Origin of the sequence: Methylovirgula sp. (assembly GCF_037200945.1) — a bacterium.
Lineage (GTDB): Bacteria > Pseudomonadota > Alphaproteobacteria > Rhizobiales > Beijerinckiaceae > Methylovirgula.
This window is the reverse complement of sequence record NZ_JBBCGP010000001.1, coordinates 1,500,703-1,616,045: the sequence shown is the minus strand read 5'-3', so window position 1 is coordinate 1,616,045 and position 115,343 is coordinate 1,500,703. Positions and strand designations below refer to the sequence as shown.

Annotated in this window: 109 protein-coding genes and 1 pseudogene (1 of these 110 running past the window's edge); 46 read left to right on the top strand and 64 right to left on the bottom strand. The window is 58.0% G+C overall.

The window, feature by feature from the left end:
- Together WDN02_RS07885 and WDN02_RS07880 are read right to left on the bottom strand one after the other, a co-directional pair.
- On the bottom strand, positions 1 to 745 hold the 5' portion of the coding sequence (locus WDN02_RS07885) for an alpha/beta hydrolase (protein WP_337292963.1). Its footprint begins 122 nt before the window's first position; the window shows 745 of its 867 coding nt (coding positions 1–745); its start codon is at positions 743 to 745; its stop codon lies off the left edge, out of view.
- Between the two features lie 61 nt (positions 746 to 806).
- Complete coding sequence (locus tag WDN02_RS07880; protein ID WP_337292962.1) at positions 807 to 1,502, bottom strand: alpha/beta hydrolase; 696 nt, start codon at positions 1,500 to 1,502, stop codon at positions 807 to 809.
- A 164-nt stretch (positions 1,503 to 1,666) separates the two neighbouring features.
- On the opposite strand from WDN02_RS07880, the gene WDN02_RS07875 reads away from it, so the two are divergent.
- A complete protein-coding gene (locus tag WDN02_RS07875) occupies positions 1,667 to 2,278 on the top strand; it encodes an ABATE domain-containing protein (RefSeq protein ID WP_337294892.1) in 612 nt (203 codons plus the stop codon).
- 24 nt (positions 2,279 to 2,302) lie between these two features.
- Here WDN02_RS07875 and WDN02_RS07870 read toward each other — a convergent pair whose 3' ends face one another.
- Positions 2,303 to 2,611: a hypothetical protein gene (locus WDN02_RS07870; RefSeq protein ID WP_337292961.1), complete on the bottom strand. Its 309-nt coding sequence runs from the start codon at positions 2,609 to 2,611 to the stop codon at positions 2,303 to 2,305.
- A 199-nt stretch (positions 2,612 to 2,810) separates the two neighbouring features.
- On the opposite strand from WDN02_RS07870, the gene ssuD reads away from it, so the two are divergent.
- The 7 genes from ssuD (at position 2,811) to WDN02_RS07835 (ending at position 8,281) form a co-directional block, all read left to right on the top strand.
- Complete coding sequence (gene ssuD, locus WDN02_RS07865; RefSeq protein ID WP_337292960.1) at positions 2,811 to 3,998, top strand: FMNH2-dependent alkanesulfonate monooxygenase; 1,188 nt, start codon at positions 2,811 to 2,813, stop codon at positions 3,996 to 3,998.
- 20 nt (positions 3,999 to 4,018) lie between these two features.
- The gene (locus WDN02_RS07860) at positions 4,019 to 5,020 is read left to right on the top strand and encodes an ABC transporter substrate-binding protein (protein WP_337292959.1); all 1,002 of its coding nucleotides are present in this window, start codon (positions 4,019 to 4,021) and stop codon (positions 5,018 to 5,020) included.
- 1 nt (position 5,021) lies between these two features.
- A complete protein-coding gene (locus WDN02_RS07855; protein ID WP_337292958.1) occupies positions 5,022 to 5,819 on the top strand; it encodes an ABC transporter ATP-binding protein in 798 nt (265 codons plus the stop codon).
- A gap of 65 nt (positions 5,820 to 5,884) precedes the next feature.
- Positions 5,885 to 6,688 carry an ABC transporter permease gene (locus tag WDN02_RS07850; protein WP_337292957.1) on the top strand — a complete coding sequence of 268 codons (804 nt, stop codon included), beginning with the start codon at positions 5,885 to 5,887 and terminating at the stop codon, positions 6,686 to 6,688.
- Between the two features lie 26 nt (positions 6,689 to 6,714).
- On the top strand, positions 6,715 to 7,203 hold the full coding sequence (locus WDN02_RS07845) for a metallophosphoesterase (protein ID WP_337292956.1): 489 nt from the start codon (positions 6,715 to 6,717) through the stop codon (positions 7,201 to 7,203).
- Positions 7,204 to 7,421: 218 nt separating this feature from the next.
- Positions 7,422 to 7,829, top strand: coding sequence for a hypothetical protein (locus WDN02_RS07840; RefSeq protein ID WP_337292955.1), 408 nt, complete (start codon positions 7,422 to 7,424; stop codon positions 7,827 to 7,829).
- A 224-nt stretch (positions 7,830 to 8,053) separates the two neighbouring features.
- Complete coding sequence (locus tag WDN02_RS07835; protein ID WP_337292954.1) at positions 8,054 to 8,281, top strand: hypothetical protein; 228 nt, start codon at positions 8,054 to 8,056, stop codon at positions 8,279 to 8,281.
- A 71-nt stretch (positions 8,282 to 8,352) separates the two neighbouring features.
- On the opposite strand, the gene WDN02_RS07830 is transcribed toward WDN02_RS07835, so the two are convergent.
- A complete protein-coding gene (locus WDN02_RS07830) occupies positions 8,353 to 10,065 on the bottom strand; it encodes a porin (RefSeq protein ID WP_337292953.1) in 1,713 nt (570 codons plus the stop codon).
- A 339-nt stretch (positions 10,066 to 10,404) separates the two neighbouring features.
- Between WDN02_RS07830 and WDN02_RS07825 the strand changes: the two genes are divergently transcribed.
- Genes WDN02_RS07825 through WDN02_RS07800 form a run of 6 tightly spaced genes read left to right on the top strand, consistent with a single transcriptional unit; the run spans position 10,405 to position 16,193 of the window.
- Positions 10,405 to 11,172 carry a Crp/Fnr family transcriptional regulator gene (locus tag WDN02_RS07825; RefSeq protein WP_337292952.1) on the top strand — a complete coding sequence of 256 codons (768 nt, stop codon included), beginning with the start codon at positions 10,405 to 10,407 and terminating at the stop codon, positions 11,170 to 11,172.
- A 22-nt stretch (positions 11,173 to 11,194) separates the two neighbouring features.
- Positions 11,195 to 12,331: an ABC transporter substrate-binding protein gene (locus WDN02_RS07820; protein WP_337292951.1), complete on the top strand. Its 1,137-nt coding sequence runs from the start codon at positions 11,195 to 11,197 to the stop codon at positions 12,329 to 12,331.
- A gap of 8 nt (positions 12,332 to 12,339) precedes the next feature.
- On the top strand, positions 12,340 to 13,602 hold the full coding sequence (locus WDN02_RS07815) for an ABC transporter permease subunit (RefSeq protein WP_337292950.1): 1,263 nt from the start codon (positions 12,340 to 12,342) through the stop codon (positions 13,600 to 13,602).
- A 2-nt stretch (positions 13,603 to 13,604) separates the two neighbouring features.
- On the top strand, positions 13,605 to 14,453 hold the full coding sequence (locus tag WDN02_RS07810; RefSeq protein ID WP_337292949.1) for an ABC transporter ATP-binding protein: 849 nt from the start codon (positions 13,605 to 13,607) through the stop codon (positions 14,451 to 14,453).
- A complete protein-coding gene (locus WDN02_RS07805) occupies positions 14,450 to 15,331 on the top strand; it encodes an ABC transporter permease (protein WP_337292948.1) in 882 nt (293 codons plus the stop codon). Before WDN02_RS07810 ends, WDN02_RS07805 begins: the two co-directional genes overlap by 4 nt.
- 1 nt (position 15,332) lies before the next feature.
- On the top strand, positions 15,333 to 16,193 hold the full coding sequence (locus tag WDN02_RS07800) for an ABC transporter ATP-binding protein (RefSeq protein ID WP_337292947.1): 861 nt from the start codon (positions 15,333 to 15,335) through the stop codon (positions 16,191 to 16,193).
- Here WDN02_RS07800 and WDN02_RS07795 read toward each other — a convergent pair whose 3' ends face one another.
- The 6 genes from WDN02_RS07795 to WDN02_RS07770 form a co-directional block, all read right to left on the bottom strand.
- A complete protein-coding gene (locus WDN02_RS07795) occupies positions 16,194 to 17,147 on the bottom strand; it encodes a HEAT repeat domain-containing protein (RefSeq protein ID WP_337292946.1) in 954 nt (317 codons plus the stop codon).
- A 3-nt stretch (positions 17,148 to 17,150) separates the two neighbouring features.
- A complete protein-coding gene (locus tag WDN02_RS07790) occupies positions 17,151 to 17,384 on the bottom strand; it encodes a ferredoxin family protein (protein ID WP_337292945.1) in 234 nt (77 codons plus the stop codon).
- A gap of 8 nt (positions 17,385 to 17,392) precedes the next feature.
- Positions 17,393 to 19,135 carry a fumarate reductase/succinate dehydrogenase flavoprotein subunit gene (locus WDN02_RS07785; RefSeq protein ID WP_337292944.1) on the bottom strand — a complete coding sequence of 581 codons (1,743 nt, stop codon included), beginning with the start codon at positions 19,133 to 19,135 and terminating at the stop codon, positions 17,393 to 17,395.
- Between the two features lie 68 nt (positions 19,136 to 19,203).
- Positions 19,204 to 20,592 carry an FAD-dependent oxidoreductase gene (locus WDN02_RS07780; RefSeq protein ID WP_337292943.1) on the bottom strand — a complete coding sequence of 463 codons (1,389 nt, stop codon included), beginning with the start codon at positions 20,590 to 20,592 and terminating at the stop codon, positions 19,204 to 19,206.
- A gap of 378 nt (positions 20,593 to 20,970) precedes the next feature.
- Positions 20,971 to 21,711 carry an outer membrane beta-barrel protein gene (locus WDN02_RS07775; RefSeq protein ID WP_337292942.1) on the bottom strand — a complete coding sequence of 247 codons (741 nt, stop codon included), beginning with the start codon at positions 21,709 to 21,711 and terminating at the stop codon, positions 20,971 to 20,973.
- 115 nt (positions 21,712 to 21,826) lie between these two features.
- Positions 21,827 to 24,325: a TonB-dependent receptor gene (locus tag WDN02_RS07770; protein WP_337292941.1), complete on the bottom strand. Its 2,499-nt coding sequence runs from the start codon at positions 24,323 to 24,325 to the stop codon at positions 21,827 to 21,829.
- A gap of 473 nt (positions 24,326 to 24,798) precedes the next feature.
- On the opposite strand from WDN02_RS07770, the gene WDN02_RS07765 reads away from it, so the two are divergent.
- From WDN02_RS07765 to WDN02_RS07745, 5 genes are all read left to right on the top strand, one after another.
- Positions 24,799 to 25,422 carry a response regulator transcription factor gene (locus WDN02_RS07765; protein WP_337292940.1) on the top strand — a complete coding sequence of 208 codons (624 nt, stop codon included), beginning with the start codon at positions 24,799 to 24,801 and terminating at the stop codon, positions 25,420 to 25,422.
- 336 nt (positions 25,423 to 25,758) lie between these two features.
- Positions 25,759 to 27,627 (top strand): PQQ-dependent dehydrogenase, methanol/ethanol family, encoded by a 1,869-nt coding sequence (locus WDN02_RS07760; protein ID WP_337292939.1) that lies wholly within the window; start codon positions 25,759 to 25,761, stop codon positions 27,625 to 27,627.
- Between the two features lie 86 nt (positions 27,628 to 27,713).
- Positions 27,714 to 29,495, top strand: a complete 1,782-nt coding sequence (locus WDN02_RS07755; RefSeq protein ID WP_337292938.1) for a quinoprotein dehydrogenase-associated putative ABC transporter substrate-binding protein — start codon at positions 27,714 to 27,716, stop codon at positions 29,493 to 29,495.
- 69 nt (positions 29,496 to 29,564) lie between these two features.
- Positions 29,565 to 30,785, top strand: a complete 1,221-nt coding sequence (locus tag WDN02_RS07750) for an ABC transporter substrate-binding protein (RefSeq protein WP_337292937.1) — start codon at positions 29,565 to 29,567, stop codon at positions 30,783 to 30,785.
- Positions 30,772 to 31,767 carry a PQQ-dependent catabolism-associated beta-propeller protein gene (locus tag WDN02_RS07745; protein WP_337292936.1) on the top strand — a complete coding sequence of 332 codons (996 nt, stop codon included), beginning with the start codon at positions 30,772 to 30,774 and terminating at the stop codon, positions 31,765 to 31,767. Before WDN02_RS07750 ends, WDN02_RS07745 begins: the two co-directional genes overlap by 14 nt.
- A 23-nt stretch (positions 31,768 to 31,790) precedes the next feature.
- Here WDN02_RS07745 and WDN02_RS07740 read toward each other — a convergent pair whose 3' ends face one another.
- The 5 genes from WDN02_RS07740 to WDN02_RS07720 form a co-directional block, all read right to left on the bottom strand.
- Complete coding sequence (locus tag WDN02_RS07740) at positions 31,791 to 32,411, bottom strand: response regulator transcription factor (protein WP_337292935.1); 621 nt, start codon at positions 32,409 to 32,411, stop codon at positions 31,791 to 31,793.
- Positions 32,408 to 33,754 carry a sensor histidine kinase gene (locus WDN02_RS07735; protein ID WP_337292934.1) on the bottom strand — a complete coding sequence of 449 codons (1,347 nt, stop codon included), beginning with the start codon at positions 33,752 to 33,754 and terminating at the stop codon, positions 32,408 to 32,410. Before WDN02_RS07735 ends, WDN02_RS07740 begins: the two co-directional genes overlap by 4 nt.
- 552 nt (positions 33,755 to 34,306) lie before the next feature.
- Positions 34,307 to 34,516 (bottom strand): hypothetical protein, encoded by a 210-nt coding sequence (locus WDN02_RS07730; protein WP_337292933.1) that lies wholly within the window; start codon positions 34,514 to 34,516, stop codon positions 34,307 to 34,309.
- A gap of 37 nt (positions 34,517 to 34,553) precedes the next feature.
- Positions 34,554 to 36,080 (bottom strand): SulP family inorganic anion transporter, encoded by a 1,527-nt coding sequence (locus WDN02_RS07725; protein WP_337292932.1) that lies wholly within the window; start codon positions 36,078 to 36,080, stop codon positions 34,554 to 34,556.
- A 71-nt stretch (positions 36,081 to 36,151) separates the two neighbouring features.
- The gene (locus WDN02_RS07720; protein ID WP_337292931.1) at positions 36,152 to 37,222 is read right to left on the bottom strand and encodes a sulfate ABC transporter substrate-binding protein; all 1,071 of its coding nucleotides are present in this window, start codon (positions 37,220 to 37,222) and stop codon (positions 36,152 to 36,154) included.
- Positions 37,223 to 37,779: 557 nt separating this feature from the next.
- Between WDN02_RS07720 and WDN02_RS07715 the strand changes: the two genes are divergently transcribed.
- The 7 genes from WDN02_RS07715 to WDN02_RS07685 all read left to right on the top strand — a co-directional run bounded on the left by WDN02_RS07715 (position 37,780) and on the right by WDN02_RS07685 (position 47,137).
- On the top strand, positions 37,780 to 40,230 hold the full coding sequence (locus tag WDN02_RS07715) for an SEL1-like repeat protein (protein ID WP_337292930.1): 2,451 nt from the start codon (positions 37,780 to 37,782) through the stop codon (positions 40,228 to 40,230).
- A gap of 233 nt (positions 40,231 to 40,463) precedes the next feature.
- Positions 40,464 to 42,308: a dihydroxy-acid dehydratase gene (gene ilvD, locus WDN02_RS07710; protein WP_337292929.1), complete on the top strand. Its 1,845-nt coding sequence runs from the start codon at positions 40,464 to 40,466 to the stop codon at positions 42,306 to 42,308.
- A 606-nt stretch (positions 42,309 to 42,914) separates the two neighbouring features.
- The gene (locus tag WDN02_RS07705; RefSeq protein WP_337292928.1) at positions 42,915 to 43,256 is read left to right on the top strand and encodes a hypothetical protein; all 342 of its coding nucleotides are present in this window, start codon (positions 42,915 to 42,917) and stop codon (positions 43,254 to 43,256) included.
- Between the two features lie 222 nt (positions 43,257 to 43,478).
- Positions 43,479 to 44,318, top strand: a complete 840-nt coding sequence (locus WDN02_RS07700; RefSeq protein WP_337292927.1) for an ABC transporter permease subunit — start codon at positions 43,479 to 43,481, stop codon at positions 44,316 to 44,318.
- Positions 44,315 to 45,085 carry an ATP-binding cassette domain-containing protein gene (locus WDN02_RS07695; protein ID WP_337292926.1) on the top strand — a complete coding sequence of 257 codons (771 nt, stop codon included), beginning with the start codon at positions 44,315 to 44,317 and terminating at the stop codon, positions 45,083 to 45,085. Before WDN02_RS07700 ends, WDN02_RS07695 begins: the two co-directional genes overlap by 4 nt.
- A gap of 25 nt (positions 45,086 to 45,110) precedes the next feature.
- A complete protein-coding gene (locus WDN02_RS07690) occupies positions 45,111 to 46,160 on the top strand; it encodes an LLM class flavin-dependent oxidoreductase (protein ID WP_337294891.1) in 1,050 nt (349 codons plus the stop codon).
- A 29-nt stretch (positions 46,161 to 46,189) separates the two neighbouring features.
- The gene (locus tag WDN02_RS07685; protein ID WP_337292925.1) at positions 46,190 to 47,137 is read left to right on the top strand and encodes an aliphatic sulfonate ABC transporter substrate-binding protein; all 948 of its coding nucleotides are present in this window, start codon (positions 46,190 to 46,192) and stop codon (positions 47,135 to 47,137) included.
- Between the two features lie 61 nt (positions 47,138 to 47,198).
- Here the strand turns inward: WDN02_RS07685 and WDN02_RS07680 are convergent, their stop codons facing one another.
- The 5 genes from WDN02_RS07680 to WDN02_RS07660 all read right to left on the bottom strand — a co-directional run bounded on the left by WDN02_RS07680 (position 47,199) and on the right by WDN02_RS07660 (position 53,645).
- The gene (locus WDN02_RS07680; RefSeq protein WP_337292924.1) at positions 47,199 to 48,005 is read right to left on the bottom strand and encodes a methyltransferase domain-containing protein; all 807 of its coding nucleotides are present in this window, start codon (positions 48,003 to 48,005) and stop codon (positions 47,199 to 47,201) included.
- A 197-nt stretch (positions 48,006 to 48,202) separates the two neighbouring features.
- Positions 48,203 to 49,165: an AraC family transcriptional regulator gene (locus tag WDN02_RS07675; RefSeq protein WP_337292923.1), complete on the bottom strand. Its 963-nt coding sequence runs from the start codon at positions 49,163 to 49,165 to the stop codon at positions 48,203 to 48,205.
- Positions 49,166 to 49,304: 139 nt separating this feature from the next.
- Positions 49,305 to 49,451: a hypothetical protein gene (locus tag WDN02_RS07670; RefSeq protein WP_337292922.1), complete on the bottom strand. Its 147-nt coding sequence runs from the start codon at positions 49,449 to 49,451 to the stop codon at positions 49,305 to 49,307.
- A 257-nt stretch (positions 49,452 to 49,708) separates the two neighbouring features.
- Positions 49,709 to 50,698, bottom strand: a complete 990-nt coding sequence (locus tag WDN02_RS07665; RefSeq protein ID WP_337292921.1) for an alpha/beta hydrolase — start codon at positions 50,696 to 50,698, stop codon at positions 49,709 to 49,711.
- Between the two features lie 151 nt (positions 50,699 to 50,849).
- Entirely contained in the window at positions 50,850 to 53,645 is a 2,796-nt protein-coding gene (locus WDN02_RS07660) for an AAA family ATPase (protein ID WP_337292920.1), read from the bottom strand.
- 243 nt (positions 53,646 to 53,888) lie between these two features.
- On the opposite strand from WDN02_RS07660, the gene WDN02_RS07655 reads away from it, so the two are divergent.
- From WDN02_RS07655 to WDN02_RS07645, 3 genes are all read left to right on the top strand, one after another.
- A complete protein-coding gene (locus tag WDN02_RS07655; RefSeq protein ID WP_337292878.1) occupies positions 53,889 to 54,257 on the top strand; it encodes a transposase in 369 nt (122 codons plus the stop codon).
- Complete coding sequence (locus tag WDN02_RS07650; protein ID WP_337294889.1) at positions 54,149 to 54,643, top strand: IS5 family transposase; 495 nt, start codon at positions 54,149 to 54,151, stop codon at positions 54,641 to 54,643. The genes WDN02_RS07655 and WDN02_RS07650 overlap by 109 nt, the downstream gene beginning before the upstream one ends.
- A 194-nt stretch (positions 54,644 to 54,837) precedes the next feature.
- Positions 54,838 to 55,242 (top strand): cupin domain-containing protein, encoded by a 405-nt coding sequence (locus tag WDN02_RS07645; RefSeq protein ID WP_337294890.1) that lies wholly within the window; start codon positions 54,838 to 54,840, stop codon positions 55,240 to 55,242.
- A 203-nt stretch (positions 55,243 to 55,445) separates the two neighbouring features.
- On the opposite strand, the gene WDN02_RS07640 is transcribed toward WDN02_RS07645, so the two are convergent.
- From WDN02_RS07640 to WDN02_RS07620, 5 genes are all read right to left on the bottom strand, one after another.
- Positions 55,446 to 57,239 carry an EAL domain-containing protein gene (locus WDN02_RS07640; protein ID WP_337292919.1) on the bottom strand — a complete coding sequence of 598 codons (1,794 nt, stop codon included), beginning with the start codon at positions 57,237 to 57,239 and terminating at the stop codon, positions 55,446 to 55,448.
- 783 nt (positions 57,240 to 58,022) lie between these two features.
- Positions 58,023 to 58,154, bottom strand: a complete 132-nt coding sequence (locus WDN02_RS07635) for a hypothetical protein (RefSeq protein WP_337292918.1) — start codon at positions 58,152 to 58,154, stop codon at positions 58,023 to 58,025.
- Between the two features lie 129 nt (positions 58,155 to 58,283).
- Complete coding sequence (locus tag WDN02_RS07630; protein WP_337292917.1) at positions 58,284 to 59,219, bottom strand: slipin family protein; 936 nt, start codon at positions 59,217 to 59,219, stop codon at positions 58,284 to 58,286.
- A gap of 219 nt (positions 59,220 to 59,438) precedes the next feature.
- A complete protein-coding gene (locus WDN02_RS07625) occupies positions 59,439 to 59,678 on the bottom strand; it encodes a hypothetical protein (protein WP_337292916.1) in 240 nt (79 codons plus the stop codon).
- Positions 59,679 to 59,966: 288 nt separating this feature from the next.
- Positions 59,967 to 60,308: a hypothetical protein gene (locus WDN02_RS07620; protein ID WP_337292915.1), complete on the bottom strand. Its 342-nt coding sequence runs from the start codon at positions 60,306 to 60,308 to the stop codon at positions 59,967 to 59,969.
- Between the two features lie 334 nt (positions 60,309 to 60,642).
- On the opposite strand from WDN02_RS07620, the gene WDN02_RS07615 reads away from it, so the two are divergent.
- Positions 60,643 to 61,626, top strand: a complete 984-nt coding sequence (locus WDN02_RS07615; RefSeq protein ID WP_337292914.1) for a D-2-hydroxyacid dehydrogenase family protein — start codon at positions 60,643 to 60,645, stop codon at positions 61,624 to 61,626.
- A 42-nt stretch (positions 61,627 to 61,668) separates the two neighbouring features.
- Here WDN02_RS07615 and WDN02_RS07610 read toward each other — a convergent pair whose 3' ends face one another.
- From WDN02_RS07610 to WDN02_RS07590, 5 genes are all read right to left on the bottom strand, one after another.
- On the bottom strand, positions 61,669 to 61,803 hold the full coding sequence (locus WDN02_RS07610; protein WP_281024157.1) for a hypothetical protein: 135 nt from the start codon (positions 61,801 to 61,803) through the stop codon (positions 61,669 to 61,671).
- 140 nt (positions 61,804 to 61,943) lie between these two features.
- Positions 61,944 to 62,180: a hypothetical protein gene (locus tag WDN02_RS07605; RefSeq protein ID WP_337292913.1), complete on the bottom strand. Its 237-nt coding sequence runs from the start codon at positions 62,178 to 62,180 to the stop codon at positions 61,944 to 61,946.
- Between the two features lie 602 nt (positions 62,181 to 62,782).
- Entirely contained in the window at positions 62,783 to 63,847 is a 1,065-nt protein-coding gene (gene cydB / locus WDN02_RS07600) for a cytochrome d ubiquinol oxidase subunit II (protein WP_337292912.1), read from the bottom strand.
- A gap of 5 nt (positions 63,848 to 63,852) precedes the next feature.
- Complete coding sequence (locus tag WDN02_RS07595) at positions 63,853 to 65,271, bottom strand: cytochrome ubiquinol oxidase subunit I (RefSeq protein WP_337292911.1); 1,419 nt, start codon at positions 65,269 to 65,271, stop codon at positions 63,853 to 63,855.
- Between the two features lie 3 nt (positions 65,272 to 65,274).
- Positions 65,275 to 67,602 carry an FdhF/YdeP family oxidoreductase gene (locus WDN02_RS07590; protein WP_337292910.1) on the bottom strand — a complete coding sequence of 776 codons (2,328 nt, stop codon included), beginning with the start codon at positions 67,600 to 67,602 and terminating at the stop codon, positions 65,275 to 65,277.
- 359 nt (positions 67,603 to 67,961) lie between these two features.
- On the opposite strand from WDN02_RS07590, the gene WDN02_RS07585 reads away from it, so the two are divergent.
- From WDN02_RS07585 to ilvA, 4 genes are all read left to right on the top strand, one after another.
- Complete coding sequence (locus WDN02_RS07585) at positions 67,962 to 69,968, top strand: FUSC family protein (protein ID WP_337292909.1); 2,007 nt, start codon at positions 67,962 to 67,964, stop codon at positions 69,966 to 69,968.
- A gap of 4 nt (positions 69,969 to 69,972) precedes the next feature.
- The gene (locus WDN02_RS07580) at positions 69,973 to 70,167 is read left to right on the top strand and encodes a DUF1656 domain-containing protein (RefSeq protein ID WP_337292908.1); all 195 of its coding nucleotides are present in this window, start codon (positions 69,973 to 69,975) and stop codon (positions 70,165 to 70,167) included.
- Between the two features lie 28 nt (positions 70,168 to 70,195).
- Positions 70,196 to 71,128, top strand: a complete 933-nt coding sequence (locus tag WDN02_RS07575) for an HlyD family secretion protein (protein WP_337292907.1) — start codon at positions 70,196 to 70,198, stop codon at positions 71,126 to 71,128.
- A gap of 82 nt (positions 71,129 to 71,210) precedes the next feature.
- On the top strand, positions 71,211 to 72,722 hold the full coding sequence (ilvA, locus tag WDN02_RS07570; protein ID WP_337292906.1) for a threonine ammonia-lyase, biosynthetic: 1,512 nt from the start codon (positions 71,211 to 71,213) through the stop codon (positions 72,720 to 72,722).
- Positions 72,723 to 72,758: 36 nt separating this feature from the next.
- On the opposite strand, the gene WDN02_RS07565 is transcribed toward ilvA, so the two are convergent.
- From WDN02_RS07565 to WDN02_RS07555, 3 genes are read right to left on the bottom strand one after another with little or no spacing between them, the layout of a single operon-like run.
- Positions 72,759 to 73,520 carry a siderophore-interacting protein gene (locus WDN02_RS07565; protein WP_337292905.1) on the bottom strand — a complete coding sequence of 254 codons (762 nt, stop codon included), beginning with the start codon at positions 73,518 to 73,520 and terminating at the stop codon, positions 72,759 to 72,761.
- 24 nt (positions 73,521 to 73,544) lie between these two features.
- Positions 73,545 to 74,150: a class I SAM-dependent methyltransferase gene (locus WDN02_RS07560; RefSeq protein WP_337292904.1), complete on the bottom strand. Its 606-nt coding sequence runs from the start codon at positions 74,148 to 74,150 to the stop codon at positions 73,545 to 73,547.
- Positions 74,151 to 74,202: 52 nt separating this feature from the next.
- Positions 74,203 to 74,772, bottom strand: coding sequence for a PadR family transcriptional regulator (locus WDN02_RS07555; protein ID WP_337292903.1), 570 nt, complete (start codon positions 74,770 to 74,772; stop codon positions 74,203 to 74,205).
- Between the two features lie 218 nt (positions 74,773 to 74,990).
- On the opposite strand from WDN02_RS07555, the gene WDN02_RS07550 reads away from it, so the two are divergent.
- Positions 74,991 to 75,443 carry an Rrf2 family transcriptional regulator gene (locus WDN02_RS07550; RefSeq protein ID WP_337292902.1) on the top strand — a complete coding sequence of 151 codons (453 nt, stop codon included), beginning with the start codon at positions 74,991 to 74,993 and terminating at the stop codon, positions 75,441 to 75,443.
- An 80-nt stretch (positions 75,444 to 75,523) separates the two neighbouring features.
- Positions 75,524 to 76,150 carry an XRE family transcriptional regulator gene (locus WDN02_RS07545; protein ID WP_337292901.1) on the top strand — a complete coding sequence of 209 codons (627 nt, stop codon included), beginning with the start codon at positions 75,524 to 75,526 and terminating at the stop codon, positions 76,148 to 76,150.
- A 52-nt stretch (positions 76,151 to 76,202) separates the two neighbouring features.
- On the opposite strand, the gene WDN02_RS07540 is transcribed toward WDN02_RS07545, so the two are convergent.
- The gene (locus WDN02_RS07540; protein ID WP_337292900.1) at positions 76,203 to 76,499 is read right to left on the bottom strand and encodes a hypothetical protein; all 297 of its coding nucleotides are present in this window, start codon (positions 76,497 to 76,499) and stop codon (positions 76,203 to 76,205) included.
- A gap of 406 nt (positions 76,500 to 76,905) precedes the next feature.
- On the opposite strand from WDN02_RS07540, the gene WDN02_RS07535 reads away from it, so the two are divergent.
- The gene (locus tag WDN02_RS07535) at positions 76,906 to 77,109 is read left to right on the top strand and encodes a hypothetical protein (RefSeq protein ID WP_337292899.1); all 204 of its coding nucleotides are present in this window, start codon (positions 76,906 to 76,908) and stop codon (positions 77,107 to 77,109) included.
- A gap of 44 nt (positions 77,110 to 77,153) precedes the next feature.
- Here the strand turns inward: WDN02_RS07535 and WDN02_RS07530 are convergent, their stop codons facing one another.
- From WDN02_RS07530 to WDN02_RS07465, 14 genes and pseudogenes are all read right to left on the bottom strand, one after another.
- Positions 77,154 to 79,001: an ABC transporter ATP-binding protein gene (locus WDN02_RS07530; protein WP_337292898.1), complete on the bottom strand. Its 1,848-nt coding sequence runs from the start codon at positions 78,999 to 79,001 to the stop codon at positions 77,154 to 77,156.
- Complete coding sequence (locus WDN02_RS07525) at positions 78,998 to 80,917, bottom strand: ABC transporter ATP-binding protein (protein ID WP_337292897.1); 1,920 nt, start codon at positions 80,915 to 80,917, stop codon at positions 78,998 to 79,000. The genes WDN02_RS07530 and WDN02_RS07525 overlap by 4 nt, the downstream gene beginning before the upstream one ends.
- Before the next feature lie 22 nt (positions 80,918 to 80,939).
- The gene (gene msuE, locus WDN02_RS07520) at positions 80,940 to 81,515 is read right to left on the bottom strand and encodes an FMN reductase (RefSeq protein WP_337292896.1); all 576 of its coding nucleotides are present in this window, start codon (positions 81,513 to 81,515) and stop codon (positions 80,940 to 80,942) included.
- Between the two features lie 11 nt (positions 81,516 to 81,526).
- The gene (locus WDN02_RS07515; RefSeq protein ID WP_337292895.1) at positions 81,527 to 81,973 is read right to left on the bottom strand and encodes a biopolymer transporter ExbD; all 447 of its coding nucleotides are present in this window, start codon (positions 81,971 to 81,973) and stop codon (positions 81,527 to 81,529) included.
- Positions 81,974 to 82,002: 29 nt separating this feature from the next.
- Positions 82,003 to 82,638: a MotA/TolQ/ExbB proton channel family protein gene (locus tag WDN02_RS07510; RefSeq protein ID WP_337292894.1), complete on the bottom strand. Its 636-nt coding sequence runs from the start codon at positions 82,636 to 82,638 to the stop codon at positions 82,003 to 82,005.
- A gap of 549 nt (positions 82,639 to 83,187) precedes the next feature.
- A complete protein-coding gene (locus tag WDN02_RS07505) occupies positions 83,188 to 83,601 on the bottom strand; it encodes a hypothetical protein (RefSeq protein ID WP_337292893.1) in 414 nt (137 codons plus the stop codon).
- Positions 83,602 to 83,781: 180 nt separating this feature from the next.
- Positions 83,782 to 84,411 carry an ABC transporter permease subunit gene (locus WDN02_RS07500; RefSeq protein ID WP_337292892.1) on the bottom strand — a complete coding sequence of 210 codons (630 nt, stop codon included), beginning with the start codon at positions 84,409 to 84,411 and terminating at the stop codon, positions 83,782 to 83,784.
- Positions 84,412 to 84,729: 318 nt separating this feature from the next.
- On the bottom strand, positions 84,730 to 85,407 hold the full coding sequence (locus tag WDN02_RS07495; RefSeq protein WP_337292891.1) for a hypothetical protein: 678 nt from the start codon (positions 85,405 to 85,407) through the stop codon (positions 84,730 to 84,732).
- A 126-nt stretch (positions 85,408 to 85,533) separates the two neighbouring features.
- Positions 85,534 to 86,320, bottom strand: a pseudogene (locus WDN02_RS07490) (ABC transporter ATP-binding protein).
- 61 nt (positions 86,321 to 86,381) lie between these two features.
- Positions 86,382 to 86,798 (bottom strand): hypothetical protein, encoded by a 417-nt coding sequence (locus WDN02_RS07485; protein WP_337292890.1) that lies wholly within the window; start codon positions 86,796 to 86,798, stop codon positions 86,382 to 86,384.
- A gap of 43 nt (positions 86,799 to 86,841) precedes the next feature.
- On the bottom strand, positions 86,842 to 87,513 hold the full coding sequence (locus WDN02_RS07480; protein WP_337292889.1) for an ABC transporter substrate-binding protein: 672 nt from the start codon (positions 87,511 to 87,513) through the stop codon (positions 86,842 to 86,844).
- 33 nt (positions 87,514 to 87,546) lie between these two features.
- The gene (locus tag WDN02_RS07475) at positions 87,547 to 87,993 is read right to left on the bottom strand and encodes a ferredoxin family protein (RefSeq protein WP_337292888.1); all 447 of its coding nucleotides are present in this window, start codon (positions 87,991 to 87,993) and stop codon (positions 87,547 to 87,549) included.
- Positions 87,994 to 88,142: 149 nt separating this feature from the next.
- Positions 88,143 to 88,460, bottom strand: coding sequence for a hypothetical protein (locus tag WDN02_RS07470; RefSeq protein WP_337292887.1), 318 nt, complete (start codon positions 88,458 to 88,460; stop codon positions 88,143 to 88,145).
- A 267-nt stretch (positions 88,461 to 88,727) separates the two neighbouring features.
- Entirely contained in the window at positions 88,728 to 89,057 is a 330-nt protein-coding gene (locus WDN02_RS07465; RefSeq protein ID WP_337292886.1) for a hypothetical protein, read from the bottom strand.
- Positions 89,058 to 89,365: 308 nt separating this feature from the next.
- On the opposite strand from WDN02_RS07465, the gene WDN02_RS07460 reads away from it, so the two are divergent.
- The gene (locus tag WDN02_RS07460; RefSeq protein ID WP_337292885.1) at positions 89,366 to 89,656 is read left to right on the top strand and encodes a hypothetical protein; all 291 of its coding nucleotides are present in this window, start codon (positions 89,366 to 89,368) and stop codon (positions 89,654 to 89,656) included.
- A 144-nt stretch (positions 89,657 to 89,800) separates the two neighbouring features.
- On the opposite strand, the gene WDN02_RS07455 is transcribed toward WDN02_RS07460, so the two are convergent.
- From WDN02_RS07455 to WDN02_RS07420, 8 genes are all read right to left on the bottom strand, one after another.
- Positions 89,801 to 92,251 carry a TonB-dependent receptor gene (locus WDN02_RS07455; RefSeq protein WP_337292884.1) on the bottom strand — a complete coding sequence of 817 codons (2,451 nt, stop codon included), beginning with the start codon at positions 92,249 to 92,251 and terminating at the stop codon, positions 89,801 to 89,803.
- Between the two features lie 393 nt (positions 92,252 to 92,644).
- Positions 92,645 to 92,800, bottom strand: coding sequence for a hypothetical protein (locus tag WDN02_RS07450; RefSeq protein WP_337292883.1), 156 nt, complete (start codon positions 92,798 to 92,800; stop codon positions 92,645 to 92,647).
- 196 nt (positions 92,801 to 92,996) lie between these two features.
- Entirely contained in the window at positions 92,997 to 93,344 is a 348-nt protein-coding gene (locus WDN02_RS07445; protein ID WP_337292882.1) for a ferredoxin family protein, read from the bottom strand.
- Complete coding sequence (locus WDN02_RS07440) at positions 93,344 to 94,984, bottom strand: FAD-binding protein (protein ID WP_337292881.1); 1,641 nt, start codon at positions 94,982 to 94,984, stop codon at positions 93,344 to 93,346. Before WDN02_RS07440 ends, WDN02_RS07445 begins: the two co-directional genes overlap by 1 nt.
- Before the next feature lie 186 nt (positions 94,985 to 95,170).
- Positions 95,171 to 96,154 (bottom strand): NADPH-dependent oxidoreductase, encoded by a 984-nt coding sequence (locus tag WDN02_RS07435; RefSeq protein ID WP_337292880.1) that lies wholly within the window; start codon positions 96,152 to 96,154, stop codon positions 95,171 to 95,173.
- Complete coding sequence (locus tag WDN02_RS07430) at positions 96,079 to 97,038, bottom strand: aldo/keto reductase (RefSeq protein ID WP_337292879.1); 960 nt, start codon at positions 97,036 to 97,038, stop codon at positions 96,079 to 96,081. Before WDN02_RS07430 ends, WDN02_RS07435 begins: the two co-directional genes overlap by 76 nt.
- 163 nt (positions 97,039 to 97,201) lie before the next feature.
- Positions 97,202 to 97,696 (bottom strand): IS5 family transposase, encoded by a 495-nt coding sequence (locus tag WDN02_RS07425; RefSeq protein ID WP_337294889.1) that lies wholly within the window; start codon positions 97,694 to 97,696, stop codon positions 97,202 to 97,204.
- Positions 97,588 to 97,956, bottom strand: coding sequence for a transposase (locus WDN02_RS07420; protein ID WP_337292878.1), 369 nt, complete (start codon positions 97,954 to 97,956; stop codon positions 97,588 to 97,590). Before WDN02_RS07420 ends, WDN02_RS07425 begins: the two co-directional genes overlap by 109 nt.
- Before the next feature lie 122 nt (positions 97,957 to 98,078).
- Between WDN02_RS07420 and WDN02_RS07415 the strand changes: the two genes are divergently transcribed.
- Positions 98,079 to 98,321: a hypothetical protein gene (locus WDN02_RS07415; protein WP_337292877.1), complete on the top strand. Its 243-nt coding sequence runs from the start codon at positions 98,079 to 98,081 to the stop codon at positions 98,319 to 98,321.
- 254 nt (positions 98,322 to 98,575) lie between these two features.
- Here WDN02_RS07415 and WDN02_RS07410 read toward each other — a convergent pair whose 3' ends face one another.
- Positions 98,576 to 98,830: a hypothetical protein gene (locus tag WDN02_RS07410; protein WP_337292876.1), complete on the bottom strand. Its 255-nt coding sequence runs from the start codon at positions 98,828 to 98,830 to the stop codon at positions 98,576 to 98,578.
- Positions 98,831 to 99,037: 207 nt separating this feature from the next.
- On the opposite strand from WDN02_RS07410, the gene WDN02_RS07405 reads away from it, so the two are divergent.
- The gene (locus tag WDN02_RS07405; protein WP_337292223.1) at positions 99,038 to 100,072 is read left to right on the top strand and encodes an IS110 family transposase; all 1,035 of its coding nucleotides are present in this window, start codon (positions 99,038 to 99,040) and stop codon (positions 100,070 to 100,072) included.
- Positions 100,073 to 100,430: 358 nt separating this feature from the next.
- On the opposite strand, the gene WDN02_RS07400 is transcribed toward WDN02_RS07405, so the two are convergent.
- Positions 100,431 to 101,930 (bottom strand): glycosyltransferase, encoded by a 1,500-nt coding sequence (locus WDN02_RS07400; RefSeq protein WP_337292875.1) that lies wholly within the window; start codon positions 101,928 to 101,930, stop codon positions 100,431 to 100,433.
- A gap of 19 nt (positions 101,931 to 101,949) precedes the next feature.
- A complete protein-coding gene (locus tag WDN02_RS07395; RefSeq protein ID WP_337294888.1) occupies positions 101,950 to 102,645 on the bottom strand; it encodes a cytochrome b in 696 nt (231 codons plus the stop codon).
- Between the two features lie 350 nt (positions 102,646 to 102,995).
- Here WDN02_RS07395 and WDN02_RS07390 point away from each other — a divergent pair, with 350 nt between their 5' ends.
- Positions 102,996 to 103,649 (top strand): hypothetical protein, encoded by a 654-nt coding sequence (locus tag WDN02_RS07390; protein WP_337292874.1) that lies wholly within the window; start codon positions 102,996 to 102,998, stop codon positions 103,647 to 103,649.
- 95 nt (positions 103,650 to 103,744) lie between these two features.
- Here the strand turns inward: WDN02_RS07390 and WDN02_RS07385 are convergent, their stop codons facing one another.
- The gene (locus tag WDN02_RS07385) at positions 103,745 to 104,347 is read right to left on the bottom strand and encodes a TetR/AcrR family transcriptional regulator (protein ID WP_337292873.1); all 603 of its coding nucleotides are present in this window, start codon (positions 104,345 to 104,347) and stop codon (positions 103,745 to 103,747) included.
- Between the two features lie 104 nt (positions 104,348 to 104,451).
- On the opposite strand from WDN02_RS07385, the gene WDN02_RS07380 reads away from it, so the two are divergent.
- From WDN02_RS07380 to WDN02_RS07360, 5 genes are all read left to right on the top strand, one after another.
- Positions 104,452 to 105,189, top strand: coding sequence for a 3-oxoacyl-ACP reductase family protein (locus WDN02_RS07380; protein WP_337292872.1), 738 nt, complete (start codon positions 104,452 to 104,454; stop codon positions 105,187 to 105,189).
- The gene (locus tag WDN02_RS07375) at positions 105,170 to 106,519 is read left to right on the top strand and encodes an efflux RND transporter periplasmic adaptor subunit (protein WP_337292871.1); all 1,350 of its coding nucleotides are present in this window, start codon (positions 105,170 to 105,172) and stop codon (positions 106,517 to 106,519) included. The genes WDN02_RS07380 and WDN02_RS07375 overlap by 20 nt, the downstream gene beginning before the upstream one ends.
- A gap of 5 nt (positions 106,520 to 106,524) precedes the next feature.
- A complete protein-coding gene (locus WDN02_RS07370; protein ID WP_337292870.1) occupies positions 106,525 to 109,707 on the top strand; it encodes a multidrug efflux RND transporter permease subunit in 3,183 nt (1,060 codons plus the stop codon).
- A 210-nt stretch (positions 109,708 to 109,917) separates the two neighbouring features.
- Complete coding sequence (locus tag WDN02_RS07365) at positions 109,918 to 110,940, top strand: LLM class flavin-dependent oxidoreductase (protein WP_337294887.1); 1,023 nt, start codon at positions 109,918 to 109,920, stop codon at positions 110,938 to 110,940.
- A 110-nt stretch (positions 110,941 to 111,050) separates the two neighbouring features.
- Positions 111,051 to 111,659, top strand: a complete 609-nt coding sequence (locus tag WDN02_RS07360; RefSeq protein WP_337292869.1) for an alpha/beta hydrolase — start codon at positions 111,051 to 111,053, stop codon at positions 111,657 to 111,659.
- Positions 111,660 to 112,111: 452 nt separating this feature from the next.
- Here the strand turns inward: WDN02_RS07360 and WDN02_RS07355 are convergent, their stop codons facing one another.
- Genes WDN02_RS07355 through WDN02_RS07340 form a run of 4 tightly spaced genes read right to left on the bottom strand, consistent with a single transcriptional unit; the run spans position 112,112 to position 115,311 of the window.
- Positions 112,112 to 112,714, bottom strand: coding sequence for a MarR family transcriptional regulator (locus WDN02_RS07355; protein ID WP_337292868.1), 603 nt, complete (start codon positions 112,712 to 112,714; stop codon positions 112,112 to 112,114).
- Positions 112,715 to 112,759: 45 nt separating this feature from the next.
- Positions 112,760 to 113,512, bottom strand: coding sequence for an ABC transporter permease (locus WDN02_RS07350; protein WP_337292867.1), 753 nt, complete (start codon positions 113,510 to 113,512; stop codon positions 112,760 to 112,762).
- 3 nt (positions 113,513 to 113,515) lie between these two features.
- Positions 113,516 to 114,346, bottom strand: coding sequence for an ABC transporter ATP-binding protein (locus WDN02_RS07345; RefSeq protein ID WP_337292866.1), 831 nt, complete (start codon positions 114,344 to 114,346; stop codon positions 113,516 to 113,518).
- Positions 114,343 to 115,311: an ABC transporter substrate-binding protein gene (locus tag WDN02_RS07340; protein WP_337292865.1), complete on the bottom strand. Its 969-nt coding sequence runs from the start codon at positions 115,309 to 115,311 to the stop codon at positions 114,343 to 114,345. Before WDN02_RS07340 ends, WDN02_RS07345 begins: the two co-directional genes overlap by 4 nt.
- Positions 115,312 to 115,343: the final 32 nt, after the last annotated feature.

The window sequence follows — 115,343 nt, the reverse complement described above, 5'->3', positions numbered from 1 at the left end:
TGAACGCCTCGGCGCCCGGCGGCAGGAAGAACGGATCGTTCTTGCCCCACACAGCCAGCAACGGCGGCTTATGGGTGCGGAAATATTCCTGAAAGGTGGGGTAGAGCGCGACGTTGCTTTTGTAATCGCCCATGAGATCGAGTTGTGGTTCGTCGGCGCCAGGCCGCGCGAGATAGAAATTGTCGAGCGTATAGCCGTCCGGCGAAACCTTCGTCGTGTCCGAGACCCCGTGCGTATATTGCCAGACTGTCGCCTCAGGCTTGAGGAAAGCGCGTAGCGCCTCGCGGTTAGCAGCCGAAGCGTCGCGCCAATACGCCTGGATCGGATTCCAGCCTTCGCTCAACCCCTCCTCGTAAGCATTGCCGTTTTGCGAGATGATTGCCGTGATCCGGTCGGGATGTTTCACCGCGAGGCGAAGTCCGGTGGGCGCGCCGTAGTCGAAAATATAGACGGCGTAACGATCGAAACCGACGATTTCGGTGAAGCGATCGATGATTTCGGCAATATGGTCGAACGTATAAGCGAATGTGTCGTGCGCCGGCATATCCGACCGGCCAAATCCGGGCAGGTCCGGTGCGACAATATGAAAACGACCGGCAAGAAGCGGAATGAGATCGCGAAACATATGGCTCGAAGTCGGAAAGCCGTGAAGCAAGAGAAGCTTCGGTGCGCTCGGCGCACCTGCCTCGCGATAGAAGATGTTGAAGCCATCGACGTTGGCGGTTTGATAGGTGATCGCGGTCATGAGCTTTTCCTCACTGAAGTAACTTGGTAATAGCTACAACGACGGTTACGGTCTTCTGGCTCTAATCTGCGGCGACGCTGTCGATTGCCTCGTCGATCATGTCGAGGACAAGAGAAGGTGCCGTGACAAGCGGTGTATGATCGACGGAATGGGCACGCACGCGGGCATTCATCCGCGCGGCCATGAAACGCTGATTTTCCGCGATGATCATATGGTCCTGCTCTGCCACAAGGAACCACGCCGGACGGTCTTTCCAGAGCGGCCGCTCGACGGCGACGCTGATACATGCCGGCGAAATCGGCCGCTGGACCGCCGCCAATATAGCCAATTCCTCCGGCCGCGCATTCGGCGCAAAAGCAGAGGCGAAGACTGTTTCAGGCAGGTAGATCAAGCCGTGATTGTCAGGCGCGAGCTTTGGTGCCTGAGGATGCGGTGTGCCGCGGTAGAAAACGTCGGCGACCGTCTCGCCTTCGTCAGGCGCTAGTGCCGCCACATAAACGAGAGCCTTCACTTTGTCGCTGCGCGTCGCCCCAATGACGGCTCCGGCGTAGGCGTGACCGACGAGGACGACCGGCCCCGCGGCGCGTTCGAGCGTCCGATCAAGAGCCGCAACATCGTCTTCGAAAGATGTCAAAGGCAATTGCGCTGCAAACACCTGAACGCCGCGCGCGGCTAGCGGCCCGATGATCTTTGCCCAGCTCGTCCCGTCGGCCCAGGCACCATGTGCCAAGACAACACTCGCGTTATGCAATGACATAATTGCCTCCCTCTGACCGAGCTAAAACTAACCTCTTTAAATTCATTATGACGGTTACTATAGCAATAGATAACTTGTCAATAGCCGACAGACAGGTTATTTTAGGCGTATATTCACGGATGGGTGCCGCGCGGACACCGCGATTGGCTCCGGAGGTAAGCTTGATGGGCCAAGACCAACCCGCAATTTTTGTCGCCGACGCACTCGGGCTGGATTTCCTGAATTCGATCGCGACGCCGGTCGATACGCCCGTCGACTGGATCGGCGATGGCGATGGCCTGCTGGATTGGCTGAAGCAGGCGCAGCTTGTGCCCGACGACGCACTCAAGAGCATTCGGGCACAAGCGCTTCCCGGCGAACTCGACAATGTCGCGGATCAGGCGCGAAGCCTTCGCGAATGGTTCAGAGCGTTTGTACAAAAGCACAAAGGCGCTCCTCTCACATCGCGGGATTTAAGCACTCTGGGGCCATTGAATCGTTTGCTCGAACGCGATGAAGCATTCAGGCGCATCGAGAGCGGGAATTCGGGCCTCTCACTTCAAACCATGCGCAAGTGGCGCTCGCCAGAGTCACTTCTGCTGCCGATTGGCGAGGCTCTAGCGCGATTTGTGTGCTCGGAAGATTTTTCGAACGTGAAAGCTTGCGAAGGCCCCGTCTGCACCCTGCTTTTTGCCGATCACACGCGCGCACATTCGCGGCGCTGGTGCAGCATGGCGATGTGCGGAAATCGCGCAAAACAGGCCGCGCATCGGCATCGGCTCAAGCACGAACATTAGTTGTGAGGCGATGCACGCCCCGCCTCACGCCGAACCTTCGCGGCGAAAGCCGGTTTGCCGCCGCAGTTCGATCAAATCCCTCTCCAGGGTATCGACGATCCTGACGATATTGTCGGAAAACTCGGTCGCCGCTCGCATTGAAATCACGTCTTGCGTTTTCTCGTAAAGATGCTCGACCTTTTCCTCCAACGACATCTCCGACCAAGATTTCCCATCCGGCATTTTGTCCCCCCGATTGCATAAAATACGTGGGAATCGCTTTGCCTTAGCCCGAGGCGTTCCGATGTGAGGTAACGCACCTAAATTATTGATCGGCGCGGTTTCGAACATCATCAATTCGTGAAAGGGCAACGAGCGTCGACGCCGCCCTCAATACAATTTCTCGGGCCGCGTTCGATTTCGTTCGAACCGCGCGTCCATGCGGATGCAAACGGTCCAACCCACGCGCTTAGATATATAGTCTACCGTTTATATTGACTTATGCAGCGCGCCTATGGTGAATTCGCCCAGTCGTCTCTCACCGGATACTGAAATGACTGAGCTTCAACCCCCGCCAGCCGCGGAAGCAGCGGATATTCTTTGGTTTATTCCGACGCATGGCGACGGCCGCTATCTCGGAACCCAGGAAGGCGCGCGCGAAGTTTCGCTCGCCTATATGCGCCAGATCGCGCAGGCAGCGGACGACAACGGCTATTTTGGTGTCCTGCTGCCAACGGGGCGTTCATGCGAGGATGCCTGGGTCGTCGCATCGGCGCTGATCCCTTCCACGCAAAGGTTGCGCTTCCTCGTGGCTGTCAGGCCGGGCCTCATCGCGCCATCGGCGGCGGCGCGCATGGCGGCGACGCTCGATCGCATCTCCAACGGCCGTTTGCTGATCAATGTCGTCACCGGCGGCGATCCCGTCGAGCTTCATGGCGACGGCTTGTTTCTCGATCACGACGAGCGCTACGAGGTGACCGACGAATTTCTGCACATCTGGCGCGGCCTGATGGCAGGCGAGACCGTCACCTACAAGGGCGAGCATCTCAGAATCGAAGGCGGCACGCTTCTCTACCCGCCGGTGCAGAAGCCCTATCCACCACTCTATTTCGGCGGTTCCTCCGCCGCTGGTCATCGCATCGCGGCGGACCATGTCGACGTCTATCTCACCTGGGGCGAACCACCGGCCGAGGTCGCCAAGAAATTGGCAGAAGTGCGCGCGGTCGCCGCGGCCAAGGGACGCCAGTTCTCCTACGGGGTTCGTCTCCATGTCATCGTCCGTGAAACGGAAGCCGAAGCTTGGGATGCGGCAAACAGATTAATCGAAAAGGTCGACGACGAGACCATCGCGTCGGCGCAGAAAATCTTCGCGCGTTTCGATTCCGTCGGCCAGCAACGCATGGCAAGTTTGCACGGCGGGAAACGCGACAATCTCGAGATCAGCCCCAATCTCTGGGCCGGCGTCGGCCTGGTCCGCGGCGGCGCTGGCACGGCGATCGTCGGCGACCCGCAGACGGTGGCGGCGCGGATCAAGGAATATATGGCGGTCGGCGTCGATCGCTTCATCCTCTCCGGTTATCCGCATCTGGAGGAATGCTACCGCTTCGCGGAGCTGGTGTTTCCCCTGCTGCCGCTGCGCGCGACAACCGGCAACGAACGCAGGGCCGTGCGCAACGCCGGGCCCTTCGGTGAAATCATCGCCAATGTCGTTCCACCTTCAAAGCTCGCTTCACAGTCCTGATCTCAAACCAAGAGGTGCGCGTGAAGCCCGTCCGTTCGCTCAGCGCCGCAATCATCGCCGCTATGGCGCTTGCGACGCCTCTCCATGCGGAGGGATCGATCCGCATCGTGCAGCAATTCGGCACTGTGTTCCTGCCGCTCGATGTCATCCGCGATCAGCGCCTCATTGAAAAGCACGGCAAGGCCCTCGGTCTCGACATCACGACCGAATGGCATCAGCTCTCGGGCGGGGCTGCAGTCAATGATGCGCTTCTGTCAGGAAATATCGACATCGCGGGCGCCGGTATCGGACCTTTTTTGACCGTCTGGGATCGGACGCTCGATACGCCGAGCGAGGTCAAGATTGTCGGCGCTCTCGGCGCACAGCCAAATTTTCTTCTGACCAACAAAGCCAGCATCAAGACGCTCAAAGACTTCACAAAGTCCGACAAGATTGCCCTCCCCGCCGCCGGGATTTCCGTTCAATCGCGAATCTTGCAAATCGCGACCGAGCAGCAGTTAGGCACGGGTCACGCGCACGACCTTGACGACATCACCGTCACGCTTCCGCATCCGGAGGCGGCCGCCGGGCTGATATCCGGGGCGACGGAAATCACCGGCCATGTCTCAAACTCGCCGTATCAGGAGAAAGAGCTGGCGGATCGAAAGGTCCATAAAGTCTTTTCATCTTACGACGTTCTGGGTGGCAAGGTGACACCGACCGTACTTTACGCCCTCGTCAAATTCCAAAAAGACAATCCGAAGACGTTTGAAGCGTTCGTCGATGCGTTGCGCGAGGCGACAGCCTGGATCGCCACGCATCCAAAGGACGCCGCACAAACCTTCATCCACGTCGAGAACTCGAAGCTTCCACTGACCTTCATCGCCAGCACGCTCGAAGAGCCGGATGTCGAATATACAGTCGCACCATTGTCCTCGAAAAAATTCGCCGATTTTCTCTACCGGATCGGCGCGATCAAACATCATCCGTCGAGCTGGAAAGACTACGTCTTCGAAGAGCTGAAGCGCGAAAACGGAAGCTAGAATGGCCGCGACCGCCCAGCACTTATCGGCCGTGCCAGTTTTGGAAGCGCGCGGCCTCGCGCTCGATTATTTGGGTGACGCCGGCCCATCGCGCATCGTCGAAAATATCGGGTTCACGATCGAATCCGGCGAACGGCTCGTGCTGCTCGGGCCCTCCGGCTGCGGCAAATCTTCGATTTTGAAAGCCGTCGCCGGCTTCCTGAAACCCGCGGCGGGCGTGATTGAGACACGCGGCCGCAAGATCACCGGCCCGGGGCCCGATCGTATCGTCGTTTTCCAGGAATTCGACCAATTGCTGCCCTGGAAAACGATCCGGGAAAATGTCGCTTTTCCGCTGCGTGTCGCGCGCAAACTCGGCAAAGCCGAAGCCGTCGAACGCTCCGACGCGGCGCTCACCGCCGTGGGGCTGTCACACGCCGTGGATTTCTATCCGCATACGCTTTCCGGCGGCATGAAACAGCGTGCGGCGATCGCACGGGCGCTGGCGACCAAACCTGACATCCTGCTGATGGACGAACCGTTCGCGGCGCTTGATGCTCTGACGCGTCGCCAGCTTCAGGAAGATCTGTTGAAGTTGGCAGAAGAACTTCAGATGACTTTGATCTTCGTCACGCATGCGATCGACGAGGCGGTCTTGATCAGCACGCGGCTTCTGCTTTTGGGCGGCCAGCCTGCGCACGCCCTTGCGACGTTCGACACATCCACATTGGGAGTTGAGGACATCGGCTCGGCGCGTTTTGACGGCATTGTCCGGGATGTACACGAAGTTTTATTTGGCGCGAGACGATCAGATGTCTGAACTCAATCTCGCGCACCGCGAACCGTCGCTTGCGAGCGCCGGAAAGCCGGGGGGCCTCGGCTTTTGTGCTTCGTAGCTTAAATTCGCTGCGCCGCTCCTTTATCGCGCGCCGACTATCGGTTCTCGCTCTATTGGCAATTGCCTGGCAGATCGCTGCCCTCATCAAAGCCAATCCTCTGCTCTTTCCGAGCTTCACCGAAACGGTGAGCGCCCTCCTTCAATCGGCGGGGTCGGAAGACCTTTTGAGTTCTGCGGCGAGCTCGTTGCTGGAATTATTCAAAGGCTACACACTGGCATTGTCGATCGCGCTCGTCCTCGTCTCGCTGGCAGTTACGCTGCCATTCATGCGCGATGTGCTGCAAACACTGACTGCCATTTTCAATCCCCTGCCCGCCATCGCGCTTCTGCCGCTTGCAATGCTGTGGTTCGGGCTCGGCGAAGCGAGCCTCCTCTTTGTACTCGTCCACGCTGTTGTCTGGCCGTTTTCATTGGCGGCGCTCGCCGGCTTCGAGCAAGTACCGGAGGCGCAACGGCTCGTCGGACGGAATTATGGGCTGCGCGGCCCGCGTTATATTCTCTACATCCTTTTGCCTGCCGCGCTGCCTTCGATCCTTTCAGGCCTCAGGGTCGCTTGGGCTTTTGCCTGGCGGACGCTGATCGCGTCCGAGCTTGTCTTTGGCGTCAGCTCTGGCACCGGCGGTCTCGGCTGGTTCATTTACCGCAATCGCAACGACCTCTTGACCGACCGCGTGTTTGCCGGGCTCGCGACCGTTATTCTTATCGGTCTCTTCGTCGAATTCGCGATCTTCCATCTGATCGAACGCCGGACCGTCGAGCGCTGGGGTATGCAGCGCCCCGCAGCACGTTAGACCTTGCTTAACTCGGAGATTTTGCTTTGGCCGCATTGGAAGCCGAAGACCCGGAGGCGTTTCACCTCTGGGTCTTTTCAGACGCGCATGTCGCAACCGACAAGGCCGTATCGGACGCCATTCGTAACGGTATGGAATTCATCCCGCCCGCGGGCTATCCCGAAAGTCTCGCCAACGCCTTGCGTCAATCCGAGTTCGGTAGCGAATTGGGCGGTCCGCCATTCCGTTGGGATATCGCACTCGATCTCGGCGACAATGCCGGATTGTGGGATTTGCCGGACGATCGACAAGGCACTGAAGTCGTTCGCCAGTTCGGCGCGCTAAAGCAGCATCGGCGTGAGCAGATCTATCCGGTAGCTGGCAATCACGACGCCTCGCCAGGCGATGCGGAATCGAGCCGAGGCAAACCCGCGAATTGGTGGTTTCGGAAGTGGATCGACCCGCTTAGCGAAAACCCGGATTTTTCCGGCGTTGAAGCCGCGCGGCGGCCCTATGCGTTTTCTCATGATGAGTGACCGCAACGACCTGCCCTATCCGGTCGGGCGCCGCGAGACGGGCGGCGGCTCACCCGCGGGCGCCGTGACGTCAGACACCTTTGCCTGGTGGCAGCGCGAAGTCGAAGCCGCGGGCGACGACATTGTCATCTCTTGTCATCATCACATGCTGCGGGAAACGACAGTCGCTTCCGGTGACTACGAAGGCGTTTCGCGCTATCCGGACGGGCGCTGGCGGCATGGGCGCTATCATTGGCGTCGATGGCGTGCCGGAAGGCGCCTCTTATCTCTATTTCATCGACGACGAACCGAAGGCGCAGAAGTTTGAAGCCTATCTCGCGGCCAATCCGGGCGCTGTCGATCTCTGGCTCGGCGGCCACACGCACACCTTCCCCGAAGATGTCGTCAACGGCCGCAGCCACGTCGAGACGAAATGGGGCACGCACTTCGTCAATTGCGCGCAGCTGTCAAAATATCATTCCTTTGTCACATGCCCGCCGATGAGCCGGCATTTCATCTTCACGCCCGGCTCGCGTCAGGTACGAGTGCGCTGTTACTTGCACGACGACAGTTTCGCTGCGCAGGGGTGGTATGCGCTCGGCGAACGCGTGCTGGAGCTAAGCGCGCCGTTTCTTCGGCAGCCTTGACCGCCGATCCGCGTCTTTCTCTGCGCCGCCGAGGTTTTTCGCTCTGGGTATTCAGCTTCGATGGGAAGTATAAAATAAGTTTTAGAGCTCTACTTGAAAGTAAACGAGACTACATAAAACCGAATTTAAAACATAGGGCATGGAATAATTGCTTTGCCGAGCAATATTGAGGTCAGGGCGCGCGGTCGTCATTGCGCGCTGCACCGAGATAGAAGGCAAACGTTATGAAGATGTCCCTCCTTATGTCACTCATCGCTGTTGCACTTTCGTCGGGCGTGGCTTTTGCGGATGGCGAATATCATCATCGTCACCATCACGTTGCTTACAGCCGCAGCGAAAACGTTTCCGGTCAGTACTACGACCTCTACCACGCTCCGCTGAACGCGACGCCGGCCTACGACGATCCCTATGGAGTCCATAGCGTTCTCCCGTCGCCGGTCTCCGATCAGTAGACTTGCCAGCCTAAATAAAAAAGCCCGGCAAGCGTGACCTGCCGGGCTTCCTCGACGTTTGTAGCTTTTGCTTAGAATACGACCTGCGAACGTGCCGCGATCCAGTCGATCGTGCCGCCGCGGGTGTTCGGGCCGCCCAGCGTCGCGGGGAGATCCTCAATGACATGCTCGTAGTCGAGCATGAACTTGATGTTGTTGTTCGGGTACCAGTTGAGACCGGCGCCATAAGACGTCTGCTCGCCACCGAGGATCGCCGCAGCCGCGGTGCCGCCGCGAATAATGCCAGCCGCATTTCCGGCGCCGCCGCCAGCACCCGCGAGGTACGGCGCGGCCGCGTTCAGATCGACGATGCTGAAGCGTCCAGCCACTTCCAACGCACCCCAACCACCAGTGCCAAAGATGAATGGACGATCCGGGATCACGCCCGAATAAGCGCCAGTCGTCGGCTTATAATAACGCCGGCCGCCGAACGTGTAGCTCGTCTGGACATAGCCGCCGTTGAAGCCGACCGCTGGGCCATTGGTGGCAGCAAAGGCCGTGGCGGAGTTCCTCGTATCAACAATGTAGTGATAGTACTCGCCCTGGATGTAGAAGTTCTCGTAGGTCGCCGCAGCTTCCGCGCCGAAGACCTGACCGCCATGCGCCGGAATGGTCGAACCGAATTCAGCCGTCGGATCGACGCGCAGTTCCGGCCGATCACTCAGGGAGAAGCCCTCACCCCAAGCGCCTGCACCCGTGCCTGTCGGCGCTCCGCCCGAGCGCGGATCGAACGTATCGGCAAAATTGAAGCCTAAATGGACCGAAGCATTGGAGGCCTTATCCTGATAGGGATTGTAGGTCGCGCGGAACAGAGCGGCGAACTGCGGCCCCAAACCCTCTCCCGTCCCGTTGGCGGCCGGCTGATCCGAATAGGCTGTCGTGGTGTGCAATTGGCCGGTCGTCGGGCCGGTCAGATAGGCGCCGACCCAATAACGATCATTGTTCGAGCGGAAGCCCAAAGCGGTGCGGTTATCGCCGCCGCCGAAGGCCGTCGCGATGACCTGCGAGCTCGAGCGCTCCATGAACATGATGTCGTTCGAACCGTTCGGCTCGTCGAGGGTCCACGGCACGTCGATGGCGCCGATGTCGAAGGCGACGGGGAACGGACCACCGTGCTTATAGAAGCCGTTGTAGGTGATGAAAGCGTTTTCGATACCCGACGTGCTGGTACCGGAATTTTGGGCCTCGCCGCCGTTATAGCCGTCGCTCGATCCGCCCAAATCGAAGATCAAGCCGTAGGCCCAATCGCCGAGGAAGATGCCCTGGACACCGATACGGGCGCGGCGGAAGTTGATGCCGCTGGCAAGACCATGCGAAGCGAACCCAGACGAGGTCGTATTCCGGTTGGTATCAAGATAACCACCGGTATCGATATGCAGACGACCCGTAAGCTCAACCGTGTTCTGGCCGTCGCCGCTGGCGAAGCCGAAATGCACCGGGCCCTTTTCGCTCTCGATGACATGCGGCAGCAGCGCCCCGGGCTCCTCGTCCTTGTTGACGTAGATCGGGCCGCCTTCGCGATGACGCAAATGATGGATTTCGGCGCGCAGAGCCCCGATTTCCTGCTGATGGCGCGCTTCGATGCGCTGAATCTCAGCTTCCAGCCGGTGGATGGATGCGCTGTCGTCAGCGAAAGCCTGGCTGGCGCCGCCAGCGAGGACGCTCGTCGCCATTAGAAAGCAGAGCAGGCTCGTGCCCACTCCGCGGTACCGGACCCGGTGCCGGAAAAAAGTGTTGTTGTTCATGGAACCCCCTCTGGATTTATAAACTCAAGTTTAAAAAGGGGGTCTTAGTCAACTAAGTAACTAGACATTAGGTGTGGGAGTTAAATCGCGTGTTATTTTGGCCACGGTTCGCGTCCATATTCATAAATATGTCACGTTTTGTGCCGTCTTGGAGCAAAAAGATCTTCCTACGCCAATTCAACAGCCTAAGCGTTGCAGGCTGCTTATGGCTGCTTACGGCCATCGCCGCGCCTACATCCTCGCCATTAATACATTAAATCCATTGACTTTATAATTTGATGCGGGATTTTAAGCCCTTGCTCCGCCCATCCGAATGCGGCGCCGGGGAGCTGAACACTTTTGACTGCAATCGCAAAAAGACGATTCGGCGCCGATGAGGCGGAAGCCGGCCCTGCGCATGGCAACACGTCGTTATTGCTCTTCGAGTCACTGCCAAATCTGGCTGGCGTCCCCGATATTTTCGCGGCACTGACTGAACACGAATCGAAGCAAGTTATGGCCGCGGGCGAATCCATTCGCTTCGCGCCGAGCGATCTTCTCTTTCGGCAGGGCGACCCGCATCGCGGTATCTTCATTCTGCGCGATGGAATTGTCCGCAGTCTGTATTCGGCACCGAATGGGCGCGAGATCACGCTTGCCAATTGGACACCCGGTAATTTTGTCGGCGGCCCAGATATCTTCGGCGAAGCGCCGCATGTCTGGTCAGGCGTCGGTGTGAAGAGTGGCGAAGCGATCCGTCTCCCGGGCCCTGTCGTGCGCCGTCTGATGTCGGAAATTCCGAACTTCGCGATCGGCCTCGTGCAGGGTCTTGCCTACAAGGGTAAATGCTATTCGTCGCTGCTGCAGATGCTCGGCACACGTTCCGTCGTTGAACGGCTGGCGCTTCTTCTTCTCAATCTCACGACGCTCAAGGGCGTCGAATCCGAAAACGCCATCGTCATCGCCGACATGCCTTCGCATGAAGAACTCGCGGCAATGGTCGGCGCGACGCGGCAATGGGTTTCCATAAATATCGAGAAGTTCCGCAAGCGCGGGCTCATCGAAATCGGCGATCGCCGCCTCGTCATTCTCCGGCATGACGCGCTTCGCGCGATCGCCGGCTGCTGATTACCGAACAGGAGAAAATTCCGTGAGCCTATTTCTAAAACGTCTGGGTATTTGGGCATTGGCTGGTCTCGGCTTTGCCGCAACCAATTTGGCCGCAACCAATAACGCGCGCGCCGCGGACCTGGACTACGGCAAACCCGGCGATCCCATCCACCTCGTCGTCGGCTATCAGCCCTATTACAGCGAGGCTTGGTCCGGCGCCGTCATCAATGGCCTGCAATTATGGAAAAGCCATTTGCCCGCCGGCTCGACGGTCGAATTTCACGTCGGCCTGCAGGGCGCGATCATCGTCAACGCCATGCTGGCAGGCAAGGCGAGCCTCGGCTATCTCGGCGATATGCCAGCCATCGTCGGTGCGACGAAACGCAATGTCGCCGATCTGCGCATCCTCGCCAACATTGGTCTCGGCCATGACGAGTGCAATGTCTTTTTCGTCCGCAGCGATGCGCCGCAATTTGCCGATGCCAAAGCCGCCGTCGGATGGCTCAACGGCAAGACCGTCGCCACGCCGAAAGGAAGCTGCTCGGATCGCTTCGCGCAAGCCGTCTTCCAAAAGAACAACGTGACGCCGAGCGCCTATCTCAATCAAAGCATCGAAGTCATCACCAGCGGCTTCCGCGTCGGCAAGATCGACGGCGCCGTACTCTGGGAGCCGACAGCCTCGCGTCTCGTCGCTGAAGGCCTCGCCCGCCGCGTCGCCAGCGGTTACAATTTCAACGAGCCGGACGGTGCGTTTCTGGATGCCCGTGCGGATCTCATCAAACAGCGGCCAGATGTCATCAAGGCCTGGCTCGAGACCGAGCTTGATGCCGAACTCTTTCTCGCCGATCCAAAGAACGCCAGCAAAGTCGCTGAACTCCTGAAAGCGCAAACCACCGGCTTCACGCAGAAGGAATTGTGGCAAGCGGTATTCGGCGCCTATCCCGCCGCAAGCGGCGGTGGTCCGATCCGGCTGACCTTGCCCTTCGGATTCTCGAAAGATGCGCTTGCGCTCATCGCCAAGGACACGGCCTTCCTGCATTCGGTCAAGAGCATTGCGGTGGAGAAACTGGCGGACGACGCTATCCTGCCGGACTATACCGCCGAGGTCCTGAAAGAGCGCAAGCTTACGGTGCCGGTCGGCGTGATCAAGGGCGCGCCCGAGACCGCCTTCAGATAGGGCCGCGCATGAGCGACCTTCAAGATCTGATCGCCAAGGCTTTGCCGTTTACGTTGTCGCCGCCCATTCTCGCGGAGCTTGCGGACGCGGCGCAGCCGGTTGAAGCCTTGGAAGGCGATCTCATCTACGAGTCGGGCGCAACTGCTAATGCGCTCTATATCATCCGCGACGGCACCGTCCTGCTCGAACCCTCGGGCAGCGGTGCGTCACTCCCGTCGCAAGCCGTCCAAGCCGGCGAGGCCTTCGGCTGGACGGCGCTCGGCGGCAAGGCCGGCCGCCGCTATCGCGCAATCGCCGTAACCGCGGCGAGCCTGCTGCGCATTGACGGCAATCGCGTCCTTGACCTTGCTGCCGCCGAGGCGCACGACGGCACGGCGATGCGTGAACAGGTCGCGGGCGCGTTGCAGGATATTCGTCACCCCGAAGACCGCCGTTCTAAAGCTATCGAACTTGCGTTTTATCGATTGGCGCACTGGCTGCGCTCGCCAGCGCCTTATCTCGGCCTGGTCGGTTATGCCCTGCTGCTCGGATTCTGGTATCTGTCGGTCGAAGTATTGAAGCTGCCGCGCTTTGCCGAAATGCCGGGCCTGACGCAGGTTCTGCAGGAATGGCTGAGCCGCGACCCGACCTATGGCGTCTCGATTTATACGCCGGTCTATTATCAGCACATTCTTGTCAGCGTGCAGCGCATCGCGATCGCCTTCACGCTGGCGACGACACTCGGCGTGCCGTTTGGTCTGCTGCTCGGCTGGTCGCGCGCCTTCAAGGACTATCTCTTCCCCTTGTTCGAGATCATCCGGCCGATTCCGATTCTTGCCTGGGTGCCGCTGGCGATCATCATGTTCCCCGGTTCGGAACTGCCGGTGATCTTCCTGACCTTCCTCGCCTCGTTCTATGCGACAGCGCTCAACACGATGCTGGGCGTCAAATCGATCGACAAATCTTACGTGCTTGCGGCGAGTTGCCTCGGCGCCTCGAAATTACAAATTTTCCGCCATGTGATCGTGCCCGGCGCGATGCCCTTCATCTTTACGGGATTGCAAATCTCGGTCGGCGTCGCCTGGTTTTCGCTTGTTGCAGCAGAAATGGTGTCGGGCCAGTTCGGCCTCGGCTATCTCATCAACACCTCCTACACGACGGTCGAATATCCGACGATCGTGATCGCCATGCTGACCCTCGGCATCGTCGGCTATCTCACGAGCGCGCTGGTTCGAGTCGCCGGCGATTGGGCGATGCGCGCGCGGGCGCGCCAGCTCGCGATGGAGGCCTGAGCATGAGCCTCGCTGCCGTCAGCGCCCCGCCGCGCGGCGCGCTCAAGATCGACAATGCGGTGAAGCTCTATGATCCAGACGGCGCGCGTGTGCTCGCCGTCGATCATTGCAGTTTCGATGTCGCAGCAGGCGAAATTTGCATGATCGTCGGCCCCTCGGGCTGCGGCAAGACCACGTTGCTGAATGCGATTGCCGGTTTTCACGGCCTCGACGGCGGCGCCATCTATCTTGACGGCAAATTGCTCTGCGGCCCCGGCCAGCCGAAAGCCCCGATCGGTTCGGACCGCGTCGTAGTCTTCCAGAACGGCGCATTGTTTCCGTGGAAGACCAATCTCGAAAATATCGCGTTCGGCCCGTTGGTCCAGAAAACGCTCAGCCGCGCCGAGGCTTTCGAAAAGGCACGCTATCTGATGGCGGAGGCCGGACTCGAAGGTCACGAAAACGAATATCCGGGCGAAATTTCTTCCGGCCTGCGCCGCCGCGTCGAGATCGTTCGCGCGCTGATCAACGATCCAACCGTCCTGCTGCTCGATGAGCCTTACCGTGCGCTGGATGCGCTCACCAAATCGGTGATGCACGAAGCCTTGCTCGAGACGCACCGTCGCACGGGCATCACGATTTTCTTCATTACGCACGATCTTGAAGAGGCAATCTTCCTCGGCCATCGGGTCATCGTCATGACCTCGCGGCCATGCCGTCCCAAGCGGGTCATCGACATCGATATTCCCTATCCGCGCAATTACACCGTGCTCACAAGCCCGCGCTTCCGCGAACTCGCAGCCGACATTTCCGCGGCGGTCGATGAAGAAGCCATAAAGTCCTTCGAACTCGGCGAGGCAGAGGGCTCATGAGCGCCGATATTGTCAGCACCGCGACGGGGACGGGGGACGCCGCGACGCGCAGTGTGCGCGTGCGGCGCTCGGGCAATCCTTTTCTTGCGCTCGGGACAAGGCGCGCGCTCATCTCGATCGCCATTGCGCTTGCGATTTGGGAGATTGGCTCGACGAGCCGCGTCTGGCTCGGCCACGCGCTGCCCATTCTGGGCGCTGTCCCGTCGCCGATCTCGGTGGCCATCGCATGGTCGCAACTCGTGCGCGATCCCGGCTATTGGCAAAGCTGGTATTGGAGCTTCCTGCGCGTGCTGCTTGGCTTTTCGGCGGCCACGCTCGTCGGCGTTCCTTTTGGGCTTTTCCTCGCGATCAACAAGACCTTTCGCGGAATTGCCTTTCCGGTCTTCGAATTGCTGCGCCCGATCCCACCTCTCGCCTGGGTGCCCGCCTCGATCATCTTCTGGCCGACGCAGGAGCTTTCGATCGATTTCGTCATCTTCCTCGGCGCCTTCTACACGATCGTGCTGAATGTGCTCGGCGGCGCCCGGTCGATCGACATCCGTCTGATCCAGGCCGCGCGCTCGATGGGCGCGACACGCTGGAATATTTTCCGTCGCATCCTGCTTCCCGCCACCTTGCCCTCGATCTGCACGGGCATGGAAGTCGGCATCGGAATCACTTGGGAAGTAGTGGTCGCAGCAGAGATGATCTCCGGCGGTGGCGGCGGCGGCGCATCTTCGGGCGGCGGATTGGGTTTCTTCATCTGGAATTCCTACATTGGCGGCTCCTATCCCGACATCATCGTCGGCATGTTCTCGATCGGCATCGCCGGATATCTGTCGAGCGTCGCAGTGCGGCTCATCGAGAATCGCATCACGCCCTGGCGGAGGCTGCGCTAGCATGACCGAGGCGGCACAAAGCCAGCCGGGCGAGATCATCGTCCGCAACGTGAGCAAATCTTACGGCCACGGCCCGTTCGCGACACAGGTAATTGAGGATTGTTCTTTCACTATTGAGCCGAACAAATTCACGGTGATGATCGGGCCATCCGGCGCCGGCAAGAGCACGTTGATCCGCCTCATCGCGGGTTTCGAAAAGCCGACGCGCGGCGAAATCATCGCGGGCGGCATGCCCGTAACCGGTCCCGGCAAGGACCGGCTTGTCGTCTTCCAGGAGACGGCCTTGTTTCCCTGGATGACGACCGCGAAGAATGTCCTTTACGGACCGCAAGCGCGCGGCGAGGCCAACGCGGCGACGAAAATCCTCATCGATTTCCTCCTCGACAAGGTGGGCCTGCGCGCGTTCCGCGATCGCTATCCGGCGCAATTGTCAGGGGGTATGCAACGGCGCGCCGAGCTTGCCCGCGCATTGGTCAACAACCCCGCGGTCATGATCCTCGACGAGCCGTTCCGCGGTCTGGACGCCATGACGAAAAAGCTGATGGTCGATTATCTGGCCAAGCTCTGCGAGGACGAAAAGCGCACGAACTTCTTCGTCACGACGGATATCGACGAGGCGATTTTCCTCGCCGATCGGCTGATCGTCATGAGCGCTTGTCCCACCAAGGTCCGCGCGATTATCGAGGTCGATCTGCCCCGGCCGCGTGATTACAATGCGATTTTCCGCGACGATCGCGCCAATGCGATCAAGCTTGAAGCCCTGTCGCTTCTGCACGAAGAAGCGATGAAGGCGTTCGCCGGCGGCAGCAAGGCGGCGGCGGATTTCATCGAAGCCTATAGCCTCAGAAGTGCCGTGGTGTGATCAGGTCGCGGTGACTTTCGCCGTCGCCCAGCGATTGAGCTTGCGTACATCCGGATCGGGATCATCGGCGTGCGCGGCAAGAAATGGCAACGCTCGTATATCGCTAATCTCGCCCAAGGCGGCCGTCGCCTCCTTGCGGAGGTTGCTGATTGGATGATCGAGCGCCGCGCCGAGCGCGGGAATCGCTGAGGGGGCGCGCAGTTTGCCGAGACTCGCCGCAGCCTTGACGCGCACCTGCCAGATGTCATCCCCCAGCGCCGCGATCAGAGCTTGAACGCTTTCGGGTGACGCAAGCTTGCTCAGGACGCTCGCAGCGCTCTCGCGCACCTGCCAATCGGGATCAGTCACGGCGGCAACAAGAGCGGCTTGCGCGGCATCGCCAGCAAAGGCGAGAGCGGCAACCGCAGCGCGGCGAACCTCCGGGTTTTCGTCACGCGAGGCCGCGACGAGGCCCAGCGTTGCCTGCGGCGCACGCAACCATCCAAGCACTTCCGCCGCGTTTCTTCGGACTTCCGAATCTCCGTCATGCAGCGCTACCAGAGCCGGCGTCAGCGCCGCCGGGTCGCGCAAGCCGACCAGCGCGGAGAGCGCCGCCGCCCGCACGGACGCTTCCGGATGCGTCAACAAATCGATCAGCAGCGGCGCCGCGGCGGGGTCCTTCTTATCGGCAAGAACCTCGGTCACGGCGCGGCGCACAGAGGCTACGGGATCGGCCAGCGCGCCAGCGAGGGCCGACGCAGCCTGCGCGCCGTCGAAAGCATCGAGCGCGCGTGCGGCAGCCTCCCGAACACCGGCATTCTCATCCTTCAACGCAGCGACGATGGAAGGCACCGCGGAATTGTCACCGAGATCGGCAAGTTCGGCCAATGCTACGCGCCGCGTCGCGGCATCCGGCGCGCCAAGCTTTTCGAGCAAATCATCAAGATCGCCGAGTTGATCCTCGAACAGGCCCATACGTCACCGCAAAAGATAAGGGATGTTGACCGTGATCGCCTGCGTCGGGCAATCAACCTCGCAAGGCAGGCAATACCAGCACTCGTCGTAGCGCATATAAGCAGTGCCCAGCTTTTCATCGATTCGCAGAACGTCGAGCGGGCAGACATCGACGCAGACCGTACAGCCCTTTCCGGCGATACATTTGTCGGCATTGACCTGAACCGGCATGCTGGTCGTATGGGTGCCAAGCGGCATGATAACTCCTATTCGGCGGCGACAGCGGCAGGCTTCAGCCGCATATGGTTGTATGACCCGCGATCGGCTTCCGGCACCGGCACGATATAGGGCGCGATCGGCAGTTTGCGCGATGCCGTGGTGCCATCGGACTGCTTTTCGAGCAGCGTATGACAGAACCAATTGTCGTTGTCGGTTTCGGGATAATCGACGCGACGATGATAAAGGCCCCAGCGGCTCTCCGTCCGGAACAGAGAGGCGCGCGCGGCCATTTCGGCGCAATCCAAAATCGAATGGACCTCCATCGCGCGCATCAATTCATGTGCGTCACGCGCAACGAGCGACGACAAATCCTCACGGATCTCACCAAAGCGTGCGAGGCCGATCTCCATCTTTCGCGTGACCTTTGGCGGCTGCAGATAGTCGTTGACCATCCGGCGCGTCTTATATTCGACCTCTTCCGGCGTCAGGCCGTCATCGCGGCGCGTTGGTGCCAGCACGCGCTCTTGCTCCTTGGCGACGGACTCTTGATCAAGCGTGCCGAGATCGTGTTCGACACAAAAATCCGCGGCGTCCTCGCCGGCATAGGCGCCGTTGACGAAAGCGCCGAGCATATAATTATGCGGCACGCTCGCCATGTCGCCGACTGCGTAAAGGCCGGGAACGGTCGTGCGTGCGTGTTCGTCGACCCATACGCCCGACGCGCTATGGCCTGAGCAAAGTCCGATCTCGGATATATGCATCTCAACCATGCGCTGACGATAATTCGTCCCGCGCCCTTCATGGAAACGGCCGCGGCTTGGGCGTTCGTTGGTGTGCAGAATTTGTTCGATCTGGCCTATCGTTTCTTCCGCAAGATGATCGAGCTTGAGAAAGACGGGACCGTTGCCGCCTTCGAGTTCGCGATAGAATTCGAGCATCATCTGACCGCTCCAATAATCGCATTCGATGAAGCGGTTGCCTTTCGCATTGGCGGTATAGCCGCCGAGCGGCCCGGTAACATAGGCGCAGGCCGGGCCGTTGTAATCCTTGATCAGCGGATTGATCTGAAAGCATTCGAGATTGGCGAGTGCCGCGCCGGCGTGGAAGGCCATCGCATAGCCGTCGCCGCAATTGGCGGGATTCTCATAGGTCCCGAAGAGATAGCCGGATGCTGGCAGGCCCAGCCGCCCGGCGGCCCCACATGCCAAGACCACGGCTTTCGCACGGACGAAGATGAATTCCGATGTGCGCGTGTTGACGCCAATAACGCCGGCGATGCGTCCGTCCGGCGCGGTCAGAAGCCGCGTCGCCATGAAGCGATTGGTGATGTCGACGCGCAGCCGCCGAAGCTGGCGATAGAGCGCCTTCTTGACGTGATGGCCCTCCGGCATCGGCAGAACGTAAGTGCCCATATGATGCACCTTGCGGACGTTGTATTCGCCGGTGCCGTCTTTCTCGAATTTCACGCCGAGGGAATCGAGATATTGGATCATCTCGAAACTGCGCTGCGCATAGGCCATCACCGCCGGCTGATGGACGATCCCGTCGTTGGCGATCGTGATCTCTTTCACATATTGCTCGGGCGTCGCATGGCCGGGAATGACCGCGTTGTTCAGCCCGTCCATGCCCATGCTGATGGCGCCGCTGCGCTTGACGTTGGCCTTCTCCATAAGGACCACGCGGAGCGCTGGGTTCTTCTCCTTGGCCTTGATGGCCGCCATGGGGCCGCCGGTGCCGCCACCGATCACAAGGATATCGGTTTCGACTTCATGGGTAATGGGTTGGCTCATAAGCAAAGTCCGCGCTGAGAAGTCCCCAATGTGGCGGGATCGCGGGCGGCGCGGCAGCAATAAATTGCCTAAACCGCGGCGTTTTCTTGGGTGAGCACGGCCGCAAGCTGGGTGGCAAGCCGCCCGGCCTGAACCTCGATTTCGGGCGCGCCATAGGTGTCGCCAAACCGTTCGCGGGTGAGCGGCCCGAGCGCGTAAAAGTTTGTCGCGTTCCCGACGACTCGAAAATCTCCATCGACGGCAAGTCCGAGGCCGAGAGGATCGGCCTCCGCAATACCTGCGGCGATGAGGCCGCCGAGAAAATTCGTCGGATCGGCGCTGAGCTTCTGTTTCGGCCCCGTGCAATTGACGATGCCGGCGACACGGAGCGTTTCGTCGGCGGCAGCGCCGCGGCGCCGGAAGGCGACATCGAAGCCCTGCGCCGTGCGTTCGACACCTATGACATGCGCCGCCAGAATCCTGACCTGCCCACGCGATTCGGCGGCTTCGATCAATTCATAGGTTTCCGGCGCCATGCGGTAGCGATGGACGTCGTAAAACGTTTTGAGGTGACGCAGGAACCGGTGCTTATCAGCATGTGTGAGTCGCGACCAGAGATATCCGCTCTGGACACGCAAGGCGGTGAAGACACCGCGCCAGGAAAGTCCTTCCGCCTCGACGCGATCCATCTCGGCGCGAATCGATTTCACGTAATGCGCGACTGATGCCGACGGCCATGCGCTGAGATCAAGACCTGGCGGCACGCTCGCCGGCCCACTTTTACGCGGCAGAAGACCATGCCGCGAAATTGCAGTGATTGGACCGCGATGGCCTCGCGCCAGAAGCGAGGCGATGACATCGGCCATCGTCAACCCGGTGCCAATGATGAGCACGGCGCCGTCGCGCGGAATTTCCCGGAGACGTTCGACGTTCCAGGGATTTTCGAGAAAGCCCGGCGTTCCAACAAGCGTCGCGGGAATGCCGCGTGGCAACGCCGGCAATCCATGGCTGACCGCGACCACCACATGGCGCGCACGCAACTTCCTCCCGTCGCTGAGGGCAATTTCGGCGCCGCCTTCCGCAGTCCGCACGGATGTGGCCTCGGCCTGAATATGACGAAAAACGGCCGCCGAAGTCCGTATCGCCTCGGCAAGCCGGTCTCGCACGAAAATGCCAAACCAGCGGCGCGGCACGTAAGTGCGTTCAGGGTCGCCGTCGCCGATCAGTTCCGGATGCTGCGTCTTGAGCCAAATGTCGAAGCGATCTTGAGGCGCCGCGCTCACGCCCATCCGGTCGGCCGGCACATTGATGCGGTGCTGCTCGTCCGGCGTCGCATAGGCGACACCGGAGCCCACATCTGCGCGCGGCTCGATAACAGCGATTCTCGCCCCGGCACGCGCGCGGCGCAGGAGATGCAGCGCAAGAACAGCGCCCGTGTAGCCGCCGCCGATGATCGCGATGTCGAAACTTTCACCCAAGAGAGCGCCCCATCATAAATCAAGATTCGCTCGTGTGCATCTCACTCGCGTATTGGGACATTTTCTAGTTAGATTGGCTTAAAAGGAAATACTGGCAATCATTTTTTCTTGATTTCCGTCATCTGCGTTTTTCACATCTCCCTATCGTTCTTGCATCGAAAATTTTCTTCTCCGAGCGACGATGTAGGGGCGAAGATAAAACCGTGGACACCAAGGAATTGCATACGAAGGCCGGGATCAAGCTCGATCGCGTCATCAAGTAGACTCTCTCCGGCAGACATCGCCAACAAAAGAGCCGCCGCAAAATGCAGCGGCTCTTTTATTTTTTAAGTGAAGATGGCCGCGTGTCCCGTCAGCCATAAAGCCGGATTGGCCGGCTTAGTATTTCGCAACGACCGGCGTAGGCGGCAGCACATCGCCGAACCTATAGCTAAAGCCCGCCTCAACCCGATTATCCCACAGACCCTCGTGGATAAATTCCGTGCCGGTATCAAGATCGTGATGACCATATTCCGAAAACCGATCCTCGATGAGGATCGACCAATTGGGATCAATTGCGTATTCGACGCCACCACCGCCGGTCCAACCGATGCGGCCAAAGCTGTCACCCGCATAAAAATTGCCGGGAGGATTTTGCGCCGTATTATGGAAGCCCGCGTAAGTACCGCCCCCCGTGAGAAAAAATAGTATTTGATTCCAGGCTATACCGGCTCGGGCTCGAATAGAGGCTTCAATATCGGCGCGCGTTGTATTCGCCCATGTATTGCCATTTGAAGTGCCATTACCGTTGAAGTTCGTGTCCTCGACATCGCCCTCGATGCCGAAAACGAATTGGCTCACCTGATAATTGTAACCAATATGACCGCCGCCGACGACACCCTTATTGCTATAAGGCAACTCTGAGGCGATCAAAGCCGTGTTGGTTGGATCGAAGCGATCCCAGCTGGTCTGTCCCCACTGAATACCAATCTGGCCACCGACATAAACACCGGTCCAGCTGAGGACCGGAGGAGCCGGCGTATAAACCGGCGCACCTTTTGTGGAAGGCAAGTCGGCCGCAAAGACTGAAGTTGTCCCCACCGTCAAAAGCAGCGCTGCTGCTGAAATGGCTTTGCGCATTTCTTCCCCCCGAAATGAATATGCATCAACTGTTTATTCGCGCTTCCGTCAGTCGTAACTTTTTAAAGAAGGACCGGCGAACTGCCCGCCGGTCCTGAAGCCGGAATTTAACGGCTCAATATTTGGCCACGAGCGGCGGAGCCGGTGGCGGCGCGTCATTCAGCGAGTATTTGAGACCGACGAAGGCTTCGAATGGCGGCGCAATCGTGATGGCGCGTGGGTCTTCGCTCGCAAAAAGGCCGGCCGGACCGCCTGTAAGCTGATTGGTCGTCGAATCTGTCTCGTACAAGGTGCCAAAGGTCGCGCCACGAAAATTGGCGGCGTTGTTAATCAGACCGTAGATCTGAAGGTCCTTGGTCACCTGATACGACGTGCGCAGATCGATTGTGGCATAGCCAGAGACCCGCGGGTTGAGACCTGGCCCGAGCGTGTTGTTGTCCGCCCCGAAATAATATTGGCTGGAGCGATAGACCACGTCACCGCCCACTTTCCATCCCGGCAGGACTTCATAATCGATGCCGAATTTGAACTTATGGTTCGGAATGCCTGGAATATTATCGCCAGGTGAAACCTGTATCTCGCCCGTATCCGGATCGGAGGTTGGATTGTTCGGCGACGAAAGCGCTATTGACGTCAGGTATATCGCCCGGATGTAGGAATAGTTGACATAAACATCCCAACGGTCGGTCGTATAGGTGGCGCCGATGTCGACACCTTCGCGCAGCGTATTGCCAGCGTTGGTGAAAAACCCGAGAGTCGGATCAATTGGGCTTGGAACATTCGTAATATCGTCCTGGTTCTCGGTGTGATAGCCGGCAATGCTCCAGTCAAGCCGGCCCGGTGCCCAGCCCCAATTGATTACGTTGCTGCCCTTGAAGCCGGCTTCGACGGTCCGGGCGACGATCTGCTTCAGCGGCGGGTCGGCGGAGAGGAAATTATCGATGACGCAAGGCGTCTGCGGGCTCGAGCAACCGATTTCAAGAGGCGTCGGCGCGCGATTGGCTTCTGAATAGCTCGCGTAGGCTGCGATATCCGGCGTGATCTTGAATGTCAGGCCGACAACAGGATTGATACGGTGGAAACTTTGGGTCCCATTGATATTGGGCTCGACTGTTCCGTCGGTGGCGATACCACCAGACTCATTGCCGCCCATATCGGCCAGCGAAATAATGGCGTCGTTGAAGCGTGCGCCGGCGTGGATGGCTAATCTGTCCGTGATGTCGAAGTTATCAAGCACGTAGACGCCGATATAGGTATTCTGCGCCTTCACGGACACCGGGACAATAGAGTTATCGGGATCGTCGATAAGGTTATTGGTAAACGGCACGACGAAATTCGGCGGCAACGTGCCTAGAGTGCTGCTGCCGTTAAAATTGGTCCAGCCATGATCGACACTGACGCCGGCGGTGATCGTGTTGTTGTGACCAAGGATACGATCGGTATCGGTCAATTGCCCCGTCGCGCCCGTGCTCAGCGTATGCGTCCAATTGCTATCGATCTCTCCCAAAGGCTGGCCGTCGGGCAAGTTAAACGGATTGCTGACGTTCGTTGCCGGTATGCCGGCACCCGAGACTGGATCGGTGCCATTACAGGCCGCATTCGTGCCGCCCGGGCCCAGACCGGCGCCGGCGTCGCAATTAAAATAATCGCTGATGTTGCCATCATGATGCACTGACGCATATTGGCGGAAATAGGTATTGCCATTGAACGTCAGCGTCGGCGTAATGTGTGTTTCATCCGACAACGTGATCATTTCCGCGGCGCTGTCCGTCGTCTGCGGCGTCGTGAAAACGGCCCAGGGGTTTTGCTGGGCGAGTTGCAGCGGGGTGGTGCCAGCGATGCCAACGCCCGCAGCGCCACCTGTCATGCTCAAATGGAGTTCGCTGTTCCAGGCGCGATAGCCAATGTCGCCATAGGCGCGCTCCGCGTCCGACTGGCCGAAATAGCGGAAGCCGTTGGTGCCAATGCCATCAATGTCGAAGTAATAGGCCCAATCGCCCTTGTTGACACCGTATTGGGCGTAACCCTGACCGGTATAATCCATACCGCCCTGGAGATTGATTTCCGTGCCTTGCCAATTGAAGCCGTTCTTCATTTGCATGACCACCGCGCCAGCGAGCGCGTTGAGGCCGAAGACCGGATTGCCGGTTACGATCTGTGCCGTGCTGATCGCCGACGGCGGGATCAAATCCCAATTGACGACGTCGCCGTAGGATTCGTTGATTCGGACACCGTTCATATAAACGGCCAAGCCCTCAGGCGTCCCTGGGACCGGAGTCGCGGTTTCGCCGCGAAAGTCCACTGATTCATATAGCGGGCTGCCTTGCGAATCGGTCACCGAAATGCCCGGCGTGCTGCGCGCCAGCGCATCCTGCAGGGTTTGCTGATGGAGATTGCTGATCGTCTCGCTGGTGAGGATCTGCGTTTCGCTCGGCACATCCAATACACTCGTATCACTGCCGAGCGGCGTCGTCGCGACGACATCGACCGTTGGAAGCTGGCCGCCAGCGGCCGGTGCCGCGCTTTGCGCGAGCGCCATTTCAAAGGAAAGTGGAAGAAGAGCGCAAGAAAGAAGAGCCGCTTTTAAAGAAAGCCCCTTGCGAGCTGATGACATTTTATCCCCCCTAAAAAGGCTGCTCGCACGCAGCCTTCTTGCCCGTTTCATGATTATGACAGGTTATCGGGGGACACTAGTGCAGCTTCGCCACACGCGGGCTCAAAGCATTGAAATTAAACGAGAATTTTTTCCGAGTAGTTTCGGAAAACTTGCCGCCCGGGTTCTGGATACTTGCTAATACTTTTGAGGATAAATTCCCGAGCGCGTGCCGTTTCGGTGCCACCATTCGGGAAAAACGGCGTTTGCTTTCTCATGGCAATATTTGCAACACGCCGCTGACCTATCACACATGCCAAAGCTATCAGTCGTCTTCTTCAAGCAATTCTCGCGATGGCTCAGCACGGCGTTCGGAGGACCGACGAGCAGGAAGAAACGGCAGAATCCTTGGGCTATCATTGTCATTGCTGCTTCGGACAACAAAACTTAACGCTCAAAAACATTGAGCGTTGGCACAATCCGAAACCGGCGAGATGCAAGTCCTTATCGTCGATGATCATCCCGTCGTCATAGCTGGATGTCGCGCGATTCTTGCCTCGGATAGCGACATTTCCGTGATCGCGGCAAGCGACGCGAAGACTGCCGTGGCTCTCTATGAATCCGAACGCCCGGACGTCGTGGTCGTCGACCTCAATCTACGCGGCTCCATATCGGGTTTCGAGCTCATCGAGACGATCCTGGCGAGCGACCCGGCGGCACGTATTATCGTCCTCACCATGACTTACGATCCCGTGCATGCCTTGCGGGTCATCGAGAGTGGTGCGAAAGCTTACGTCGGCAAAAGCGAGGATCCGGAACGTTTCCTCACCGCGGTTCGCGCGGTTGCCGACGGACACAGGTTCGTTGGCGCGGATATGGCGCAGAAGCTTGCCTTCTTTGATCGCGGCGGTCGCACGGAACGTATTAATGAGCTCACTGCGCGCGAACGCGAAATCCTCTGTCTTCTGTATGCGGGCAAAAACATGATGGAAATCGCCGACGTCATCGAAATGTCGTACAAAACGGTCGCCAATGCCTGCGCCGCGTTAAAGCGCAAGCTCGGCGCGCGTTCACTCACCGACCTCACGCGGATTGCCCTCGAGAACAAACTGACCTGATTTCGTGAGATTCGAAACAGAGGCGAGAATTCCTCCCGACGAAAGCCATTCAGGAGATCGTTCGCATCGCAGCATGGCAGTATCTCGCACGTGTTTGTCGCTTCGGGAGAAACTCCCGACCACTTTAGGTAACCCTTCTATAGCTCGCTACCTTTCTTCCTGACATGCATTGGAACATGGCACGGAAGGGTTCGGCGCGCAGAAGAACGCGCCGCGGATACGGCGTCGATGCAGACTGCGCCTCTCATCCAACGATAAATTTCCGCGTGCCATGACGCCAGCGCTCGATCGGCGGGGAACCGCCGTCGACGCGTCTCCTAGCGAAGAGGAAATGTCATGACATGTAGAGGGAAGCTTTTGCTATTGGCAGGAGCTGTGGTTGGGCTTGTCGCTCTGGCGGGTCCCAGTTTCGCCAATCAGGATATTGTTCAGCGTGAACAAAACCCCAATCTCTGGCCGGTAACGGGCGGCGATTATGGTCTCAAGCGTCACAGCACGCTCAGCGACATCAATAAAGATAATGTCGACAAGCTGCAGATGTCCTGGTCGCAGTCGAGCGGCGCGTTGCGCGGTCACGAGGGCCAGCCTCTTGTGGTTGAGGTGGACGGCAAGCCGATGATGTATCTGGTCAGCGCGTGGCCGAACATCGTTCAGGCGCTTGATCTGACCGATCCGGACAATCCAAAGGAAATCTGGAACTATTTGAAGAAGACCGATCGTGATGAATCGGCTGTCCCACGCGCCTGCTGCGACACCGTGAACCGCGGTCTCTCCTACGCCGAAGGCGAAGTTGTATTCGGCACGCTCGACGGTTTCGTGATCGCGCTCGATGCCAAGACCGGCAAGCAAATCTGGGTTGTCAAGCATGCCTACCCGGAGCATGGCGAGACGCAGACCAACGCGCCGATGATTGCCGAGAATCTGGTGATCGCGGGCTTCGGTGGTGACGAATTCGCTGCGCGCGGACGTCTCGACGCCTACGACCTCAAGACCGGCAAGCTGGTTTGGAGCAAGAAGAGCAACGGCACCGACGAAGAAATCGGCATCACTGCCGATACCAACAAGGATCACCCCGAACACGGCACTGCCGGTCATCGCCTCGGCTTCACCTATCCGAACGATGAATGGAAGCGTGGCGGCGGCTCGCCTTGGGCTTGGTACAGCTACGATCCCGAACTGAAGCTCATCTATGAGTCGAACGGCAACCCCGGCAACTGGAGCCCGACGACCCGTTGCGGTGAAAATCCGCCGACGCAAGAAGGCTGTAACTCCGGCAAGTGGGACAACAAGTGGTCGATGACCATTTTTGCCCGCCGTGTCGACAACGGTGACGCGGTCTGGGCCTACCAGATGACGCCTTTCGATCAGTGGGACTATGACGGTGTCAACGAGAACATTCTCGTCGACTTCCCGAACATCGACGGCAAGCCCGTCAAGGGCCTCGTCCATTTCGACCGCAATGGCTTTGCCTATGTGCTTGACCGCACGAATGGCGGGTTGCTGCGCGCGAGCAAGTTCGTGGTCGTCAACTGGGCCGAGCGGATCGATCTGAAGACGGGCCGCCCGGTCAAGGTTTACGAACATTCGCCGCTGAAGGTTGGTGTCAATACACAGGCTTGCCCGTCGGCGATGGGCGGCAAGGATCAGCAGCCTTGCGCGGTAGATCCCAAGGATCCGAGCAAGTTCTATTGCTCGACCAACAACTGGTGCATGGAAGACGAGCCGCAGCAGCGCGTTAGCTTCCAGCAGGGTACGGTCTACGTCTTCGCCAACGTCTACATGTACGAGCAGAAGCCCGGCGTTGCCGGCCGCTTCAAGAAGTTCGACGTGTTGACCGGCAAGGAAGACTGGGACATTCCGGATCCGTATCCGAACTGGAGCGGCGCTCTCGTGACCGACGGCGGCCTGGTGTTCTACGGCAGCCTTGGTGGTGACTTCCGCGCGGTTGATCGCGACTCCGGCAAGATCCTTTGGCATCGCAAGCTGGCCTCTGGCATCATCGGCAATCCGATCACCTATAAGGTCGACGGCAAGCAATATATCTCGGTCTGGAGCGGTATCGGCGGATGGATTGGTCTTCCAGTCACTGCCGGTCTCGACATGACCGATAAGTTTGGCGCGATCGGTGCGACGGCCATGGCGAAGGCCACTGGCCTGACCATGATCCCGCAAGGCGGCACGCTCTTCACGTTCCGTGTTTACTGATTAGCAGCGCTTTGACTGCGAGCCCTGGCGCATCCCGTATGCGCCGGGGTCTTCTTTTTTTGGTGACCAGTTTAAGGGTTCTTACGATGAACATCCGCAGCATCTCGATTGCGACTGCCGTGGTCGCGAATTTCGTATTCCTCCCGTCTGCCTTTGCCCAAACCGACTTCGAGGACATGACCTCCGCGCAAAAGCTTGAAGCGCGTAATGTTGCGGCTAAAATGCACATGGAGGAGATCAAGTTCTGCGCCGATGGCGGCAACCTCCCGTTCTCTAACCTCAAAGGCGAGGGTTTTGAGAACAAGATCGCCGAGATTCTCGCGAATGCGGTTGGCGCGCAGCTTACCTATTATTGGCGGCCATCGCTCGAGCGCGGCGCCACCCGTGCGGTCTTCGATAACAGCGTCTGCGACGTCTTGATTGATATTCCCGCCAATTGGGAAGGCGCGCTGACGACACTGCCGCTCTATAGCACGACCTATGTTCTTGCTTATCGGAGCGACAAAGGCATAACCCCCTTCAAATCACTCGATGATCCGGAGCTCAAAAAGCTGCGCGTCGGGGTTTATGAGACATCGGCTCTGCGCGAAGCGCTTGCAAAGCGGGGCCTTACGAAGGTGGATGTTCATCCCGTCACATACGACGGCGATCTGAACGTCAAAGACCAACCCTGGTGGCAGGTCCAGCAGGTCGCGGACGGCGACCTCGATGTCGCGGCGGTCTGGGGACCGTTCGCCGGCTATGTGAAGGCAAAAAGAGGCGCGCCGTTGACCATCCAGCCGGTCAATCGCATGGACGATACGATCCCGCTCGAGTTCAATCTCGCGCTTGGCGTGCGCAGCACCGATGCCGTGCTGAAATATATGCTCGACGACGCCATGCAGAAGCATCGCGACGAGATCAAGAAGGTTCTGGAAGACTACGGCGTCCCGCTTGTCGAATGCGGCAGTTGCATCATTTCGGGCGACATCCCCGCGCATGGCACCTATTTCACGCCGGAAATCCACCTGACTAAGCCAACCGATACGACGACCGGCGAGGCGCCGCATGTCGCCGACGCAACGGTCAACCAATGGCTGAAGGACGGCCTCGATCTCAATTCGGCGCTGAATGGCGCCGTGGTCGACAGTGACCTTGAACGTATCCGCTATCTGGTCAGCAAGGGCGCCGACGTCAACTCGCGTGATGGTCTAGGGCAAAATCTGATTCATATCGCTGCCGAGCAACGCGACATGGATGTCATTTCCGAGCTTCTGGATGATGGCGCCAATATCGAAGCGCGCGACGGCGACGGCTGGACACCATTGATGCATGCCGCCTCGAGCGATAACGTGCCGGCCATTCGGCTTCTCATCGGGCGTAAGGCCAAGGTCGACGCCACGACCGCGGACGGATACACGGCGCTCGCCTATGCATTGGCAGACGGGCACTTCGCGGCGGCGCAGGCTTTGGTCGACGCCGGCGCTTCCGTCTCCAAACCGGTTGGACCGGAGAAGCTGACCCCGCTGATGATCACCGCAAGCCAGCTTCCACCGCGAAATCGCACGATGGCGCTCGTTGAAGGCGTCACCCCGCTCGATATGGCGCGCTTGCTCGTGACGCATGGTGCGAGCGTGAATGACAAGTCAAGCGCCGGGATGACAGCGCTTATGGTGGCGGCCGTTCACAATAATCCCACCATCATCGGCATTCTCGCGCAGCTTGGCGCGGATTTGTCGGCGAAAGAGACGGGTGGCCGTACGGCGCGCGAGCTTGCTGTGGCCAATGACAATCAAGCGGCCGCGCAAATCCTTGATGTCCTTGCTGCGACGAGCCCAAAATCGAAACGCTCCGATCCAACCGCGGGTGCCGAGGGAAAAACTCTCTGATCCATTGGGTTGAATTTCCCTTCCCCTATCTATACGGCCATCAAGCCGTCGAATCGGTTCGGAGCATCGATGCATAAAGCCAAATGCGTTTTCACGTTGGCTGCGTTGTGCGTTGCCCTGATTGGTGCCGCGCCTCTCTTCGCGCAAGCGCCGAGCGCCAAACCGGTACGCCACCTCCGCGTCGTGTATCTGGGCAAGCGCTATCGCGAGCCGACGCCGCTGTCGTTCCTCGACCAAGTCGTCGGCGACAAAGGGATCGCCGGCGCGCGCGTGGGTGCGGCTGACAACAATATCACCGGCAGGTTCATCGGCCAGCAGACCGACCTCGTGGAAGACATCATTCCGGAGGATGCCGATATTGTCACCGAGGCAAAAAAGGTACTCGCCGGCGGGGATCACTTCATCGTTGCCGATCTTGATGCCGAGGACTTGCTGGCCGTCGCCAATCTTCCAGCCGCCAAGGACGCGATCATTCTTGATTCGCGCACGAGCGATGACGCGCTTCGTCAGGAGAACTGCCGCGCGAACGTCTTTCACCTCTCGCCAAGCAATGCGATGCGCGCCGATGCTCTAGGCCAATTTCTGCTCTACAAGAAATGGACGCGTTGGTTTTTCGTTCATGGCGTGAAGCCAGACGATCTTGATTATGTTGATGCCGTCCGCCGCGCGGCATCACGCTTCGGCGCCAAAATCGTCGCGGAGCGAAACTATACCTACGACGCACGCACACGCGACACCGATACGGGCCATCAGCAGACCGAACAGCAGATGGCGCTCCTTACCCAGAGCGTGCCGGATTATGACGTGATCTTCGTCGTCGATGAGGACGAAGCCTTCGGCGATTATCTGCTTTATAACAGCACCGACCCGCATCCGGTCGTCGGGACGCAAGGGTTGGTCGCCGTCGCCTGGCATCCGGCGTTTACGGAATTTTCCGGTAAGGAAATGCAGCGGCGCTTTGTGCGTCTTGCCCACCGCACGATGACCGAGCGCGACTATGAGGCCTGGCTTGGTGTTCGTATCTTCGGGGAGGCCATGTTGCGGACCAATGCGTCAGATGCAAAGTCTCTGCGCGACTATATCCTCTCCGACAAATTCACGATCGCCGCCTTCAAAGGGCAAGGTCTCTCCTTTCGGTATTGGGATCTGCAGCTTCGGCAACCTGTTCTTCTCGCAGGGCCGCGCGCGCTGATCTCGATCGCGCCAATTGACGGATTCCTGCATCCGCGTTTCAACACGGACACGCTTGGCTATGATGAACCGGAGACGAAATGCCATGCGGTTAAATAAATATGCTGATGCAATGCGTTGTCTGGCGATCATGTCCGCGACATCGGCGCTGATGCTCGCCGCGGCGCCGAGCTTTGCCGTAACATTGTTCGTGACCAGTGAGCGGGACAACACTGTGACCGTTCTCGACGCCGACACGATGGCGGTCAAGAAGGTGATAAATGTCGGAACGCGCCCTCGTGGCATCGCGATCACGCCCGATTATCGCGAAATCTTCGTTTGCATCGGCGATGACGACCGGATGGATGTCATCGACACGAAGACGTTGGCGGTCTCGCGCAGCGTTCCCAACGTTCTCGATCCAGAGCTCGTCGCGATAGATCCTATCGGCAAACGGGTTTACGCGGCGAATGAGGAAGACTCACAGGTCACTGTCATTGACCGCGCGAGCGGCAAGATTGTCGGCACCGTAGGCGTCGGCGCGGAGCCAGAGGGCCTTTCAATCAGCCCCGATCTCTCGACGGTGGTCAACACGTCCGAGCTGACCAGCATGGCGCATTTCATCGACACGAAGACGCTAACGATCGAGGACAACGTGCTCGTCGATCAGCGCCCGCGCGAGGCGCAATATACGCATGACGGGAAGCAGGTCTGGGTCTCCGCTGAAGTCGGCGGCACAGTGTCCGTCATCGACGCGCAAAAGCGCACGATCATCAAAAAGATCGAGTTTGACATTCAAGGCGTACAACCGGAACTCATCCAGCCTGTCGGCATCGTTTTTTCGAAGGACGGGAAGCTCGCTTTCGTCGCCTTAAGCCATGCCAATCGCATTGCCGTCGTTGATACTGCAACGCTCACACCGACGTCCTATATCCTGGTGGGCGAGCGGCCTTGGCATATGGCTCTCGACCCTGACGGATCAAAGCTCTATGTCGCCAATGGAAATACAAACGATTTGACCGTTATCGATGTCGCAAGTCTCAAAGCCGTCCGGTCCGTCAACGTCGGGCACTTGCCGTGGGGCGTCGTGGCAATGCCGTAAGTCGCCGCGAGCCCGCGAGCGCCCTACTGCCGCTCCTGCATTTGATAGGTCAGGCGGACGAGGTCCGAGGTGCGTTCGACGCCAAGCTTGCCTTTGATGATGCTGCAGGCATTGGCGACGGTCTTATAGGTAATACCCAACGCAGAAGCGATCGCGACGAAGTTCTTCCCTTCGCCGAGCAGACGAACGATGTCGACCTCGCGCGTGGTGAGCTTTTCGAGCGGATTCACGCCGCCGTATTGCGAGACCACCAATTGTGCCGCGATCTCACGCTCCACATAACGGCCCCCGGCCGCGACCTCGCGCACCGCCGCGATGAGTTCGTCGGCCGAGGCGGTCTTGCTGACATATCCGCGTGCGCCGGCGTTGAGTGTCCGCGACACATAGATCGGTTCGGCGTGCATGCTAAGCACGACCACTTTGACCTGACGATTTTCGATCAACAGCCGGCGCAGAAGCTCAAACCCGCTCGAATTTGGCAGGTTGAGATCCAGCAACAAGACATCCGGCATCTCTGAACGGTACAAGGACAACGCTTCGTGCGTGGACCCAGCCTCGAAGACAGTCGTGCCCGGAAGCGCGGCAAACAGGCGTCGCACACCTGCACGCACCACGACGTGATCGTCGACGATTAGAAGCTTCATGTCACCGGTTCCGATACATTTGATTCTATCACATCGAGCGGCAGAGTCGCAACGATGGTGACGCCTTTACCGTCGGTGCGGTTGGAAATCGAAAGGGAGCCGCCAGCGTCTTCAACGCGCTCGCGCATACCCACAAGACCGTAACCGAAACGGCCGCCGCCAATAGGCAGTCCTGTGCCGTCATCGCTCACGATAACCTTGACGTGATTTTCGTCGGCAATCTTCGCCTTCAACTCCACAGCCGTTGGTTTGCCGTGCCGTAAAGCATTGTTGAGACCCTCGCGGAAAACCCGGTAAATTGTCGAGTCGAGCGTCTCGCCGAAACTCTCACAGTCGAGATCAAAGGAGATATGAACATCCTCCCGGCGTTTGCTCCAAAAGCCAACGAGATTGTCGACGGCCTGATCAAGACCGAGATCGAGCAGGACCGCGGGGCGCAGCTTGCCAAGCATGGAGCGGACGTGGAGCTGGATCTCCGAGATCGCGCTTGCAACCACATCAAGTTCAGTTCCCGTCTGCTTTTGGCCTTCTCCAACGCGCCGTTGCAACGTCGCCACATCGACGCTGAGCGCAAATAGCAAGGGGCCAATCTCGTCATGCAGGTCACGTGCAAGATCGGCGCGCTCTTCCTCCTGCACATTGGTGAGTTGCTGCTGCAGTTTCACGTTCTGCTGTTCTGTATTGGCGAGACGCGCCACCATGTCGTTGAAGCAATGCGAGAGGTCCGCAATCTCCGGCGCGCCGCTCTCCTCCATGCGTGGGCTGTAATCGCCGCGGCCAATAGTCCGAAACGCGGCGGTCATTTTTTGCAAGAGCGCCAGCGGACGTCCGAGCGTGAAATAAACCAGCACAAGAACGAGGGCACAGAACAACGTGAGAATGACAAGCGTGACTTGAAAATCGCTCCAGGCTTCGTCGATCTCGTTGTGGGAATCCGTCGACAAGAGAATCGAGCCGTAACGCGCAAAGGGCGGCGGTAGGTCGAGATGAACGATTTGCGGATCGCGTGCCAATAAATGGTTGAACCATGCCGGCGATGGATCGGTCGGAATAAGCAGCAGGGACCGGGCGATCGGCAGCCCTTGCGGATTCATCAAGAACGCCTGGACGTGACGATTGCCATCAAAATCGCCGATGAGCAGCTGAAGCTGGCGCAGCGGGTTTGCGGCTTCCTCGGCGTCGTCGGTGGCGTTCTGAACCGTGCGAATCCCGACGCTGAGCGCGGCCGTCATCTCGGTGTCGACCTTCTTGACCGCATCGAAATAGATCAGCGCGCAGCCGACAATTAGCGTGAGGGCCAGCACGCCGGCTATCGAAACGACAAGACGCAGCCTGAGTGACAAGACCGACCCCAATCCAATTCCTGAGCACGCATATGGACGACTGCTCGGCAGTATACTTGCCGCCGCCTCATTTTGGGGAGGAGAATGGGGCGTCCCTTGATCTACAAATGTTCCCAGATAACGTTAGAAACTCTCCCGCGCCACCCTCGTGCGGAACCGCGCGGAATCGAATTGACCGGGGGGTGGGCGGCCGCCAATAACGAATTGGCAAATTTTTTGCGTTATTTTAACTATGAGCGGAGCTTTAGGTCCGCCCAAGCGTTGAGTTTCCTTCAAAACGGGAGTTCGCAATGCGCGATTTCATCAAAGCTCTTTTTCGGCGCAGCTTGGACGTAGCTGGTGCTTGGTTGGGCGATAACGCCGCACACTTTTACGGCGTGCTCGTGTCCCCGCCGCGCGATCGAGCGTAGTCGCGGCCGATCATCTCCGGAAAGCGCGCGCAGCTAAACGACCAGACCTCGGAGGCCCTCGAACGGTGGCTGGCCAGCCTGGTATAACGCGCCTGCCCGATCGTTGATCGCTGGAGATGCGAGTTGCCAAGGGCGCCGATGTTCACACCAGATAATAGAGTTTGCCAGGAAGAGGATCAGTGAAATTGTCGGCGTCGCCACTTTCCGGAGTTTTCGGAATCCGGCTGTAAACTTGACGCACGGCTTTCAACGTCGCGGAATATTCCTCTTCTTCTTCCGGGAAAACCTGATCTGCCGGGAACCAGGTCTCGAAGCCGATATTTTTTAGAGCGCGTAGCGTGTCGTTGCGCACGCCGGCGAGAAGAATGGTGACGCCATGTGCATTCTCTTCACGCAGGAAATGCTCCAGCCGTTCGATGCAGACGACGTCCGGATTGCGCGCCCCGCTTCAGCCGCAGGATCACGAACCTGATATTCTGCGCCGCGATGCGAGTCTCGATTGTCTCCAGGTAGCGGTCGAGTTCCGGTGCCGCGCCGAAGAACAATTCGCCTTCGATATCGAAGATGATGAGCGACGGATCGATCGGGTCGGACGGTAGCCGCTCGCGAACGACACGCTCGGGCGTCACGATCAGCTCCGAACCCCTCAACTTCGCTGCGCGCGGCACGAAAAGCAGGATCGAAAAGGCGACGCCAAGGAGAACTGCCGTATCGAGATTGATGACGACGGCCGTGAGAGCTGTGATGATGACAAGGCCCGCGTCATAGCGCGACGCTTTCAACGTGTAGAAGAGGCGCTTGAAGTCGACGAGCCGCGCCGCAGTTATCAGCAAAAGGCCGGCGAGCGCCGGCCGCGGAACGTAACGCAAGAGAGGCGCGAAGAGAATCAAGGCCAAGGCCGCGGCGGCAGCCGTCACGACCCCGGAAAATCGCGTTGCGGCGCCCGCCTGGTAATTGATCGCCGAGCGCGACAGCGAGCCCGAGCCCGGCAAACTCTGGAAAAAGCCGCCTGTTAAATTTGCCAGTCCCTCGGCCAGGATTTGCCGATTGTAATCGATCCGCTGTCCGGTCTTGTTTGCGATCGCCTTGGCGATCGACAGCGCTTCGATGATCCCCACGAAGGCGATCGCGAACGCCCCTTGTGAAAGGTTGCCAAGCCATTCGGTCTTAACCTCTGGTATATGCGGCGAGGGGAAGCTTGCGGGAATCTTTCCGGCAGTCTCGATTACGGTCTCGCCGCCGAGGCCAGGCACCGACCAGCCCGCCAAGTAGGCGATCAGGCCCGTAACGATGAGAACCAAAAGCATATCGATGCGCGGCAACTTGTAACGTCGCACGATCGCCCGCAAAAGAATCGCGAGAGCGACCGCGACCGCTGTTAAGAGCAATGCTTTATAATTGACATGATCGCCGTGAAACAAGGTCAGCCAGAGCCGCTGCAGAACCTGCATATGGCCATTGCCCTTATTGTGGATGCCGAGCGCACCGGCGATTTGCCCGATCGCGAGCAAGAACGAGGCGCCGGCCAGAAAGCCGAGGATGACGGATTCGGAGATGTAGCGAGTCAAGTCTCCCAGCTTGAAAACGGCGATCAAAATCTGGATCGAACCGACGAGGACGCCAAGCAGGAACAAGGCCTCGTAGAGATCCGTGCGGTTCTCAGGATCAAGAAAGGCAAGCGCGCTGAAAACGAGAAGCGAGATCGCGCTGGTCGGCCCGTTGATGAGTTGCGACGACGAGCCGAAGATGGCAGCGACCGTCGTCACGACAATCATCGAATAGAGACCGAATTTCGGATCGACACCCGCGATGAGCGCGTAGGCCATACCTTCGGGCACCGCGATGGCAGCGACAGTCAGACCGGCAACAAGGTCGCGACGGCCCTTGTCCCAATCGTAATTCAAAGCGAGGCTCATATGGTTCCCCTCAACCCGGCGCCGCCACGGTTCAGCGCTCAAAACTCAGCGCGAGTGTTGCAATTGGTTCGTCAATTTGTCTTGGCCGGCGCAATCGCATCAAGGATGCCGTTGTCAGCAAAGAATTTCTCGCGCGCATCGTCCCAGTCTTTGGCAATGGCCGTGACCGGAAAAAGCTTGATCGCGCCGAATCGAGTCACATATTTCGCCGCGATCTTTGAATCGACCGGCCGATAGCCGAATTTGGCAATCGTCTCCTGCGCGGCGTCGCTGAAGAGATATTCGAGATAGGCTTTCGCATAAGTCGCCGTCTTTCGGTCTTTGAGATTCGCATCGACCCAGGCGACGGCCGGCTCCGCACGAATGCTGACCGGCGGGTAGACGATTTCGAGTTCGTCTTTATCGGCCGCGACCTCGCGCAACGCCTCGTTCTCCCAGGTCAGATGCACGTCGCCGATTTTTTCGACCGCGAAGCTGGTGGCCGCGCCCCGCGCGCCCGCATCGAAGACGGCGACATGCTGAAAGAGCGCCTTGAGATAGGCGAGCGCCTGCGCCGCGCTGCCGCCGCGCGTCGTCACAGCGCCCCAAGCTGCCAGAACGCTCAATTTGCCGTTGCCGGAGGTCCGCGGGTTCGGCGTCACGACCGCTACGTCGCCCTTGATGAGATCGGGCCAATCGTGGATCGCCTTCGGATTGCCCTTTCGGACGACGAAGACCAGTGTCGAAGTATAGGGCACTGAATTGTTCGGCAGGCGCGCCTGCCAGCCGGCGGCGATCAGCCCCCGCTTTGCCAACGCCTCAACGTCGGTCGGAAGTGCCAGCGTGACGACGTCGGCCTTTTGCGACCCGTCGATCACGCTACGCGCCTGTCGCGACGAACCGCCGTGCGACTGTTTGATGTGTAATCTGATGCCGGTCTGCTTCTGATATTCAGCGATGAATTGCGTATCGAGCGCACCGTAGAGTTCGCGCGTTGGATCGTAGGAGACGTTCAGAATTTCGTTGGCGGCGCTGCCTTGCAGATTTTTGGCGGTGACAAGTGTCGCTGCGACGAAGACCGCGGCGAGGCCAAGAAGATTGAGCCAAGGGAGGCGGAGCCGCCAACGCCCCTGCCCCGAAAGTCTGTTCGCTGAATCGAGCATTCGTGGACAATCGCCATAAAAGAATAGTCCATAATTATTATAGACTATTATATGCCTGTCAAACGGGCTGGAGCCCGATGCCCGGGCGTACCGAGGCGATCCCCTGGCGCTTTCGCGTCGGGCAACCCGCAATTGCCCATCGCCTCCATACGCTCGTCCTTGACCGAACCCATTCAGTCCATATAGTCTATAGGAAGTATTATATATGAGATAAAGACGTGGCGAGCAAGAATGGCAAGAGTGCACTTGAAGTCGCTTCGGCCCGAATGAATTGCGCCGATCCGCTGCATGATTTTTCGATCGTTCTGGCAGAGTGCCTGCAGCGTCAGATGGCGCATGAGTGCATGTCGCCCGGCAAATATCGAACCCGTCCGTCATCCGCCAGAATGACTTGTCGCACATCTATGATAGCGACGTCGTGCTGACGATCATCTGTCTTACGCGCGTTTGAACGATGAGGTAAAACGCGCGCACTAATCGCAATTGGCGTGGTCGATCACCGCGGTTTCGTCTCGATGATCCGGTCGATCTACGTCGCATAAAAAAGGGTTCTTGGATTGCCCGTTTCTGCTTCCCTTAAAGCTCGCCTCAAGCTCGGCTTCGCGGCACTTTATGTTTTGGCTTCACTGCCGGCTTCAGCCGACAAGCTGCAAGACGGCGCAGCCGCCTATACGCACGGTAAATTCGACAAAGCGCTCAGTTTGTTGAAGCCGCTTGCGGCACACGGCGATGCCTATGCCGAAATGACGCTTGGCCTCATCTATGCCAAAGGCCAGGGCGTCAAACAGGATTTCGCCGAAGCCGCGAATTGGTATCGCAAGGCCGCCGAAAAGGGCAATGCGTTCGCGCAGACCAATCTCGGCCTGTTCTACGCGCAGGGTCGCGGCGTGACGCAGGACTATGCCGAGGCAGCGAAATGGTACCGTAAAGCGGCCGATCAAGGATCGACATTCGCCGCCGGTAGCCTGGCGCTGCTGTACGCCAAAGGTCAGGGCGTGAAGCAGGATTTCGCCCAGGCTGCCACCTGGTATCGCAAGGCGGCGGACAAAGGCGATGTCTCGGCGCAAGTCAACCTCGCATCGCTTTATTTGCGCGGCGAAGGCGTAACCAAAAGCGATCACGAGGCCGTGCTCTGGCTGCGCAAGGCAGCGGAGAAAGGGAATGTCTATGCGCAATCAACCCTCGGCTATTTGTTAAGCCAGGGCCACGGTGTGAAACAGGACGCGACCGAGGCCGTCACCTGGTATCGCAAGGCCGCAAATCAGGGCGATGTTGGTGCGCAAACGCGTCTGGCCGATCTGTTGGCAAACGGCACCGGCGTTACGAAGGATGAACCCGCGGCAGCCGCGCTCTATCAAAAGGCTGCTGCACAAGGCAGCCTTTACGCGCAAAGCCGTCTTGGCGAGATTTACGCGGAAGGCCGCGGTCTCAAACAGGATGTGGCGCAGGCGGTCGAATGGTATCGCAAGGCGGCCGCGCGTGGCGATGTCGCCGCGCAAGCGCGCCTCGGTTTTCTTTATGCGCAAGGTCGCGGCATTGCCAAGGACGATGCGCAGGCCGCAAGCTGGCTTGAGAAAGCCGCTGCACAAGGCGACACCGCTGCCCAGAGCAATCTCGGATTGTTTTATGCCGAAGGCCGCGGCGTCGAGAAAGATTTCGCGAAGGCAGCCGAACTTTATCGCAAAGCCGCCGATAAGGGCGATCTCGCGGCGCAGATCAACCTTGCCAATCTACTCGCAAGGGGCGCGCTGGGCGTGAGGCAAGATTACGCTGAGGCCGCTGCGCTCTTCCGCAAAGCGGCAGAACGCGGCAATGCCGTCGCCGAAAGCAACCTCGGGCATTTTTACGCGGAAGGCCGCGGCGTCCCGAAGGATTTGGCGCAAGCGGCGGACTGGTTCCATAAGGCCGCGGATCAAGGCGATCTCTTCGCGGCGATCAGCCTCGCCCGCGCCTATGAACTCGGCGCCGGCGTCACCAAAGATCTCGCCCAGGCGGCGGATTGGTATCGCAAGGCCGCTGACAAGGGCAATGTCGGCGCGCAAAGCAAACTTGGCGAGTTCTACGCCAAGGGCGAAGACGTGAAACAGGATTTTGCGCAAGCCGCCGCTTGGTATCGCAAGGCTGCCGCGCAAGGCGATGCCGCGGCGCAGGCCAATCTGGGCCTGCTCTACGCGCGCGCCGAAGGTGTCGCGCAGGATTACGCGCAAGCGGCACAATATTATCGCAAAGCCGCCGATCAAGGCGATGCGTTCGCCGCGTCGAGCCTCGGCCTGCTCTATCAAAACGGTCAGGGCGTCAAACAGGATTATGCGCAGGCGGCTAAATGGTACCGCGAAGCGGCGGACAAGGGCGACGCAGCAGCCTCGCTGAATCTCGCGCCACTCTATGCCAAGGGTCTTGGCGTGAAGCAGGACCTGACCACGGCGGCAACCTATTACCGCAAGGCCGCGGATCGTGGTCTCGTCTCGGCGCAGGTGGCGCTCGCACAGCTTTATGAGAAAGGCCATGGCCTCAAGCAGGATTATGCCGAGGCGGCCGACTGGTATCGCAAAGCGGCCGGGCAAGGCAGTGTCTTCGCCCAAAGCATGCTCGGCGATTTTTACGTCAAGGGCCTTGGCGTGAAGCAGGATTATGCGCAAGCGGCCGATTGGTATCGCAAGGCGGCGACGCAGGGCGATCTCTTCGCCGAAACCGGGCTCGCCCTCATCTATGCCAAGGGCCAGGGCGTGAAGCAGGATTATGCCGAGGCCTCCAAATGGTATGCCAAAGCTGCGGCGCGCGGCGACGCGTTCGCGCAGAGCAATCTCGGCTTCCTGTACGCCAACGGACAAGGCGTGAAGCAGGATTACGTTCAGGCCTACAAATGGTTCGATCTCGCCGCCAATCACGGCCCGGCGGACAATCGCGCAACGGCCGCCAGCAATCGCGACATCATGGCTGACAAGCTAACCGCCGCGCAGATCAAGCAGGCCCAGACGCTGTCGGCAGGATGGAAGCCGACGCTTTAATGCGGCCCGGAGCGTGGAGTAGGCAATCCTGACACCGCTCTGCCAGATGGTGGGTTCAAAGGCCGGGCCTTGGGTGATCCGTCCTTGTCGCGGACGCGCCCGGCTCCTATTTGCAGGGCCGGCGTCAGCCTGCTAATTCAAGGCTTGTCTTCCCTCCAATCGGGCCTCATCGCGAGGGACTGAAAAGTCCGGCGATATCCGCGCGGAGACGCGAAAACCTGCGAGGATCATCCGTGCCTGCCTATCGCTCCCGAACGACGACACACGGCCGCAACATGGCTGGCGCACGTGGCCTTTGGCGCGCGACAGGTATGAAGGACGAGGATTTCGGCAAGCCGATTATCGCCGTGGTCAATTCCTTCACACAATTCGTCCCCGGGCATGTCCATTTGAAGGACCTAGGCCAGCTCGTGGCGTGGGAGATCGAGAAGGCCGGCGGCGTCGCCAAGGAGTTCAACACGATCGCTGTCGATGACGGCATCGCGATGGGCCACGACGGTATGCTCTACTCGCTTCCGTCGCGCGAACTCATCGCTGATTCCGTGGAGTACATGGTCAACGCGCATTGCGCCGACGCGATGGTTTGCATCTCCAATTGCGACAAGATCACACCTGGCATGTTGATGGCAGCGCTTCGCCTCAACATTCCGGCTGTCTTCGTATCTGGTGGCCCGATGGAAGCCGGCAAGGTCGTCTGGCCCGATCACACAGTGAAAATGCTTGATCTCGTGGATGCGATGGTCGCAGCTGCCGACGATCGCGTGTCCGACGAGGACGTGAAGACGATCGAACGCTCCGCCTGCCCGACCTGTGGTTCATGCTCGGGCATGTTCACGGCCAACTCGATGAACTGTCTGACCGAGGCGCTCGGTCTTGCCCTGCCTGGCAACGGCTCGACGCTCGCCACCCATGCCGACCGCAAGCGCCTCTTCGTCGAGGCCGGCTATCTCGCGGTCGATCTCGCGCGGCGCCATTACGAGCAGGACGACGAGAGAGTCCTTCCTCGTTCCATCGCAAATTTCTCGGCCTTCGAGAACGCGATGACGCTCGACATCGCCATGGGCGGCTCGACCAACACGGTTTTGCACCTCCTCGCCGCCGCGCACGAGGGCGAAGTCAACTTCACCATGGCGGACATCGATCGTCTGTCGCGTCGCGTCCCAGTCCTCTGCAAAGTCGCGCCCGCCGTCCCCAACGTCCACATGGAGGACGTGCATCACGCCGGCGGTGTCTTCGGCATCTTGGGCGAACTCGATCGCGCCGGCCTTATCAATACCGACACGCCGACAATTCACGCCGAGTCGATGGGCGCGGCGCTTGAGCGCTGGGACGTCAAGCGCACGCAGAGCCGCACCGTCCATGACTTCTTCACGGCCGCCCCGGGCGGCGTGCCGACGCAGACCGCTTTTAGCCAGGAGCGCCGCTTCGACGCAGTCGACCTCGACCGCGAGAAAGGCGTCATCCGCTCCGCGTCTAATGCCTTTTCAAAGGACGGCGGCCTCGCAGTGCTCTATGGCAACCTCGCCGAGGACGGCTGCATCGTGAAGACCGCGGGCGTCGACGAGTCCATTCTGGTCTTTGCCGGCCCGGCTCGGATCTTCGAAAGTCAGGACGCGGCGGTGAAGAGCATCCTCGGCAATGAAATCGTCCCCGGCGATATCGTGCTCATCCGTTACGAAGGTCCGCGCGGCGGCCCGGGCATGCAGGAAATGCTCTACCCAACGAGCTATCTGAAGTCGAAAGGACTGGGGAAATCCTGCGCCCTCGTCACCGACGGGCGGTTCTCTGGCGGATCGTCCGGGCTCTCCATCGGCCACGTCTCGCCGGAAGCTGCCGAAGGCGGCCTCATCGCTTTGGTCAAGGAAGGCGATCGGATCGAGATCGACATTCCCAATCGGCGCATACATCTCGCCATTCCCGACAGCGAGATTGCCGAGCGCCGCGCCGCGATGGAAGGCTTGGAATTGGAGGCTTGGAAGCCTGCTGAGCCGCGGAGCCGCAAAGTCAGCACGGCTCTCAAGGCCTATGCCTCCATGACGACGAGTGCCGCCTACGGTGCCGTGCGGCGCATCCGCTGAGCGGGACGTCATCGCACGACACAAATACCAGACTGCGACGGCCCCGCTGCCGATAGTGCCACATTTTGGCTGCAACATCGCCACTTCCGGCTTGCAGGTTAGCCGGTAATTCGTTGGCCCCGACGTTTGTCGACGCACTTTTCGACTCTCACTATGGGCATGCGCATGCTTGACGAAATTGTTTCTGACGCCAGAACGGCACCCACGCCGGACGTATCTGCTCCGGAAATAAAAGCGCAGGCGGACGCCATCTTTCACCATGTCCCCAGCAAAAGTGCCGAGAATGTCGTCTCCGCTGCCGATATGCCCCCGCTGCGGGCAGATGCAGCGGTGCCAGACATAAAGGTACAGCCGGCAGATACGATCCGCGGACGTGTCCCTCCCAAAGATGTTGAAAAAATTGCGCCGCGGCAGGTAAATCCTTTCATACGTTTTTTGCGATTTAGTGCGCGCTTGGCGTTCGTCGCTTTCTTATGTGTCTTGGCTTGGGTGGGAGGTGCCTATTATTCCTCTGGCCATCTGCCGTCAGGCCTTGTGACATCGAGCCAAGTCCCGGGAGTGCAGCAAAGCCCGCAAGCCAACGATCTGGCCGGCACAATGCGGCAAATGACTGAGGAAATCCGTGCTCTTAAAGCCAGCGTCGACGCCAGGAGTGCGACGCAGGACGCGAGCCAGAAAAGCCAGTTAAACCCCACGCAGACTGCGAGCGGACCAGCCGTCGCCGATCTTATGAGCCGGGTCGATAAACTGGACGCGGACTTCACCGCCAGACTGTCACAAGTCGACGAACAGCTCGCGGGCATCAAACAGGAAATCTCGGCGTCGCATGCCGTTCTGGCGTCGCGGGCGGCGCAGGCGCGCAAACATGCCAAACATCTGCATGATGCCTTCGATCCGGCGCGAGACCCCGCCGCGCCCGGAGTGCCCCACGCGCTTGGCTCCCGATGAAGCTCGACCGAACGTTCGTTTTCGTCCGGCGTGGGCCAGCCTGAGTCTTTATCAGGAAGAAATGTACCGGCATTTGACGCTGGTTTAATGCGGCCCGCGGCAGCGGTCCGTACACGGCGGCAATTGGACGATCCTTTCAGAGCAAGGCGCGATAACGCTTGAAATAGTCTATAAAAACGGTCACCTATATGCGTTAATTGCTCAACCGGCTCGATATTTGGCATGGCGATCAGAGAACTCGGCGGCGGCGCGCGGCGCCGGCTTGTTTCGCGTTCGGACGACACGGCCAATACGTTTTTGGCGCGGTTGCCGTTCGAAGGACTGCAGAAATGGCTGGTGCCTATCGGGCTTGTCCTCGTATGGCAGGCGGCCTGCGTCTTCGGATTTGTTTCTGAGACCGTCCTGCCGCGTCCGACCACTGTCCTCAAGACTGCATGGGACATGACGCTGACGGGCGAACTCCCCGCCGGGATGGCCGTCAGTTTCCTCCGCGCGATTGCGGGTTTTGCCGTAGGTGGCGGAATCGGCTTTGCCTTCGGCCTCGCCAACGGCATGTCGTCGCTGAGTAACAGACTGTCCGACACCACATTGCAAATGCTGCGCAACGTGCCGCATCTCGCCATGATCCCTTTGGTAATCCTCTGGTTCGGTATCGGCGAAGGCGCGAAGCTGTTTCTTGTCGCACTTGGTGTCTTCTTTCCTGTCTATCTCAACACGCTACACGGCATCCGTTCAGTCGATCCGCTCTTGATCGAGATGGGCAAGAGCTACGGCATGAACACGCGCACCCTGTTCTTCCGCGTGATCTTCCCGAGCGCTCTGCCCTCGATCTTCGTCGGCATCCGCTTCGGCCTCGGCATCATGTGGCTGACGCTCATCGTGGCCGAAACCATCGCGGCGCAAAGCGGGCTCGGCTACATGGCGATGCAGGCGCGTGAATTTATGCAGACCGACATCGTGGTGATGGCGATCGTGATCTATGCGCTGCTCGGCAAGCTGGCGGACTCGATCGCAACATTCAGCGAGCGATTGTGCATGCCGTGGCGGAGAGAAGTGCAATGAGTATCGCCGCTCGGGAACACGTGCCAGCAAAGCAGACCCACGATGCGGGCGTGGCGCTAACCCTGACGCGGGTCGGTAAAGTATTCGGTGATCGGAGCGTGCTGCACAATATCGATTTTCGCGTTCCCGCCGGGCAATTTCTTGCCATCGTGGGCCGCAGCGGGTCGGGCAAGAGTACGTTATTACGGTTGCTCTGCGGGCTGGAAGACGCGACGTCCGGCCATATTCTACTCGACGATGCACCCCTTCGACCCGGCGTAGCCCGGATCATGTTTCAGGAACCGCGCCTGCTCCCATGGGTGCGTGTGCTCGATAACGTGACAGTGGGACTTCAACCGGGTACGCCTCGCGAAATTGGGCGAGCCCAAGCGCTTGCGGCGCTCCGGTCCGTTGGGCTCGAGGCCCGAGCGCAGGAGTGGCCCACGGTTTTGTCCGGCGGACAGAAGCAGCGCGTGGCGCTGGCCCGAGCCCTGGTGAGCCGGCCCGGCCTTTTGCTGCTCGATGAGCCGCTCGGCGCCCTCGACGCGCTGACCCGTCTCGAAATGCAAAACCTTCTGGCCGACGCATGGCGAGAACAGCGCCTCACCGCCGTGCTTGTCACGCACGACGTCCCTGAAGCCGTGCGCCTCGCGGATCGTATCCTGCTCCTCGAAAACGGGGCGGTGACGATGGACCTGCTTAATCCGGCACCCCACCCGCGCAGGAGTCGCACCGCAGAATCCATTGAGCTTGAAGAGCTCATCCTGCGGCGCCTGATGGTCAATTGACGAGGCTCACGTGACACAAAATGAAATGCGCTTCGGCGTCTGGGCCGCGGTTCACGGCAATCGCGGCGCTCTACAGGACCCCGAGGAGCCCTATGACGCCTCTTGGGAGCGCAACAAGGCGCTTGTGCTTGAGGCGGAGGCACTCGGTTATGATGCGACGCTCGTGGCTCAGCACACCATGAACCCCTACGACAATTCGCTTGACCAGCTTGAGGCCTGGAGTTCGGCGGCGGCCCTCGCTGCAATCACCAAAAGCATCGAGATCATCGCCGCGATCAAGCCGGGTCTCTATCATCCGGTGGTGCTGGCCAAGATGGCATCGCAAATCGAGATCATCTCAAAAGGCCGTTTTGCGATCAACCTCATAAATGCCTGGAACAAAGCAGAGTTCGAACAGGCCGGTATGCCGTTTCCGCATCACGACGATCGCTACGCTTACGGACGCGAATGGATCGAGATCGTGAAACGTTTATTGGCCGGCGAACGGGTCAATTTCCACGGTCGCTTTTTCACGATCGACGATTACGTCCTCAGACCTTCGGATCCTTACCGGCCACGACCGCGCATCTACTTGGGCGGCGAATCCGAACCGGCACGCGCATTGGTGGCCGACCACGGCGACACATGGTTCATCAACGGCCAGCCGATCGACGACATCGTGCCGCTGATCCACGATGTCGCCCGGCGTCCGCGCAACGGCGCACCGGTCGGCTTCGCGCTTTCGGCGTTCGTCATCGCGCGCGAAACCGAGGCGGAAGCCCACGCCGCTTATGAGCGCTTGCTCGGTTTGGCCACCAAAGATGCGCCGCTGCGAGCAGCCGACCGGCCTAACGTCGATCCGAACGTCGTTATGCACCAGACCATGGCTAAGAGCCCGCGGGTTGGGACCAACGGCGGTACGGCCGCGGAACTCGTCGGCAGCTACGACCAGGTTGCGGATCGCATCTTCGCCTTTCACCGCGCGGGAATCGAATTGTTCATGCTGCAATTCCAGCCCTTCGAAGCCGAGATGCGCCGGTTCGCGCACGAAATTATCCCGCGCGCGAAGACGCGAGCGCGCCGCCACGCGGCCTGAGATTATCGAGATTATATGGGAGACGTTCGATGACCATCACCAGACGCGGCTTTCTTCAAGGCGCGAGCGCCGCAGCGGCCCTTGCCGCGAGCCCGGCTTTGGCCGCAACGCAGCAGCTTAAATTCAGCTATCAGCGATCTTCGACGCTGTTGACGATCCTCAAAGAGCACAAGGCTTTGGAAGGAAAGCTCGGTCCGAAGGGCTTTGAGCCTGCCTGGTACCTGTTCAACGACGTGATCTCGCCCATGACGTCCGGCGCCGTCGATTTCCATGCCGACGTCGCGGACGCCGTGCCAATTTTCACCCAGGCGGCCGGCGCCAAGCTCACCATCTACGCCCGTGAAGCGCCTTCGCCTCAGGCCGAGGCCATCATCGTGCACGCGGATTCATCCATCAAGACCGTGGCGGACCTGAAGGGCAAGACCGTGGCGGTGCGCCGGGGCTCAGGGGCACATTTCGTTCTCGCTGCCGCTCTGAAGCGCGCGGGTCTTTCGTTTGCCGATATTAACCCCGCCTATCTCGCCCCCACCGACGCCGCGCCGGCCTTTGAGCGGCGCAGTATCGATGCGTGGTCGATTTGGGATCCGTTCCTGTCCATTACGGAAAGCCGCAGTCCGTCACGTCGGCTCACAGATGCCACGGGATTATCAGGGTATCAGCGCTTTTACCTGGTCAACGACGATTTCGTCGCGGCCCATCCCGAGGTGGTGCAAATCGTCTTCGATGCGCTGGTGGAGGCCGGTAAATGGGTAAAGGCTAATCCAAAAGAAGCGGCCGTCTTCCTATCCCCTCTCTGGGGCAATGTTCCAATCGATGTCGTCGAGGCAGTGAACAGCCGCCGGAGCTATCAGGTCCTGCCTGTCGAAAAGTCCGACCTCGGCGATCAGCAGAAGATCGCCGACACGTTCTATGACGCCAAGCTCATTCCAAGAGCGATCGATGCCACCGACGTGAAACTCTGGCATCCAAAAGGTTAGCGCAGCGATTAAAATCCGGCGGCGGCGCGTAGTTCGTAGACATGCCGATCCGGCACCGGTTTTAACGAGGTTTCACGAACCGAAGTGTGAGCCTGTCGGATTCGCCGATCGCCTGATACTTCGCACGATCGACATCTCCCAAAGCATAGGATGGCGGTAGCGTCCAAACGCCTTTGGGATGCATGTGATCATCTCGCGGATTGGCATTGACCGCGCTCTCACCATCAAATTTGAACCCCGCGGCTATTGCCAATCGAACTATTGTAGAACGCTTGATGTATCCGCTGGGAATCTGAAGGCTTGAATCCGCATTCTCCGGCAGACGATGGTCAACTACGCCAAGGACGCCGCCCGGTTTCAATGCACGATAGCAGTCGGCAAAAAACCGCGCGGAAGCTGCGTCGCCAGCCTTGAGGAAGTTGTGGACGTTGCGGAATGTCAACACGACGTCCGCGCTCCCGGCCGGCGCGATGTCGGACGCCTTACCAATTTGCAAGGTCGTAACGACAGCTTTGCCGAAGCGTTTCGTATCCTTGGCAAATAGCGCGACGAGAGCATCGTGAGCTTTTCCGGGGGGCGCCGCAGCGATATATTTTCCGCGATCACGCAGCAACGGGGCAAGAATTTCTGCATACCAACCGCCGCCCGGCCACGCTTCCACGACAGTCTGCGCCGGTGTCACACCGAAGAAAGTCAAAGTTTCTATAGGATGCCGATAGATGTCACGCGCGACATTCTTGGCGTCGCGCTGCGGGCTTTCGACGGCAGTACAGATAGCCTGCTGCGCCGCTATCGATCTGGACTCTCCGGTTGCCACAGCGGCGGGAATGCAGAAGCCTATAAAAAGGAGGAAAGGCACAAGACGCATATCGATTCCTTTAGGAAAAGCAGGAAATCACCTTTGTGCGGTGCTTGCCATTTTCCAAATCAAAATAGAGCGATATGAAAAGATCGCGACACCCTGACATAACCGAGCTGTTCTTCCGGCCCGCGCTGGCTGAATGGAGTTTTTGGCTAAACCGCTATTTCCATCTCTGCGGACGAAGCAGACCCTTGATGCTTCTCTCATTGGATTTCCCCCGGCGCTGCATCAGCCAATTCGTTATGTCGCTTCCACTTCTGCGGCGGTCGGCCAAGGAATTTTGTGAAAACAGAGGTGAAATGCGATTGTGAACGAAACCCAACCGAGAACGCGATCTCGGCCAGGGAAAAGCTAGTTTCGAGCAGCATCTGCTGCGCGCGTTCGATGCGTCGGCGGAGCACGTACTCATGCGGCCTCAACCCGGTCGCGACGCGAAATTGAGCTGCGAAATGCATGGAAGAAAGCCCAACTGCCTGGGCGATGCCTGGCAAAGTCAGGCATTCCGCTAAATTGGCGTCAATGTATTCCATCGCTCGTCTGAGCCGCCAGCGCGGCAATCCGGCACGCTTTCGCACCGGGAGTCTCGGGCGGTTCGGCCCTGAGAGTAGATGGGCAATGAGAGCCGCGCCGATCGAATCCAAATACAATTGGCTGAGAGATCCACGCATATGCTCGGTGTGTAAAAGGGCAAGGGCGAGCTGATTGCTTATGGGATCATGCGTTAGAATAGCCTCGGAGCGAATGCGTGCTTCCATGAGGCACAAGGAATCATCGGCACATTCTGCGATTAGATCATTCGGCAGAAAGAGATGAAGTTCATCGAAGGGACCTTTGAAGATGCAGCTTGCGGCCACGCCGGGTTCGGTGACAAGAAAGCCACCTGGCATGGCGATTTCGTCTAGAGCAACGCGGTCGTGTATGGAGACGAGCAAATTTGTGCGCGCCATGGTGATTCCGACCACATGATAGTCTTTGGGCGTCTCGGCGCGAGCGACCGTTAAGTCCTGCTTCCCCGTACGCCAGCGCGTCGCGACAACCTTTTTCGCCGGGCACTGCGGAGGCGCGCGCCATTCGGCCTCGTCCGTGATGCGCGCCCCAAAATTAGACTCTGAGCTAGCCTCGATAGCTCCTGTCACTGCGGTAAGTCGGTCGTCAAAACCGTGCATGGCTAACTATCCGTAATCAGGGCAATCATTTTTCTAAGCCCCATCGCTCGTCGCATTCTCATCGATGCGCTTACTCGTGTGGGTGCAAAATTTACTCGGGGCTGAAGCGCTTCAGCTCCACCGACGGGTTCATGTAAAACTACTGGTCCCCAGGAACAAAAATCTGCTGGCGCAGATAATCCGGTAGGTCGTGCATCGGAATCGCCACCATCATATGGCCGTTCATCTTGACGACTTGCACGTGCAACCTCGTCCCGTCCTTCATCGTCGCTATCGTACTACGCATGACCTCGACTCTAGCGAAGTAATGGTGGTGCTTTGCATAGGCTGCAACCGGAGCAAGGACTGTGATGGCTAAACACGCGGCTAGCGCAGCTTTTCGAACGTGGTGATTCATTTTGCGACTCCCGTAAGACAATGTGGGTGAACGTTGGCGGTCTTTCCCCGATGAAATGTCGGTTGCATTCCTTGACTATGAAATGCCATCCCTCGGAAACGGCGAAGTATCGTGGGTGAATTTCATGAGACTCATCCTCTAAGGGATCAAAGCGCCAGATGCGCTTTTATCTCGGCTGCCGCCTGACGAATCGCGGCCTCCGGTTCGGGATCCGTCTGGATACCGTTGAGCAGAACGAAGTCATGGATCATCCCGTTGTAACGAGTCGCGATCACTGAAACCCCGGCCTCTTTAAGTTTGCGGGCGTAGGCCTCACCTTCGTCGCGTAACGGATCGTTCTCAGCGGTTATGACCAAAGCTGGCGGAAGCCCGTGCAACTCCCGCAGGCTGGCGCGCAGCGGCGACACATAGGGATTGTCGCGAGTCTTCGCGTCCGGTGCGTATAAATCCCAGCCGTACTTCATGAAGGCTCGGGCCAGAAACCGCCCCGTGCCGTATTCGTAGTAGGACGCAGTATCGACACTTGCGTCGGTCGCCGGGATCATCAGCACCTGGTAGCTGATCCTGGGACCGGTGCGATCCTTCGTCATGAGCGTCAAGGCGGCGGACATGTTGCCGCCCACCGAATTGCCGGCCACAGCGATCCGGCTCCCATCCGCACCGAACTCTTCCGCATGCGTTGCCACCCATTTCAGCGCGGCATAGGACTGATCAAGCTGAGTAGGAAAGCGCGCGGCCGGCAAGGACGTATATTCGACGAACACCCCGATCTGACCGGAGCCGACCACAAGGTCGCGCAGCAGGCGCTGATGGTTTTGGAAGTTACCGACGATCCAGACGCCGCCATGAATGAACAGCAACACGCCGCGCTTACCGGCAACACGATCTGGCTTCATGATGAATATCTTCACGGCTTGACCATCCTGAGTGATGGTTTGCTCGGTCGTCGTCACACCCGACATGTCCACTGGGGTCTTATTTTGAAGCGCCGTCAGGATTTCTTGGGGCCTCGGTTGAGGAAGCTCCCAGAACGGGCTCGAGTCCTTGTTGATCTCGTGCAGAAATGCCCGGACCTGAGGATCGATCCGGGGATCGGTGGCAGGATCCGGCGTAGCGGCTTGCACGGGCTGAACCATCAGGCTGGCTCCGAGGCTTAGGATTACGGATCAGGAAAGGAGCTTCACGGCCGTTCCCTCCGGGCAGGTGCAGACAACCGCGAACATAGCCCGCTTGCAGGGGCTGTCGCTTCTATCAAATGACTAGTCTGATGGTGGATGTGCGGTCAGCTTACGGGACGGTGATGCCGGCAAGAATGGGGCGCAGTCCAGATCGCGACGTGACACCGGTCTTCTCAAAGATGCGGTGTAGGTGGTAAGCGATGGTTTTGTGCGACAGATAGAGCTTGGCGCCGATTTCCTTATTTGAAAGACCTTCGACAGCGAGCTGCGCGACGTGAAGCTCCTGTGGGGTTAGCGTCTCCCATACATTCTCGGTTCGCCGGCGGCTGGATTCGCCCGAAGCACGTAATTCCTCTCGTGCGCGAGCGCTCCAAGGCGATGCGCCAAGCGCATCGAAAAGGTCGCGGGCCTCACGCAACGGAGCCCTCGCATCGGCTGATCTACGCTGACGGCGGAGCCATGCACCATAGGCCAGGAGAAAACGTCCGCGTAAAAACGGCCAATTCTTTGCGGCCGGTCCGAGACCTTGCAGGAAGAACCGCTCCGCCTCGTCAGGCGCCGCAAGCAACGCTTTGCCATAGTGCAGCATCGTCTCGACCCAGGGCACGCGCGTCGAACCCGAAACACGCTCTATCTCTTCAATGACGCCACGTGCCGTCTCTGCGTTGCCGGAAAAGGTGGCCGCTTCCACAAAATCCGCAAGCGCAAAGAATTGAATACCGGAATTGAAAGCCGGATCGGCAGGCACAAAAAGGCGTCGTAGGTGCGCGTAGGCTTCCCAGTGCCGCCCCGCCCCAATCGCGGATACTCCTCGTGCGATCTGCAGTATTGCCAACAAGAAACTGGCGCCAAGGGGCAGAAGAAGGCGTTCTGCCTGAGCCGCATATGCTTCGGATCGCTCCGGATTGCCTAACATCCCCGAGAGCTTTGCTTTCACAATCGTGGCCGCGGCAATCCACAGCGGGCCGCCTGTCTCCTCAGCAAGGCGAGCCGATTCTTCGGCTTCCCTCATCGCACCCATCCAATCGCCGACCTCCATCTCAGCCGAGGCTTGAGTGAAAAGGACACGCGCTAGATCGCTGAGCCGCCCTTGGTCACGAAGTGCTGCAGCAGAGCCAGTCAGGAAGCTTACGCCGAGATCGAAGGCGCCGATGACATTTGCTGTGCTGCCGAGAATTCGCGCAATCGAAGGATCGATGCCGCTTGTCCTGCTAAGTCGCTGTAGCTTTTTGAATATATCGGCGCCAAGTTGAAGCGGTTCAGCGTACGCGGATATCGCGATTAAGCGCGCGTCGGTTTCCGGCAAGACCAGCTTGTTTGCCGCAGCCAGGACGGCAGTGCGAAGCTCGCTGCTTGCGTTGCTCCACCAGCAGCGTTGAGCTGCGCGCCAGAGTAGGTTGCCCGCCAGATCGTTGGCACCGGCTGCCTGGGCCTGTGCAGCTAAGCCAACCAACGCGGGTATTTTCGCCGGATCATTGACCGTTGGAGGCTGGCTGATTTCGCGACACCAACCGATCCGCGCCGCCGCGAGTTGATCCGATTCATCCACGTCCGCCAGGCGCAAAAGGGAGTCCAGTAATTCGGGTTGGCCCAAGTCAGCAGCGAGTTCGGCAGCCCATAAGAGTCGGTCGCTTTTGGCCTTAGCTGTGTTGCTCAGCCGCGCCGCGGTTTCGAGGATCTCGATTGCCATGGCAACGGCGCCTCGCTGCAGTGCCCTTGATGCCATTCGGTCGTAGTCGCCTGCGAGCTCGTCATCGGGGCCGATCGTCGCCGCAGCACGATGCCATAACTGGCGATCCAGTTGATCGCTAACGGTTGCGGCGAGTGCCGCGTGAATGTTTTGGCGCGTCGCGAGATCGCACGCCTGATGAATCGCGGAACGAACGAGCGGATGTCGAAATCGCACATCCATTCCATCAATCTCGATCAACTTGGCGGCGACCGCTGATGACAAAGCATCGACCCGCACCGGCTCACCCAATAATTTCTCACCCGCGCGCAGAATTTCATGGAGCGATGTCTCGTCGTTTTCCGCCGCGACGAACAATAGAGTACGGGCCTTATCAGGAAGATCGGATAGACGATTCGAGAAAGCGAGCTCCAAGCGCTCCGTCAATGGAAGCCACGGCTTATCAAGTGCGTCTGATGCCCGCTCACTGCGAGGCAGCTCTAAGAGGGCCAGGGGGTTACCGGAAGCCTCTTTGAGGAAGCGGCTACGCAGGCTGGGCGAAAGACCAGGAGCATAGGTATCCAATAAGCGTTCGGCATCGCCGTCATCGAGCCCAGAAAGTCGAAGCCGCAGGGTAGAGGCGTCGCCGAGAGAGCGGTTGAAGTCATCTCGCATGGCCACCAGCAGGAGAACAGGATCCGCACTTAGTCTGCGCGCGATGAAGGCCAGCACGTCAAAGGTTGCGTGGTCTAGCCATTGGGCATCATCGGCAACTAACAAGATTGGCTCATGCACCGCGCTTTGGGTCAGAAGTGACAGCGTCGCAAGTGCGACCAGGAAGATATCAGGCGCTTCCGATTCACTGTGCATACCGAAAGCGGCTTGTAAGGCAGTTCGCTGGCGAGGAACCAAGCCGGTCGTCCGCTTCATCAGCGGTCGCAACGCTTGCTCGAGTGCCGCAAACGGTAAATGGACTTCCGCGAGGACTCCCGTCATGCTTAGTACGCAGAAGCCGCGTTGATAGAATCGGTGCTGGGCTACGTTAAGGAGCGCAGATTTCCCGATTCCGGGCTCGCCGCTGATTACGAGTGTCGACCCACCTTGATCGATTCGATCGAGGAGGTGATCAAGCAGAGCTATGTCTTGCTCGCGACCCTGCAAGAGAGGCGACGCAAATCGGCCGGAACCCGCGGGTTGTTTCCGCTGCAAAACTGCTTTTTTCGTTCGTTTGGCCATTACATAACCGCGGGGGATTGCCACACAACGCGTTCTTCGGCTCGAAACCGCGCCAACGCATGCTACAGCGCGCGCGGGATCAGGGCCATCACACTTGTATCGTCCGAAATTTACCCTCGTCCCGCAATGCCATCGTTGCTTTCATATTTCTGACGTCACCTATGTGAACTAGGCTCAGGACCCATTAAATTGTTGCGTGAGGGTTAGCGGATTGATTCAATGGGGATGTCGGGAGGCATCGCCATGGCTGATTTGTTGTTGCTGTCGGAGGCGCAGATGCGCCGGATCGAACCGTATTTTCCATTGTCGCACGGGATTGCGAGGGTTGACGATCGGCGGGTGATCAGTGGCATCGTCTTCGTCATCAGAAACGGTCTGCGCTGGCGCGATGCGCCGCCCGGCTATGGTCCGCACAAGACGATCTACAATCGGTTTGTGCGTTGGAGCCGCCTCGGCGTGTTCAACAAGATCTTCGCCGAACTGGCACGCAAGGCCGGCAAGCCATCTCGTCTGATGATCGATGCGACGCATCTGAAAGCGCATCGCACCGCCGCCAGCCTTTTAAAAAAGGGTCTGTTCCCCGACGTATCGGCCGCACGAAGGGCGGCCTGAACTCCAAGCTGCACGCCGTATGCGATGGTCAGGGGCGCCCCGTCATCATGCTGCTCAGCGAAGGCCAGATGAGCGATTATAGGGGCGCGGCCCTGATGATCGATGCTCTACCGTCCGCGAAGCAGTTGCTCGCTGACAAGGGCTATGATGCCGACTGGTTTCGCCGGGCTCTTGGCGAACGCGGCATCGTGGCCTGCATCCCATCGAAGTCAAACCGAAAAAAGCCGATCGAACATGACCGCGAGCTCTATCGTCAACGGCACAAGATCGAGAACATGTTCGGCAGGCTCAAGGACTGGCGACGCATCCACACCCGATACGACCGATGCGCCCATACATTCATGTCTGCCATCTGTATCGCAGCCGCCGTCATCTTCTGGCTCTAATCAATGAGTCCTGACCCTAGATGACGAAAATGCCCTGATCGCGGAATGGCTTCTTTCCAAAGAGGCAAAGCCGGCTAAACTATTGAGCGAGTGCACCATTATTGGGCGCTCGCTCAAGCGCTCGCGCAGGCTCTGCTACACTCGGGTCGAGGCCATCGGCAAACTGGAGAAACGTAGTGAAATATTTCTGGCTCATTGGCGGCTTGGGACTTCTCGCATCGCCGGTAAATGCGTTGCAGATTAAGAATATCGTGGTTGTACCGGTTTTGTCTTCTACAGTCACCGCCAGCGGACAGCCAATCGTATTACCGCAAAAGGACGTGCAAGTTCTCGTATCAATGTATCAAATCGCGCCTGGCGCCATTATGCCAGTACATAAACACCCCTATCCACGCTATGGTTATGTTTTGGCGGGAACCCTTAAGGTCACCGATACGCAAACCGGCGAGAGCAAAATATATCGATCCGGTGATTTCATCATCGAAACGATCGGACGTTGGCATCAGGGCGCCAACATTGGTTCGACACCTGCCAAATTACTTGTCATCGATCAGGTCGAAAAGGGCCAAATAAATACGGTGTTGTTGGGTAAGAAGTAGCAGGTGCAAGCCAAAGTGCGAATGCGTTCCGGTAGGGGCCGGAACGAAGAGTCTGATGGCGTTTGGCGTCGCCGGCGAAGCGACGTATCTTGCGGGTCGAAAATGGAACGGCGGCTTCTGGGTGCGCGAGGCGTCATCGCAAACGCGACCGCCGGACAGGCGTGAGTTTGCGAGGACCTTGAGAAAAGGTTCCGCGGCTTATTTCATGCAACTACGCGCAGGCGCCGCTCGGACAGCATCTTTTCGACGTCTGCTGCTGGCCGTGGAGCGTTGAAGAGGTAGCCTTGCCCTTGCGTGCATCCTTCCGAGCGCAAAAGCGCTAATTGTTCGTTTGTCTCTACACCCTCGGCAATGGTCACAATCCCTAGGCTTTTTCCGAGAGCTGCAACAGCGCGGATGATGGCAATCGAATCGCCGCGTGAAGCAAGCTCATGCACAAAGGACTGATCTATTTTGATTTTGTCGAATGGGAAGCTGCGTAGGTAGCTCAGCGAAGAATAGCCGGTCCCGAAGTCATCCATGGAAATCCGTATGTTAGATTCGTGAAGCTTATGTAGGGCTGACAGTGTCGCCTCTGTATCCTGCAAGAGAACAGACTCTGTGATTTCGAGTTCCAGTCGGCTCGGAGCCAATCCTGAAGCGGACAAAGCCGAGATGACCGACGCTACAAGGTTACGGTTCTTAAACTGCGTCGGAGATAGATTTACCGCAACGCTAACATCCCGAGACCACTCGGCTGCGTCCGCGCAGGCTTTGCGGAGCACCCAATCGCCAATCTGGACGATCAAACCGGTCTCCTCGGCAATGGGAATGAACTCCGCCGGTGAGACGATTCCCTGAAGAGGATGATTCCAGCGGACCAGCGCCTCGAAACAGACGATCCGGTCCGACTCAAGGTCGTAGATCGGTTGATAATAGACCTCAAATTCACCTCGCAACAACGCAGCACGCAAATCAAGCATCAACAACCGTCGAGCCCGCGCACGAGCATCCATTCCAGTCTCGAAGAAGCGATAGGTGCCTCGGCCGTCCGCCTTGGCGCGATAAAGCGCCAAGTCCGCGTTCTTCAACAATTGGTCAGGGTCGCTCGCGTCGTCAGGCGCTATGGAAATCCCGATACTCGTTCCGATAATAACCTCGTGCCCTTCGATGCTATATGGAGCGCTCAAGACGTCAACGACGCGGCTTGCAAGCAAGGATACCTCTAATTGCCGAGGTTCACTCACTTGCACGATTGCAAATTCATCGCCTCCCAATCTGCACACAGTATCGCCCCTACGAACACACCCGCGCAAGCGGTTCGCCACTTCCTTGAGAAGCTCGTCACCAAGAGGGTGTCCTAAGGAGTCATTCACATCTTTGAAGTTGTCGAGATCGACGCATAGCACGGCGATCTGCCCCTTGCGGGTTCCACGATGAAGCGCCTGCTCCAACTCCTCGCGGAACAGCCTGCGGTTCGGCAGATCGGTTAGCGCATCATGGCGGGCCATGTGCGCGATTTGCGCTTGAGCTTCCTGCCAATCCGTGAGGTCTTCGAGGGTCGTAACCCAGCCACCTCCCTGCATTGGCTTATCGACCACGCGAAGCGTCCGCCCAGCTGATATCTCCAGAATGGTGTTGTTCGATTTACCTTCGCGCACCTTCGCGGTTAGCTGGGCAAAGTAAGATTCTGGATCTCCCGAAAACTCCCCAGATGCCTTCCGTTGCACCAATAGGTCGAGCAGGGTGCGGTCTTTCAGAGAGCCCGCCGGCAACCCGATCATCTTCCTGTAGCGTTCGTTAAACAGCACAATGCGTGCGTCTGCATCGTACATGCAAAGCCCTTGAGTCATGTTCTCAAGAGCGGCATCGAGAAGAACTTTTTGTTGCCGTGATTTGGCTTGGACACGGCGGAAGAGGCTCGCGGCGACAGCAATTGCCAAGGCGCAAAGTGCGCCCACAAGAATCACGAGTCGGAAATCGTGCTCGCCCGTCGCACAGGTAAATAATTTATACATTTTGAACCTCGCAAGCCCAACCCGCCACGGCAGATATGGTTGACCCGCGCGCCGCTATATCTGCAGGCGTCGTTAACGAGCTGCTCTCGCAATCACTCAAGTCTCTTATGCGTGGCCTCGTTGGCCGAATTCATGCTGTGACGGCCACTCTTCGCTGCCCGCGATATGAACGCCGACGGTTCGCTAGAGGCTCCGTCGCAACATGTGACTAAGGGCGCTTCTACTGAATGGCATCTGCGCTCTGGCTCAATGCGTGGTTTTAGAGGTCATCAAATTCAACGCGCGGTCCGCATCGCGCTCAATTTCAAATCCGCATCTGCAAGTGAATTTCTGACATTCGTAGGCGTCGCCGAGGAGCGTGCTCGGCCTACGTCCGGTGAGGTCCATAGGTTTCGCACATTGAGGGCAGCTCGGACTATCATCACCGCCGAAAACATAAAATAAATCATTCATTTTATCTGACATGGCGCTCTCTCAGACTGAATGATAGCAAACTGGCACAGCGGGTTCAGACGAGTCTGCGCAAAATTGAACGCCAACTCCGCGTACGCGCTTGCAAGGTCAAAGCCTGCATCGACGGCCGGAATGGAGGACAATCAGCTTGACCAGGAGAACCCCTTGAAATCGGAAGTCATAGCTTCCTGAAGTCTCATGGCGCTGTCATAGAATGCGCGGACGCTATTCAAGGTTTGTCCAAGCGATTCCGTTAGCGCGTCTGATCCAGGTTTTCGACTATTACCTTATCGATTAGACCTTCATTGTGCCGGATGAATTCATCTCGCGTCATGCTGGAGGCGTGCCACGCGGCTTGAAGGCCGGTGTCCCGTTCAAGCCATTGGTCTCGCGTTTGATGATCGATCTTATGGCGCCGCGCGTCCTGTGATCGTGCGAGGCTTTGTCATGATCCTTGGACATTGTGCATCCTCCCTATGTTTGCATTCTCGTCTCGACCGCCGCAGAAGTTTGTAGCGGTCGGCAGGCGCGGCGGTCGTAACGGGCTATGCCGATCACTTCGGAAGATGACTGTCTGCGCTCCTTAGGAGTTTAGTGTTTATCCAATGGTGGACCCTCCGCCGCTTTCGAGCCGTTCTGCAGCTGGGGGGACTGTTTACTCAGCAGCGGAGATGCATCTGCTTTGGCCGGCGCCGCCTTGTTCTCCCCGGCCAAAGCGAGAGCTACGACCGGGTTCATGCTGTCGACCATCGACGTCGGGATCAGGATTGTCGCTCCTCGTTCTTTGGTCGTCTCATAGATGATATTCATGGCCCGGAGTTGCAGAGCTGCTGGGTGATCCGCATACGTCATAGCAGCTTCGACAAACTGCCCTGCGATCGCTGCCTCCGCCGATCCGAGAATTACCCTTGCTTGTTTTTCTCTTTCGGCCTGGGCTTGACGCGACATCGCATCCTGCAATGCGACGGGGATCGCGACATCGCGGATCTCGACCGATTTCACTGAGATGCCCCAATCCGCTGTTTTGCGGCCAATTTCACCGCGCAACAATTCATCAGCGGCAGTCCGCTCGGATAACAGCGCGGCCAACATCGACGACCCGATCATTTCACGGAGCGATGTCTGGGCAACCCGGTCAATGGCTTCGCGATAGTTCGTAATATTCAGAGCCGCGCTTTGGGCGTCGTGGACGAACCAGAATATGATTGCGTCCACATTCACCGGCACCGTATCCTTTGTCAGTGCCTCTTCGGCGCTGAAGGCGGTGGTCTGGATGCGTTCATCGATAACAGCCACCACATTGTCGATGATCGGAATTATGAAGAAGAGGCCAGGGCCCTTGACGCCGCGCAATCGGCCGGCACGTAGAATGACGAATTTTTCCCACGTGTTCGCCATTTTAAGCCCGGTGGCAGCGACGACCGCCGCAATCACAAATGGGATGCCCCAATAAACATGACCCAACGCTCCGAGTGCGAGCCCTATGGCGACGCAGACGAAGGTTAAAAACAGTGTGATAGGATTCATTGGTGCCAGACTCCTGAGAAGACTTTTGTTCCCCTCACGCACGGTTATCCCTCGCGGTTTCGCTGAAGCCTAAGCTACGAGAGGCTTTTTTTTGATTCCAAGCCGCGCTGCCTTACGCATCCGTTTGGAGAACCGCCGCTTTAGGAGCCGCACCTCTCCGTGATTCCACCGCGATAGGTGCTGCGTTCGTTCAGAGTCCTCCGCCCAAGAGACCACCGATCACACCACCAACAATGCCGGGGCCGTACCCGCATCCGTAATATGGATCGCATCCGCCATACCCATAACCGTAGCCGCCGCCATACCCATAGCCGCCGCCATATCCGCGCCGATAACCGCCGCGTCCTGCGAAGCGGTGGCCACCCCTGCCACCGCCGCCAAAATGACCGCCCCCCATATGGCCTCCACCCATGTGGCCACCGCCGCCATGGCCACCGCCACCGTGCCCTCCGCCACCATGCCCTCCGCCACGAGCGTTAGCGGATGACGGAAGGCCCATCCCACCAACCACGAGGGTCATTGTCGCTAAACCAGCGATTAGCATATTTCTTGTTTTGTTCTCCACACCACTAACTCCTAGGCCAGCATGGCCAAGGGGGTAATGCGCGGGAGGCCGGAAGGTCGCATAGAAATCGTGGAAATCGGACCGGATCAAAAGACGCTTTGTCGATGCCCATTTGGATGAACGGAACTTGATCATGCTCGGCCCGGACGGCTCGAACTAGCCGGTCATAGCTTGGACACCAATTAAGCTTGATCCGTGCCCGTGTTATTCGCAATTTCCGAATGCTCGGAAGTTGTGGTGTCACGCTCCGTATCGATGACCTTAACCACGACTTTTGGGAATCCGTCTGAGATTTTCTGCGCTTCCTGATCGGCGATTTCGCGCGTATCGAAGCTTTTCTTTGGTTGATTATCGACCGACACGACATAGCGTGCCATCGTCGGCCGCTTCCAAACTTGACCATGTTCTCTAGCCATATTGAACCATTCCTCACTATCGGTTTTGCCGCCTCCCTCAACGATCGGGCGGCCACATTGCTGTGCGGCCACACGACGATCTTGCCGCGTTGCCAGTTCCGGCTTCAATCAGTTCGAATTGATCCGCGGTTCAAAGCTGACCTGATTCGAAGAGGAGCTACTCTTTAAATAGTGTCGGCCACGCCCGAGGATCCGCTCCCCTTATCAGGGTTTCAATAATCGCCGCCAAAACCGATTGTGAATCGGTAGGCTCAGCCATTGCCTCTGCTTTCTGATCGACTCGGTTATGACGAGAGGATTATCGCGGCGAAGTCCGCAGCTCATTATTGAGCACCGCGAATCGTTAAGCGATTGCCGGATTGAAGGCTAAACTGGGTTGGCCTCCGGTGGCGACGATGCCAATGTCGCGGATCCTATATCATCCTTGAGGAGAAGCACAGTTATGAACGCGAATGAAGGACCTATTAAGCTTGCCATCCTGGATGATTACCAGAACATCGCACTAAAAATGGCGGATTGGTCTCCGCTTCGAGATCGTGTCTCGATAGAGGTATTCTCCGACCATATTTCGGATCCTGATCGCCTTGTGGATCGGTTGCTTCCGTTCGACATCGTCTGTGTCATGCGCGAGAGGACTCCACTTTCTCGCCAAATCATCGAGCGTCTGCCGCGTCTGAAGCTCATCTCATCGACAGGGAGCAGGAACACTTCAATCGACGGCGGCGCAGCCAAGGAGCATGGCATTATCGTAAATAACACCAAAGGCAGCTCAACTGCCCCCATTGAGTTGACATGGGCGCTTATTCTCGCCGGAGTCCGAAACGTTGCATCCGAAAACGCGTTACTTCGGGCGGGAGGTTGGCAGCAATCCGTCGGAGAAGAAATCAAAGGAAAGACGCTTGGCATCTTGGGCCTTGGCAATATCGGAAGCGAGGTCGCACGCATTGGGCGCGCTTTTGGCATGGAGACAATTGCCTGGAGCGAACGCCTGACCAAGGAGAGAGCTGACGAGGTGGGCGCGCGCCTCGTCTCCAAAGATGAACTCTTTAGGGATGCCGATATCGTCAGCATCCACCTCGTGCTTGCCGACGCGACGCGAGGTTTGGTGGGCGCGCGCGAACTTTCTCAGATGAAGCCAACAGCCTGGCTGATCAACACGTCTCGCGGGCCGATCGTGGATGAACATGCTCTGGTTACGGCATTGAGCGGGCGTAAGCTCGCGGGCGCGGCGATCGATGTTTTCGATATTGAGCCTCTGCCGACGAAACACTCTTTCAGAGTTCTCGACAATGTTCTAGCGACGCCGCATATCGGTTACGTGTCGCGGAGTGAATACGAGGTTTTCTATGGCGAGACCGTTGAAGGCGTTATTGCATGGTTAGATGGACGAGCTTCGCAGCCTTCCACGAACGTCACCGTACCGTAACATTAAACTCCCCACAATGTCCCTCACGAGTCGCCATCGCATTCAGCGCCGCCGTGAAAGAGGTACATAGCCAAGAATCCAGGTCATCACCCATGTGCCGAGGGCCCAACCCAAAGCCATAAAAAATCCCCATACAAACCAGACGATAATGGAATTAGCCGAAATGACTTCGAACATGCGGTTTTCCTATGGAGTCAGACGTCGCCGACGTGAACGTTAATGCGGCGGCTAAGTTCCGCTGCCCTAGCCCTTGCCGCTCGCCGTTCGCGCGGAATGAGGGATCAGGCAGAACGATGATCTGACGGCCGAGATCGGAATCAGGCGTGCCGAAAATCTACGTCCCTGGCGGAAACAACCAGATAGCCGGGCATCTCTAGCTCATAGGCAACTCTTAAATATTGAGCCTTTGCCATCTCAAAGTTCGACTTCCGCCGGAGCGCCTCCGGATGCTGGTCGAATAGATGACTCATAACTTTGTATGATTCCCAAGCCTCGATCATATTTTGGAGCGCGCGTTTCCATTGCGGATATTGCGGAAGATCTTCGACAGTCATCTTAATGCTCCCTAATGTTGACAGCCTCTCAAAAAGGAAGCCGCTCATGTGGCGGCTTCAAAGTTTATCGACACTGCGGAGGAAGATATTCGCAGAATCGACGTGGTCGGCGCTATAGCGCGGTGCTAGGTCCGCAGAGCACAGGCACGAATATCTCGCCAGCCGATCAGTGAGTTCTGAGCAAAATTGAACAGTTCCATCAAATATTTTGCGCCGTGGTTAACTGGTATTAACATACCGACACCGGGCAACTCAGCTTTTTTGGGTTCCGAGGAAGGCACGCATAGAGGTAATCGCGCGACGGGTCCTGTGGGAGCGATCGTGGGAGGCGCCATCGGCGCGGGGTCGAGTCCGCGAACCGGGCGCTAGGACTGGCTATCATCACCATCGCTACTGCTGGCGGCACGCCATGGCCATTGCCGTTACTAGCGGGCCGCGGTGAAGATGCTAGGCTCGTTTGCCCAATGTTGGCGATTATATCAAATGCAGAGCGGTCGAAGGCGAAGCCATGTAGGTCGGGGCCACGAGACAGTCCTCAGGCCGACGGCTCGCTACGCGCCAGCGAAACATCCGCCAAACTCAAGAGCCTGACGGTCACCACATCAACTGAGATGAAGGACGTTATCCTGCGTGCAAGTGTGACGCGCATGAATCCCAGGATTTAGCTCGATACCGTCATCTGCTATCGCATGGTCTGGAATCTTGCCCCGGAAGACCCAGTAAGCGTGGAATTGGTAGGCCAGCACAATGGGGATGATGACGATAAGCCCGGCGCCGATGAATGAAAGAGTCTGGGGATCCGACGCGCTGTCCCAGATTGTTATGTGGCGCGGGACGACATAGGGCCAAAGGCTCACGAGAAGACCGAGAAACCCAAGCAAGAACGTAAAGATGGACAACACGAAAACCCTCGTGTCGCTCGTCCCCCACAACGCGCGCCATGTTGCGACGAGAGTCCCTATCGTGACCAATGGGACGAGGCCGAGCTCGGCGATATTCGGCCATGAGAACCAGCGCTGGTCGACAGCCGGTTGGCTGAAGGCCGTCCATGCGCTCACGATCGCCATCAACGCCGTCGTCAGAATCAACGCCGCATGCCCGATTTCCCGTGCGAAGATTTGTGTCGACCCTTCCGTTTTCCAGATCAGCCATCCTGCGCCCATGAGCGCATAGCCACCGATGAGGCCGATGCCGCAGAGAACGCCAAGAATGCTCAAAAATGAAAATGGTCCACCACTGAACATGCCGTTCGACATGCTCACGCCACTGATGAATCCGCCAAGCACCAGGCCTTGGCAAAAGGCGGCTAGAAGCGAACCGCCGGCGAATGCAAAATCCCAAACGCGGCGGAAGCGTCCGCTTTCAGCGCGAAACGAGAAGGCGATGCCGCGGAATATCAGCGCAAACAGCATGAAGAGGATGGGCAGATAAAACGCCGGCAGCAGCACGAAATAAGCCGCCGGAAATGCGGCCCAAAGCAATGTGCCGCCGAAGACGAGCCAGGTTTCGTTGCCGTCCCAGACGGGCTCAATGCTTTCGATCATCCTGTCGCGATCGATATCCCGGGGCGCAAAGAGGAACAGGATGCCGACGCCAAGGTCAAAACCGTCCGCCAGCACATAGAGAGCGACGGAAAAGGCCGCGAGAAGCGCAAAGAACAGGGGCATCGATCTTATTCTCCGGGAGAAAGACTGCCGACGTTCGTCGGCGTCGCCGCCGGGGCGCCGACGACAGTCGGGGCGGCGCGATCGAGACCCGGCCGGAAGGTGCCCCCGTAGGATGGTCCCCAAGTCGGTCCTTTGAGAACCAAACGGCCCGCGAAATAAAGAAACCCAAGCAGCAAAATATTATAAATCACGAAGAAACCTACGAGCGTCGTCGTGATCGCGCCAGCAGCGACGGGCGACGCGGCATCCGCGGTTCGGAGCATCCCATAGACGACAAACGGCTGGCGCCCGGTTTCAGTGACGGTCCAGCCAGCAAGGACCGAAACGAAGCCAAGTGGCGTCGCCAGAACCGCGAGATATTGAAACCATTTCGTTTCAAAGAGACGGCCACGCCAGCGGAGTACCGCGCCCGTTACGGCAAGCCCAAGCAGGATCAGCCCAACGCCGACCATGATGCGGAAGGCGAAAAATACGATCGGCACATAAGGCCGATCGCGGGGCGGCACTGCCTTCAGGCCCTGAACCTCGCCATCCCAGGTATGGGTGAGATAAACGCTCGCGAGATGCGGGATACTGATCTCGTAGAGGTTCTTTTCGGACTTCATGTCCGGCCACGCAAAGACCGCAGCGGGAACATCTTTCTCGGTAGTCCAGAGCCCCTCCATCGCGGCGAGTTTCGTCGGTTGATATTGCCTTGTGTTGAGGCCCTGCATATCGCCGAGCAGAATTTGCAGCGGAGCCAACGCGAGAGCTGCCCACAGCGCCATCGAAAAGGCCGTCCGTGCCGCATCGACATGCCGCCGTTGCAGAAGATGAAAAGCCGATACGCCGGCGACCACGAAGGAGCATGTAAGAAAGCTGGCGCAGACCATATGCAACAAGCGATAAGGGAAAGACGGGTTGAAGATGACATGCCACCAGCTGACGACGTGGAATATGCCATGTGAATCCGCCACGGCCCCGGACGGGGTCTGCATCCACGAATTGGCCGCGATGATCCAGGTGGCGCTTATTAATGACCCAAGACTCACCATCACGCAGGCGAAAACATGCAGACCGCGCGAGACACGTCCCTCACCGAAAAGCATGATTCCGATGAAACCGGACTCGAGAAAAAAGGCGGTTGCGGCCTCGTACATTAGCAGAGGACCGACGACATTGCTGACCGCGCGGGAGAAGCCCGCCCAATTGGTGCCGATCTCATAACTGAGCACGATCCCAGTGATGACACCCATTCCGAAACCGAGTGCGAACAAACGCATCCAGAATCGCAGGAGGTCACGGTAAACCGGTTTGTCGGTCAGCCAGACGAGAATACTGAGCCAGGCGACGAACGCAGACGTGCCGATGGTGAAGGTCGGCCACAGGATGTGATAGCCGATCGTGAAGGCGAACTGCAGTCGCGAGAGGATATCGGCCCTCATGGTTCAAGTCGCCTCTGCGAGGGAAAGCGCAGCGGCTTTGTTCGTATGCGCTTTTGCGCGTGACAGCCGCACCGGCACGCCCTTGCTCGATGGTGTGTGGCTTTTTGGATCGCGTGCATAAAGGGGAATGAGCGGGTTTGTCTCGGGATAATAGGCGGCGCAGCACCCGTCTGGAAACTTATATTCGACAATCAGCAGATTGCTCACCACCCGCTCAATGCCGTCATCGGAGACCGTCGTCAGATCAACACGGTCACCATTGGCGAGGCCACGTTTGGCGATTTCCTTGGTGTTCAAGAAGACGATATCGCGTTGCCCGAAAACACCGCGATAACGATCCGACATCGAATAGATCGTCGTGTTGTATTGATCATGGCTGCGCACCGTGGTGAGCCACAGAACCTCTGGATCGCGTTCCGGCAAATCTTCGTCGAGTCCGTCGAAGACGAGAAAATTCGCCCGCCCGGACGGTGTCATCCAAATTCGTTCGCGAGCGGTGGAGGTCAAATGGAAGCCTCCGGGAACTCTGATCCGATCATTATAGGCTTGAAAAATCGGGAACACGGCTTCAATGCCAAGCCGTATCCGATCATAATCGGCGATCATATCCTCCCAAGCGACCTTTGATCCGGGACCCAGCGTCGCGCGCGCCATTCCTGCGATGATTGCGGGTTCGCTGCGCAAATGCTCGCTTACGGGAACGTTCATGCCGCGCGACGCATGCACCATCGACATCGAATCCTCGACGGTGACCGCCTGCGGGCCGTTCGCCTGGATGTCGATCTCGGAACGGCCGAGGCAGGGAAGAATGATCGCCTCGCGGCCATGGACCATATGACTGCGATTGAGCTTCGTCGAAATCTGTACGGTGAGATCGAGTTTACGCAGCGCGCCTCGGGTCTGTATCCAATCCGGCACCGCTGCGGCGAAATTTCCGCCAAGCGCGATGAAGACTTTCGACTCGCCACGGATCATGGCTTCCAAGGCGGTGACGACATCATGCCCGTGAGCGCTCGGCGGCTTGAACCCAAAACGCTTTTCGAGGCGACTGAGAAATTCCGCGGTCGGCTTTTCCGTGATGCCGACGGTACGATCCCCCTGCACATTCGAGTGCCCGCGAACCGGGCAAACACCAGCACCCGGTCGTCCAACATTGCCGCGCAACATCGCGAGATTGGCAATCTGCTGAACCGCGAGAGTGCCATAGCGATGCTGGGTGATCCCCATGCCAAAGACAAGGATCGCGGTCGGCGCGTTCATGTAAACCATCGCCGCGGAGCAAATCTGAGCACGGCTTAAGCCGGACTTTCGTTCGATCGCTGTCCAGGACGCCGCACGCAGGTCGGCGGCAAGCGCCTCGAAGCCCTTTGTGTGTCCGTTAATGAAGTCCACGTCGACGACTCGCGGCGCGTCAGCAGCTATCGCCGCGTCATCGGCTTCAATCATGGCTTTCATCAGCCCTTTGAGCACCGCGACATCGCCGCCGACACGCACCTGATAAAGACTCTCGCTGATCGGCGTGGACGTCAGTGTCACCATCTCGATGGGGCTCTGCGGCGCCTGGAAGCGTTCAAGTGAGCGCTCCCGAAACGGATTGAAAGAGATGATAGGTACACCCCGCCGCGATGCATCGCGCAGCGTCGTCATCATACGCGGACTATTCGTGCCGGGATTCTGACCGAAGATAAAGATAGCGTCGGTAGAATCGAAGTCTTCGAGAAGGACCGTGCCTTTGCCGACGCCGAGCGACTCGGGCAGGCCCACGCTCGTGGCCTCATGGCACATGTTCGAGCAATCGGGGAAATTATTCGTGCCGTATTCGCGGGCAAAAAGCTGGAAGAGAAATGCCGCCTCATTGGACGCGCGCCCGGATGTATAAAAGTCCGCGGCGTTTGGATTGCTGAGGCCGTTCAGATGACGGCCAATGACGGCAAAGGCATCGTCCCAGGAGATCGGTTTATAATGATCGGAAGCGGCATCGTAGACCATCGGGTGAGTGACACGTCCCACCATTTCGAGATCATAATCGCTCCACGTGTCGAGCTCCGTAACCGTGTGAGCAGCAAAGAATTCCGGCGCACACCGTTTCGCTGTGGCCTCCCACGCGATCGCCTTCGCGCCGTTTTCGCAAAACTCGAAGGATGACGTGTGTTTTGGGTCAGGCCACGCACATCCGGGGCAATCAAAGCCCTCGGGCTGATTCATCCGCAAAAGCGATGTGGTGCCCTTGACGGCGATGCCTTGCTCATCGAGCGCCTCGGCAACTGCCTTGAGTGCGCCCCATCCGCCAGCCGGCTGGTGATAAGCGGAGATCGATTTACGGACGGTCATGCGCAACCCTCTGCATGAGCTTGGCTGGAGCCAAACGGTAAGCTTGGATTTCAGACAACCTCGAAGCTATCATACCTCTTGAGTTTGATGACGATCGAAAACGCCCGAAAAATTCCGATTTCGCACGATGCGATAAAGTAATTCACGTGCGGGAATATTGTCCATCGTACACATGCGCGTTCGGAGAATCTGGGTTCGATTTCGTCCGACGCGCTCAGCCGAGGGTTCGTGCTATATAAAAAACTACTCAGCATACGCGCTGCGCCGGCATGCAGGATTCTTGTTGGCTGACGCCTGGCGGAGTGGAAACTCATTTCAAAAGCCTTAATCTCAGCTCGGCTCACATCGGGGGAAACACTTTGTCAGCCGCAACCCGCGAACCCGCCAGCGATAGAAGTTTCGGATCTGCCAGTCTCCGCGACGAAAACTGGCTTGAATTGCCAACGTTTTATCCGGATGCGCTTGGCTTTGCGGCTCGGACATCAATCGCCATTCTGCTTGCCTATTTTGTTTCGTTTTGGGCTCAGATTGAAACACCCGCGTCAGCCGGAATCTGTGCGGCGCTCATCGCTCAGCCGACACAGGGCATGGCGCTTTCCAAAGCCTTCTACCGCGTGGTCGGCACGATTATCGGTGGTGTTGTCGCTCTTTTCCTCGCGAGCCAGTTTCCGCAAAGTGGACTCCCGCTGCTGATAGCATTCTGCTTATGGCTCGGTCTCTGTTCATTCGTCGCATCTTTGTTGCGAGACTTCGGCGCTTATGGTGCCGTCCTTTGCGGTTACACCGTCGGAATCATTCTGTTGACGGACATCGATACGCCGCAAAATGTATTTGACACGGCAATAAACCGCGTCGCCGCCAATCTAATTGGAATCGCCGCTGTTGCGCTCGTCAATCTGGTATTCACTCGAAACGTAACCTACAAACGGCTTGCTTCGTCATTGGAGGCGCGTCTCGTGGAAGTCCGCTTATTGGCCCGGCGGATTCTCGATAGATCCGAAGCACCCGACCCCCTTACTTATACAAAGCTCGAATATTCGATCGTTTCGCTTCACAGCGAAGTTATTTACGCAGCGGCGGAGCTTGCAGACGGCAAGACGCGAAGCGCCGGCGCCCGAAACGCCATCGCAGGACTGGTCCGCATGTTGGTGGCCAGCCGTGCAATCGATCGCGGTCTAAGGGCGATCGCAATAGATGCCGACGTCGATACGATTTTAGGGCAGGCAAGGCGCGCTCTCGACAGCACCACTGGAAATCTCGCAAGCTATCAAGCGGCGACGCCGCTGGAAGCTTTCATATTGGAACGCGCGCGCGATCTGATATGCGCGCACAGGCTAGCCGCGGATGGTCTGGATGTTCTTGTAAACGGCGCGAATCAGAAAATCACAGCCCCACAATTTACCTTTTATCGAGATTATTGGGCTGCCGCCCTCAGCGCCGTCCGTACAATGATAGCGGCAGGTCTTTGCGCGAGGTTCTGCGTTGTCTCAGGCTGGAGCGGCTCATCGTTTATGCTCATTCAGCTTTCGGCATTTGCAGCGTTACTTGGGATGCAAATCAATCCCACGAGATCGGCCATATACGCGTCACTTGCCGTATTGCCGGCCGCATGCATCGCCGGCGTCGTGGCATTTTTGGCGTTGCCGATCGCGTCGAGTTTCGAGCTCTTTGCTTTGGCGACCATGCCGGCTATTTTTGCGATCTGTTTGGTGGCGCGCCATCCCCACACGGCGCTGATTGGCATTAACATGCTGCTTTATTTTACTTTGCTTTTGAATCCCTCCAACCAACAGACTTATGATTTTTTAACTTTCACGAATAATGCGCTCATGATCGGGGGATCAGCGGTCTTTTTGTTCTTTTCGTTTGTTGTCATACTACCCGTCGCGCCCAAACGACGGTTTAACCGCGTTGCAGACGATATCGCTCTCGAACTCCGTAAGACATTCCGAATTGGTCGTCTCCGGGACCAGGCAATCACCGAGGTTCTTCAATGCGATCGTTTGGGCACGGCGTTGACCTGGCTTGCTCAAGCGGATTCAATCGAGCCCGGCGACCTTGAACGTTTGATCGATTTCGCGGACCTGGAGATCGCGCTCGAGCGCCTTTCCCGGGGCCTCGCATTCTCAACGACAAATGGGCATTCGCGGGATGGGGCCGTTCGGGAGATGCATAATTGGGTCACAGGTGACGATTCCGAAGCCGCGGATACGGCGATGAAAGCCGTGCTGGAACAGGTGTCTGCAAATAAAGACTCCTCCGCGATATCTCATGCGCTTCAAGTTGTCTCAGGCATTTTCGAGGCCCGGCTCATCGTGAGCGGTCAGAAGAGTTCCTTGCGACTTAAAGACGTTCTGCAGGATTAAGCCAATGTGGAAGGAGACCAATATATTCGGCATATTCTTCCCGCCGCTCATCGCCTACATGATCGTCGCGGCAGCACTTTACCTCCCTGTACGATACTGCCTGAGAGAACTGGGGACATTGAGATGGTTCTGGAATCCATCCCTCGCGGAGGCTTGCATCTACATTTCGATCCTCGGCGTTTTGATAATATTGTTTTGATCGCGTCATGTCTTCGAGTTGATACGCTATGACCCCCTTCGCCCGCCAAACGATCCGAATCACGACAACATTTTTCATTTTAGGCTTTGCTGCAATCGCGGCGATCGGTTTTTGGCATTATTATCTCGTCGGTTCCTGGACTCGCGACGGCGAGGTCGAGGCAAATGTTGTCAATCTATCACCGCAGATTTCCGGCCGCATTATTCGAATTCCTGTTCGAGACAATCAAACGGTTCGCAAGGGCGACATACTTTACGAGATTGATCCTGCGGATTTCCAAATTGCCGTGGACGTCGCGGCCGCAAATGTCCAGAGCACGCTTGCCGACGCGACACTGAAAAAAGCCGAAGCCGCCGGTAGGGCAAAACTAACTGATCTCGCAATTTCGCCTGAAGAGCAGGAGATTTATGGTAGCTCGGCTAAAGTAGCTGAGGCGAGTTATAAACTCGCGGTCGCGCGGCTGAATGAAGCGCGCCTGAACCTACAGCGAACCAAAGTGGTGTCGACTGTAAATGGCTATGTGACGAACCTTCTCCTGCGACCGGGCGATTTCGCGACGCTAGGCGTTGGTAATATATCCATCGTAGACTCGGATAGTTTCTGGATTGCCGGCTATTTCGAAGAGACAAAGCTCTCGCATATTAGAATTGGTGATCGTGCAGTCGCCGCTCTCTTGGGCTTCCGCGATCCTGTGTCTGGGCATGTCGAAAGCATTGCGAGAGGCATCAATATTCCAAATGAGTCCCGCGGCAACCTCGGCTTAGCCTCTGTCAGCCCGGTATTCTCCTGGGTACGCTTGGCGCAGCGGATTCCCGTTAGAGTTCACATTGACTCGGTCCCCAAGACGGTCGAACTCGCGGTTGGAATGACGGCGACCGTCAGTGTCGGGCCCGATGCGTCGCCATCTTCCTGGCACGGCTGGATATCGCGTGCTGCCTCTGCCCTTTTTCAGGGACATTGACTTCACATAGGAGACCGGCCTTCCTCAACCTCGAATCGTCAGGCGACGCGAGCCGAGCGGTCAGAAAATAAACGGGTGCCGATTGACCGATTACGTCCGCAGAATTCTCGATGCCCGCGTCTATGATGTCGCGGTGCGGACACCTCTTGACCCGATGGTGCGACTAGCGCACCGCCTCAGCTCCTCGATCTTCCTGAAGCGTGAAGACCTTCAGCCGATCTTTTCATTTAAGATTCGCGGTGCCTACAACCGCATCGTTCGGCTTTCAGACGCGGCGAAAGCCGCGGGCGTCATCTGCGCATCGGCCGGCAATCATGCGCAGGGCGTGGCGCTGTCGGCCAACAAGCTCGGGATCGCGGCCACCATCGTCATGCCAGTAACGACGCCGACGATCAAAATCGACGCTGTGCGCTATTGGGGCGGCAAGGTCGTGTTGCGCGGCGATACGTTCGACGAGGCTTACGATCATGCCCTGGCGCTGGAAAGCAAACATGGACTGACCTTTGTCCACCCCTACGACGACGGCGATGTCATCGCCGGCCAGGGGACTATCGGTGTGGAAATACTGCATCAGCATCCAGACCCGATCGAGGCGATCTTCGTCCCCATCGGCGGCGGCGGCCTCGCGGCCGGCATCGCATCCTATGTCAAATTCCTCCGGCCGGAGACGAAGGTGATCGGCGTCGAACCTGTCGATGCCGCCTCCATGAAAGCGGCAATTTCAGCAGGCAAACGTGTTGTTCTTGATCGCGTTGGTCTATTCGCAGATGGCGTCGCCGTCCGTCAGGCTGGGGAAGAAACTTTCCGCCTCTGCCGAAAACTTCTCGACGATGTCATCCTCGCCGATACCGACGCAATCTGCGCCGCTATCAAGGATACTTTCGAAGACATACGCGTACTGGCAGAGCCGGCTGGCGCTCTTTCCCTCGCCGGTTTGAAGGCTTATGCGCTGACCAACCCGCGGCGCTCCGGCGCGCTCGTCGCCATTAATAGCGGTGCCAACATGAATTTCGACCGGCTCCGCCATGTTGCCGAGCGGGCTGAAGTCGGTGAGGCACGCGAGATCCTGCTCGCGGTCACCATTCCGGAAGAATCCGGTAGCTATCGGCGGTTCGTCCAGGTGCTGGGCAGCCACACCGTTACCGAATTCAACTATCGTTATGCTGGCGGTAGCCAAGCGCATGTCTTTGTCGGCCTGAAGTTGACCGATGCAACGCACGAGAAGGCGGCGATCATCGCGCAACTTGAAAAGCTTGGCTATGGCGTACTCGACATCAGCGCCGATGAAACAGCCAAGCTGCATGTCCGCTACATGGTAGGCGGGCGCGCACCTGCGCTTGCCGACGAACTAATTCTGCGTTTCGAGTTTCCCGAGCGACCGGGCGCCCTGCTCCAATTCCTGAATGGGGTCGGCGCAGACTGGAACATTACATTGTTTCATTACCGCAATCATGGCGCCGATTACGGTCGCGTTCTAGTGGGTATTCAAGTGGCACCAGGTGACCGCGCCCGCTTCGATGACCGTCTTGCCTCGCTCGGTTATCCCTTTGAGGATGAAACCGCGAATGATGCCTACCGACTGTTCTTACGCTAGCTGAGGGACCCGTCCCCCCAGGATTTTGTCGGTTCCCTATCTGCCCGGCGATCGGTCGGCCAACTTGTCATGGGCATCGGCGACACCCTTACGCCAATAGCCGGCTGCCTTCATCCAAACGAGCGGATGGCCACATGAATTGACAAGGTAATCGCGCGCGGCACGCGCGACGGATGCCTCGGCCGCGATCCAGACAAAACCATCTCCCTCCGGAAGCGAAAGCGTCCGGAGCGCCGAAAGCAGCGGGGCAGGATCGTTGGCGCGATCAAGCGGCCGGTGAACCCAGACAGTCTCATAGTGCGCGCGGGTGGCAAAGGTTTGTTCCTCCACCTGAGCCGCGACCGACACGACACTGATGATGCGCGTGCTCTCTGTCATTTCCTCAATGCGGCGCCCGATCGCGGGCAGCGCGGTCTCATCGCCGATCAGAAGCCACCAGTCGAACGTCGGCGACACCACGGTTGAACCGCGCGGGCCGCCGATCTCGATCCGATCGCCTGGTTCGGCCTCGATCGCCCAACGCGTCGCCGGACCTGCGTCATGCATCGCGAAATCGATAGTCAATGTGTGCGCCACTGGATCGTAACGTCGTGGCGTGTAGTCACGCCGCTCGCCTTGGCCTGCTTGCGACGGAATGAACAGCTTCACGTGATCGTCCGGGGCCAAACTCGCGAAATCTGCGAGGTCGTTTCCCGCGAACAGAATGCGGATCATGCCGGGCGTGATCCGGCTTTTCTCCTTGACGGTCAGGCTTCGACGCTTCGGCTCCAGCCGATGCCGGGTGATTTCATGCGCCATCACGAACTCCGAAAATTCTTCCTGTCAGGCCGGCTCGAAGCGGCTGACTTCGATCCCCGAGCCCACAGGCAGCAGCACGCTGGTGATGCCGGCTTTGGAGCGAACGGCACGGCCGTAATGTTTCACGTCCTCGTCGCCCGGATAGATCATGTTATCGGCGACGAGGATCGCGCCCGGATTGAGCTTGGGATAAAAGGCGTCAAGGCACGGGGCATAGAGGTCTTTCCAGAGATCGACGAGAACGAAGTCCACATCGGTCTGCAGATCACCGATCATCTGCACGGCCTCGCCAACCCGGAAGTCGATATAATCGACCAGCCCCGCCTTGATCGCCATGTCGCGCGCGAAGGCGGACTTGTAATCGTGCAGTTCCATCGTGATCAGCCGGCCACCACTTACCCGCGCAGCCTCCGCCAGCCAGATGCCGGAATAGCCGAAGGAAGTACCAAGTTCCAGGATGGTCGGCGCCTTGAGGCTTTTAGCCAGAATGTTGATGACCTGTCCGGTGTCAGGCCCGACGGCACGCAGGCGACGATCCTGGCCATTATCTTCCGTCGTCCACGGCTTATCGCGTTCTTCGCGGATCAACGCGTGATAGGCATCGAGCACTGCGGCGATCTTCTCGTCCATGCGTAAATCCTGTCGTGTGAGGTGTCGTCGAATTATTGACCGCAGCCGCGAGTCAACTGCGCTCCACGGTTTGCGCCGCCGCATCGAGCGCGGCCGCGATACTTTCCGCGGCGGCCTGGTCGATCGTCCCACGTTTGAGGCGCAGGCGAAGGGCGAGCTTCAGGTTCTCCACGGCCCGCACGATTGGCGCCGGAGCGGCAGCCGGGCCGCCACCCTCCGGGCGCAGGCGCGATTGCAACTCGTCGGCGGCCGCGCGATTGGCAACGAGGAAGGCCTCGCCTTCGGCGGTGAGGCGATAGAGCTTGCGGCCTGACTCCACAGCATCGATCGCGGCGTAACCCATGTCGTCGAGCCACGCGAGCGTGGGATAAATCACGCCGGGACTCGGGATATAGCTGCCCCCGAATCGCTCCTCGATTGCCTTGATAACCTCATACCCGTGGCGCGGGCGCTCGGCGATCATCGCCAGGAGGAGGAGGCGCAGTTCGCCATAGTCGAAGAGTCGGCCACGGCCGCCGTGCCGGTGAAGGCCACCATGATGACGGTGGTGATGATGAAGGTTCGATGGATCGCCCGGGGATGCGAAATGATGGCCCGGGCCCTCCTTGTCTCTGTGTCTCATCTTAGTTGATGTATATCACGATATAACTAAATTCAAGATATATCTAGATAACATTCGTTTTTCCGAAACGACTCCAAGGTCATCGGTCTCGATCTTTTCCGCATCTTTTTTTGCGGCGCGGGAAGAATTGCATCGAGGGAGCACGGCAAAGAGAAAATTGCTCTCTTTCTGAAAATCGACTAGGCATAAAGGATTAACGCCGGGTCCCGCTCGTCTCGATGCTCACAAGCAAAGCAAAATACGGCCTCAAGGCGCTCATGCATCTTGCGACCTATGACGGCCCGTGTCTCGCGGAAGAGATCGCCACGGAGAACAATATTCCGCGCAAATTTCTCGATGCCATTCTCGTCGAGTTGCGCAATGCGGGAATTCTCACGAGTCGGCGCGGCAAGGGCGGCGGTTATCATCTCGCTAGACCAGCCGACAAAATCACGGTCGGCCAGATAATTCGCATTCTCGATGGATCTTTGGCTCCTATAGCTTGTGCGAGCCGCACGGCCTACCGCCCATGTCGCGATTGTCCGGACGAGAACGCCTGCCAGATTCGCGACCTCATGATTGATGTCCGCGATTCAATGGCGCTCATTCTTGATCGGACGACCATTATGTCGCTGAAAGGCCGCAACGCGCGTGAAGCAGAGCGGCTTTGGGAACGCGCGCGTCGTCCTTGACCTAAAGGCATCTTTCTTTATAGTCTATAGTCATTATAGATTGTGGGGTAACAGACGTGGCGGGCGGGAATAGCAGAAGTGTGCTCGGGGTCGGATTACCCGCAAATCGAGATGAGCCTCTTCGTCATTTTTCGACGATCCTCGGAGAGCGCCTCCGCCGCCTGATGGCGCGGGAACGGATTTCGCTCGACAAACTGTCGGACTTCTTGGGCATCTGCCGGAATAGCCTGTCGCGCATTTACGACGGCGAAGTCGTCCCCACCATCAGCCTGATCTGGAAAATCGCCAACGTCTTTGGTGTTCCTTTTGGCAGCCTGATCTCTTCCCGCGAAGGACGCGGCACGTTTGTTCTTCGGTCCGCCGACACGGCTGTCTTGTCGTCGAGCGACGGGCAATTCACATCGCGCGCGCTCTTTCCCTACAACAGCGAGAGGCTGGTCGAATTCTATGAATTGCGGATTGCGCCCGGACATACCGAGGACGCCGTCGCTCATGTTCCTGGAACCGTCGAATGCCTCGTCGTGACGCGCGGGACGGTCGAGATAACATCCGGCAAAGAACCGTCGGAGACCTTACGAAAAGGCGACGCTATCGTCTTCGAAGCCGACGTTCCGCATCGCTATGCGAACCGCGGAAAGAATGAAGCCGTGCTTTATCTGGTGATGTCCTACACGCGCTTGGGCGACGAAAGAGGCCACGACAACTAACCGTCGCCTGCACGACAGATTCGACAGCCGCGCCCGGCGGCGCAAAGACGCGTCAGATGTAACAAGTCCTTTCGACGTCGGTTTCGCTGCGCCAATCCCGGACGAAGACCGGCCTGATTAACTCGATCAACTCGAGTTCTATATTCCCTTCCCATTGCCGCGAAGAGTGTATCGGCAATTCGAGCCACCCAATATGAGTCTGTTGCGAGACGATGAGACGTGCATCGACAAGAATGTCATTTTCCGACCGCACCCGCACATTGTAGTGCGCGGGTAATGGCTTCAGATATTCGCCGAATTTAAAATAGCCGCGCGCATAACGCGCATGTGGCTCTCTTTGAAAACGCACTTCGATCGTCCATGGCCGCCCAAGGACAGCTGTGGCGCCGGCGATGTCACCAGATCGAAGGCAATTGCGGATGCGGGTTGATGAATAGGCTTCTCCATCGTCCCCTAGCACGGGACCGACGTTCCCCACGGAGAAACCGAGTTGTGCGCCGAGGTGCTTGAGCAATGCGACGTCACCTTTCCGCGCGGCGCCGAAGCGAAAGTTATAGCCACAAACGACATGGCCGGCACGGAGGCGGCCAGCCAGAATCGCAGAGACAAAGTCTTCAGCCGAGATAGATGCAAATTCGCGCGTAAACGGCAGTTCGACACAAAAGTCCGCACCCAGCGCGCGTAGAGCGGAATATTTCTGTTCTGCGAGCGTCAGAAGAAAGGGGCGCCTGTCGAGGCTGTGTCAGAAGGCGCGGGTGCGGCGTGAAAGTCACGACGCCGACCGGATTTCTACGCGCGCGCGCGGCGGCAATGAGCGCCGCATGACCGCGGTGAACGCCGTCGAAACTGCCGAGAACCAGCGAAGCGCCGCGTGGCGCATCGCTCAAGTCTCGAAGCTCACGAAAAATGCGCATGCCATCTCCAACAAAAATCGCTTAACTTGCCTTCCACACTGGTAAGGGCTCGCAATCACAACCTGTCGATCATACCGTCCTTGCGTCCACTACCTATTCCCGACATCAAGTGCACCGAAGATTTGATCGTCGAATGAGGCGTAATTTCTCTGCCAGAGACCGGCGTAGAGACCGCCCTGCCGCAGCAGGCTCTCATGATCCCCCTGCTCCGCGATGGCGCCATTCCGCAGGACGATAATATTGTCGGCATCGCGCACCGTCGCCAGGCGATGCGCGATGACGATACTTGTTCGGCCCTTCAACAGTACGCGTAGCGCTGCTTGAATGCTTTGTTCTGTGAAACTATCGATGCTCGCCGTCGCTTCATCGAGGATGAGTATTTTCGGATCCGCAACGAGGGCCCGTGCAAAACTGAGAAGTTGTCTCTGACCGATCGATAGATTCTGTCCTCGCTGCCCGAGGTTCGTGTCGTAACCTTCTGGCAGCTTCATGATAAACTCATGCGCACAAACGGCCTGCGCGGCCGCCACGACATCGTCGCGCGTCGCCCACACGCTGCTATAGCGGATGTTCTCGAAGATCGAGCCCGAGAACAGGAATGGTTCCTGCAAGACCATCGCGACGGCACGGCCGAGCGAGTCCCGCGTTATATCTTTGACATTATGGCCGCCAACCAGCACCGCGCCAGACCACACATCGTAAAACCGATGCACCAGCGCTGTGACACTTGTCTTGCCGGATCCTGTCTGGCCAACGAGTGCAACGACCTGGCACGGTTCGACCTTAAGAGACAGATTATGCAGGATCGGCGCGCCGGCCTTGTAACCGAAAGTCACATTCCGCAATTCAACGGACGGCGTGAAGTCAGCCAGCGTCACCGCATTCGGCGTGTCCGTTGCTTCGGTTGGGACATCAAGAACCTCGAAAATTCGGTGACCCGCAGCCATCGCGCGCTGCAAAACAGTGTATTGAAGCGACAGCGTGCGGATGGGATCGAAGAATCTCTGCACATAAAAGATGAACGCAATCATGACGCCGAGTGCAAGATGCCCCGACATCACAGACGCGCCGCCGACGATGACGACAATAGCCTGCGCAATACCCGTCAAGATATCGACCGTCGGAATCATGATCTGCGCTGCCCAAGCCGATCGTATTTGCGCACGAAAGCTGTATTGGGCTCGCTCTTGAAAATGCGCGAGGTTGTATACCTCACGTTGCGCTTCCTGCACTGTCCGAACACCAGCAATGTTTTCGGCCAGCGTCGCATTGACGATCGAAGACGCGTCGCGCGCCAGACGAAACGCTTTCTTCGCCCACGGCAGCCAAACCGCCCGGATAGCTACCAGAACCGGCACCGAGGTCAGCGTCAGGAGCGCAAGTCGCCAATCCATGGCGATGAGGACAATTGTAATACCGACAAGGAGGAAGCTATCGCCGATCGATTGCACGGACGTTTCGAGAAACTCCTGCAAAGAATTCACGTCGCCTTGAATACGCGACATGACCCGCCCGGCATGAGTCCGGTCATAAAATGACATCGGCACATGTTGGAGATGGACGAACATCGCGCGGCGAAGATCGAAGATAACCCGTTGCGCCAGGATGGCGGCGCTCCGTTCCTGAAAAAAACTTGATACCGCGTTGACAATCACCAGCACCAGAAAGCCCAACATGATAAAATCATAAGGAACATGTCCGCTTCGCCCTAGGGCGTCATCGACGGCGCTGCGTATGGCCAATGGAATCGAGACCTGCGTCCCGACAAAAATCATGACCGCGGCGAGCACGCGCAGCACCTGCCACCGATAAGGCTTCACGAAGCCGAGGAACCGACGCACGATGCGGGGGTTGAAGGCCGCAAAAATCTCTTCACCCAACTCGCCGTGATTGGGAATACCGCCGCCTCCGCGGCCGCCTATGTCGAACGCGCTCACGATGCCTCCCGCTCGTAGATCGCGGATGCGCTCTGTGCGTCTGCCGCCGCCTCCGACTGCATATTGTAAAGCGTCGCATAACGGCCGTTCGCAGCCAGAAGCGATCGATGCGTTCCACGTTCGATGATACGACCGTCGTCCAACACCAATATCTCGTCCGCGTGCCGAAGCGATCCTATGCGATGCGAAACGATGACGACGGCTTGCCGATCCGTGAATTTTTGCAACGCATCGCGGACATGCTGCTCAGTCGCCGCGTCGATCGCTGATGTCGCATCGTCAAAGATGAGGAAGGTTGGACGCGGGACAAGGCTGCGCGCGATAGACATGCGCTGTCGCTGGCCACCCGACAGCCCGACACCTCGTTCGCCCAAGATCGTCGCATAGTTTTGCGGCAGAGACTCCACGTAATTATGGATGTCCGCAATCGATGACGATTCGATGAGATGCGGCCCTTCGGCTGCGGGATCTGCGTAAGAGATATTGTCACCGATGCTCGAGGCGAAGAGGAACACATCCTGCGGCACGAGGCTGACGGCGCTGCGCAAGGATTTCAACGTCACATCTCGGATATCATGCCCATCAATCGTGACGCGACCTTCGGTGACATCGTAAAAACGCGGTATGAGATGGACGAGCGTCGATTTACCGGAACCAGGAGCGCCCACAATTCCTAGAACGCGCCCCGGCCGAAGCTCGAAGGTGACATCGCTGAGCGCGACGCCGTGACTGTTCTCATACGCGAAACCTACGCCCTCGAATTTCAGAACGCCGTTCGTAATGCTGAGATCCGACGCATCGCGCCCGTCTCGGATCGACGGCTCACGATCCAATATTTCGAAAAGCCGGCTTCCGGACGCGACGGCGCGTGCGGCGGTATTGATGATCATAATAATTTGCCTGACGGGCATCTGCAGAATGGTCATGAAGGTCAGAAACTGGGTCAAATGCCCGACCGAAATGCGCCCCTGGATGACGCGATGGCCGCCGATCCAGAGCACAAGTCCCATCGCGAGATAAAAGGCAAAAGTCATCGAGCTGACAGCGCGCGTTCTCACCACGATGCGATGATTGGACATTTCGAGCGCGTCATTGGCAGATTCGTCGAACTTATCGAGCTCGTAGGGCTCGGCCGCAAAGGCACGGACCACGCGAACGCCCTGCAGATTTTCCTCGATGGTGCGCGTTAAAATTGACATGCGCTGCTGGAGTCTGGTCCACGTCAGCCTGAGAAACAAACCTGTCCGCACGGCGCGCCAGCTGACAAAAGGCACAAAGCTGAAAGCCAAGGCCGCGAGGACTGGGTCCGTGCGAAACATCAGATAGGCGCCCACGACGAGCAAAAGCCCTAGCGTCAACGCTTTCTGGACTCCGTTTTCGATAAACATGCGCATGCCCTCGAGATCGAGCATGCCGCGGGTAATCAGATCGCCGGAGTGAACGGAATCGTGATATTCAAAGCTCAGTCTCTGTAGCTTTTCGAAAAATGCGAGCCGCAAATCGTAGGCGATCTTCTGGCCAATCCACTCGCATTGGTAACTCGATATCATCGTGAGCAGGCCACGCCCTGTTGCAGCCGCAATCAGGAACGCCGCCGTAACCCAAAGTGCGTGCCGTGCGTTCGCGTAAGATCCGGCACCGACGCTCAATAGCGTATGCGCCTGGTCCACGGCGACGCCAAGCAGGTGAGGAATTACGAGCGTGACAATTGTCGCACCGAGGGTCGAAATGATCGCGAGCGTCAATCGCGCCCTGTGGCGTCCGGAAAGCTTCAGAATACGCGGCAGAACGTGAGGCAGCGCCCTGAGATCCACTGTTCCCGTTTGCTGCAATTCTGCAAGGGTAACATCCAGCCCTACTTTGTTGATAAACCAGCGTGCAAATCTCTTGAGGTTTTGCTTCGATTGCTTGTTCACATGCCCCGCCGGTAATTTCTAATTACACTGCTGCAGTCACGAAATGACGTTCGTACGTCTTGAGGAGAACTGCGAATTGCGACGCGGCAATTCGAATTCGCTCTTTAAGGACGGGATCGACAATTACATGGTCGCTAAAATCGGCGTCACTGGCATACACGGCGGTCGGAACAGTCATCGCCAAAAAGAAGCCGAACAACGGCCGCAACTGATGCTCGATAACCAAGGCGTGACGCGTGCCACCGCCCTTGGCGGCGAGCAGTACAGGCTTGTTAATCAAGGTCGTCAGATCGACGAAGTCGATGAGATGCTTGAAGAGTCCCGGATATGAGCCCTTGTGCACCGGGGCGGAAACGATGAGTGCGTCGGCACTCTCGATCGCCTCGACGATTTCCAGCGCCTGCGGCGGAAGCTCGGCCCGCGTAAAAGCACCGACGCCCGGCCCGGCGTCAGCCAAGTCAAAGAAACGAACGTCGAGCGGCGTGATCACCGTCACCTCTTCCACGATTGCCGTCGCGAGGAATCGTGCCTTCGAGGGGCGATGCGTATTGGCGCTGAAGACGACGACCTTCGGCGGGATTGTCAGGGCTCCGGACATCTGCAAACCTTTCAAGGCTTCGGCGTCGCGACAACAGGCGTCGCCGCTGGTGCTGGCGCCGGTGTGGCTGGCGAGGGTGGTGCGGCTGCGCCTGGCTGCTGGGAGACGAGGGCGACCTTGCTGAAGCCGGCGCTGTTGATCAGGCCCATGACTTCGACCACTTTCCCGTAAGGCAGGTTCGCATCGGCGCGCACATGGATACGGCGATCCTTTGACGGATCCTCGCTGTCGAGCGTCGGGACGAGTTGCTGCGCGGCGACCGGCTTTGTATCGACGTAATATTGTCCCGCCGCATCGACGCTGACGCCGATCGGCGGCTTCTGATCGCTGAGCGGCTTGGTCTGCACCTTGGGCAAATTGATCGGCACGCCTTGTGCCATCAGCGGTGCTGCGACCATGAACACGATGAGAAGAACGAGCATCACGTCGACCAGCGGCGTGACGTTCATATCGCTCATCGGCGCCCGGGCCGAAATCCTCGTCGTGTTTACGCAACGCGAAGGCCATTGCGATCTCCTCTCCTGGAAAGCTGGCGCGAGAGCTCGACCTCGAACACGCCGATAAACGTGTTCAGCTTCTTCGCGTAGGCGCCGATGTCCGTGCTGATGCGATTATAGAAAACGACCGCCGGAATAGCCGCGGCCAGCCCCAGCGCCGTCGCAAACAGGGCCTCGGCGATGCCAGGCGCCACGACCGAAAGGCTTGTATTGTTGGAACTGGCGATGCCCTGGAACGAGTTCATGATGCCCCACACGGTTCCGAAGAGACCGACAAAGGGGGCGACGGCGCCGATCGTCGCGAGATTGGGAAGCCGGTTCTGCAAATGCTCAAGCGCACCCAAACTGGCGAGTTGGGCGACGCGGTGTACGCGATCCTGCAAGCTATCCGTTTGGGCCTCGGTGTGGATGAGGTCGGCCGAACGCCGGTTCTCCTCGACCATCGCATGGTAGACCGCAACGAAAGGATCCTTTTCCGAAGCGCCGACGAAGCTTTCGGCGATCGTCGACACCGGAAGGCCGGACTTGACGCTGGCGATGAGTTTTGTGGCCCGCCGGTTCAGCACGCTGAGCCGGATGAGCTTGTCGACGATGATCGCCCAGCCCCAGGCCGAAGCCAGAACCAACAGGATGATGACGCCTTTGACGATCGGTCGGCGTGGAGAAACAAATCGATTGGCGAAAGGCTGGCGGCGACGGAGGCCACCGGCGCACTGACAGGATCTGACATAAAAAGCTTCCTTCGTTGAAGATGTCACTGACTGAAGGCGATGGCCCCATGGAGGGACACGGGCCGCGCCATGCCGCTCGGCGGGAATGGCGCGGCACGCGCCAAAGCCTCCGCCGCGGCCCGGTCGAAAAGCACGTTTCCTGATGGCGTGATGCTTTTCGAAATGAGCTCGCCCGAGGGGCCGATCACGATACGGTAGGAAACGCGCCCGCTGCCGCTGAAACCGTCCGGCGCGGTGTCGCTGGCGACGCTGGCAATGCGCGCGTGAACCTCGTTGGCATAATAGGAAGGTGCGGCACTGGAGCCACCGCTCGCAGCGGCCGGAGCCGCCGCTGTATGACGCGAGCTTGCCGTGCGCGCCGCGACAGCCTGCGGCCTTTGACGATGTTTGACCGCGGCGGGCGGGGGTGGCGGCGGCGCAACGGGGGCAACCGTCTCCTGTTGATCAACGGGGCGGGGGCGGCAGATCCGGGTCCGGCGGCGGCGTGTCGGGCGTCGCCAGCGCCGTCTGCTCGGGAGGAGTCGGATCTGTGACAGGCGGTGCGTCAGGTGGGGTCGGCGTCTGTTCGGATGTCGCAGGCGGGGTCGGCGCCGTGTCCGGCGTATCGAGCGGCGCCGGCGCATCATCCTCCACCATGGTCAGTTCGATCGGCTGATCCTGCGGCACCGGCTTCGGCTTCGCCAGATAGCACAAGCCCGCAAGCGCAAGTGCATAAACCAGAATCGCCCCACCCTGCGCGAGGTAAGCAGGGCGAAACGCGTGCGATCTCAGAAGCGAATGCGCACCATCATTTTCTGCAGCCGCGGCTTCGCCGCCGACGGGAAAGAAGTTCAACTGCGGCGCCAAAGCTGACGTCATGGCTTGCCTTTCACGTATCGATTTGAATTCGTGCAGAGGATAGCGTTTAATATCCATATTCTCTACCTTTTTTATAGATAAATGGTCTTCAAATTTCCTTGGCTGACTCGACTCAGCGTTTCCGTCGTCAGTACGGGATGTTGCTCAACGATTCAGTTGAGAGGAACGATCTGGCGAGGTCTATGCCTGACGCCAGCGCAAAAGATAACGGGACGTCGAGCGAACAAATTTGTTGAATGCAAAACCGGATGCCGCAATGACGCTGACGCCGAGCAAGATGATATCTGGCCTGACTTGATCTTCTCCCATCATGACAAACGTTCCGATCCCCTGCGCCATTCCGCCCATCAGATATTCGGCGCCAATCGTGCATATCCACGCGAGCAAAAGCGATAGCTGCAAGGATGTGACGATGGCCGGCGTTGCGGCGGGAAGGATGATCCTGCGGAAAAGGAGCCAGGGGCTTAGACAATAGACCCGGCCCACTTCCTTCAATTGCGGCGGGACGGCTTTGACCCCTTCGCAAATTCCCATAGCGACGGGAAAGAAAGATCCGAAGGCAATAAAAGCGACCTTCCCGAGATCACCGTTTCCAACCCAAGCGGTCAAAAGGGGAATCCAGGCGAACATTGCGATCTGACGAACCGTGTTTAGGCTCGGTCCGAAAAGACGGTCTGCCAAACCAGAAAGCGCGAGCGTAAAACCGACAACAGTTCCGATCGTGATGCCCAATATCGCGCCTTCGAATAGCCGGACGGCGCTGGCCTCCATGCCGCCAAATAGCGCGTCTCGAAGTGCTGGATCAGCCAAAACGGAAAGCATCCGCACCGGCGTGACCAAGATGGAAGAACTTACCCAATCGAATTGAGCCGAAGCCCACCAAAGGGCAAGAAGCAAAAGCGGAAGAATCGCGCCCCGCCATCGCCGCGCCCCATTTTTTTTGTTCGCGCCCATCACGCGGGCCCTCCGCGCCAACGCAGAAGCCGGAGCTCCACGCGGCGCAGGCTGAAGTCCAACGTGAATCCGATGACACCAATCAGCACGATGCAGACGATCACTTCATCGAGTTGGAAAAGAGTACGCGCCCACGACATCAAATAGCCAATGCCGTTCGTCGAGGCCATCATTTCAACGATGACAAGCGATATCCAGACGTGAGCGATGCCTTGCCGCAGCCCGGTGAAGATCGACGGCAATGCTCCCGGAAGAATGATTTTCCGCAATAGAAGATGCCGCGGCAACGCCAAGACCCGACCAACTTCCAGGTATTTTTGCGGAATATTCCGAATGCCTTCGGAAGTCGTCATGGTGATCGGGATCGAACAGGCTTTCGCCATCACAACAAGCTTCAAGCGCTTCGTCGATGCCGAGCAGTTGCATAAGTAAAGGAATCCAGACCAGCGTGGGAATTTGCGTGACGAAGCGGAATAGCGGCCCTATCCACGCTTCGACAGCGTCCGACAGTCCCATCGCGATTCCAAGGGCCAGCCCCAAGGTCGCGCCGAAAAGAAAGCCTTCGAGGACCCGCAGAAGGCTGATGCCGAGATTGCTACCGATATCGCCATTCGCGATCATGGCTTCGAACGTATTCACAATGGCGGATGGCGGCGGCAAGATCCTTGGCGAAATCCAGCCGTAATGCGAATTCTCGGCCCAGATGGCCAAGATTATGCCCGGGACAATGAATGCCTGGACCACACGCCAAACCACGCCCCCGATGTTAGGAAAATCTATCCGCGTCTGTGCGGCAGCCGGCCTCGCGGCATTGACGACATTCGGAGCGATCTGTTCATCCGTGTAAGCCACGAGATATCTCTCTCAAATCCAAAAGCACTCGGGTCGTTTATGGAGATAACTCGTCTAGCGCTTGGCGGCGCAGAGCGATGAAACGCGGGTCGCCGCGATCACGCGGATGCGGCAAGTCGATATCGATTATTTTCCGAATGCGCCCCGGACGCGGGCGAGGACAACAATCTTGTCGCTGAGAAATACTGCCTCTTCGACATCGTGCGTGACCATCACCATGGTGATGCGCTCACGACTCCAGATTTGGAGAAGTTCGTTCTGCAGATGCGCCCGCGTCAGGGCATCCAATGCACCGAACGGCTCGTCAAGCAGCAGAATTTCGGGCTGATTGACAAGCCCACGGGCAATGGCGGCACGCTGCGCCATCCCACCCGAAAGCTGGTGCGGATAGGCTCGCTCAAACCCATCCAGACCTACAAGGTTGATGTGATCACGCACAAGCCGAGCGCATTCCGCGGCCGGACGATTCGTGGCCGCGAGGCTGAGACCGACATTTTGTTCGATCGTCAACCACGGCAGCAATCTGTGTTCCTGAAACAACGATGCCGCGATTGAGTCCGGGGCCAGTGACCGGTCGCCCGTCCAGAAGGATATCGCCGCCGTGTTCGATGTCGAGGCCGACAATCAATCGTAGAATCGTCGATTTCCCGCAGCCCGAAGCGCCGACGAGGCTGACGAATTCGCCAGGCTCTACGACGAGATCGATCCCCTTCAGGACCTCGAGTACGCGACCGTCGACCTCATACGATTTATCGACATGCCGTAACCGCAAAGAGCCGCGATCAACGGAAGCATTCTTCGACAAGATATTGTTTGCGAGTGCCTCCGGCCGGTGCGCGGGAGAATCGTGGGTCAGCCCGATCGACGCGCTCGATACCCGCTTTGACTCTAAGCCGAAAGACCTGAGGTTCATGTTCAAGGCGACATTCCGTTAGCCGTTTCGGATCGTCCACTGCTCTGGCTGACCCATGTGCTCACGGCACATCTTTCCAATAATCCTGGAGATGAAGATCCTTGTACGCCGCTTCGACGTACTTGGATTCGTACCAGCCGGAAAAATTCGGCGCCTGACGCACTAACTTATGCGTAACGGCAAAGTGCGAAATTTCCTGGAAGCCCGACTTAATGCCGTCGTTGATGGTGGGGTCAAATCGACCCTTCAGCGGCCCGGCATATTCTTCCTTGGTAATATCCCGCCCATAACCGACGTTTGCGAGATAGGAGATCACCGTGTCACGATTGGCTTCCTCAGAAGCCCAATGGCAGATCTGCACCAAAACCTTCACAACCCGAGCGACGGTCTGCGGATGGCTACTTTCAAAGTCGCTGCCAACCAAAATTGCCGAGATGCTCGTCTGCTGTTCAATCTTGTCTCGAGGGGCCTGAATCAAGCGAACAGCGCCCTTATTCCGCAAGATGAGAAGCGATGTCCCGCTAAAAAAGTGCGTCGACCGAGCCTGCTTCAAAGGCAGCCACCGCCGATGGCCCCTGAAGATTGACGATGTTCACATCCGTCTCACTCAAATGCGCAGCCTCGAGAATCTGCACGAGTGTCATGTACGGATTGGTCCCCTTCTGGACCGCGATCCGCGCCCCCTTCAGATCGGCAACGGTCTTGAAGGAAGAATTCGGATGAACCGCAAATACGTAAGATGAAGCGACTGAGGAACGACGCGTCAAGACAACATGCGCCGGAACTCCACCCGAGAGACCGATCAGCGCCGGCAGTCCGCCGTAGGTTCCGAAGTCCGCCTCGTTTTCAGCGATCGCTTCGTTAATCGCAGGACCTGTCCCGATATAATAATTGACTTCAATTTTGGGACCGTCCTTGCCAAATTCTCGCTCGAAGAACCCCTGCTGGATTGCCAGGGGCACAAGGCCGACGCCATAGGGTTTACCGTGCGAAGGCAAGCCGACTTCCGCGAACCGGATAACTTTCGGCAGATCTTCTCCCTTAGCTGAAAGCGCCAGCGCAAAGCTAAGAAGAACCGAAGACAACACGATCTTGATCGACGGCAAAATGAAACTCCAGCATCGCGATGCGGTGAGGATGAATGCCCAGCACGGCGAGATGGCTACGTTGACCGCAACCGCCCCTTTACCCATCCAAAACATCCCACCTACGAGAATGTATCGTCGCTAGACGATAACCTCGCTAAACTGCCCAATTGGCGGACGCTCTGAGACATCGACGAGCCCCGCGCTTTTCCGCTTCCGCCAATTGAGCGTAAATCTTCGCATCCGGATGAGTCGAATCCTTCGGCCCATAAGACGTCCGGGGGTGATAATCGCCATAATAGCAATAGCTACCGGGCTCGTGCTGGTCGAAGCCAACCGCGCGTCGAAAATACCGAGAATTCCTGACGCCAACACCTCCTCCCGGTCAACCGGGTGAGGCGTCCGCAGGGGACTCACATAGAGCGCATCGGTCGGACAATGCGCTTCGCACATGAAACAGGTCTGGCAATCTTCCTGGCGCGCGATATAGGGAACGTTATCGTCTCCCATCTCGAAGACGTTGGTCGGGCAGACCGAGTCGCACGCCCCACACCCGTTGCAACGATCGGCGAAAATCAGTTCAATCATGACGCGGCCGCCTCGAGATAAGAATTGCTGACCGGTTTTGCGTTTGACCCAAAACATCGTCGAGGCCGCCGGTGACGACGTGTTGATGTTGGGTGGGGTCGAGATCCGGATAATCCGAGCGGCGATGCAGGCCGCGGCTTTCTGTTCTCTCAAGTGCGCTGGCGAATATCCATCGCGCCGAGGCAATCATTGCAGCAGCCTCCGCGCGCACGAACGACAGAGCGAGCCGCAGCCGCTCCGCTCAATGTCTCATCGCCAGCCAAACCCTCGCGAGCATCGTTCCACAATCCGTTGAGCTTATTAAGCGCGCCGGTCATGTACTCGCCATTGCGGCGATAGAACTTGGCAACGGGCAAGGTTTCGTCCTGAACACCGCGGATCAGCGTATCGACATCCAAATCCGTGCGTCTGTGCCCGGTCGGCCGCAAACCAGCGCCGCCCGTGCTCTCGACTTTGCGCGACGCCACAGAGTTTCCAAAGCGCTTCGCAAATAGCGTGGCCGAATGGCCAGCCCACGAGCCGGACGCGAGCGCCCACGCAGTAGCAGGGCCGGCGCCGCTCTGGTTGGAGCCCACGAGTTTTTCGCGCACGTCGTATCACCCGCAGCAAATAAACCCGGAATGGTGGTAGCTGCGCCCGTCCCGACTTCGATGCCACCTGAAGCTCTTACTGTCCCCTCGAGGAGATGCTCGACCTCATATTGCTCCGTGAAAGGATCAATATGAAGATGGCGTTCAAAAAATTGGAACGTCATCCGGTTGAGAGCGCTGGATATCCTCACGGCCCCTTTCGTCATAACCGTCCAATACGCAATACACGTGGCCGGTTTCGATCTCGGCAACGGTCGTGCCTTTGCCCCTGCGGACAATCTGCCCGCTGGCATCCCGCATGGTCGAAGAGCCATAAACAGCGGTCTTGGTGCAGGCGCTGCCCTTCGGAGTAATTCCGTATTGGCCGCTGAATTCCATTCCGGATAATTGAGCACCCGGCTTCGACAGCCAGAAGATAGCCGTCGCCCGTATTGTTGTGGCCGCCCGCCATGCCTGAGCGGAACGCCGTTCCACCGGTCGCCAAGACGACGGCGCCCGATTTCACGCGCCAGGTCTTGCCGACTTTTCGATTGGTCCCAACCGCCCCGCGACGACGCATCGCTCGTGAGAAGTTCGAGGACCGGGCTATGATCGAGGATGGTAACGCCATGCCGCTCCAGCTGCTTGCGCAGGAATAGCACCGCGTCGGCCGCACCGCATGCCGCCAAATTTCTCGCGCCATCCTCAGCTTTCGGAAAGGCATACCCCCACCGCGACATCAGATCTTGGTTGATAAAGCTCTGATCGTAGACTTTCTCGATCCATTCTAGGCTGGCAAATCCATGCGCGATCGCGAGGCGGGATTCGATCATGTTCTTGCGCTGTATCGGGTCGTCTGGCTTGAGATAATAAGCGCCCGTCCCGGACGGCGCCTGAGTCCCCGAGGTGCCAACGTAACCCTTCTCCACGAGGACAACCCGGCTACCGGCGCGCGCCGCCGCCAAGCCTGCCCAGCAGCCAGCAGGACCGCCGCCGATCACAAGAACGTCGGCCACGAGATCGATATCGTAGACGCTCTCTTCCGCTTGCTTTCTCAGGTTTACGACAGCACCCATCTGTATCTCTCCACATAAATCGCCAACTGCCGGGCCCAGGTCCGCATGTTGCCCCCGTCAACACTCTATATTCATACTCAATCTATAGACTTTTAGAACCCAGTCAACGTAATTGAACCCGTTGAAATACAAGTCCGATGCAGTTCGCGTCCTTGTGATCGATTACAGCGTGCCGCGCAGCGTGATTCCGAAGGTACGTGGCTGCCCGGGTGTACCAAGAACGAGGCCGGCCGCTCTCGTTCCGGTCAAGGCAGTAAAGTAGTAAGCGTTGGTAAAATTCGTCACCCAGAGCGAAATATCCGCCAGCGAGTGAACCGGTCCGCTGTCGATATCAAACCGCGCGCCAACCCTAAGATCGCCAGTGAAATAGCCGCTTATATTTGAGTAAGGATCAAGCGTCGTGCTCAAGTTCTGGCCCGAGCGCCAATTGCCATCAATCAAAACCGTAGGCTGTAACGTTGTTCGCAACTTGCTTCGAATATTCCGCGGTTTCGATGACGTAGAATTTGGCGTAAACGGAACGCTTCGTCCGGTTAAATTGCAGAGCAGTGCCGTAGAATAGGCAGGGCAACTGGCGTTGGCGTACGATCCGTAATACGCATCCGTATAAGAAAACGAACCATAGAGATTGACGTCTTCGAAGGGCGCGATTTTATTATCTAGCTCAAAGCCACGGCTTTTAATCGAGCCGACATTGGCAATAAAAGTTTGAGTCGTGTTCGTATCTGGAACTTGAAAGACCCCCGTCCCCTGAAAGTTGGTCACGATTTCGTTGAAGGCTGTCGCATTCAACAATAGACGGTGGTTAAACCACTCCGATTTGACGCCGATCTCGAGATTGGTCGCCTCTTCGGGCTGGAGAACTTGCGAACCGCCCGCCGCGAGTTGCCCCGCTGTGAGCGGAGATTGATTGATGCCGGCTGACTTCTCGCCTTTGGAAAAGCTGACGTAGCTCAGGAGATCATTGGTGATATGATAACTTGATCCGACCTGGTATTCTAACGAAGCGCCACTAACCTCCGCCGTGCCGGGCGCGATCGGGCCAAGTGAAAGGCCACTGCTGTTGATCGTCGCAACCGACACCCCGCCAGGATTGTTGACGACATAGCCATTGTAATTCCAGCCTTTGCGCTCGAATGTTTCGCGCACCCCCCGCATTGAGATCCCACTGGTGCGTGACGTGCCAGGTGCCTCCGCTGTAAGCCGCATAGGCATGTCATCGATATTATAATGGAAGCCAGTGTTAAGACCTGTCAGCTCAGATTGCGGAAGCTTGTTGCTGCCACTGGCAAGGTTAAATTGCGAGCCCAGCGTTTCGGTTCCGGTGGATGCTAAATTCATCGCATAGATATAAAGCCCGGTTTGCCATTCGACCGGCTTGCCGCGTGGCGATGTCCAGCGAAGCTCCTGAGACTCATTGGTCACGTTGTTGGTATTGCCAAAGGTCGTATATTGAATAAATGGCTGACCACCGTTGTTGTTCGGCACGAACTCCCAATAGTTGAATGCACTAATGTCGCTCAACGTGCCATAAGCGGTATTCCAGTCGACATGCAAAGACGTTTCGTACGTGGCCGCCTCCGTCGACTGATATTGGGTTATCGAAGCAAGATAGGAATTATACTGAGTAGAAAACGGCAGGCCTGCAGTTTGCGCCCTCTGGGCTAGATTCCCCCCTGTGACTGTCGTGGGATAATAGCCGTCGAATACGTAACTGCCGCCCGTGCGAAAGTCTTGATGATCTCCACTTGCGACGAAGCGGACGGTAAGATCGTTTGTCGGCGTATAGAGAAGCTGAGCCCTGCCACCTTGGCTGTTACGTTGCTCGTAACCGAGCCCATTCTGGATGTCCTTCACATAGCCATCGGTTCGGTCATCATAGGCAGTAAAGCGGTAAGCGAGCTGATTGTTGATCGGCCCCGTGAGATTCATCTTGTACTGGCGGGTTCCATATTCACCGAGATCGGTCTCCACAGTTTCCGATCGGACGAAACTCGGCAGTTGCGTATTGATCAGGATCACACCTGCCGTGGTGTTCTTGCCGAACAACGTGCCTTGGGGGCCCCGCAGTTCTTCGACCTGAGCGATGTCGACGTATTCATTGGAAATAAGTCCAAGGCGCGGTTGATAAACGCCATCGACGAGAACACCAACGCTCGGATCTAAGCCGTCCTGGTTCAATCCATTGACGCCGATACCGCGGATGCCTAACTGGGTTTGCTTGTTGTTCGTCGTCGAAAAAGACAGCGCAGGCAGCTGAAGCACCAATTCCTGAAAGTTTGTTATATCTTTCTGCTGAATATCGTGACTGCTGAGAGTCGTGATGGGGATCGGAACTTTCTGCTGATCCTCCTTGAACTTTCTTGCGACCACCACGACGGTCTCAACTTGAGTCTCGGAACTGGCATTAGAGTTCGCCGAATGCTGCGCGGGCTTGCTGTCCACTTTAGTGTGTTTGTCCGCGGCGGCCTTACTGCCGGACTGCGTCTGACTGGAATTCGTCGCCGATTGCGCGTGACCTTGGCCACCGGACAGAGACACGATCGACACGCAAGCTGTCGACGCCAAGAGAATGGACCGCAAGTTTTTACGATGAACCTGACTCTTACTCATTGCCACCCCCGTGACCCCAATGTCTGTGTTGTCGGAATGCCCGTCAGGCGAGGACCGCGTGGTTTTTCTGCGGAAGCTCATCGCCTACAAAGCAGTCGCGGGTTCAAAGATGAGCATGCCGGTCAGACACCGATGACGGCCGATGGCCGTTTATCGGCGATCAGACGGCAACCTCATTTCTCGATGCACCCGCATCCGATTTCGTTGGTTGTAGCAGCACCGCGAAATCAAAACAATATATTATCTACCTATTTTATAGACAAAAGACTCGCAGCGTGTGACCGCCGGAGAAAATGAAAGCCTTCGCGATAGCCGCTCTCAAAAAAGGCCGAGAAGCGAAATAATTTTTTGTACTGTTGCTTCGACGAGAAAGAAATCGTCGTGGCAAGTCTATCAATTAATATTTTGATTTTTATCGCCGTCTACGTTTGCGGCGGCCTCTGCGCCAACTGGTGAATAAGAGAGCGCTGAGCAGAGCGCCGCGATACCACGCGCTTGCGCTGGCTTCACATCGCCACACACCATAGCCTTCACAATGGCACCGTCCATCAGAAGATCTGATTTGGCTCACGAGTACATTGGCATCCGTGCCGACGAATCATCGCGTGCGAACATTTACCGAGCAAAGCGAAGGTCGCGAGCGGCCGCACTTTGGTCGGACCTTTAGATTGCGCGAGGCACGCGAAAAATTAAGATTGGCAAACCACGCCTGCCAGCAAATAGCGGCTCAAGGTCTATCGAAATCTTATGCGTTAGCGCGAAAAGGCCCGCGGAGCGTACGAAGCAGGTGGGCGGTATCCTGATCGCTGTTGTTGCTTCGACCAGCTCCCCACCCCAGGATGCGCCTGTATTCGCCCAAACTTCCATTTTCTGCCAATTGTTCTTCCGGCACCGCAACCGCCCGGTCGGATTCCGGTGAAACGTAAAGTGCGTCGGCTGGGCAATAGGCTTCGCAGATGAAGCAGGTCTGGCAGTCACTTTGACGGGCGATGACGGGGATGTCTCCCGCAACGCGATCGAAGACGTTGGTTGGACAGATTTTGACGCAAATGTCGCAACCAATGCAACGGCTTTTACTGAGCAAGGTGATCATTACGCCACCGCTGAATGAGAATAATCAGGAATATTTTCTACGGGCTCGCGGCGGATCCAGATTTCATCCAGACCGCCGGTGACCTGATAGTGACGCTGGGCAGGATCTGTGTGCGGAAAGTCCGTCCGGCGATTAAGGCTGCGGGTTTCGCGGCGCTCAAGTCCGGCTCGATATGTCCAGCGCCCCGCGGCGACAAGCGCGGCGGCTGTCCGGGAGCGTTCAATGCTGCGCGGATCATCGACTCGCGGAGTGCAACGCACCTCGCGCCACAAACTATCAAGCTTCTGCAGAGACGTTATGAGGCCAACGCCCGTGCGGAAATAGTTCTTATCGAGCGGGAACAATTCGTCTTGCACCCCCTTGATGATGGCGTCGCTGTCGAATTTCTGTTTGCCCTCGGCCGGCCGCAGCCCCACCTGCCCCGTCGCGCGGAGCGGCCGGTCGGACGCATCGCTTCTCAAGGCGAGTGCGAAGCGCGCGGCACCCGCGCCTGCCCAGCGACCGCTCGAGATGGCCCACGCTGCGTTGGGACCACCGCCGCCGGAGGCGGCGCCTGCCAGAAACTCGCGTGTGGCTGCGTCGCCGGCGGCATAAAGGCCCGGTACTGACGCGGCGCAATCGTCGCTCGTCAACCGGACCCCGCCCACACCGCGCACTGTTCCTTCCAGCACCAGGGTGACCGGAAAGCGCTGGGTGTAGGGATCGATACCGGCCTTGCGTAATGGCAAGAAGGCGATGAAGTGAGATTTCTCGATCACTGCTCTAATGTCGGGCGTAGCCTTGTCGAGACGCGCGAAGACCGGGCCTTTTAGCAAAGCAGTAGCCAGGAAATCATCTCTGCGTCGGCCGCCTTCGATCCCGCCCAGGTCGTTGCCGTCAGCATCGGTATAGGTCGCCCAAGCATAGGGTACACCGCGGGTCGCAGTGGCATTGACGGCCGAAGAAATGGCGTACTGCGCACTGAACTCCATGCTGGAAAGTTCTGCGCCTGCTTCCACGGCCATCAAGGATGCATCGCCCGTATTGACGTTGCACCCGAGCGCGTTGCTCAAGAACGAACAGCCGCCGGTCGCGAGCACCACCGCACCGGCGCGTACGCTATAGCGACGATTTTCCTGCCGCTGGAGGCCGCGAGCACCAGCAACAACACCGTCTCGATCGACCAGCAGTTCCAGGGCGGGGCTTTGGTCAAGAATTCGGACCCCTAAAGCAAGGAGGCGTCGGCGTATGACGCGCATATATTCTGGGCCGTAAAAGCTCTTGCGGGCCGGCTCTCCGTTTTCACGAGGGAATTTATAGCCCCATTCGTCTAATAATGGCATTGACTGCCAGGTGCATTCGAGCACCCGTTCAATCCAGCGTGGATTTCCAAGGCCGTTTCCCTGGCGATAACGCTGGATCAGCACTTCCGGCCGTTCCGCTGGAGGGACCGTCAGCACACCGTTGCCGCTAGCCGCCGCGGCGCCGCTGCTGCCCAAATATCCTTTATCGACCACGACCACCTTTGCGCCGGAGGTGGCTGCAGACCAGGCTGCCCAAGCCGCCGCGGGACCGCCACCGATCACCAATACATCGGTGGAAAGCGTCAGATCGCAGTCATCCTCCGGCGCAAATCCCATATCCCACGTTGTTGCTGCCATCGTCATCTCTCAGAAATCAGACTAAAGGACCCGCAGAGCTACCGAGCGGAGCGAATGCGCATCGATCCTCACTGTCTCGCTGGATCTCTTGCTTTTCTTATGAAGAGCCATGGTAGGCCAGCAGGCGCCGCGACCGGACAAGCGCCAAACGCATACTGAATCTCCGAGCGGCGATTCCGGCACAACTCACTTCAATCCGAAGCCCAAAGCTGCCAGAGCATCTCGCAGGCGGTCGCGACCATGCAGCCCCGGCGCATCCTTGATGCGGTTGAGCGCTTGCTCGCTCCAAGCCTTCACCGGTATGTGCTGCTCTTGCTGAAAATTTTTGATGGTTTCATCGTACGCTGCGATAGCGGCGCGCTGCGGCTCGTCCCAAACGTATCGCTCACGAAACAGCACCGCCTGCTGCGGCAGCCGCGGTTTTACACCAGTCGGCACACCGGGATCCGGATGACCAACAACAAGTCCAAAAAGCGGGAAGACGTGAGCAGGCAATCCAAGCTCTTTGGCCACTTCGGCCGGTTTATTACGGATGGCGCCGATGTAGACAGTCCCGAGGCCGAGAGACTCCGCCGCGACGACAGCGTTCTGCGCGGCGAGCGATGTATCAACGGCACCTACTAAAAAGCTCTCGATGTAATCGAGTCCCTCGGCCAAGAGGCCGCGTTCATTGGCGAGCGCGTTGAGGCGGGCAAGATCGAGCAGCCAAACGAGGAACAACGGCGCGCGAATAATGTGTTTTTGATCGTTGGCTAGCGCGGCGAGCCGCGCCTTGCGATCCTTGTCCTCAACCCCGACGACGCTCCAGGCCTGAAGATTGGAGGAGGAAGACGCGGACTGCGCGGCCGTCACCAACACCTCGAGTGTTCCTTCCGGCAAACGATCTGGAAGATAGGCCCGCACCGAGCGGTGCGAAAATAAAAGATCAAGCGTCTCGTTGCCTCGCTCGGGGAAGGCGAAATTTTCCAGGCCGTAACGTTGCCCGGCACGATTTCGAGTCGCTTCCAACGCGTTTCGATCTCCTGGTTCGCGTTTCGCTGATGAAACACTCATGCTCTGTCCTTGCTTGCAGTTCTGATTACGGGAAGCGTGGGCTACGCTGCTTTTTCGAAGCAGTTGGAAATGCCTATTTGATCGAGCTCCGTGATATCCTCGGGTGACAACTTCCAATCGAGCGATCTCACATTGGCGATCACTTGTTCGCGGCTTGAGGCGCCGGCGATGACGCTTGCGACAATCGGCTGAGCGGCCAACCATGCCAGGGCAAGATCGGCAACCGTCTTGCCTCGTACTGCCGCGAAACTCGTGAGGCGATCGAGAATGTCGAAATTGCCGTCGTTGAGAAAGCGTGTCGCATTGCGCTGAAGGCGGGCAAAGCGCGAGCCTTCTGGCAAGGGGGTATTGCGCTTATATTTGCCAGTCAAAAAGCCGCCTGCTAACGGCAAATACGGCAAGAGGCCGATACCGTTAGCCCGCAGCGCCGGCAAAAGTTCTTTCTCGACGGAACGATCAAGAAGACTGTAATTGTTTTGCGACGAAATGATCGGCTCTAGGCCGGCGACCTTGGTCTTCCACTGCGCGTCGACCACTTGCCAAGCCGGAAAGTTTGAAAGACCGATATAGCGGACCTTGCCGGTGTGAACGAGATCGTCGAGGGCGCGCAATGTCTCGTCGATCGGCGTGTCGGGGTCCGGAAAATGGTATTGATAGAGATCGATCCACTCCGTCTTCAAACGCGTCAGACTCGCCTCGACAGACTGGATAATATGTCGGCGCGACGCGTTGCCCTTATGTTTGGCAGGATCCATCGAGCGTCCGAATTTGGTCGCAAGGATCACATCTTTCCGATGCGCGCCGAGCACATCGCCCAGAATCGATTCCGAACTACCGCGACCATAGACATCGGCCGTATCGATGAAAGTTATGCCATTGTCGAGCGCCGCATGGATAATTTCTTTCGCGACATCGTTCGACGCCCTGTCACCAAAATTATTGGCGCCAAGGCCCGCCAAGGAGACTTTAAGCCCCGACGCGCCAACATAACGCTCTGTCATTCGTGCCCCCTTCGCTTCCCCGAGGTCCGGCGGATAAGAGCCATAATCATCGAAGAGCTTAAACTCTACCAAATTTATAGGGAATAGCAAATGATCTTGGCCCATGACACGACGCCATACGTAATGGGACCGTAGGTAGTGCCTTAGGGTCAGGACTCATTGATTAGAGCCAGAAGATGACGGCGGCTGCGATACAGATGGCAGACATGAATGTATGGGCGCATCGGTCGTATCGGGTGTGGATGCGTCGCCAGTCCTTGAGCCTGCCGAACATGTTCTCGATCTTGTGCCGTTGACGATAGAGCTCGCGGTCATGTTCGATCGGCTTTTTTCGGTTTGACTTCGATGGGATGCAGGCCACGATGCCGCGTTCGCCAAGAGCCCGGCGAAACCAGTCGGCATCATAGCCCTTGTCAGCGAGCAACTGCTTCGCGGACGGTAGAGCATCGATCATCAGGGCCGCGCCCCTATAATCGCTCATCTGGCCTTCGCTGAGCAGCATGATGACGGGGCGCCCCTGACCATCGCATACGGCGTGCAGCTTGGAGTTCAGGCCGCCCTTCGTGCGGCCGATACGTCGGGGAACAGACCCTTTTTTAAAAGGCTGGCGGCGGTGCGATGCGCTTTCAGATGCGTCGCATCGATCATCAGACGAGATGGCTTGCCGGCCTTGCGTGCCAGTTCGGCGAAGATCTTGTTGAACACGCCGAGGCGGCTCCAACGCACAAACCGATTGTAGATCGTCTTGTGCGGACCATAGCCGGGCGGCGCATCGCGCCAGCGCAGACCGTTTCTGATGACGAAGACGATGCCACTGATCACCCGCCGATCGTCAACCCTCGCAATCCCGTGCGACAATGGAAAATACGGTTCGATCCGGCGCATCTGCGCCTCCGACAGCAACAACAAATCAGCCATGGCGATGCCTCCCGACATCCCCATTGAATCAATCCGCTAACCCTCACGCAACAATTTAATGGGTCCTGAGCCTAGTTAGAAATCGAACTGATTTTCTCCCCAGAAAAAGGAGCGCACCCTTAATGTCAGCCCAACCAATTGACCATGATGACATTTGCAAGGTCGCGCGCGAACTCACCAAGGAATACAGTCTCACCCCTGAATTCTCGATCGTGATCGCGCGCTGCGCCAAGGAGCCGACGATTCACGTCATGACCATTATTGGCTACGAAAGAATGATGCCGAAACTGCCCACAACTTACAAAGGCTGCATCATCGAACAAAGCAAATCTGACAGGCCGATCATGAGCCCGGCGTATAGATAAGAACACAAGATTAGAATTGACCCGACAAAGGCCTTCAACAAACGGATGGAGCATGGCCATACCGGAAGAAAGCACCTGCAGCGCCGACACCCTAACACCGCCAGTCAGAGAAAAATCAAGTTGTCACCATAACTTACGCTTGATAATCCGCTTTTTATCTCGCCCCGCTCACGCTACCAATTCCGCCAAGACCAGATTATACTGACTCTAAAAGGAAGACCCATGCCTGACGACCAACCCGAAGATATTGTCCTTCACCTCTTGCGCGACATCCGTGAACGGATAGAGCCAATGGCAACGAAGAACGACATCGCCGACTTGCGCTCTGATCTTAACTCGGGGCTTGTCAATGTCGCCGCCGATTTTAATGAGCTGCGCAAAGACCTCTCCGACCAGATCATCGGATTGCGCCGCGCCGTCGTGGAATAGTCATCGGCCACGGCAATATCATCGCCGAACTTGAGGCGCGCGTTAGACGCATGGAACAGCACCTCGGCCTCGATGGCCACTGAGATCACACACATCCAGAGCTTAAAAACCGCCCGGCCAGATCCCTCTGCCGGGCCTTTCTTGCACGCACCTGTCAGGCAGATTTCAAACTGAGATGACGTAATGGGCCGGCGCACTGGCTCTAGCCGGTAGGGGTGGCAGTCCCCGATACTGATGATGTGTAGATCAACGGGGTCCTTACGGCCCCAAACAGTATGAGGACTGCCATGGAGTATTATGCCGGGATCGACGTTTCGTTGGAACAGAGCAGCGTGTGTATTGTGGACGAGAAAGGCCAGATCATCCGGGAGGCGAAGGTCTCGAGCGAGCCGGCTGCGCTGGCGGCGCTGTTTGCAGGCTTGGCTTTTCCTGTAATCCGGATCGGGCTTGAGGCGGGTCCGCTGTCGCAGTGGCTGCACGCGGGGTTGACGGATGCCGGTTACGAAGTGGTCTTGCTGGAAACCCGGCACGTCAAGGCGGCCCTTTCGGCAATGACGGTGAAGACCGACCGGAAGGATGCCCGCGGCATTGCCCAGCTGCTGCGCATGGGCTGGTTTCGTTCAGTGCATCGCAAGTCGCTGCCGGCGCAGGAAACGCGGGTCCTGCTAACGGCGCGCAAGCTGCTGCTCGGCAAGATGATCGACATTGAGGTCGCGATCCGCGGCCTGTTGCGGGGCTTCGGTTTGAAGGTTGGTCTGGCGAGCAGGTTGGGATTCGCCGGCCGAGTGCATGAGCTGATCGCTGGCCAGGCGATGCTGGAAAGCGTCATTGAGCCACTGTTGCGGTGCCGGGAAGCGCTGCGGACGGAGTTCGCCAAGCTACACCGCCAACTGCTGGCGATCGTGCGGCAGGACGGGATATGTCGGCGGTTGATGACGGCACCGGGCGTTGGGCCGGTGGTGGCGCTGACCTTTACTTCGGCGATCGACGATCCTGCGCGGTTCAAATCATCGCGTGCCGTCGGCGCTCATTTCGGCCTGACGCCGCGGAAATACCAGTCGGGCGAGACGGACGTGAGCGGCGGTATCACCAAGGCTGGCGACGCTATGGTGCGTGCTACCCTTTATGAAGCCGCCCTGGTCCTGCTGTTCAAGGCGCGGCCATCGTCGCTGAAAGCCTGGGGGATGATGGTCGCCCGCCGGCGAGGCGCCAAGCGGGCGCTGGTGGCTGTGGCCCGCAAGCTGGCCACTGTCCTGCATCGCATGTGGGTCGATGGCAGCGAGTTCCACTGGAACCGGGAGGAAGGCGCCGCTTCGGCATGAAGTCGTAATGTTGTTGATGAATTGAACAGTCCGTAAGGACGTTCTCCGAGGTCCCTTCGCCGGGACGCGGAAGGTCGGAAAACCGTGTAGTGCCTTGCGCTTCGAGCGCGCAACTGAGATCGGCTCCGACTTTCCATCTGATGTCATCTTGTGGCGGCAAGACGCCGACCACGGACGGAAGCGTGATACCGGCGGATGGATAAACGAGGATTGACACCCAAAGGCCCATTACGGAAGGCACTACCGGACCGTAAGCAGACTGGTAGCTTTGAGCGATTTGCACTATGGAGCGGCGACCGCCCCTCATACGGTCGATAAGAAGCTTTCGCTCACAAGAAGCAATCAGATCGTCCCTCGCTCACTGAGGCGTCTCGTTCCATCGGCCGCCCCGGAGAAACGTCAGCCAGCCGAGCGCCGCACCTGTGTGTCGCATCACTTGGTACGTAAAAGGCTCAATAAAAGAGGCCAGAATGCTGACCGTTACCCTGGCTGAGCTCGCGGGATCGACCCATCGGCGATAAAGATGAATCGACCAGAGTCCAAATGCGAAATCGATCGCGATCTTTGCAATGATCCACGCGCCGATCGGGAAAAGCAGGTGCAGGTGTCCGGTGGCAACGTAGAATGGCAGAAGTCCCAAGGCGATCAGGCCATAGATGGGTTGAAGCGTATCAAGTGCTTTTACCGGCAACATTATGAGTCCAACGCGTCCGTAGCGCGGATTCCCAACCATGCCGCGATATAACAATTGAGTCTGAAGAAAACCGCCAAACCAACGACGACGCTGCTGGAGAAAGGTTGTGATCGTGCTTGGAGCTTCGGTCGTCGCTTTCGCGCCAGCGACGACGGTCGTTGTCCAGCGCTGCCCATGATCCGCGCCAAAGCGGCGAAGGCGATGAATCAGTTCATAGTCTTCTACCAAGCAGTCGGGATCAAATCCGCCAACCGTTAGAACCGCGTCTCGCCGAAAACCGGCGCAAGCACCAGAAATCAACAGCAGGGAATCGGTACGCGCCCATGCGTACCGCGCCAAAAAATTGCGGATATATTCGTATGTTTGAAACCATTGGTAGAAGCGGCCTGAAAGAGTTTCACTGCAGACCGGCGTGAGAACGCCAGTGGCAGCGACCAGCGACGGATCAAGCGCGAACGCGACTTTTATTGCCCGTGCAGCGCTGACGTCTAGAAAGGTATCCCCATCTACCGTCACAACCAGATCGGTATCGACCGATACCAAGGCAGCATTCAGCGCGCGCGCCTTTCCAGCGTGCGGCAACCTCAGCCACTGGAGCGTGGGATACAGAGCGCTAGGCCCACTCATCGAACCAAGTTGAGGCATGGAAAGCCCAAACTCGCCTCCGAGAATATCGGCTGTCCCATCGTCAGAACCATCGTCGACGATAAGAATCGTCTCGATCGGATCCAATTGCGCAAGCAACGACCGGATCATTCTCCCCACATTCAATTCTTCATTGTAGCACGCAACGAGCACTGAAAGTGTCGGCATCGGACGGGTGGGAGAAGGCAATGCCTTCCGCTTGATAAGTGGAAGTGTCATTACGAAAACAAAGGCGGTCAGCAGAGTGTCGTACGAGATATAAATCAAGCCAGCGGACCAAGAGAAAAGGCCATGCGGATTAAAAGCGCGAAAAAGAAGAATGAAAAAGAATGCGAGCACCGCGCCATGAATAATGAAGCTTGGCCACGGCGTCGTCGACGGCAATCGACGCGGAGAGGTCTTGGCGAAGGCAATATCTAAATCGACAAGATGACGTTGCAGCTCATTGTCGCTGCCGCGAAGATGTGGATTCGCAAGAGCCCGAGATCGTGACCAGGGATCGTACAGACGAAGGGCCATTATGATTCCATCTTGGAAATTACCGGCGCCTCGGGGGGATCATGCGCTGCAGTTCAGCCTCGCCATCCCAAAACTGATGCTTGAGTGCGCCGACGATGTGGAGCGCCAACAGGAGGTAGAGCGCGTAATTCAGATAAACGTGGATATTGAAGAGGATCGTGTGGAGACGTTCCTTTGTGGTTGGCTCGATGTTTTGAATCCAGCTTATCCGCGGCCATGGGATGATACCGTACAGAAAGACTGGATGTGTTGCCGCCTCTTTCCAAGCGGAATCGTGCAGCCATCCGGAGACCGGTATCGCAAAAATTAGGACATAAAGCATCCAGTGTACCGAATGCGCGGCCAATTGCTCGAAGGGTGAGTAACTGGTGGGCAGCAGTGGCGGCTTGTGCATTAAACGCCACAGAATGCGAAGAATCGCCAAGCCGAGCACGGTGATGCCAACGGATTTATGAAGATCAACGAATTGACGCACATATTCATCCGGCACGTAATTCGCGCCGAAACCGAGCACAACGTTCACCAGGATCAATGCTGCAATCACCCAATGCAAGACGATGGCAGTTGAAGAGTATGTGAACGCTTGGGATTTCTGTTCTCTAGATCCCAAGAAATGCCTCGCAGTCGTGACCGAACACTTTTCGCCGACACCGATTGTCATCCTTGAGCGACATTCGCGGCTGGTTCGTCCGTTGGAAATAACTTGCGTCGTCATCGATGCCAAATGAATTTTAAGTCAGGCTGGATCGCAGCACCTTCCCATCACTGCGAGCCCAGAATGATCGTCAGTGTCTGCTTTCGGCAAACGTCTTTCGTTTCATCAATGCTCAGGAGGGGCACTAAGTTGCCATTGGTCGATTCGGACTCGATGCCATCAAAAGCGGTCTTTTGCCATCCATCGGTAAACTGCGATCAAAAGGACCTAGCGCCGCCCGCGATCGCTGCTCCGGATTGCAGAACGCGCGCGGTTGTTTCTGTCTCTGTGGAACGCTTCGCGGAGAGGATTGATAATCCCTGCGCGGCAACCGATGGTGGCGGGATTACTGAGGAATCGCGAGGGCGAGAATGAAGCGCCGGGACAAACAAAAACTCCGAGACTTCATCGACCGCGTTAAAGCCATCAAGTGGCCGAAGATAAAGGCGGCAAACAAATCGGAACAACGTTTCATCGCAACGGTGCTGGACGCGGTCAATATATTGGAACTCGAAATTATCTGCGGCAACGTACTCCCCGAGTTACCGGAAGATTCGGCCACCTATCTGCCGACTGCCCCAGACGTCGAACTCAATTTGCAGATCATCAAAAAGAACCTCTATCCACTGGTCGAGATTTTAAGGGACCTCGAACCGAAAAAACACAAGGCCGCCCTGAAACATATGCGAAACCTTCTCGATGCGGTCGGCTACTCTTGGCGAATAGTGCCGCGAGACGACGCTGCGAAAGAGCGCGACGAAAGTTGGCAACGGCGCCGCTCAGCTAAGGAATTAGAGGCCCGCGGAGCGCTTGTGGCGATAGTCTCGAATCTCGCTGGGAATAGAAGGCCGGTGCACCCTTACGAATGGATCGAACAGAAGCTCAAGACGATCAACAAGAAACTTACGGGGATGGGCCATACTCCGCTCATCACGAATTTTGCCGATGCCGAAGGTGTGCGAAATGCCAGCGATGTGGTCCACCGTATCCTGACGGACCTTCCCGAGAATTCATCGCGGTCGTAAGAGCAGAGACCCTGGTCGGTCCGCTCTTTAAGCTTGGCTGGCCCTTGCCCAGCGCTTGAGCGCTCTGCGTCGTCGGACGGAACCGATCTCGGATTCTAGTCTGCGGCGTCGGTCGGCCAAGCCATCATCGCCGCCTCGGCTATGCCTTTCAACTCAGCCCGGGTCGCGCCGTCACGAGCCTGGATGGCCATCCCCTGGAAAATGCCAAGAAAAAACCGGCTCAGCCGATCAATATCGGCGGACGCTGGCAACTCGCCTTCCGCGACGGCGTCCTCCAGCCGCGACCGAAACATCCGTAGACTTTCGAGCCGCGCCTTTCTGACATCCTCGGCGATCGAGGCCGGCCATTCGTCGCTGACTGCGCCTAGCATCGCCATGCAGCCGGCCGGCGTCGTTTTGGATTCAGGAAAGCTTTCAGCTGCCGCCAGCAGAAAGCTTCGCACCCCAGCGCGGGCGGTGGGGGCCTCGGTGAGCTTGTTCCAGAGCGGCGACCCACAGGTACAGAGATATCGCGCAACTGCTTCCCGATACAGCGTCTCCTTGCAACCAAAGGCCGCGTAGAGACTCGGCGAACCGATGCCCATTGCGGCGCATAGGTCCTTCATCGATGTCGTCGCAAATCCTTTGCGCCAAAACAGGTGCATGGCCGCGTCCAACGCTGCCTCGCGATCAAACTCGCGCGGCCGACCGATAACCACGGTCACCTCCTTATTTCTGTAACGCGGAAGACATAATTGGATTGACGGCCCCGTTCAAACAGCTAAAGACTTATATGTCGATCGACACAAAAAGGAAATTGAAAATGACGCTCACAGGAAAACGGGCCCTGGTCACGGGCGCGAGCCGAGGGATCGGGGCAGCGATCGCCAAGGCGCTGGCTGCCGAAGGCGCGGATGTGGCGATCACCTACGAGAAATCCGCCGATCGCGCCGCTGAGGTCGTGCGCGCCATCCAACCGCAGGGTCGGCGCGCCGTTGCGATCCAAGCCGATAGCGCAGATGCCGCCGCCGTGCTGGCCTCGGTCGAGAAGACGGTCGCTGAGCTTGGCGGTCTCGACATCCTGGTTAACAATGCAGGCATCCTTCGAATCTCGAAACTAAAGGACATTTCGCTCGACGACATCAACGCGATTCTGGATGTCAATGTCCGTGCGCCGATTGTCGCCAGCAAGGCGGCCATTCCCCATCTCGGCAAAGGCGGTCGTGTCATCTCCATCGGAAGTTTCTTCGCAGACCGCGTGCCCTCCCCTGTACTCGGCGTTTACGCGGCATCGAAATCCGCGCTGGTCGGCTTCACTAAGGGGCTTGCCCGGGAAGTCGGTCCGCAGGGGATCACAGTCAACCTGGTGCAGCCCGGCTCCATCGACACCGACATGAACCCGGCTGACGGCCCGTTTGCGGAGACGCTCCGGCAAATGACTGCGTTCGGTCGCTATGGTACAGTCGACGACATCGCCGATGCCGTGGCGTTCCTTGCGAGCCCAAAGGCACAATACATCACCGGGACGACGTTGACGGTCGATGGCGGCGCGATCGCTTAAATTGCAAAACACCGGGCGCCCCCGAAGCGTCCGGCCGTGTTCCTGCGGCGAAGAAGCTGCGATGAAGATTGAGAGACATGCCGTGGACGAAATTAGCAGCCGAGTAGGCATCCAAAAGTCGGCCAAACCAACGTCACGGCGGACACGAAATATAATATGGATTGTTGCAGCCGCGACGCTTTTGCTCATTTTGGCTGTGGGATCTAGCCATTTCTTCCTGCACGACGGTCAGGCTGGCCCGCAGGATGCCGGCGCCCAATCACTCCCACAAGTCATCGTCAGCACACCCCTCGAACGGCAAATCGACAAAGAGCTGACTTTCCTCGGACAATTCTCGGCCGTTGATCGTGTCGAACTTCGAGCGCAGGTCGGCGGCATATTGACCGGAATTTATTTCAAGGATGGCGCTATAGTTCGTAAAGGCGATCTGCTCTTCACCATCGATACGGTGCCTTATGCAATTAAGCTCGCGCAGGCCCAGGCGCAGCTGAAAAGCGCAAATGCACAATTAGTGTTGGCGAATCAAGAGTTGACACGCGCGCAAGCGCTCGCCACCCGATCATTTGGTACCGTCGAGAGCGTGGATCAACGCACCTCGGATCTGCAAGGCGCCGTGGCGGCGATCGATGCCGCTAAAGCTGCTGTTCGCGACGCCCAATTTGATTTTGATCATTGCCGGATTACAGCGCCATTCACGGGGCGCATCGGCACACATCTCGTTTCGATTGGAAATCTTATCGCAGGCAGCCGGGCCGCGACGAGCCCAACCACGCTCCTCGCGACGCTTGTCTCTCTCGATCCGATCCACCTGGACTTCGATATGAGTGAATCGGACTACGAGACATTTTCGCGTTATCGCGCGCAAGCCGGCGGTGGCCTGGGAAATCGGATAAAGATTGCCCTTAACGACGACGACCATTTCAGTCGAGAAGGCGTCCTTGATTTCGTAGATAATGAGCTCGATCACTCAAGCGGGACAATTCACGCGCGAGCAACGATCCAAGACCCCAAATTCGACCTGACGCCCGGCGCGTTCGCTCGCGTACGGGTCACCGCGTCGCCCCCGAGGCCGGTTTTGATGCTGCCGGATGCGGCCGTCTTACCCGATCAATCGAGCTACGTTGTCTTGACGGTCAGCGCAGACGGCACAGTTATTCCGAAGGCGGTACAGGCCGGTGATTTACGAGGCGGTCTTCGTGTCATTTCCTCGGGTCTATCACCAGACGCAAAGGTGATCATCGACGGCCTTCTCTACGCAGCGCCGGGAAGCAAGGTCAGTCCGAAGAATGGCACGATTCGATATTCATCAACCAACCAAGACGTGGACTGACGCCGATGCGATTAAGCCACTTCTTCATCGATCGTCCGCGATTTGCGGTTGTTCTCAGCATTTTCATAACGCTTCTCGGCCTTGGCGCTCTCGCCGTTTTGCCAGTGGCGCAATATCCTGAAGTCGTCCCGCCGACGGTGCAGATCACCGCCTCATTGCCGGGTGCGTCCGCAGATACAGTGGCGCGCACGGTCGCGACGCCCCTCGAACAAGAGATAAATGGCGTCGAAAACATGCTCTATATGAGCAGCCAGTCGACCGGAGATGGCAATCTCACCATCACGGTGACTTTCCGGATCGGAACAGACCTCAACGTCGCGCAAATGCTCACGCAAAACCGTGTGCAGGACGCGCTGCCTCGTCTCCCGGTTGATGTACAAAGCCTCGGCGTACAAGTTCGAAAATCTACGCCGAGCATTCTTCTCGCGGTTCACCTTTTTTCGCCGGATAAGTCGCGAGACACGCTCTACCTTTCGAATTATCTCACCCTTCACGTGAAGGACGAATTGGCGCGTCTTCAGGGCGTTGGTGACGTCCAGTTTCAAGGCGGCCGTGAATATGCAATGCGGATCTGGCTGGATCCCGACAAGGTCGCCGCACACGACTTGAGCGCCTCTCAGGTTCTGGATGCACTCCGAGCTCAAAATCTGCAAGTTGCCGCCGGCGTGCTCAATCGGCCGCCGGTTCCGGTTCCCAGCGCCGCGGCCTACCAGATCGGCGTGGAAGCGCGTGGAAGACTGGCGACGCCCGAGGAATTTGGCGACATCGTCATAAAGTCAGATGGTGCGGGCCGTGTGACGCGCGTGCGCGACGTCGGGCGCGTCGAGGTGGGCGCCGCGGACTACGGAAGCAGCGCGTTTGTAGATCATTACTACGGACTTCCCCTGCTCATTTTCGCGGAGCCGGGAGCAAATTCGCTCGCGGTCGACAAAGAAGTCGTCTCGACGATGCGCGAATTGAGTAAAGCGTTTCCCCCAGGCGTCGCCTACACCATCGTCTACGATCCGACGATTTTCATCTCGAAGTCCATACACGAAGTCATCGTTACGATCTTTGTCGCGATCCTGCTGGTGGTCGGCGTCGTCTTTGTCTTCCTCCAAACCTGGCGGGCGACGATCATTCCCGTGATCGCTATTCCCGTCTCCTTGTTGGGGGCATTCGGTGTCTTGTTGCTGTTTGGAATATCGATCAACAATCTGTCCTTATTTGGCCTCGTGCTTGCCGTTGGCATTGTTGTCGACGACGCGATCGTCGTCGTAGAGAATGTCGAACGGAACCTGGAATTGGGCATGTCGCCGTCAGCGGCAGCGCATCGCACCATGGACGAAGTCGGCGGCGCACTTATCGCCATTGCGCTCACTTTATGCGCCGTCTTTGTGCCTGCCGCCTTTCTATCTGGAATCACCGGTCTTTTCTTTCGTCAATTCGCGGTGACGATCGCCGCCTCGACGGTGATTTCCTGCTTTGTCTCCCTCACCTTGAGCCCGGCGCTTTGCGCAATTCTGCTCAAAGCGCATGGCGCTGACACGTCGCACGGGCCAGTGGGAAACGTTATTTCCTGGGCCTTCGGATTGTTTAACCGGGGATTCGAGACACTTTCGGCATCTTACGGCCGCCTTACAGCCCGCCTTGTTCGAACTCTGAGTGTGGTTCTGATTGTGTATGTCGGTCTGATTGGCCTTGCCGCTCTTGAGTTCGCACGAACGCCGACGGGATTCATTCCGGAGCAAGACCAGGGCTATCTGATCACAATCATACAACTTCCGCCTGGCGCAGCCCTGTCTCGAACCGAGGCAGTGGTCCGGCAGGCCAACGACATCATCCTGTCGACGAAAGGCATCGAGCACGACGCCCCGTTTGTGGGGCTCGACGCCACGACCTCAACCGTCGCGCCAAACACCGCGACGATTTTTTCGGGGCTTCCTTCGCTTTATAATCACGATCTGGAAGGTGTTACCGCGGATTCCGTGCTGGCTGATCTCAGGAGACGGCTTTCCGTCATCAAAGATGCGTATGTGCTGACAATATCGCCTCCACCAGTTCAAGGTCTCGGGAGCTCTGGCGGCTTCAAGCTTATGTTGGAGGACAGGGCGGGTCTTGGTCCTCAAGCCTTGGTGGGCGCGGCAAAAGCTCTTGTCGCAGCGGCCAACAAGGATCCTGATTTTGCCGGTGTCTTCACGCTGTTTAACGCCGCGTCTCCGTCCACGTTCGCCGATATCGATCGGGAAAAGGCTGAGAAACTCAGCCTGACTCCGACCGACATCTTCTCCACGCTTCAGGTTTATCTTGGCTCCCAATACGTCAACGACTTCAATTATCTCGGTCGTACTTACGAGGTCATTGCCCAGGCCGATGGACGATATCGGCGGACGACGGAAGATCTTGCAAATCTTAAGGCCCGCAATTCTCTTGGGCAGATGGTGCCGATCGGCAGCGTTGCGCAGTTGAAACACACGACGATCCCCTACAGGGTTCCGCGCTACAATCTATATCCCGCAGCAGAGGTGCAAGGCGTCGGCGCCCCAGGCATCGCCTCCGGAACGGCTTTGCTGCGCATGGAAGAATTGGCGCACAAGGTTCTTCCAAACGGGATCGACTTTGAGTGGACTGAATTGGCGTTCCAGCAGGAAGAGCGGGGAACGCCAACTTTGTTGGTGTTTGGCGCCGCCGCGTTGTTTGTTTTTCTGGTCCTGGTTGCACAATACGAAAGTTGGAAGCTGCCTTTGGCCGTCGTCCTCATCGTGCCGATGTGCCTCCTCGCGTCGGTCACGGGACTTCTCGCTCGTGGATTGCCGATCGATATCCTGGCGCAGATCGGCTTTGTGGTTTTGGTGGGTTTGGCCGCTAAAAATGCAATCCTGATCGTCGAGTTCGCCCGCCAAAAGGAACACGAGGGTGCGAGCGCTGGCGATGCCGCCGTGCATGCGGCTCGCACACGGTTGCGACCCATCTTGATGACGTCGTTCGCGTTCATACTCGGTGTCGCGCCGCTGGCTGTCGCGACCGGGGCAGGCGCGGAAATGCGCCGTTCGCTCGGAACTGCAGTTCTCTTTGGCATGTTAGGCGTGACCGGATTTGGGCTGCTGTTCACGCCCGCCTTTTACACTTTCATTCGCAACCTAGGCAGAGGCCGGTCGACAATCTCGAGCGCCAACGTCGTCGGACGTGAGCATCCGGAGACATTATGATAGGAGACAGAGAACGTCGCTCTCAACGTCGAGACCGGAAAGATCGCCTAGTAATACAAGGCACCGCGGCCCCTGATCGACGGAGTGCTGGCAACGGCCGGCGACCTCGTATTCATAGGCGAAGACGATGGCTGGTTTGATGCTTTCAAAGCAACGGCCGGCGAGCGCATTTGGCGCTATAATCTCGGTGCCATGCCAGGCTGTGCTACCGTGAAAAAGATCGGCTTTCTTTCGTTTGGCCATTGGACGCCCTCACCGCAGTCGCAGACACGCTCGGCAGCTGACGCGCTCCTGCAATCCATTGACCTGGCTATCGCAGCTGAAGAACTGGGAGCGGATGGCGCCTATTTCCGCGTCCATCACTTCGCGCGCCAACTCGCTTCGCCCTTTCCGCTTCTGGCGGCCGTAGGCGCGAAGACCAAAAGCATCGAGATCGGCACGGCGGTCATCGACATGCGCTATGAAAACCCGCTTTACATGGCCGAGGATGCGAGCGCGGCCGACCTCATCGCCGGCGGCCGCTTGCAACTGGGGATCAGCCGAGGTTCACCCGAGCAGGTGATCGATGGGTGGCGCCATTTTGGGTACAGCCCGGCCGAGGGCGAGAGTGACGCCGACATGGGCCGACGCCACGCGGAGGTGTTTCTTGACGTGCTGCGCGGCGCCGGATTCGCGAAGCCGAATCCACGGCCGATGTTTCCAAATCCGCCGGGCCTGCTGCGCCCTGAGCCATATGCAGAGGGGCTACGCGACCGGATCTGGTGGGGTGCTGGCTCCAACGCCACGGCGATTTGGGCGGCGAAGGTCGGGATGAACCTGCAAAGCTCGACTCTTAAAGACGACGAGACCGGAGAGCCATTTCACATCCAACAGGCCGCCCAGATCCGGGCTTTCCGCACGGCCTGGAAGGAGGCCGGTCACGCGCGCGATCCGCGTGTCTCGGTCAGCCGCAGTATCTTTGCGCTGGTGGACGATCGTGATCGTACCTATTTCGGTCGCGGAGCCGAGGGAGAGGACCAAGTGGGCTTTATCGATGAGAAGACGCGCGCGATCTTCGGTCGTAGCTATGCTGCCGAACCGGACGTCCTCGTTGAGCAACTCAGGAAAGACGAAGCGATCGCCGAGGCTGACACGCTGCTCCTGACGGTCCCGAACCAGTTGGGCCTCGCCTACAACGCACATGTCATCGAGGCAATCCTCACCCATGTCGCGCCCGCCCTCGGTTGGCGCTGACGTCCACGCGGGTAGCCCCCCACCGACATGACACCGCGCGCACGACAGCGTCCTGCTCGCTTCATAAACGAAGAACTGCCAGCAGGGCGACCGCTTCGGAGCGTCACGCAATGGCCAAGGGATGGCTGGTGTATGGATACAAAGCGGCCGGCAGTAATGGCCGAAGCAGGCAGGTTTATTTTTCCCAGTTTAAAAGCCGCAATCGGACGGTCTTCTGGCGATGCAAACCCTTCTGGCACGCGCGGCTGCAATGGTATCATTGGTTCCAGGCAACCAGACGTGGCGCACAGGCTGTGCGCGACGACGCCAAGGGGTTCGCCCATATTATGTGGGAGACTTGGTCACCGCCGGGTTGGTTCGACGAAACCGACTTCGATCGGGTGGCGGAATCGTCCGAGAATCCAGACTGGGTCGATGTGACTCTGCACAGCTACCGTTCTCGCTGGGACGAATCCGAACCAGATCCAATCAGCAAATGGCTTGACGATAAGATCAAGGCAACCAAAACGATCGCGCTATCGACGGTTTATTTTCAGGGCGAATTGGACGGGGTCAATCCACCCAAGACGAGCGAGCAGATTGCTGAAAAGTTCACCGGCCCGTTCGAGCGAATAGTTCTGCCCGGGGTCGGCCATTTTCCAACGCACGAAGCGCCCGCGGAGGTTGCGGCGCGATTGCCGCAGCACTTCGCAGGAAATAATGCGCGGGCATCAGAATAGCCCGCTTTCAATCATGCCAGTAGCTCAACCAGAATGACCGCCTCGGAAAAAACAAGTAGCATGAGACGGCTGACAGGGGCGCAAAGGCGCCAGTGGCGACAGCGGTTCGCTTAGGCGGTAGCGGGTGACAAGCCGGCATTCGACAGGCGCTCGACTCCCGCGTCTCGGAAGACTCTGCAGGCAATTGCATTTGCGACTTTGAAATCCTGCGGGCTAGAATTGCGTACCGCGCGCAGCCGAAGGGAATGCACCGCTTTGCCCAACCCGACAGTTCAGCCAGTCGTCGCGCCATTGACAAGGGCCGCGATCTTCCTCGTTTTAAATATCAATCAGGGAAGCGCCGCGGGAAGCGGAAGAAGCGCAAAACAGGAAGTTTAGGCACCGTCCGCTCGCACGGCACGTCAAACAATATCCTCTATCTCGTCTTTGTTTCGTGATTGAATCGCCAGAGGTTACGCCGACTCTTGTCCATCGTCGCCATGTGCGAATTGCTGAATTGACACGTCGGAGTTTGAGCTATCGATGGCATCCGCAAAGCGGATGAGCTCTTCAACAAGCTGTTTCTGAGACGCCGGACCTAATAGCTTCATACGATCCCATTGCGCTTCGAAGACTATTGGAATTGCCTGATTGATGACCGCTTCGCCGGCAGCGGTAAGTTGAATCCGCACCGTACGGCGATCGTTCGGCTCGGGAAGCCTGGCAATATAGTGAAGCGTTTCGAGCTTGTTGATACGACTGTTGAGGCCGGCGCCGCTGAGGAGCAGGTGTTTAGTTAGTTCCTTAGGGGTCAGGCAGTAAGGAGCACCCGCGCGGCGGAGTGCCGTCAACACGTCAAACGTTCCGCGCACCAGATTATAAGGGGCAAGAACTTCGTCGATGAAGGCGGTAGACTGGATATGGATACGGCCGATCAGGCCGTAGATACGGACGGGAATGGGATCTATGTCCGGTCGCTCCGTCTGCCATTGTAGAAAAATCTCGTCAACACGCTCACGAGCCGCGCTATCCGTCACAATCCGGCGACCTTTCCTGTCGCGGCGAGTTTCTATCATCTTAGATCATCTCATGGCTTGTGCCTGGAGACCGGCGCCTATCTGTCAGACGGACCAGGTCACGACGCGCTTCTCCAGAAATTCGACCACATAGAAGAGTGACACACTAAGCAAGGTTAAGGCTATAATGGCCGCAAAGGCGACGGGCGTTTGCGACTGCGATGTAGACGTCACGATAAGATAGCCAAGACCGCTTTGCGCCGAGACGAATTCGGCAATGACGGCCCCAATCACGGCGAACGTTATCGCGACTTTGCACCCGGTGAACAGAGCGGGCATCGCAGCAGGAAGCCGCAGTCGGCGTAGCACCAGATGCGGAGGGGCGCCCATTGAACGCATCAAATCGAGCATGGCTTTGGGCACATTTTCGAGACCCGCTACAACGTTGATGAGGATCGGAAAGAAACAAACGAGCACGACAATGATGATCTTCGGCCATTCGGAGAAGCCGAGCCATAGCGTAACGAGCGGCGCAAGGGCGACCTTTGGAATCGACTGCAGGCCAAGCAGAAGCGGATAGATGATCTTTCGCACAAGCGGATTGAAAACAATTAGCCCGGCAAGCGACAACGACAGCGCCAAGGCCAGAAGGAACCCGAACACAGTCTCACGGAGTGTCACAAGCGAATTGACCGCAAGTTCCGGCGCCCACTGCACCGCCGCGGTGGCGATCTCCGAGGGTGCAGGCAGAAGCCATGACGGTATAGCGAGGACATGACAGATCACTTCCCAGGCGATCAGGCAGAGCAGATAGATGCCCGGTGTCAGTAGATTGCCGGCGAGTGAACGGGGTTTCATACGTCAATCTTTCTGACGGTCGAAGATAAGTTCGCGGATCTGCTGCTTTATTTCCTGAAAGCGCGGCAGCGCGGAGGTGCCAACGGAACGGGGACGCTGCAGATCGACCGCGATGTCGGCGATGAAGCGGCCGGGTCTGGGCGACATGACCAGAACACGGTCGCTGAGCAGAATCGCTTCTTCGATATCATGGGTGATCATGAACGCGGTTCGGCCAAGTCTCTCCCAGAGCCGGGACAATTCGAGCGAGAGTTCTTCACGCGTAAGCGCGTCGAGCGCACCGAACGGTTCGTCAAGCAGCAGGAAGCGGGGCTCAGACAGCACGGCACGGCAGAAGGCGGCACGCTGCTTCATCCCTCCGGACAGCATCTCCGGGCGATGATGCGCGAAATCCCTGAGGCCCGTCATATCGAGAAGCTGCCAGGCTCTTTTCTCTGCATGGTCTTTCGGCAGATTTAATATCTCCGCGGGCAGCATGACGTTCTGCAAAACTGTGGCCCATGGAAACAGCACATGTTCCTGGAAAATGATGCCGACTTCATACGATGGCGCGGTCAACGGCAGACCATAACGCTTGAGTTCGCCGCTTGCCTCTTCAAGCCCTGCAATGACACGCAGCAGAGTGGACTTGCCGCATCCAGAAGGTCCTATGACGGAAACGAATTCACCAGGCCGAATCGTCAGATCAACGGGGCCGAGGGCATGCACGTCGCGACCCGATTTGTCCCGGTAGTTCTTGATCACGCCGTTAAGCTGTATGACCGGAACGTATTCCGTTCCCGCATCTGCATTACGCGAGCCCCGAATGAGACGGCCCTCGATCGCGTCGGTCATTCAACGAATCCGGCAACGAATACGTCCTTCGGAGCGACGGGATGCCTCATCTTGAAGTACTTGCTGATGATGTCGACGGTTTCCTTTGCACGGACGGGGTCAATCTTGCCGAGCGGCATACCTTTGACGGTCGCGAGATCCTTTACCATTTTGGTCTCTTGTTCAATGACCGCTGGGTCGATCTGTTTCTGATACTTGTTCATGATGCGCGCGGCCTCAGCCGGATCGGCGAATGCGTCCTTCATGCCTTTGATTGTCGCTCTCACAAATGCCTTGAGCATTCCCGGGTTTTTGGAAATCGTGTCCTCGCCGGCAATGATGCCGTTGCCATAGAAGTTCAGGCCGACATCCTTGAGAGCGAGCGCCCTGACACCTTCAGGGGCTGTTGCCTTTTCAATCAGCGCTTGGCCAACGATAAACTGGCCGATGCCGTCTGCTCGCTTCAGAGCAAGAATAGAGCTAAGCGCGGAACTGTCTGCCGTAACCCAGTGGACTTTGCTCGCGTCAATTCCGGTAGCCTCTGCATAGGCCGGGAAAAGCAGACGCAGTGAACTGGATGCTGTGTCGGCAAGTGTCTTACCTTCCAAATCCTTCGGCGACTTGATGCCACTATCGGCGAGGACGAATATCGCCTGCGCCGGGACCGTGTAAACGACCGCGATCATCTTCACCGGAACCTTGTCGTTTCCTCGTGCCAGAACGAGGGATCCGGCATCGGCAAAGCCGATCATCGCGGCGCCCGAAGCAACGTTCTTGATCGCATCGACCGATCCCTGACCACGGAAGATATGAACGTCCAGCCCCTCCTGCTTATAATAGCCTTTGTCCAGGGCGACGTAGAAATAGGAATGACGACCATTAAAGCCGAAATCGGTGATGAAATTCACCTCGGCCGCCTTCGCCATCGATGCAAGCGGACAAAGAAAGGCCAGTAAGGCGAGGAAGCAACCCAAGCGCATTTTCATTTCTTCACTCCGGAAAAGCGACTCTGCCGCTA

Excerpts from the sequence above, each read along its gene's own strand:
- WDN02_RS07880 (WP_337292962.1), bottom strand. The coding sequence starts at position 1,502 with ATGTCATTGCATAACGCGAGTGTTGTCTTGGCACATGGTGCCTGGGCC.
- WDN02_RS07875 (WP_337294892.1), top strand. The coding sequence starts at position 1,667 with ATGGGCCAAGACCAACCCGCAATTTTTGTCGCCGACGCACTCGGGCTG.
- WDN02_RS07870 (WP_337292961.1), bottom strand. The coding sequence starts at position 2,611 with ATGATGTTCGAAACCGCGCCGATCAATAATTTAGGTGCGTTACCTCAC.
- ssuD (WP_337292960.1), top strand. The coding sequence starts at position 2,811 with ATGACTGAGCTTCAACCCCCGCCAGCCGCGGAAGCAGCGGATATTCTT.
- WDN02_RS07855 (WP_337292958.1), top strand. The coding sequence starts at position 5,022 with ATGGCCGCGACCGCCCAGCACTTATCGGCCGTGCCAGTTTTGGAAGCG.
- WDN02_RS07840 (WP_337292955.1), top strand. The coding sequence starts at position 7,422 with ATGGGCGCTATCATTGGCGTCGATGGCGTGCCGGAAGGCGCCTCTTAT.
- WDN02_RS07835 (WP_337292954.1), top strand. The coding sequence starts at position 8,054 with ATGAAGATGTCCCTCCTTATGTCACTCATCGCTGTTGCACTTTCGTCG.
- WDN02_RS07830 (WP_337292953.1), bottom strand. The coding sequence starts at position 10,065 with ATGAACAACAACACTTTTTTCCGGCACCGGGTCCGGTACCGCGGAGTG.
- WDN02_RS07815 (WP_337292950.1), top strand. The coding sequence starts at position 12,340 with ATGAGCGACCTTCAAGATCTGATCGCCAAGGCTTTGCCGTTTACGTTG.
- WDN02_RS07810 (WP_337292949.1), top strand. The coding sequence starts at position 13,605 with ATGAGCCTCGCTGCCGTCAGCGCCCCGCCGCGCGGCGCGCTCAAGATC.
- WDN02_RS07805 (WP_337292948.1), top strand. The coding sequence starts at position 14,450 with ATGAGCGCCGATATTGTCAGCACCGCGACGGGGACGGGGGACGCCGCG.
- WDN02_RS07800 (WP_337292947.1), top strand. The coding sequence starts at position 15,333 with ATGACCGAGGCGGCACAAAGCCAGCCGGGCGAGATCATCGTCCGCAAC.
- WDN02_RS07795 (WP_337292946.1), bottom strand. The coding sequence starts at position 17,147 with ATGGGCCTGTTCGAGGATCAACTCGGCGATCTTGATGATTTGCTCGAA.
- WDN02_RS07790 (WP_337292945.1), bottom strand. The coding sequence starts at position 17,384 with ATGCCGCTTGGCACCCATACGACCAGCATGCCGGTTCAGGTCAATGCC.
- WDN02_RS07785 (WP_337292944.1), bottom strand. The coding sequence starts at position 19,135 with ATGAGCCAACCCATTACCCATGAAGTCGAAACCGATATCCTTGTGATC.
- WDN02_RS07775 (WP_337292942.1), bottom strand. The coding sequence starts at position 21,711 with ATGCGCAAAGCCATTTCAGCAGCAGCGCTGCTTTTGACGGTGGGGACA.
- WDN02_RS07770 (WP_337292941.1), bottom strand. The coding sequence starts at position 24,325 with ATGTCATCAGCTCGCAAGGGGCTTTCTTTAAAAGCGGCTCTTCTTTCT.
- WDN02_RS07765 (WP_337292940.1), top strand. The coding sequence starts at position 24,799 with ATGCAAGTCCTTATCGTCGATGATCATCCCGTCGTCATAGCTGGATGT.
- WDN02_RS07760 (WP_337292939.1), top strand. The coding sequence starts at position 25,759 with ATGACATGTAGAGGGAAGCTTTTGCTATTGGCAGGAGCTGTGGTTGGG.
- WDN02_RS07755 (WP_337292938.1), top strand. The coding sequence starts at position 27,714 with ATGAACATCCGCAGCATCTCGATTGCGACTGCCGTGGTCGCGAATTTC.
- WDN02_RS07750 (WP_337292937.1), top strand. The coding sequence starts at position 29,565 with ATGCATAAAGCCAAATGCGTTTTCACGTTGGCTGCGTTGTGCGTTGCC.
- WDN02_RS07745 (WP_337292936.1), top strand. The coding sequence starts at position 30,772 with ATGCGGTTAAATAAATATGCTGATGCAATGCGTTGTCTGGCGATCATG.
- WDN02_RS07740 (WP_337292935.1), bottom strand. The coding sequence starts at position 32,411 with ATGAAGCTTCTAATCGTCGACGATCACGTCGTGGTGCGTGCAGGTGTG.
- WDN02_RS07725 (WP_337292932.1), bottom strand. The coding sequence starts at position 36,080 with ATGAGCCTCGCTTTGAATTACGATTGGGACAAGGGCCGTCGCGACCTT.
- WDN02_RS07720 (WP_337292931.1), bottom strand. The coding sequence starts at position 37,222 with ATGCTCGATTCAGCGAACAGACTTTCGGGGCAGGGGCGTTGGCGGCTC.
- WDN02_RS07705 (WP_337292928.1), top strand. The coding sequence starts at position 42,915 with ATGACTGAGGAAATCCGTGCTCTTAAAGCCAGCGTCGACGCCAGGAGT.
- WDN02_RS07700 (WP_337292927.1), top strand. The coding sequence starts at position 43,479 with ATGGCGATCAGAGAACTCGGCGGCGGCGCGCGGCGCCGGCTTGTTTCG.
- WDN02_RS07695 (WP_337292926.1), top strand. The coding sequence starts at position 44,315 with ATGAGTATCGCCGCTCGGGAACACGTGCCAGCAAAGCAGACCCACGAT.
- WDN02_RS07690 (WP_337294891.1), top strand. The coding sequence starts at position 45,111 with ATGCGCTTCGGCGTCTGGGCCGCGGTTCACGGCAATCGCGGCGCTCTA.
- WDN02_RS07685 (WP_337292925.1), top strand. The coding sequence starts at position 46,190 with ATGACCATCACCAGACGCGGCTTTCTTCAAGGCGCGAGCGCCGCAGCG.
- WDN02_RS07680 (WP_337292924.1), bottom strand. The coding sequence starts at position 48,005 with ATGCGTCTTGTGCCTTTCCTCCTTTTTATAGGCTTCTGCATTCCCGCC.
- WDN02_RS07675 (WP_337292923.1), bottom strand. The coding sequence starts at position 49,165 with ATGCACGGTTTTGACGACCGACTTACCGCAGTGACAGGAGCTATCGAG.
- WDN02_RS07670 (WP_337292922.1), bottom strand. The coding sequence starts at position 49,451 with ATGCGTAGTACGATAGCGACGATGAAGGACGGGACGAGGTTGCACGTG.
- WDN02_RS07665 (WP_337292921.1), bottom strand. The coding sequence starts at position 50,698 with ATGGTTCAGCCCGTGCAAGCCGCTACGCCGGATCCTGCCACCGATCCC.
- WDN02_RS07660 (WP_337292920.1), bottom strand. The coding sequence starts at position 53,645 with ATGGCCAAACGAACGAAAAAAGCAGTTTTGCAGCGGAAACAACCCGCG.
- WDN02_RS07655 (WP_337292878.1), top strand. The coding sequence starts at position 53,889 with ATGGCTGATTTGTTGTTGCTGTCGGAGGCGCAGATGCGCCGGATCGAA.
- WDN02_RS07640 (WP_337292919.1), bottom strand. The coding sequence starts at position 57,239 with ATGTATAAATTATTTACCTGTGCGACGGGCGAGCACGATTTCCGACTC.
- WDN02_RS07635 (WP_337292918.1), bottom strand. The coding sequence starts at position 58,154 with ATGTCCAAGGATCATGACAAAGCCTCGCACGATCACAGGACGCGCGGC.
- WDN02_RS07630 (WP_337292917.1), bottom strand. The coding sequence starts at position 59,219 with ATGAATCCTATCACACTGTTTTTAACCTTCGTCTGCGTCGCCATAGGG.
- WDN02_RS07625 (WP_337292916.1), bottom strand. The coding sequence starts at position 59,678 with ATGGTGGCGGAGGGCACGGTGGCGGTGGCCATGGCGGCGGTGGCCACA.
- WDN02_RS07615 (WP_337292914.1), top strand. The coding sequence starts at position 60,643 with ATGAACGCGAATGAAGGACCTATTAAGCTTGCCATCCTGGATGATTAC.
- WDN02_RS07610 (WP_281024157.1), bottom strand. The coding sequence starts at position 61,803 with ATGTTCGAAGTCATTTCGGCTAATTCCATTATCGTCTGGTTTGTATGG.
- WDN02_RS07605 (WP_337292913.1), bottom strand. The coding sequence starts at position 62,180 with ATGACTGTCGAAGATCTTCCGCAATATCCGCAATGGAAACGCGCGCTC.
- cydB (WP_337292912.1), bottom strand. The coding sequence starts at position 63,847 with ATGCCCCTGTTCTTTGCGCTTCTCGCGGCCTTTTCCGTCGCTCTCTAT.
- WDN02_RS07595 (WP_337292911.1), bottom strand. The coding sequence starts at position 65,271 with ATGAGGGCCGATATCCTCTCGCGACTGCAGTTCGCCTTCACGATCGGC.
- WDN02_RS07590 (WP_337292910.1), bottom strand. The coding sequence starts at position 67,602 with ATGACCGTCCGTAAATCGATCTCCGCTTATCACCAGCCGGCTGGCGGA.
- WDN02_RS07580 (WP_337292908.1), top strand. The coding sequence starts at position 69,973 with ATGTGGAAGGAGACCAATATATTCGGCATATTCTTCCCGCCGCTCATC.
- WDN02_RS07575 (WP_337292907.1), top strand. The coding sequence starts at position 70,196 with ATGACCCCCTTCGCCCGCCAAACGATCCGAATCACGACAACATTTTTC.
- WDN02_RS07565 (WP_337292905.1), bottom strand. The coding sequence starts at position 73,520 with ATGGCGCATGAAATCACCCGGCATCGGCTGGAGCCGAAGCGTCGAAGC.
- WDN02_RS07560 (WP_337292904.1), bottom strand. The coding sequence starts at position 74,150 with ATGGACGAGAAGATCGCCGCAGTGCTCGATGCCTATCACGCGTTGATC.
- WDN02_RS07555 (WP_337292903.1), bottom strand. The coding sequence starts at position 74,772 with ATGAGACACAGAGACAAGGAGGGCCCGGGCCATCATTTCGCATCCCCG.
- WDN02_RS07550 (WP_337292902.1), top strand. The coding sequence starts at position 74,991 with ATGCTCACAAGCAAAGCAAAATACGGCCTCAAGGCGCTCATGCATCTT.
- msuE (WP_337292896.1), bottom strand. The coding sequence starts at position 81,515 with ATGTCCGGAGCCCTGACAATCCCGCCGAAGGTCGTCGTCTTCAGCGCC.
- WDN02_RS07515 (WP_337292895.1), bottom strand. The coding sequence starts at position 81,973 with ATGAGCGATATGAACGTCACGCCGCTGGTCGACGTGATGCTCGTTCTT.
- WDN02_RS07505 (WP_337292893.1), bottom strand. The coding sequence starts at position 83,601 with ATGACGTCAGCTTTGGCGCCGCAGTTGAACTTCTTTCCCGTCGGCGGC.
- WDN02_RS07480 (WP_337292889.1), bottom strand. The coding sequence starts at position 87,513 with ATGGGTAAAGGGGCGGTTGCGGTCAACGTAGCCATCTCGCCGTGCTGG.
- WDN02_RS07475 (WP_337292888.1), bottom strand. The coding sequence starts at position 87,993 with ATGATTGAACTGATTTTCGCCGATCGTTGCAACGGGTGTGGGGCGTGC.
- WDN02_RS07460 (WP_337292885.1), top strand. The coding sequence starts at position 89,366 with ATGCGCGATCGCGAGGCGGGATTCGATCATGTTCTTGCGCTGTATCGG.
- WDN02_RS07455 (WP_337292884.1), bottom strand. The coding sequence starts at position 92,251 with ATGAGTAAGAGTCAGGTTCATCGTAAAAACTTGCGGTCCATTCTCTTG.
- WDN02_RS07450 (WP_337292883.1), bottom strand. The coding sequence starts at position 92,800 with ATGGACGGTGCCATTGTGAAGGCTATGGTGTGTGGCGATGTGAAGCCA.
- WDN02_RS07445 (WP_337292882.1), bottom strand. The coding sequence starts at position 93,344 with ATGATCACCTTGCTCAGTAAAAGCCGTTGCATTGGTTGCGACATTTGC.
- WDN02_RS07440 (WP_337292881.1), bottom strand. The coding sequence starts at position 94,984 with ATGGCAGCAACAACGTGGGATATGGGATTTGCGCCGGAGGATGACTGC.
- WDN02_RS07430 (WP_337292879.1), bottom strand. The coding sequence starts at position 97,038 with ATGACAGAGCGTTATGTTGGCGCGTCGGGGCTTAAAGTCTCCTTGGCG.
- WDN02_RS07420 (WP_337292878.1), bottom strand. The coding sequence starts at position 97,956 with ATGGCTGATTTGTTGTTGCTGTCGGAGGCGCAGATGCGCCGGATCGAA.
- WDN02_RS07415 (WP_337292877.1), top strand. The coding sequence starts at position 98,079 with ATGTCAGCCCAACCAATTGACCATGATGACATTTGCAAGGTCGCGCGC.
- WDN02_RS07405 (WP_337292223.1), top strand. The coding sequence starts at position 99,038 with ATGGAGTATTATGCCGGGATCGACGTTTCGTTGGAACAGAGCAGCGTG.
- WDN02_RS07400 (WP_337292875.1), bottom strand. The coding sequence starts at position 101,930 with ATGGCCCTTCGTCTGTACGATCCCTGGTCACGATCTCGGGCTCTTGCG.
- WDN02_RS07395 (WP_337294888.1), bottom strand. The coding sequence starts at position 102,645 with ATGACGACGCAAGTTATTTCCAACGGACGAACCAGCCGCGAATGTCGC.
- WDN02_RS07390 (WP_337292874.1), top strand. The coding sequence starts at position 102,996 with ATGAAGCGCCGGGACAAACAAAAACTCCGAGACTTCATCGACCGCGTT.
- WDN02_RS07380 (WP_337292872.1), top strand. The coding sequence starts at position 104,452 with ATGACGCTCACAGGAAAACGGGCCCTGGTCACGGGCGCGAGCCGAGGG.
- WDN02_RS07375 (WP_337292871.1), top strand. The coding sequence starts at position 105,170 with ATGGCGGCGCGATCGCTTAAATTGCAAAACACCGGGCGCCCCCGAAGC.
- WDN02_RS07370 (WP_337292870.1), top strand. The coding sequence starts at position 106,525 with ATGCGATTAAGCCACTTCTTCATCGATCGTCCGCGATTTGCGGTTGTT.
- WDN02_RS07360 (WP_337292869.1), top strand. The coding sequence starts at position 111,051 with ATGGCCAAGGGATGGCTGGTGTATGGATACAAAGCGGCCGGCAGTAAT.
- WDN02_RS07355 (WP_337292868.1), bottom strand. The coding sequence starts at position 112,714 with ATGATAGAAACTCGCCGCGACAGGAAAGGTCGCCGGATTGTGACGGAT.
- WDN02_RS07350 (WP_337292867.1), bottom strand. The coding sequence starts at position 113,512 with ATGAAACCCCGTTCACTCGCCGGCAATCTACTGACACCGGGCATCTAT.
- WDN02_RS07345 (WP_337292866.1), bottom strand. The coding sequence starts at position 114,346 with ATGACCGACGCGATCGAGGGCCGTCTCATTCGGGGCTCGCGTAATGCA.
- WDN02_RS07340 (WP_337292865.1), bottom strand. The coding sequence starts at position 115,311 with ATGAAAATGCGCTTGGGTTGCTTCCTCGCCTTACTGGCCTTTCTTTGT.